Below are 115,343 nucleotides of genomic sequence, written 5' to 3'. Positions count from 1 at the left end.
CTCTGCGCAGTTTAGGTAAGGTGTTGGTGTTAATCGTTATTTTTTTCGTAATCGGTATTTATCTTAATATCGGCGATGAAGATAAAGGAAACCTTCTTATTGATGGTAACAATGGTGTTAACCCCAATGAACATATAAATGAAAAGAGTACTTCTTCCCAAAAAGAAGTGGCGACTAAAGCGACAGAAGGTCTGGCAGTAACAATCGGGAAAAATGCAAAAGAGATAGAAAAGGAATACGGTGAGCCTGATCGAATTGATATGTCCGCCTATGGATATGAATGGTGGATTTATAAAAAGGACTATAGCAATTATTTTCAATTAGCCATAGAAAATGAAAAAGTAGTATCCGCTTATGGAATCGGTGATAAGGTAAATGTGGCTCCTTTTAAAATTGGACAATCCATTGATGCCATCTATTCCAGCTTATATGTGGAACCTACTGTTGATATTGAGGTTGACGACAGTTCCTATCGTTTTGAATTGTCGGAGGAAGATATGAACATGAGGCCATTGATTCAGCTAGGCGACATTCATGTTCAGCTTTATTTGGATAAATTCACAGGAACTATTTCAAGTATCCGGTTTTTGAATGATTCCGCCCTTTTAAAGCAGCAGCCTTATGAGTTGACCTATCATGGAAAACTTTTGACAGTTGAGGACCTTTCTAAAGAAGACTTGGTGAAGGTGGAAGATGGAAATGAGCAGCAGATTTTCGATATTACGAATATCATGCGCCGCAGATTTGATTTGAAGCCATTGGAGTGGGATGGTCCTGCAGCGGAAGTTGCTTACCTTCATAGCCGGGAAATGACGGACACTCCTGAAGGAACCCATGTTTCTGAAGCAAATGGGGACTTGGAAAAACGTCTTGATGCAGGTCATGTTAAATACAGGGCAGCAGGTGAAAATATTGCGGCTAAGTATGTGGACGCAGCGGAAGTGATGGAAGGCTGGCTAAATAGTAAAGGGCATCGGGATGCGATGCTTAACGAGGAATTTACTGGACTGGGTGTTGGGGTGTATAAAAAGTACTACACCCAGAATTTTATAAAAAAATAAAAAAACGGATCCGATTTGGGTCCGTTTTTTTGTTCTGGATCATTTCATTTCCATATGAAAAAGTTCCCTGTCAATACAGCACGAAGTTCCCACTCATCATGGTAGACCTTCCACCTGGAAGAAGATCATTTTATATCCTCTATGTATAAATTGCACGTATACGTTTAATTCATCCCCTGTTTGCCTACATCCTTATGTGATTGAACAAGCTTAAAATATAGGAATATTTCCTTTGCTCTTTTTTGGCTTTAATCCAACATATTTATACCTCCTTTTCACTGGTATGACAAGATAAGGAAATTCGATTACATTTTCAAAAGGAATGGATGCACTTTTTATTTCACTGTAGCATATGGTGGAATAGGCGATGTCTATGTGTGAGGTGAGAGTAATGGCAAAAAAAAAGCGCCCATCCGTCGATGGATTTCGGGAGTTTGTCAAGAAGCATCCTTATTTAGTGAATGAAGTGAGAAACAAGCAAGCAACATGGCAGGAACTTTTTGAAGAATGGTATTTACTCGGGGAAGATCATCCACGCTGGCAGGCTGACGGCAGTGTGAAAGATTCCTTGGTGAATTCAGAAACCGAAACCCCGTCACAGCCGGAAGATAAGGGAGAACAGGGTACAGAGTTGATCGGTTCGTTAATGAGTGCAGTTAAAAATATGGATATGGGCCAGATTCAACAATATATTACCAATGCCAATCAGGCCATTGGGGCAATCCAAGGAGTACTATCTGCTTTCCAAGGGAATAAATCAGGTGAGTCCAGTTCTCCACCAAAAGAAAAAGAGCAGAGAGCTAACCCTTTTATATTCACCAAAGATTAAGGGGGGCATTACATGCGTCAAAATATATATGAATTCATTCAAACAAACGAAGATATGCGAAATTACTTGAGAGTACAACCTGGGTGGTACAAAAGATTAATGCGTAATCCCCATGAAGTGGATGTATTTGAAACCGAAGCGAAATATTATTTTGAGAAGTCGATTCCCCACCGGGTTTCTAAATTTTCGGAAAGCGTTCAGGTTGCCTCCATGATGCTCCATATGTTCCAGGCAATGAATGCTCCAGGTGAATGAAGAAAAAAAGAGTAAAATACCTCTTTTGGCGAACAATAAAGGCAAAAGGGGGACGATGGTATGAGAAAGTTGATTTTGGTTCTAACAGTGTTGATGGCAGCTGCAGGTTGTGGAAAGAAAATACCGGAACCTGAGAATTCAGGAGCAGCTATAAAAGATGTTTCTACCCTAAAAGCTGCCACCACTGTATCAAGCGTCCGAAATTCAGATGAAGACTTTCGGGTAAATACATTTGTGAAAGGCAACTCTGTATACGTAGAGTGCTACTTGAAAAACTATGGTTTTTCTGAAGCGAATTCCGAACAATTGGCAACTGTGTCCGTATTTATTGATAATCAAAAGAAAGTCGATATGAGAACGGCAGCATTTATCTTAAAGGATATCCCGAATGGCATGCATAAAATAAGGCTGGAGATCTTAAATGATTCAGGTGAAAAAACAGGATTGCAAAAAGAGTTTAAGGTACATATCACTTCATCGATTTAATCAAACCATTAGCATCTGAAAGAGAGAAATGGTAAAATGATGATGGAGGTGAGCTTGTTCATGCTTGCTACTATGGAAATCATCGACATTTTACAACAGGCTGACGGATTAGCTGATATGATCCTTCATTCTGATATAGGGGAAGAATATCTCCTTAGTTTATATAAATTACAGAGCGACAAAGAGGCACAGCGGAAGATTTCGAAGTTTACTTCATTAAAGGATCAATTTGAAGATGTTCAGCGGTTCGGTAAGTATCATCCGGATTATAAACGCATCAATTTAGAGACAAGAGAAGCTAAACGAGATATGGATATGCATCCTGCCGTTGCTGAGTTTAAAAGGGCGGAGACCGAATTGCAATCCGTTCTTGATGAGATAAGCGGGAGAATAGGCCGTGCGGTTTCCGAACAGGTCAAAACCCCTGCGGGAAATCCATTTTTTGTATCTTCCGGTGGATGTTCATCGGGAAGTTGCGGAACTGGTGGAAGTTGTGGGTGCTCCGCATAGCAAAATCATAACGAATGCCTACGAATTGGCATTCATGCAAGGACATTAGGCCATCGAAATTCGGTATTGCTTCCGGATATCGGTGGCTGTGTCATGTAAGAAAATCACCGTCTGGGCAGTGGGATATTATCGATCGAGGCATGCTTAACTAAAACCTCATCCCATACGAAGCTTTAGGGCTTCATTTACGCGTTACAATCAACGAACGCTGAACGTTTAACTGCGAAATAGGATACAGTCGGGACAAAGGTTGCCGCAGCAAAACATCTTTTGCTGCGGCACAAAAAAACGATGGCGGAATACATATACATGTTCTTCCTGCCGTACAAAAATGGTTTCACAATGGAGCTGCTTGCCGCGCATTGAAAGGCTTGCGGCTTTTTTTATTAAGAAAAAAAGCTTACTGTTATCATTTTGTGCCAAATGATAATGGATATATATAAATGGTATGCCGGTGAACTTCCTTAACGAAGCTTGTGTAATTTCTTCATTATCTAACAGATGATCAATAAATTGATGCCAAATTTGATCTAAATCCATTGATTTGTTGGCTCCCTTCAAAGTATATATATTCATAATAGTAAGAGAATTTTGTTTATAATCTTTTTTCTTGGTTGAAAGTAAAGATTCTGCTATGCTACACTTAGTTAAAACCTTTATAAAAGGGAGTTATTGATATGCTTGGAGCGAGACAAGGAATCATCGTCTATTTACATACATTAAAACAAGCCAAAATGCTTAGGAAGTTTGGGAATATCCATTATGTTTCAAAAAAGTTGAAATATGTAGTCCTCTATACGAATATGGACGAAGTGGAACCACTTGTGGAGAAATTGAATAATTATTCGTTCGTAAAAAAAGTGGACCTTTCTTATAAGCCTTTTCTGAAGTTGGAATTTGAAAACTCCAAACCGGATAAAGCGAAAGAATATGATTATAAAATGGGAATTTGAAAAAAGCTGACTCATGCGGAGTCAGCTTTTTTCAATTCAGAGCATCAGCCTAATGGAGGCAGGTACCTATTCATTCGCAAAATGCCGATTAAGTGCTGGTAGTATAACTCGATTTCAGCAAAGAGAAACGAAGACTTCACATCGATTTCAATAATGGGTTTATCTAATTCCTCCGACAGGTTCTCAAAAAGCTCGTACCGTTTGTTTTTTGTGACATGAGGGTTTGGTATTCCTTCACGGCAAATATAAAGCGGTTGGAATTTCCCTGGGTCTGTAGGCGACATGACGATCACTAATGAGGTTACCTTTTTATCATTCATTGTAGTATGCAGGGCCAATAGCCTTGCAACTCGATGCTTTTGATTGCGTCCTACTTCAAGCAGTTCATATATATCGGAATATCCTTGTCCAAGTTCAATAAAACGTTGAATCAATTAAACCTCTCCTATCTAACTTATTATTCATTACTTTATCATTTTCCCTCATAAAAGAGAAGGACTACTTCATTGACAAAGAACACTAGATATCAGAGGTTTTTCAAAAAAAAAAGCCCTGCAAAAATTTGCAGGGTCCTTCTATGTCTATTTAAGGACCAGAAGGCAAAGGGAGAGGAGAAACCGGAGGAAGAACTTATGGGGAAACGTAAGCCTTCTCCGCGGTTGGCAACAACACCTAAAAAGGAATGTTGTTATTCACATTATTGCCAAAAACGACTTTATTATTCAAAATGAAAGAGATTTATTAAAAGAATGATTGTCTTCTATCCAATGTAAGAAATTCATAAGTGGATTTATATCTTGGAATGAAGGAATTGGCTTTTATTATTGGCTAGCTTTTTCTAATATGTTAGGATAGGAAAGTAACAGAAATTTGTCATAAAATGTGGTGAGAATGATGAGGGTCGTTTCCGGAACTTGTAAAGGAAGACCACTTAAGGCTGTACCGGGTACAGGAACCCGGCCGACTACGGATAAAGTCAAGGAATCCATTTTTAATATGATTGGACCTTATTTCGAAGGTGGGCTAGTCCTTGATTTGTTTGCTGGTAGCGGTGGACTGGGGATTGAAGCGTTAAGCAGGGGCATGGATAAAGCTATATTTGTCGACCGGGATTTCAAAGCAAATCAAACGGTTAAGACCAATTTGGAACTATGTAAGTTTTCAGACCGTGCAGAAGTTTATAAAAATGATTCAGAGCGTGCATTAAAAGCATTGGTGAAAAGGGAAATGACTTTTGAGTTAATTTTTCTTGATCCGCCTTATAAGAAACAGAAGCTTGTGGATATTCTTGAAGAAATACATAAATACCGATTGCTGAGCGATATGGGATATATTGTTTGTGAGCATGGGCATGATGTTACATTGCCTGAAACAGTTGGCGAGTTTACCGTTAAGAGAAAAGAAGTTTATGGCATCATTGCTGTTACGATTTATCAATGGGGAAACGTAGACGAACAGGGGGAACTATGAATGTCCAAAATAGCGATTTGTCCGGGGAGTTTTGATCCAATAACGTTTGGTCATCTTGATATCATTCAAAGAGGAGCGAATGTTTTTGATGAAGTATATGTGGTCATCGTGAATAATTCAGCGAAAAATTCACTTTTTACAGTGGAAGAGAGGCTGGAATTGATTACTGAAGCGACGGCCCATATGCCAAATGTTAAAGTGGATTTCTATCAAGGATTGACGGTCGACTATGCTGAAAGCGTTTCCGCCAATGCCATTATTAGGGGATTAAGGGCAACTTCCGACTTTGAATATGAAATGCAGGGAACTTCAATGAACCGATTTCTTAATAGTAAAATAGAGTCATTCTTTATCATGACGAAAAATCAATATTCTTTCTTGAGTTCGAGTATCGTGAAAGAGGTTGCCAAATATGGTGGGGATATCTCCGAACTTGTGCCTCCTGTTGTCCAGAAAGCTCTTGCCAAAAAGTACGAGCAACAGAAAGAATAGAAAAAAGAGCATTGCCAACTGCGCAATGCTCTTTTTTCGGTTTAAGAAAGTTCTTTGAACAGCCTTTTAGTAAATATGATGATGTAAAGGGCAAGAAACCCAATTGTAAGAATAGGACCGAAATCAAGCATATTTTGGTAAAGAGAACTCACATGTTCACCGGATCCAATGACTGGTAAGGTGTGTATCGGGCTGCCGCTATACTTATCGCCTTTATAGAGTGGTTCCCAAAGCAAGATGGTAATGATGGATGCCAGAAAGCCATGCGCTATCCTAGCAAGAAAAAATGGAGTGAAACGTATGTCTGTTGCGGCTATAATGCTGGCAACTTGCGCTTGAATACTGAACCCGTTGAAAGCTAAGATGAAGCTTGTCATCACCGTCTGTTGAAAGAGACTTGCATTTTCGATAGTACTGGTTAATTTTGAACCAAGAGTCATTTCAAACATCCCTGAGATGAACGGGAGGCTTAAGGAATCCGGGAAATTGAAAATATGTAATATCCCTCCGACCCACGATCCGAGCAGTACGGTAATATTCATGTGAAATAGAAGCTTGTTGACTACTGAAAAGAGAATGATGAATCCTCCGATCATTAATAGGGTTTGAATGGATGAGAGAACCGCATCTCCAAGCAAACTGCCAAATGGTCTTGTTTCTTTTAAGCGGGTTCGATGCATCTGGCTAAAGGCCTGTCTAATGGAGGGGAGCTTGGTCATTGCTTTTGTATAGGATTTCTCTTCTTTCTGCCGGTAAAAACGCATGATGATGCCTACACAAAAATTTCCTAGGTAATGGGAAAGTGCAAGGATGATCCCCAATTGAGGATTATGGAAAAAACCAACTGCAACGGCTACGAACAAAAACAATGGATTGGATGAATTAGTAAAGCAAACGAGTCTTTCGGCTTCAATCCGGGTCAATTGTTCTTCCTGACGAAGCCTTACCGTGAATTTTGCTCCAGCTGGAAACCCGGATGCAAGTCCCATCGCCCAGACAAACCCGCCCACCCCGGGTACTCGAAATAATGGACGCATAAATGGTTCGAGCATGACGCCGATGAACCTGACAACCCCAAAACTGATCAATAACTCCGAGAAAATCAAGAATGGCAGAAGTGAAGGGAAAACAATTGTCCACCAAATATTCAGTCCGCCTTTGGAAGCTTCAAAGGATTCTTGGGGGAAGATGATCAAGCCAATTGCCATCATCGTGACGGAGGTGGCTAACAATACTGTTTTAGATTTTGATATAAGCAAAATTCAGCCTCCTCTTGAAGGTTACTAAATAAGGGCAGTTCGTTTCGTATATAATAAAGATATGATATGAACTTCCTTTTCTTAAAAAAAGTAAGGTGCGTAATGGAATATGAATTGTATAAATGAGATTGATCGTACAATGTGATTTTTTTTATTCAAGCACACGGGTACTTAGACTTTTTCCGCAATGCTTGTATCACTGTCAATATAAATAATATGCTTCTATAAATCCGTTTAAGACCATAACTTTGAATGAGTGTTATTTCAATATTTTTATCATGTAACGAGGGGGGATATCTTTGTCGAAACCAAAGGTCGGGCTTGCACTTGGGTCAGGAGGAGCTAGGGGGTTTGCACATATTGGGGTGATAAAGGTATTGAAGCAAGAAGGAATTCCGATAGATATGATTGCTGGGACCAGCATGGGGGCGATGGTTGCTGCCTTTTATGGAGCGGGTTCGGATATTGAAAGGCTATATAAGTTGTCCCGCGCATTTAAACGAAAGTATTATTTAGACTTTACGATTCCTAAAATGGGCTTCATTTCAGGTAAACGTACGAAGGAATTAATCAGGGTATTTACATATGGTAAAACATTTGAAGAACTAGATATTCCTGTAGCAGTTGTCGCCACTGATATAAAAACGGGGGAAAAGGTCATTTTTCAGGAAGGACCCATCGCCCCAGCTGTAAGGGCAAGCATTTCCATTCCCGGAATTTTCATTCCCGAAAAAATTGGAAATCGAATGCTGGTTGATGGCGGAGTCGTTGACAGGGTTCCTGTATCTGTCGCGAAGGATATGGGAGCAGACATCATTATTGGTGTGGATGTCGCCCATGTGAAACAAGATATGGAGATAAACTCCATCTATGATGTTATCATGCAAAGCCTCGATATCCTGCAAATGGAGCTGGTTAAAAGCCGGGAGTTTGCTTCAGACGTCATGATACGTCCCAGGGTTGAGAAATACAGCTCGAAATCATTTACAAATGTGCAGGAAATAATTAGTATTGGAGAAGAAGCTGCAAGGGGAAAGATAGATCAAATTAAGCAAAGCATTGTTACTTGGAAGGAGTCCTTTGAAGATGAGCCGTAAAATGTATGTACGCACTTTCCTGGTGGTCGCTATACTTCTCATAGCATCAGCCCTTTATTCCCTACCTTTTTATGTATCAAAACCAGGAATGGCTAAGGAATTAGAGCCAATCATAGAGGTGTCCGGAGGTGATGAAGCTAAAGGTAGCTTTATGTTAACCACTGTAAGGATGGGCCGGGCGAATATTTATTCCTATATGCTGGCAAAGTGGAGTAAATATCAAGAGTTATATCCGGAAACCTCCATTCGAAGCGAAGATGAAACAGATGAAGAATATAACATCAGGCAGCTGCACTTAATGGATGGTTCTAAAAATAATGCCATTCAGATAGCCTATGAAAAAGCAGGGAAAGAAGTCGAATATGAATACTTGGGTGTTTATGTTTTGGACGTGCTTAAAGGAATGCCGGCAGCCGAGGAGCTGAAAGCGGGCGACCAAATCATTCAGGTCGATGATGTTAAATTCAAGTCTGCACAAGAATTCATGGACTACATTAACGGAAAAAAAGCTGGAGATGAAGTCAAAATAGTCTATAAGCGCGAGGAGACGGAGAAAACGGCCGTTCTTTCATTACAGCCTTTTAAAGATGACCCAAATAGGGTTGGGATCGGCATTTCACTAGATGATAATCGAAAAGTGACCACAAAACCGGCGATTGCCATTGATTCAGAACAAATAGGCGGTCCTTCTGCGGGTTTAATGTTTTCTTTGGAAATTTATAATCAATTGACAAAAGGGGATCTTACCAAAGGATACGATATAGCGGGTACAGGAACGATGTCGGATGATGGGACAGTAGGGCCAATTGGCGGGATTCAACAGAAAATAGTGGCAGCGGATAAATCTGGAGCCGAAATCTTCTTTGCCCCAAATGAAAACGGAGCAGCAGGTTCCAATTATGAAGACGCACTCATAGCTGCAAAAGACATTGAAACGGACATGAAGATCGTTCCAGTTGATAACTTTGAGGATGCGTTAGCCTATCTATCGAAACTAAAAGGAAAAGAAAAATGAAAAAAAGCGCGGACAGTTATCTGTTTGCGCTTTTTTTGATGAAATTTCTTATTTATAAGCAATATGCCAGGTTAAAAGCGATTCACTCAATAATGATGGGGGCTGCATATTCCCGTTTCATCAAGTCTGCTTGATATGGTTCGGATAAGCCCAATGCATACACCTGTGCCGCGCGTAAGTCTTTTTCAATGTCCTGCTCCTGATAGGAAGAAAGCTTAGAGATGAGTGGGAGCGGTAAGCCTTTTTTGACGGTACGAAGATATTCCTGCCCCCTGCCAGTCATGCCAAGAAGCCTGATATAAGCTGGATGCTCATTATGTTTCATTTGTTCCTTTAATGTATGGGTCAATATATGGACACACATCCTCTGGAGTCGTGTCCATGTGTAGCGCTTTGTTTTAAGTGCGTTCATGAATCCAGTGAAGTTCGAAGATTGTTTGGCCATCTCCTTTATTCGATGCTCAATGCCCTCCTCGATTTCGTATATCCCTGCCAATTCGTTTAAAGAAGAAGAGAGAATTCGGTATTTCAACATGGGCCAATACATTTCCCAGTCATGTAAGGAATGGTAGTGCGACAAGTATTGCTTTAGACCATTCATTGTCGGTTGAGGAATATAGCTGGAAACAGGATCTAATTCCTGGTTTTGTTCATGGATGGCTTTTCGTATTCCCGTTGCACTGGCAATACGATCATTGGATAACTTTGTTTCATGGTATCCGGCAGCAACCCTTTGAATCGTGTAAGGGCGAATGGAATAGCCATTTGAAAGAGCTGCACTTACATATTCCTTTCCAAGAATATTATTAGGCTTCGTCAAATCCAGGGCCAGATCACTTTTGATGATCGATTGATAGGCCTGGGCTGCACTTGCCGGGTAACTATTCCCGGCGTCCATGGCTGATTTAATGGCTGCATCGAATGCGGCCGAATTATCCGAAAGAATTTTATGGGCGGTGATGAATGGTTCAATTCTGCCATCCTCACTTCCAAAGCAAAATGAGTCACACCCAAGGGATTCCAAAAGAGAAATGGACCCATTTGCAAAGATCTCCGCCTTCTGCGTTGCAAAAGCATAAGGAAGCTCGATGACAAGGTCGATGCCGCCATTTAATGCCATTTCAGTACGTGCCCACTTGCTGACGATAGCAGGTTCGCCGCGCTGTAAAAAGGGCCCGCTCATAACCGCCACCACGACATCGGCCCCCGTTTTTTCTCTACTTTCTCTTGCATGTAAAACATGTCCATTATGAAAAGGGTTATATTCGACTACTAAACCGCAAGCCTTCATTCGATCACCTCAGAGAAAAACTTTGTATTTTTCCAACTTAGTGCTAAAATAGTATTTCAAGTAAAATTACTATAATGATTCGTCGTGATTTTTTGTTTGAAATGAATCATAATCTTGAATAATCTGTTAGGATGACTACATTATAGTGTAAAGAAAAAATATTGACAAACTTATAATTGAAAGCTATAATTATTTTTGTTGCCTTGAGGTGATTTCATTTGAAATGGACGATTAGTCAACTTCAAAAAATTCGGGACAAAGATTTACGGTTTGATGAGCTGGTGGATGTCTTGGACATTAGAGAAAGAGACCCGCAAATACGCGACGTTTCTCCGATTAGAGTAGCAGGAAGAGCTGATATCAACTCGACCGAGATTACTTTTCACTTGCATCTTACAGGTGAATTAACATTACCTTGCTCCCGTACACTGGTAGACGTTAAATATCCGATTGATATTGATACAAAGGAAACCTTTCTTCTAAAGGCAGATGACGCTGATTTCTACGGAGATGATGTCACTGTTGTGGAAGGTGACGTTGTAGACCTTATACCGGTAATTAAAGAAAATTTATTGCTAGAAATTCCGATGCAGGTTTTTTGTGAGGATGTCGATTCGAACGAAGCTGCTCCTCAATCTGGGAAAGACTGGGCTGTTATTTCTGAAGAAGAAAATGAACATAAGGTTGATCCGAGATTTGCAAAGCTTGCCGACTTTTTTGACAACAATAAAGAATCTTGATTGGAACGAAAAATCGTTAATCCGATTTTTCCAGCTTTTTTATATTTTTTAAGGAGGTGGGAATAATGGCTGTACCTTTTAGAAGAACGTCGAAAACTGTAAAAAGAAAACGTCGTACACACTTCAAGCTTCAAGTACCTGGTATGGTAGAATGCCCGAGCTGTGGTGGAATGACTCTTTCACATCACGTTTGTAAAGAATGTGGAACATATAAAGGAAAAGAAGTTGTCGCAAAATAATTTCTTGACCTACTTGAAAGCTTTGCTTTCTTGATGCAACACGCTAATCAAAGCGCAGAGATTTTTTCTCTGTGCTTTTTTTACAAGTAAATTTGACGAAATATTTGGAATTGTTCAAGTTTGATGAAAATTTTGAAGGAGGTGTTTACGTGAATCAGATGATTAAGGTTGAAACGGATATACGCGGTTTCATGAAGGTCCAATTTAATAGACCGGAGAAAAGGAATGCTGTGAATTATCAATTGATGGACGAACTTAAGGCGGTTTTGTCGGAAGCGGCAACCGATGACGAAGTGAAGCTGCTAGTCCTTACAGGAGTGGGGTCCGAGGCATTCTGCTCAGGTGGGGATTTGAGTGAATTTCATGATTTGTATACAGAAGAAGAGGCCTTTAGTATGTTATCGAAAATGGGAGAAATTCTTTATACACTAGCAGTTTTTCCAAAACCAACACTAGCGCTTATCAATGGAAGCGCAATCGGCGGGGGATGCGAAATAGCTACAGCTTGTGATTTCAGGTTAGCGAAAAGCGGGGTTAAGCTAGGTTTTGTACAAGGAACTCTAGGAATCACGACAGGTTGGGGTGGTGCTTCACTTTTACTTGAAAAAATACCAGAGCAAAAAGCGCTAAAGCTATTAATGGATGCAAAAATACATAAAGCAGAGGAAGCCTTGGAAATTGGTTTCGTAGATGAGATAGTCGGAGAGGGCAGTGATGGATGGGAAAGGTTCGCAGAAGATTTCCTTCGCCATGAGACAGGGGTATTGATCGCTTATAAAAAATTGTTGGTCAATAAATGGCAGGCTAGCGGGCTTAAAGGAAGAATGGATGCGGAAATCAGGGAATGTGCTAAACTGTGGGCGAGTGATGCCCATCATGCCGCAGTCGATCGTTTTTTAACTAAGAAAAAATAAATATTACACGCTCTATATTCTTCTATCTTTCCTAGCATGTGCATATTATGAATTAAAACTTGCTGGGAGGTAGAGAGATGTCGATTGCGAGACAAGATGCATGGACTCAGGATGAGGATTTGTTGTTGGCTGAAGTGGTGCTAAGGCATATACGAGAGGGCAGTACACAATTAAAGGCTTTTGAAGAAGTAGGGAAGCAGTTAACGAGAACATCGGCTGCTTGTGGATTTCGTTGGAATTCTTTTGTAAGAAAGCAATATAAATCAGGGATCGAGTTGGCAAAAAAACAAAGGAAAGAACAGGTAGTCAATGATACTGAAATGGAAAGGGAATCCGTTGCAGTGGTCGAAAATAACACTATTGAACCAAAAGCGCCGCAGGAAGAAGAAAAAGAATCTATTACCCTTCAGGAAGTCATATTATATTTAACTAAAATGGATGAGTTCTTCCAGGTTGATAATAAGGAAAAAGAACGGATTTCTGAGCAGTACCTATTTATAGAACAGCAAAATGTCCGATTGCAGGAAGAAAATGCCTTGTTAAAAGAAAACCTGAAAGCGGTAGAGGAAGATTATCGTGCGTTAATGCAAATTATGGAGCGGGCGAGAAAGCTTAGTGTACAAGAAGACGAAAAGACGAATCCGAAAGTGAGTTTTCAAATGGATAAGAATGGTAATTTGGAGAGGGTCAATAAATAAAAAATACGGGTGGAAAAATCCGCCCGCATTTTCTTTAATTTCTTAGTCTTGTGTATCTATTTCAATATCTTCTTGTTTGTCAAATGGGCTCCAAATCAGCGGGTTTTCTCCAAGGTCCCTTTCCATATCATAGGATACAGCAGAGAACCCCATCTTTTTCCAAAAGTCTTGTGAATGAACTCTTGGGTTGGTTTTGATAGGCATGTTTTGGCTTTTGGCGAATTCGACTAATGCTTTTCCATAGCCTTTTTTCTGATAGTTAGGCAGGACTTCAAGTTTCCAAAGAACAAGGAAGTCCCTTGAATTGTCAAAATACTGGTCAAATTTAGCGCTTCTTTTATACAGGCTCATCCGGGCTACAAGTTTGTCGCCATAAAAGATTCCGTAAAAAGGTGATTGGCTGTCATTTTCAATGATGTTACCCTCTAGATCATCTAGCATTGAAAGTTCCTGGATCCCGTATTCTTTGAATTTTTTGAATTCCTCAAGCGTTTTAAAATTCACAAGTAATCTTTCCACCTTGTATTCCATAAAAAAGCTCCCCCTTAATTCTGATAAACCTCTTGTGATAGTCCCCATCTAAAGTCCATCCCACTGATCGCTACCATGTGGAACCCAGCTTAAGGCAAAATCTAGCATGACATCGATCGATTCACCCTTGCTGACTAAATGCTTACAGCCTTTTATCCCCCGTCCTATTCCTTCGATTGCTCGTCGGTTGAGATTGGAGGTATCTTTTGATCCTATAAAGTCTAAAAATGGCTAAGCTTTTCGTATCTAATATACCATTAAATTATACCTTAAAGAAGGAAATATATCTTCAATGGCGTATTTATCATTCCTCCCATTGAATTTTATTGTTGGGCCGTTTCATTTATGCTAATTTAGCCGGTTTTATGAAAGTGGATGCTGTGAAAAATGATGCAGGGTAAAAAAGATAATGTGTTAGAATAGTAAATATATTTCAAAAAGTAAGGAAGGGTATTATGAGAATTGGAATCATTGGAGGAGGGGCCATCGGGTTGCTGTTTGCGTCCCGTTTGAGTGGAAAACATAGAGTGACGCTTTATACTCGCACTGCGGAACAGGCCTCAATCATCAATCTTGCTGGTATCCGTCTTATTGAGAATGGTGAAAGCCGAGTGATTTCCGGCATCATTTCGAAGGGCTTGGATGAGGGTATTACGGATCAGGATCTACTTATAACGACTGTTAAACAATATCATCTGCCCCAATTATTGCCTGCAATCAAGAATATTCAGGTTCCATTGCTATTCTTGCAGAACGGGTACGGGCATATTTCTTATTTGAAGCAGCTGCAATCTCCAGACATCTATGTTGGGGTAGTTGAGCATGGGGCATCGAGGCATGACAGGAATACCGTGGAGCATACGGGAATCGGCATTACAAGGATCGCTTCCTTTAAAGGGGATCTTGATCAACTCTCGTTAGTGAATGAAGATATTGCTCAATTTCCTTTTACTAAGAGTGAGGACTATCACTCGATGCTGATCGGTAAGCTTGTCGTTAATGCAGTAATAAATCCATTAACGGCGATACTTAATGTGGAAAATGGCGGTTTAATCACTAACGCCTTTTATTATCGGTTGTTTCAAGCTCTTTTTGAAGAAATCTCCGGCATTTTGGAATTGCGGAATAAAACAGAGTCATTTGAACATGTAAAATCCGTTTGTATGGCGACAGCGGGAAACCGATCGTCCATGCTTAAAGATCTAGAAAACGGCCGTGAAACGGAAATTGATGCTATTTTGGGTCATATCCTCTCGGAGGCAAAGCGTAAAGGGAAAAGTGATTGCCTAACGTCTTCCCTATATATGATGGTTAAAGGAAAAGAGTCTCAGGGGGGATGAGAGTGTGCCGAACGTTGTTTCAAGTCTTGCCGCGATATTTATTACCTTGCCTTTTGTAGGGTATATACTTTTTTTTGTAAGTGCCAAAAAATTTACCGGAAACCATAGGCGCTCCGTTCAATTTGCGATGGACATGAGTACGCTGTTTTTCGTATTATCCGTCCATTATTTAATTATTACAATTTGGGATAAGCATATTCTTTGGGTGATCATGCTTATCATGATCATCAACGCCTTCGTTGTGGTCCTTGTCCATTACAAGGTGAAAGGAGAAATCATTTTCCTTAAGGTATTAAAGGGTTTTTGGAGAGTGAACTTCGCCTTCTTTTTTGTCGCGTACCTTCTGCTATTTTCCATCGGATTAATAACAAGTATTACGAAGATATTGACTACATAACATAGAACATCACAACAATTTTCTGCTGCTGGGCAACTTCTTTTGTTTTCTTAAACCGGAATGTTATACTCTAAAAAGAATTGTAGTTGCAGAGAAAGGGAGAACAGAAATGGAGATGAAAGATCTCGCGTTACCATCTTTAAACCGTTTTGCATCGGACTATTTACAAAACCGTCTTGAAGCGGAGGATTATTTTCACTATGACTTGTCTAAGCCGGACATTTATCGTAATAGATATAATGAATTGATGAATCGCTCTTTTTTACGTGGTGAATTATCGGATTACATACAACAATACATGTCCCATCTTCCAAGCAGTGACGCTGTTAATGGAAATATTGAAAGATTGCGCAGGGATGATTCCGTTGTTGTGATTGGAGGACAGCAGGCTGGGTTATTATCAGGTCCGCTGTATACCATTCATAAAGTGATATCGATCATTAAGCTTGCGGAAGAACAGGAGAAAGAACTGGGGCGGCCAGTCATTCCAGTTTTTTGGATAGCTGGAGAAGATCATGATTTGGCTGAAGTCAATCATGTTTATGTTATGAAAAACGGTAAACCGGACAAAAAAACCTATCCTTCCTATCAGCCGTATAAAACAATGGTTTCAGATGTGGAGCTTGAAACGGAAAAGGCAGGGAAGTGGTTTGAAGAAATCATTGAAACCTATGGAGAAACGGCCTTTACGAATAAACTCCTGATTGATATGAAAGAAACGATAAGTCAATCGAATACCTTTGTTGATTTTTTTGCCCGGCTGATTCATGAGTGGTTCCATGAATACGGTCTTTTACTTGTCGATGCCGGAGATTCGGAATTAAGGCAAATCGAGAAGGGCTACTTTGAGTTGATGATTAATAAGAGTGAACGGATTGCTGAAGTGGTCGAGGAACAACAAACATACATGCATGCCAAAGGGTATGCAAAAATGATAGAAATGGATAAACAAGCCGCGAATTTATTTTATTATGATCCAGAAAAAAAGGATCGATGTTTACTCGAACGTGTAGAAGGCGGTTTCAGTGGGAAAAATGGTGACGTATTATTTTCCAAGGAAGATCTCCTGAAGATAGCCAAAAATAATCCAGAACGACTAAGCAACAATGTCATTACACGTCCACTTATGCAGGAAATGCTTTTCCCTGTATTGGCTTTCATTTCTGGGCCAGGGGAAATTGCTTATTGGGCAGAACTAAAACAGGCATTTGAGTTGTTCGCAATGAAGATGCCGCCAATCATTCCTCGATTAAACATTACGCTTGTAGAACGAAGTGTCCAAACGGATCTTGAAGAAATGGAACTCGGTTTGGAAACTGTTCTGACTGAAGGAACCGCTAATGCTGTACAAAGTTTCCTTGATTCCGTGAAAGATGAGACGATCGATCATCTTTTCGGTACGCTGAAATCGCAGCTTGAAGAGAACCATGAAAAGCTTTTCGAACACGCCGTTTCTTTAGATAGAGGACTTGAGCCGATGTTACATAAAAACATTGAATTCATCCAAAAGCAATTGGATTTCATGTATGGGAAGATCGGTGACCGGACAAAGGAACGTCATTCGATTATATTGAAAAAATATGAACGGATAGCAAATTCGTTGTATCCTCTGGAATCACCCCAGGAGAGGATCTGGAATGTTTTTTATTACCTGAATCAATATGGACCGGAATTCGTTCGCGATATCATGAAACTGGAATACCAGTTCAATAATCAGCATAAATTGATTTTCATTTAGGAAGACGAACCATGAGTTTTTGGGGGAAAGTGGGGAACTGATCATTTGATTAACAGGTTCCACATTCTTATCCTGACGAGGGAAAAATGGAAAAGAGACAGGCGACCAGCCTGTCTTTTTTCTGTTCCAAGAATAGGGGGCAGGTAGCGCTTCGACAGTAAAAGTGGGTCTGCGCCTTAGTATGAGTTCGTTCGAGCGAATTTCAGGTTTCCTTAAATAAATTGACTAAATAAACTTATTTAGAAAAGAAGGGAATTTTTACTTGAAAAGAGAAAGTAAAAACAAGTGGAGAAAGGTGGGGGAATGTGGTACATTGAGATTAGAATGTGGGGGTAGTGGGTATGTTCATGGGAGAGTACCATCATAACATCGATATAAAGGGCCGTTTGATTGTCCCAGTGAAATTCAGGGAAAATCTCGGGGAGCAATTTGTCCTGACCCGCGGACTCGATCAATGTTTATTTGGTTACCCTATGGAAGAGTGGAAGCTGCTTGAAGAAAAGCTGAAAGCCCTGCCTTTAACAAAAAAAGATGCCCGAGCCTTTACCCGTTTTTTCTTTTCTGCAGCTACAGAGTGCGAAATTGATAAACAAGGGCGAATTAATATCCCCACGCCGCTTACTTCATATGGCCAATTGGAAAAAGAATGTGTAATTCTTGGTGTTACCAATCGTATTGAGATTTGGAGCAAATCCCTTTGGGAAAACTATTTTTCAGCTTCGGAGGATTCTTTCGCTGAGATAGCAGAAAATATGATTGGCTTTGATATTTAAGGCTGCCCTCAGAAATAGAGTCACTCAATAACCGATTGGAAGGATGTCTAGCATGTTTCAACATACAACAGTGTTATTAAAAGAAACGGTTGATGGATTGAACATCAAACCTGATGGAATTTACGTGGATTGTACTTTAGGAGGAGCCGGTCACAGCGAATACTTGCTTTCACAGCTTTCTGACAAGGGCAGGCTTTATGCTTTTGATCAGGACGAAACGGCGATCCGGAATGCTAAGGAAAAATTGGAAAGCTATGGCGAACGTATTGTTCTTGTTCCTAATAATTTTAAATACTTAAAAGAAGAGTTGAATGCCCGGGGAATCGAGAAGGTGGATGGGATTCTTTATGATTTAGGTGTGTCATCGCCACAATTGGATACACCGGAGCGGGGATTCAGTTATAACCATGATGCCCCTTTGGATATGAGGATGAACCAAAGTGCTGCCATTTCTGCCTATGATGTCGTGAATACTTGGTCATTCCATGAATTGATGCGAATTTTCTTTCAATATGGAGAAGAAAAGTTTTCCAAGCAAATTGCCAGGAAAATTGAAGCGGCACGTGAAATAAAACCGATTGAAACGACATTTGAGCTAGTTGAGCTTATTAAAGATGGGATACCGGCCCCGGCAAGACGTAAAGGCGGACACCCTGCGAAACGAGTATTCCAAGCAATAAGAATTGCTGTAAATGATGAACTTGGCGTCTTTGAAGATTCCTTGGAGCAGGCGATTTCACTCCTGGATATGGAAGGAAGAATATCTGTCATTACATTCCATTCGCTTGAAGATAGGATATGTAAAACGGTATTCAAAAAAGCTAGTAGCTTGCCAGACCTTCCGCCTGGACTACCGGTTATCCCGGAAGAATTCAAACCACCCATGAAAATAATAACGAGAAAACCAATCTTACCTTCAGAGGATGAATTGGAAGGGAATAATCGTTCTCGATCCGCTAAGCTAAGAATCGCCGAAAAGCAAAAATTATAGAAAAAAATCAGTAAGGGGGAACATGAATGAGTTCCATAGCCAAAAAAATACAAGAACAGCAATATGAAGACCAACAGCAGCAACAGACACATCAAACAGTGGTCATCCGTAAAGCGAAGATATCCATTGGTGAAGTTTTCTTACTATGTGCCCTTGCTATTATGGTTGCCTTTATGGGTGTGAAAATAGTTTCCAATCAAGCGGCCATTTATGAAACGAATAAAGAGATCCAGCAAGTTGAAAAGTCCATTGATGAACAGAGTAAGGTGAATGATGATTTGAAGGTGCAGGTTGCTGAACTTAGTACATACGAGAGAATTTGGAAAAAAGCTGCAGCGCTAGGGTTCAAGTTAAATAAGAATAATGTGAAGGGTGTGCAGTGATAATGCAGAAACAAAAAAATATGAAGCATGGGGCAGCCGGATTATTCTTCTTATTCGGCCTGCTCTTTTTTGTTTTAATCTGCCGCTTTTTGTATATTCAGGTGACAGGTACGGCCGGTGGGGAAGTACTGGCATCGAAAATGGAGAAGAAATATGAGCAAAAACAGAAAATAGAGGCAAAAAGGGGCAGCATACTCGATACAAAGGGTGAAGTCATCGCCGAGGATACCTCTTCCTATATTTTAAGGGCTGTGCTCAGTGAAAAGGAACCGGAGCACGTCAAAGATCCGGAAATGACCGCGGCCAAGCTCGCTAAATATATCGACATGGATGAACAGGAAATCTATGAGCGCCTTACGAAAGAAGGGGCATACCAGGTGGAGTTTGGAAGTGCCGGCAAGGATTTGACCCAGGTCGTCAAACAGAAAATAGAAAAATTGGAACTGCCGGGAATTACATTTGGAAGAACCAATAAACGCTTTTATCCAAATGGAATCTTCGCATCGCATTTGATTGGCTATGTAGAAAAAGATGAGAAAACGGGAGAAATGGCTGGTAAGTTCGGAATTGAAAGGTACCTTAATAAAGAATTGAAGGAAACGGATGGGGAGCTGACATATGACAGTGACTCATGGGGTCTTCTTTTACCGGATACGAAAGAAAAGGTGGTTGCACCGGATAATGGCAGTGATGTCATGTTGACCATCGACAAGAAGATACAAACTTTCTTGGAAGATTCGATGAGCAAAGTGCAAGAAAAATATGATCCCGAGCAAATCATAGCGATTGTGTCCAATCCCAAAACGGGGGAGATCGTGGCGATGGGGCAAAGGCCTACCTTCCATCCAACAACGAAAGAGGGGCTAACGGATACATGGCGTAACCTTGCTATTGAAGAAACCTTCGAACCAGGTTCAACCATGAAAACATTCACCCTTGCCGCGGCTGTCGAGGAAGGGGTCTTTAATCCAAATGATAGTTTTGTATCAGGAACTTACAAAGCGGGTTCAGGGGAAATTCATGATCACAGTGGCATTAAAAGAGGAAAGAACATGACCTTTCTTGAAGGGGTTCAACGTTCTTCCAACGTAGCTTTTGCTACTCTTGCTATGGATAAAATCGGAGCCGATACCTTCCGTGAGTATTTGACCAAGTTCGGTTTCGATAAAAAAACTGGGATAGATTTGCCAAACGAGATAACCGGTAAAATTCAATATAAGTATAAGCTTGAAAAAGTGACAACTTCCTTTGGACAAGGTTCGACCGTTACCCCAATACAACAGATCCAAGCAGCTTCCGCGATAGCCAATGACGGAAAAATGATGCAGCCGTACGTGATTAAAAGCATTTCGGATCAGGACACTGGAAAGGTTTTGAAAACGACAAAGCCAAAAGTGACTGGGGAACCGATTTCGGCAGAAAGTGCAAAACAAGTCCGTGACTATTTGGAAACGGTAATTTCTTCAAAAAATGGAACAGGGAAGAAATATGCCATTGATGGATATGATGTAGCAGGGAAAACCGGTACAGCACAAATTGCTGGTCCGACAGGTAAATATTTAGTAGGGAAAAATAACTATGTATTCTCCTTTTTAGGTATGGCCCCAAAAGATGATCCGCAATTGGTCATGTATGTGGCGGTCAAGCAGCCAAAGTTAGGCGTATCTTATGTGGGGGCGGACCCATTGTCAGAGATATTCAATCCTGTCATGCAAAATAGCTTGCAATATTTAAACATTAAACCTTCTGATGTGAAAAAACAAAAAGCAAATAAAATCATTGACTATACGAATCAAACGGAGAGTTCAGCAGTCAGGGAGCTGAAAGAACTTGGCTATGATGTAAGTACGATCGGAAGTGGGCGGAAAGTACTCGATCAATCGCCGAAATCCGGGAGTACACTCTTGCAGGGTGAAAAAATAATCTTGAGAACGGAAGGTGAAATGAAAGTTCCTGATATGAAAGGTTGGTCCTTACGCGATGTTATGAAATTAGCTAAGGTTGCAAAGCTAGATCTGCAAACTACAGGAACCGGGTATGTGAGTAAACAAAATCTTGAGGCAGGGAAAAAGATGAAGGAAGGTGACTCCTTCAAAATTGAATTATCCCAGCCTGAAGGGACTTCTGAAGATATACCGACTAAAGAGAAAACCGAGTGAAAATAAGGAGGGGGTGATCCAAACGGATCACTCCCCTCCTTATTTTTTTTGAATGTTTCTTAGTCTAGCTTGGAGTAGACAAGCATATATTGAAGCATGTATGAAATGGAGGTGCCTGTTTTTGCGTGTTTCGAATGTTACTGTCCGAAAACGGCTGGCGATCGCATTGGCAGTGGGTATCGTTGTTTTTTTTATCATTGATATCCGTTTGGGAATTGTACAATTCTACCTTGGGGATAAGTTGACGGGGTTAGCTAAAGACTCCTGGAGCAGGAATATTCCTTTTGAAGCGAAGCGAGGAGAGATTTTGGATCGGAATGGTGTGGAGCTGGCAACGAATATCTCTGCACCAACCGTCTATGTCATCCCGAGACAGATTGAAAATCCTGGGGAGACGGCTGAACAGCTTGCTTCAATACTGGATATGACTAAGGAAAAGGCTTATCAATGGTTAACGAAACAGGCGATGAGCGTCAGAATCCCGGAAGGCAGAAAGATATCTCATGAAAAGGCGAAGGAAATTAAGGCATTGGGTATAAAAGGTGTATATATCGCTGAAGACTCAAAGCGTCACTATCCATTTGGAGAATATCTTTCACATGTTCTTGGTTTTACGGGCTCTGATAACCAAGGATTGATGGGAATAGAATTGTCTTATGATAAGGAGCTAAGTGGAGAAAAAGGATTTGTTAAATTTTATTCGGATGCCAAAGGGAAAAGACTTGAGAATATGGCCGATGACTATAAGCCTCCTGTTGATGGGGATAACTTGAAGCTGACAATCGATAGCAAAATCCAGACAATCGTGGAGAGGGAGCTCGATAATGCGGAGGCAACGTATAATCCGGATGGCTTAATTGCCATAGCCATGAACCCGAATACCGGCGAAATATTAGCGATGTCCAGCAGGCCGACCTTTGACCCGGCCAATTTTCAAAATGTCCCCTCCGAAGTGTATAATCGCAATTTACCAGTTTGGAGTATATATGAACCGGGTTCGACTTTTAAGATCATCACCCTTGCTGCAGCGCTTGAGGAAGGGAAGGTAGATTTACAAAGGGAACATTTTTATGACTCCGGGCATGTGGAAGTGGCGGGATCAACGCTTCATTGCTGGAAAAGCGGAGGACATGGGGACCAAACGTTTCTTGAAGTTGTCGAGAACTCATGTAACCCTGGATTTGTAGAATTAGGGAACCGGCTTGGTAAAGACAAGCTGTTTAAATATATCAATGATTTCGGGTTTGGACAAAAAACGGGAATTGATTTAACGGGAGAAGGAAAAGGAATCATGTTCAATATGGATCGAGTTGGCCCGGTTGAGCAGGCAACCACTGCGTTTGGACAAGGTGTTGCAGTAACTCCCATTCAACAGGTGACAGCGGTATCGGCAGCTGTGAATGGTGGAACTTTGTATACGCCTTATATCGCAAAGGAACTGGTTGATCCAAAAACTGGTGAAGTATTAATGAGAAAGACCCCACAGGCCAAGAAAAAGGTGATTTCGGAAGCGACCTCAAAGAAAGTCCGTGAAGCACTTGAATCCGTTGTAGCGCAAGGCAGCGGTAAAGGAGCGTTCGTGGAGTCGTACCGAGTCGGCGGGAAGACAGGTACAGCGCAAAAAGCTGAAAATGGCCGATATCTTGAAAATAATTATATTCTGTCATTTATTGGTGTCGCTCCAGCTGATGATCCACAAATCGTCGTCTATATCGCGGTGGATAATCCGAAGGGTACGGTACAATTCGGTGGTGTCGTTGCCGCACCGATCGTTGGGAATATCATGGAGGATTCACTTAGGGCTATGGGTGTCAAGCCTAGAAAAAACCAGATTGAGAAAGAAGCGGTCTGGACAGATCCCGTTATGGTCGAGGTACCTGATGTTGTGGGCCTGAGCAAGAAAGAGTTGCAAACACAGCTCATCGATCTTAAGCTGGATATTGCCGGTAATGGGGATAAAGTCATAAATCAAGCACCAGATCCAGGTGTTAAAGTAAAAGAAGGCTCTACAATAAGAATTTATCTTGGCGAAAATACAGAATAAGTATAATATAATAGATGAATAGTTAAAGCGGCTGAAGAAACATCAGCCGCTTTGTTTACGGAGTCGAGATAACCCCGTATAATTAAAAATGGTTTCTCGACAAGCCAAGGCTAATCACATATAATGAATCCTCAAATTAAGTTGAGAGGGATGGAAAAATGAAGCTTCACAAATTACTATCTTATTTACACTCTTTATTCACCTATGAAGGAGAGAATCCTGAAATCACCTCCATTGAAAATGACAACCGTAAAGTCAAAGACGGAAGTCTATTTGTTTGTATAAAAGGTTATACAGTCGATGGTCATGATTTTGCCCAATCTGCTGTTGAACATGGAGCTGCGGCAATCATTGCCGAAAGGCCGCTTGATTTGGAAGTACCCGTGATCGTTGTCAGGGATTCAAGCAGGGCGATGGCGGTACTTGCCGATGCATATTATAGTCATCCGACCCAAAAGATGCGTCTTATTGGAATTACAGGTACGAACGGAAAGACGACCACCAGTCACTTACTTGAAAAGATTTTTGAGGATCGACATGAAAAAACAGGATTGATAGGCACGATGTATACAAAAATTGCCGATACGGTATATGAAACCAAGAATACGACGCCGGATAGCATTACGCTGCAAAAGGCTTTTCATGAAATGACCGAAGCGTCTGTCTCTACGGCCATAATGGAAGTTTCTTCGCACGCACTTGAACTTGGGCGCGTTCATGGCTGTGATTTTGATATTGCTGTTTTTACGAACCTCACACAGGACCATTTGGATTTTCATAAAACCATGGACAGATACAGACAGGCAAAATCCTTGTTTTTCTCACAGCTCGGAAATGCTTACATAGAAAATCGTCCTAAATATGCTGTACTTAATGCTGATGATGAGGCAACGGGTGATTTCATTAAAGCGACCGCTGCTACTGTCGTCACATACGGCATAGACAAAGAAGCCGATATCAGGGCCAGGGATATAAAAATCAACGCAAATGGCACATCTTTCACCTTGATAGCAGGTAAAGAAGAGCGTTACATTCAGCTGAAGCTCATTGGGAAATTCAGTGTTTATAATGTACTATCAGCCATTACATGCGCTTTATGCGCTGGGAACGATCTGGATGAGACAATTAGGTCCATCGAGGAAATAAAAGGTGTTGCGGGCCGATTTGAGCTCATTACAGCAAATCAGGGCTTCCCAGTCATAGTTGACTATGCCCATACTCCGGACAGTTTAGAAAACGTACTGAAAACGGTGGGGGAGTTTGCTGAAAAGAAAATTTTTGTAATAGTAGGCTGCGGCGGGGACCGAGACAAGACAAAGCGCCCTATCATGGCTGAAATTGCATACAGCTTGGCTACTGACCCTATTTTCACCTCGGATAATCCACGTAGTGAGGATGCAGCACAAATCCTTAGGGATATGGAAGCTGGTGTAGTGGGTAAACAATATACGGTTATTGAAGACCGCAGGCAGGCAATCGCTTATGCTGTTTCCAAGGCGGAAGAGGGCGACGTTATTTTAATAGCCGGAAAAGGGCATGAAACATATCAATTGGTCGGTGACGAAGTGCTTCACTTCGATGACCGTGAAGAAGCGGAAAAGGCAATTCAAAGACGTTTAGGTTCAGTTTGAAATCAACGTTGAATTAGCCCCGGCTACAAACAAGAAAAGACAACAAGTAGAATTTTATATTTGAATTGTGTTAGGAATGAGGGAGTAAGGAATGTTGGAACAAGTAATTTTTTATACGATTTTGGTGGCGTTTTTAGTAACCGTACTTCTTTCGCCGGTTTTCATCCCATTTTTAAGAAGGTTGAAATTCGGGCAAAGTATCAGAGAAGAAGGCCCACAATCACATCTTAAGAAAACGGGAACACCCACCATGGGCGGTCTGGTCATTTTATTATCGGTTACCATCGCTACATTGGTTATGACTTTTAAATTTTCGGTACCTTCAACAGAAACGTATTTATTATTATTCGTAACTTTAGGTTTTGGTTTACTAGGTTTCTTGGACGATTTCATCAAAGTGGTCATGAAGCGTAACCTAGGACTGACATCTAAGCAAAAACTGATTGGTCAAATAGTGATTTCGGTCATCTTTTACTTCGTCTTTAAGCAGACAGACCGTTTTAATCCGGAATTGACGATTCCAGGTACTGACTTTGCAGTTGATTTTGGCTGGTTTTATCTCTTTATCGTTATTTTTTGGCTGGTAGGTTTTTCGAATGCCGTCAATTTAACGGATGGACTTGATGGACTGGTCTCAGGCACGTCAGCCATTGCATTCGGTGCCTTTGCCATTTTGGCCTGGAGTCAGTCACAATATGATGTCGCTATATTTTCGGTGGCTGTTGTCGGTGCGGTACTTGGCTTTTTGGTATTCAATGCACATCCCGCAAAGGTATTCATGGGAGATACAGGGTCCTTGGCACTTGGAGGGGCGATCGCTACCATCGCTTTATTAACGAAGCTTGAAATTCTCCTGGTAATCATTGGCGGAGTATTCGTCATTGAGACGCTCTCGGTGATCTTACAGGTAGGATCTTTTAAAACGACTGGTAAACGTATTTTTAAAATGAGTCCGCTGCACCACCATTATGAGCTTTCTGGTTGGTCTGAATGGCGCGTCGTCGTGACCTTCTGGACAGTAGGCCTGTTGTGTGCGGTACTCGGAATCTATTTAGAGGTGTGGATATAATTGAAAGAGACAGTCAGGTATTCAGAGAAAAAAATATTGGTATTGGGATTGGCAAAAAGCGGAGTGATGGCAGCTTCGCTTCTACATAAATTAGGTGCATTCGTGACGGTCAATGACATGAAGCCGTTATCGGAAAATCCAGAGGCTCAAGGACTTCTAGAACAGGGAATCAAAGTCATCTGCGGTAGTCATCCGATTGAACTTCTTGATGAGGGCTTCGAATTGATCGTGAAAAACCCAGGAATCCCCTATCGGAACCCTATAGTAAAAGGTGCATTGGAAAAAGGAATCCCGGTAATTACGGAAGTTGAATTAGCTTATCAGATCAGTGAGGCCCCTTTCATAGGCATCACTGGTACAAATGGGAAAACGACTACGACTACATTGGTTTTCGAAATGTTGAAGACCGGTGAAAAATCACCGCTTATTGCTGGGAATATCGGGACGGTAGCTTCTGGTGTCGCCGAGAAAGCAAAATCCGATGATTCAATCGTCATTGAATTATCATCGTTTCAGCTAATGGGAATAGAAGAATTTCGTCCAGAAATCTCTATCGTGACAAATTTATATGATGCGCACTTGGATTATCATAGCTCCAAACAGGAATATGCAGAAGCTAAAGCTGCGATTGCAAAAAATCAAATAGCTTCAGATTTCATGATTTATAATGCAGATCAAGATGCTGTTATATCCATGGCGAAAAAGACCAAGGCTGAACTTGTTCCATTTTCAACTGAAGTGAAACATGAAAATGGAGCCTATGTTGAAGGAGGAGCCGTTTACTTCCGCGGAGAAAAAATCATTGAAGTTTCCGAGATCGCCCTTCCTGGAAAACATAATTTGGAAAATGTGCTCGCAGCTATTTCAGCGGCTAAACTGAAGGGTGTCGTAAACGAAGCCATTCAGACTGTACTGAAATCATTTTATGGTGTGGAGCACCGTCTGCAGTTCGTAGCAACGATCGAAAATCGTAAATTTTATAATGATTCAAAAGCGACGAACATTCTTGCAGCTTCCAAAGCGCTAACTTCCTTTACGGAACCAGTCATCTTATTGGCTGGCGGTTTGGATCGCGGAAATGAATTTGATGAGTTAAAACCGGCTATGAAAAATGTCAAAGCGGTGATAACTTTTGGCGAGACAGCTGAAAAAATTGAGCGGGTAGCCAAAGAAATAGGAATAACGAATATAAAACGTGTCGATAATGTAGAAAAGGCCGTACCGGCTGCATTTGAATTATCAAATGAAGGCGACTGTATTCTCCTCTCCCCAGCTTGTGCAAGCTGGGATCAATATAAAACTTTCGAGCAAAGAGGAGACATGTTTATGGAGGCCGTGCATAAACTTAAGTAACAGCTTTCGCAGAAAGAAGTGAACCTGCTTCTACGTTGACACCATGGAAAAAAGCGATAATGAGCCGTTATCGCTTTTTTTTTGACTAAAGTGCTGACAAGCAATCAGCCATTGAGTTTTATATTCGTACAGGCTCGAAAAACTTCCTAGAGGTGGATGTCCGTGCCATTAAAAAAATCGAATCCCGATCTCATTCTCATTATCGTCACCTTAAGTCTTTTGACCGTTGGGTTAATCATGGTTTACAGCGCGAGTGCCATTTGGGCAACATATAAATTTGATGATTCATTTTATTTTGCAAAAAGACAGTTGCTGTTTGCCTGCGTTGGGGTCATAGCCATGTTTTTCATCATGAATGTGGATTATTGGACGTGGCGGACTTGGGCCAAGATTTTGATCATCATTTGTTTCATTATGCTCTTGGCAGTGCTTGTACCTGGTATAGGGATGGCGAGAAATGGATCGAGGAGCTGGATTGGTGTAGGTGCCTTTTCTGTCCAACCTTCTGAGTTCATGAAGCTGGCAATGATCGCTTTTTTAGCTAAGTTTTTATCCGAACGGCAAAAGCTGATCACCTCCTTTAAAAAAGGAATGCTTCCGTCCTTGGGGTTAGTATTTTTGGCTTTTGGATTAATCATGTTACAGCCCGACCTTGGAACGGGAACGGTAATGGTAGGAACATGCATCGTCATGATTTTTATTTCCGGGGCAAAAGTCAGCCATTTTGTAGGCTTGGGGTTAATTGGGGTAGTTGGTTTTATCGGTCTGATTTTGTCAGCGCCTTACCGGATAAAGAGGATCACATCCTTTCTGGATCCATGGGAAGACCCTTTGGGTAGTGGCTTTCAAATGATTCAATCGTTTTATGCAATCGGCCCCGGGGGATTGTTCGGGCTGGGGCTTGGGCAAAGCCGTCAGAAGTTTTTCTATTTACCGGAACCGCAGACCGATTTCATTTTTGCCATACTTTCCGAGGAACTGGGGTTCATCGGAGGCTCACTGGTCATCTTGTTATTCGCGCTAATGCTTTGGCGTGGCATTCGAATCGCTCTTGGAGCCCCTGATTTGTATGGGAGCCTAGTAGCGGTCGGAATCATTGCAATGGTGGCCATTCAAGTGATGATCAATATAGGGGTTGTAACGGGATTGATGCCAGTTACGGGTATCACCTTGCCCCTCTTAAGTTATGGCGGTTCATCGCTGACACTCATGTTGATGGCAATCGGGGTGCTATTGAATATTAGCCGCTATTCAAGGTTCTGACATCAGGAAAATAAAACGTATGGCAAATGGGAAGTCCTGTAAAACATGGGCTTCCTTTTTTCATTCTTAAATTGAAAACCTTTGCAGGAAAACGATATTGAAGGGCATCTTGCGGAAATTTAGAAAAAAATGAAATGACACTTAAATATTACCATGTATGAAAGTTGGGGAATCCACAATAAATATTGGCAATACGTCTTTGTTTAGACTATAGTATAAGAGGGTTAGGCCATACTGGCGCTTGCTTCTGTTCATTTTTCTGCTTAAAAGGTGTTATCATTCTTGTAAAATAAGTGACCTCATGGAAGAGGAAATGAAAATCATTATTTGGAGTTTTTGGAACAACGAGGAGGTTTATCATGGATAAAGTGATAAAACAATTAACTGAAATGAAAATCGGCAAAGTTCTTGAACAGGAACCACTTGCGAATCATACAACTATGAAAATTGGAGGGCCGGCTGATTTATTCATCGTGCCATCTACCATTGAAAATATAGAGAAGACGATGCAGGTCATCAAAGACACAGCCATACCATGGACGGCGATTGGCAGGGGCTCAAACCTACTTGTCAGTGATGGCGGAATTGAAGGTGCCGTGCTTAAACTGGGGAAAGGACTTGACCACCTTGAGATAAATGGCGCGGAGATTAAAGCTGGAGCAGGTGTGTCACTTGTCAGCTTGTCCGTTCAAATCAGTAAAAAAGGGTATGCGGGATTGGAATTTGCCAGTGGGATTCCCGGTTCGGTCGGTGGAGCTGTCTATATGAACGCTGGTGCACACGGTTCCGATATGAGTGAAATCCTTAAGGAGGCACATGTTCTTTTTGATGATGGAACTTTAGCTTGGCTTTCGAAGGAAGAAATGGAGTTTTCTTATCGTACTTCTTTACTTCAAAAGAAAAGACCTGGAATCGTATTGGAAGCCATTTTTCAATTGACTGAGGGTGATAAAGCCGAAATCGTTGAAAGAATGCAGAATAACAAAAACTATCGTAAAGATACCCAACCGTATAATCTTCCATGTGCCGGGAGCATATTTAGGAATCCTCTTCCCCATCATGCAGGTAAATTGGTGGAGAATGCTGGCCTGAAGGGTCACTCGATTGGCGGAGCGCAGATTTCCCCGATGCACGGTAACTTTATCGTTAACACGGGTAATGGAAGTGCAGCGGATGTTCAAGCCTTGATCCAGCATGTGAAGGATACAGTGTATGATAAGTTTGGCATTGAAATGGAAACAGAAGTGGAAATTATCGGCCGGAAATAATAGAGGATTTATTTTTTATATCCAAATATTGTGGTATAATGTGTTACCTTTTAAGTTTAGAAATAACCAAATTTTGAGTTTGTCTAGTTTTCGTATTGTGTCATAAAACCATCCATTTTTTCAGGAAGAGGTGAAAGGGATGGAAAAGGGGAAAATCGTTTCCATTGAGGACCGCATCCCGAAATTAAAACAATTAAGAAAAAGCAAAGCAAACAGACGACTTGTTCTTTTGCTTTCCCTTTTCTTCATTCTGGTTGCTTGTGTGCTTTATTTCTTATCCCCGTTAAGCTATGTGAAATCCGTGCAGGTAGAAGGGAATCGCTATTTCACTTCCAAGCAAATCATTAAATTGAGTAAAGTGAAGAAGGATCGGAGCATTTGGAAGGTTGATACTGGTGCAGCAGCCGCTAATATTAAAAAAAATCAGGAAATAAAAAGCGTTAAGGTAACTCCTGTATTTCCTAATTCCATTAAAATTACGGTTTCGGAGCATAACAGAATGGCATATCTGTCCAATAATGGGAAGTTTGCTCCCATTTTGGAAAACGGGACCGTTTTGGATGAGCTAGCAACTGGTGAAATTCCAGTATTTGCCCCAGTTTTAATTGGTTTCAAAGAGGGTAAAGAATTAAAGTTGCTTTTAGAAGAGCTGGACAAGCTTCCTGTTGAGATTCAGAATGCCATTTCGGAAATTCATTATGATCCAACCAAAACCGATGTCTACCATATTGTCATGTTTATGAACGATGGGTTTGAAGTAAGTGCGACAAGCCGGACTTTATACGAGAAAATGATTCACTATCCATCGATTGTCAGTCAGTTGGATCCAAAGGTAAAGGGAGTCATCGATCTTGAAGTGGGTTCTTATTTCAAAGCATATAAAGACGCTGAACAAAAGGAAGACACGAATGATGAAAATTAAGGGCAAACGGGTGGTTTTACCCCTGGTTTGCGTGGTTCTCGGATTTATGATTGCCTTCTCTTACAATCTGACTAAAGATGGTAAAGGAGCAAGGAAGGACAAAGCCTGGGATCAAGAATATGAACTCAGGCAGCAACTGATTGAGCAAGAGGAACGGAACCGGGAACTTCAGAGGGAACTCCTTCAAAAGCAAGGAAATGTATCCAAAATAGAAAAAGAATTAGCGCAGGAAAAGCAGCTATTTTTCAATTTGGCAAAGGATACGGAGAAATACCGGATGTATCTCGGAAAAGTGAAAGTAAAAGGAACGGGCCTTCAGGTGACTCTTGAAGATGGTACAGACATGGGCTCAGAAGACAATGTAAATAACTACCTGGTTCATGAGCAGCATGTCTTCAAGGTTGTCAATGAACTATACATATCAGGTGCAGAGGCTATTGCAATTAATGGTCAACGGTTAAATCATGATTCCTATATAATCTGTAATGGACCTGTGATAACAATCGATGGCCATCAGCATCCTGCTCCATTTATCATTTCTGCAATTGGGGACCCGGATGTCCTTGGTGCTTCCCTGGACTTGCCCGGTGGTATTAAGGAACAGCTGGTTAATGAAAATATTATCTTTACAGTGGAAAAGCAAAAAAATATCATTTTTGATCCAATTATTGGAGGGTGATTAGATCACCGGATTCGGTGAAAGTTTGGTGAGAAACTGGAAATGAAAAAAAAGCTTTCTTTTAGTTTGGTTACTTTGATTGCTGGCTTCATGCTCGCTATTCAATTCAATTTGGTGAATAAACCTGTCGTTTCCGATACAAGGGATATGTGGGAGCTGAAAAACGATTTATTGAAAGAACAGCAGACCCAGGTGGATTTAATAGAGGGTATTAGTAAGCTTGAGGGAAAAATTGCATCCTATGAAACAAAGAAAAATGAGAGTAAAGAAGAAGTATTGCGTGACACCCTGACAGAATTAAAGACTGACGCAGGTTTGACCGAAATAAAAGGCAGTGGGGTAATCGTGTCCATACAACCGATTAAAGAAGAGATCCTTCTTGGTGAGCGGATTGAGTACATTTCACCTGTATTGCTAAGAAGGCTCATTAATGAGATGTATAGGTTTGGTGCTGACGAAATTTCCATTTCAGGACAAAGGTACATATCATCCTCGGTGATTCGTGATATTAATGGTCAGCCGAAAATAGATGGATATCCTTTAGTTGATTACCCGGTCGAAATGCAGGCACTTACGGTTAATCCAAAGAAGCTGAAGCAGCGTATAGAAGGTTCTGAGCTAATGGATGATTTCTTTATAGATAATTTTGAAGTGCAAATTAAGACGCCTTCTGGTGAGTTGACATTGCCGGCATACCAAAATGCGATTAATGTGGAACATATGAAACCCATTATGGATGGGGGGGAATCGTAATGTGGCTGCCAGTTTTTGGACTCCTGATTGGAATCACCCTCGGTTTTTTGGTGGATTTCGATATACCACATGAATATTCAAATTATCTCTCCATTGCTGTGCTTGCAGCTTTTGATACCTTATTTGGAGGCATACGGGCTCATCTGCAAAATCTTTATGATGAAGTTGTATTTGTTACAGGATTCTTCTTTAATATTGTTTTGGCCGCAGGTTTGGCTTTTCTAGGTGTACATCTTGGTGTAGACTTGTATTTAGCCGCAATCTTTGTGTTCGGCGTAAGACTCTTTCAAAATATTGCCCTGATTAGAAGGATCCTAATTGAAAAATGGTCCATTTCCCGGAAAAAGTAGAAAAAAAATCTATAATTTTAAAGGGAATTACGTGATAAATGACGAATAGTTTATGGCAGTATCTAGTTTAGAAATGATAGCAGTTTCATTGAGAAGCGAACAATAAGGCACGATAACGTGAGAAATCTGCGAGTATTGTTTGGGAAATATGAAATGAACCGCTTATTATGAAATTTGCGAGTTGTTGTAATCAGTTTTGTCATTCTATAATGAATAGGTCTTCGATATAAAAATGTTATTCTACTAAAACATGTATAAAACTGAAGGAGGTGCCATGGAATGAACAGCAACGAAATTTACGTAAGTCTTGACATCGGTACATCCAGTGTAAAAGTTATCATTGGGGAAATGGTCAATGACACATTAAATATAATTGGCGTAGGAAATATTAAATCAGAGGGGCTCAAAAAGGGTTCGATCGTCGGTATCGATGAAACCGTCCAATCCATTCAAAAGGCTGTAGAGCAAGCAGAACGGATGATAGGGATGGAGATAAAAAAGGTAATCGTCGGTATAAGCGGAAACCACGTGACGCTTCAGCCTTGTCATGGGGTAGTAGCGGTATCCAGTGACAATAAAGAAATTACTGAACATGATGTTGTTCGTGTTAGAGAAGCAGCGGAGTTAATAACCATACCATCCGACAGGGAAATTATCGACGTGGTGCCAATCCATTACAAGGTTGATGAGCTTGATGAAATCAGTGATCCAAGGGGCATGATAGGTGTTCGGTTGGAAATGAGAGGGATTTTAATCACAGGTCTTCGGACAATTTTACATAATACGCTGCGGTGTGTGGAAAGGGCAGGGTTAGAAATAACCGATATCGCTCTTCAACCTTTAGCCGCAGGTTCCCTTGTTTTATCCAAGGATGAAAAAGAACTTGGTGTGGCTCTGGTCGATATTGGCGGAGGTTCAACGACTCTGGCGATTTTCGAACAAGGCTATTTACAATACACGTCGGTGATACCTATAGGCGGGGAAACACTAACGAAGGATCTTTCCATCGTTCTAAGAACAACGATGGATGAGGCTGAGAAAATAAAAGTAAAGCATGGACATGCCTTTTATGATGACGCTTCTGAAGATGAAGTATTCCAAATACCAATCATCGGCAGCGATCAGCAGCAGCCCTGCAACCAGTTAATGCTTTCGGATATCATTGAAGCGCGAGTCACCGAAATATTCGAGTTGATTCAAGATGATTTGAGGAGACTTGGCTTCCAGGATATACCGGGTGGTTTCGTGTTGACCGGGGGTGTCGTCAAGATGCCGGGAGTCCTGGAGCTTGCTCAGTATGTGTTCCAAAACCGTGTAAGGACGGCCGAGCCGAATTACATCGGTGTTAGGGAACCCCAATATACGACAGCGGTTGGTCTAATTAAACACGCATGCAAGAAAGAGAGAATGCTAAAAAACACCGCCAATAAAACTCCTGTAGCAGCTGGACAAGCACAAGAAGATAACGACCAGCGCAGCCAAAAGGTATCTCAAAAAAGCAAAGAGAACCCGGCTAAAAAACAAGGTGAAAAAGGTGAATCTAAATTCAAAAAAATCCTGGGTTACTTTTTTGAATAACAATCATAAAGAATCGGGAATTTCGTCAAAATAGGAGGATTGTCATGTTGGAGTTTGATTCTAATTTAGAACAATTAGCAACGATAAAAGTAATAGGTGTTGGCGGCGGCGGAAACAATGCGGTAAACAGAATGATCGAGCATGGCGTACAAGGTGTTGAGTTTATTTCTGTCAATACTGACGCACAGGCTCTTAATCTATCAAAAGCTGAAATTAAAATGCAAATCGGTGGGAAGCTTACACGCGGATTGGGTGCGGGCGCCAACCCGGAAGTAGGAAAAAAAGCAGCAGAAGAAAGCAAAGAGCAGATTGAAGAAGCGCTTAAAGGTGCCGATATGGTTTTCGTAACTGCTGGAATGGGCGGCGGAACGGGAACGGGGGCTGCTCCTGTCATCGCTGGCATCGCTAAAGATTTAGGAGCGCTTACAGTGGGTGTAGTTACACGTCCATTTACTTTCGAAGGCCGAAAACGTGCAACACAAGCACAAGGCGGCATTTCATCCATGAAGGAATCGGTTGACACACTAATCGTCATTCCAAACGACCGTCTCCTTGAAATCGTCGATAAAAGCACGCCAATGCTTGAAGCATTCCGTGAAGCAGATAATGTACTTCGTCAAGGTGTACAAGGGATATCAGATCTAATAGCTGTTCCAGGTCTTATTAACTTGGACTTTGCCGATGTTAAGACCATCATGTCCAACAAAGGTTCCGCTCTTATGGGGATCGGGATTTCCTCCGGTGAAAACCGCGCAGCGGAAGCGGCAAAGAAAGCCATCTCCAGTCCCCTGCTCGAAACATCGATTGATGGTGCACAAGGCGTACTGATGAATATTACTGGCGGAACGAACCTAAGTCTTTTTGAAGTCCAGGAAGCAGCCGATATCGTGGCTACTGCCTCCGATCAGGACGTAAACATGATTTTTGGTTCGGTTATCAATGAAAACCTAAAAGATGAAATCGTCGTTACAGTAATTGCAACTGGCTTTAACGAGGTTGAAGCTACAATAAGGCCTGCTGGTCGTCCAACCCTTGGACAGCAGCAGCAATCAAGACCTCAGACACAACAAACGCCACAGTCAAACGTGAAGCGTGAAGTGAAGAGAGAAGAAGTAAATGAACAGCCGGCGCGTAATGCCAATCAAGGTGATGAGGCATTGGATATTCCAACCTTCCTCCGTAACCGCAATAGACGCCGTTAATATTGACGTCATATACCGTTCCCATTCGGGGACGGTTTTTTTTGTGTGTAAAAAGTAATTCCTGTTGAAGAAGTTGCTATATATGAAATAATATTTTGCATCCAATGGCCTTTATCTTATTGGTTCTTTTCCGATCGTTCGCTGATCACCGAATGGCCCGATAATCGGTATCTGGAACACCTTTTTAGTGTTGATTGAATATCTCGGTTCAGTGAAGGTCCATATTATTCCATGTGTTAGTATGCCTACTTTTTGACCTTTTTTCATAAATAGATGGTTTGGAGGGTGTAAGAGGGTCGAGGTCTTCATCACTTGTTTGCTGTCATTCCGATGAGGAAAAAAGAAAGAAGCGTCAAGAAATTCTGAAACTTATATAACATAAATCGACAGGAACAAAAGGGAGCAGGATAGTCTCTAAGAAAGTATTGAAAATATCAATAGCTGTTTTTCTACAAAAAGGGTAAAAATGACTGAAAAACTCTTAAGTTTTCAGTACAAAAAGTGACACACTTTCTTAGGGCAGGTACGCTATACTTTTTGCTAGTGGAAGGTTAGTTCCTATAAGGAGGGGAGGGTGTTTGACCTTATATTTAGATGTGATCTGGTTGTTGAATTGGTTATTTGACTGCCTCCTTTTATATTGGACCGCAATCATTCTCAAACGAAGGGTAGCGCTTTGGCGAGTATGTATCGGCGGGTTGATTGGTTCCTTCATTATCGTATTGGCATTCACTCCTTTTTATGCTATTGCCGACCGAGTGTACATGAAGATTTTAGTATCCCTGGTTATGGTGTTGGCAACATTCGGGTTTACTAGGCTAAAACTCTTCATGAAATCGGTGGCCACTTTATACTTTGTAACGTTTTTATCGGGAGGAATCCTTCTGGGCCTTCACTATCTATTTGAATTTCAAATCGTTTCAAAGGACCCTGTTAAATATGCAGGAATCAATCGATTTGGCGATCCTGTCAGCTGGATATTTGTCATGATAGGGTTCCCGCTCGCCTGGCAATTCTCCAAGCGTACACTAGAGGGTATGGAGATGACAAAGCTTACACATGAACAAATGGTTTCGGTCTCGGTTAAAATTTCTGACTTTGAAGGAACGTTTCAGGGACTTGTGGATAGCGGCAATCAATTATATGATCCCATATCACGTTCCCCAGTTATGATCATCTCGCTTTCAGGTGGGGAAGCAGGGATTCCCCACGATATGCTAGAGCTCTTTAAAAACCCTGATAACCTGATTAAGCAGGAAGAACAACCCGAGTATTCATGGACAGGACGAATGCGGGTCATTCCTTATAAAGTCGTGGGTCATGATCATCAATTGTTAACCGCAATCAAACCGGATTACATCAAAATCAATCAAGGGGAAAATGAATATCATGTCAAGCAGGGTCTTGTTTCGTTTACCTTCTTGCAACTCTCTCCCGACAATAGCTATCAATCTATCGTTCACCCGAAAATGTTAACCGGCATACCGGTGCAAAATGCCTCCTGAACCATTGATTCACTCTAAAACTTGACCCATAATCCGTTTATTAGAAGGGAGAATTATTTTGAAGAAATTCATTCTTCGGCTCACTTATTTTTGGTACAAACTATTGTTCAAGCTCGGATTGAAAACGGACGAAATATTTTATATTGGAGGGAGTGAGGCACTTCCGCCGCCCCTTTCAAAGGAAGAAGAGGCAATACTGATCAACAAATTGCCAAATGGCGATGAAGCTGCACGATCGATCTTAATTGAACGGAATTTGAGGCTGGTTGTCTATATTGCCAGGAAATTTGAAAATACGGGCATCAATATTGAAGATTTAATAAGTATCGGTACCATAGGTTTGATCAAGGCCGTGAATACATTTAATCCCGAGAAGAAAATTAAATTGGCTACATATGCCTCAAGATGTATCGAGAATGAAATTTTAATGTATTTACGCAGAAATAACAAAATCCGTTCTGAAGTTTCTTTTGATGAACCTCTGAATATTGATTGGGATGGAAATGAGCTTCTATTATCGGATGTCCTAGGTACTGACGATGATATTATCACGAAAGACCTCGAGGCAAACGTGGACCGAAAGCTGCTGACGAAAGCACTTACACAGCTATCCGAACGCGAAAAACAGATTATGGAACTTCGATTTGGACTTGCAGGAGGAGAAGAAAAAACGCAAAAAGACGTTGCCGATATGCTGGGGATTTCCCAATCTTACATTTCACGTTTGGAAAAAAGGATTATTAAGAGGCTTCGAAAAGAATTTAATAAAATGGTGTAAAAAAATAAAGTGCTTAAATGCCAATTAAATCAATACTTTGATAACGATATTGAAAAATAATGGTGATTTTCTGTTCTAACCATGTGCATATTTTTCCCTCCCGCGGAAATACTGTTTTTTGTACAGCGCTCCTGTGAGGAGGGAATAAATTTGTCTCGTAATAAGGTTGAAATCTGCGGTGTGGATACATCAAAATTACCGGTTTTAAAGAATGAAGAAATGAGAAAACTCTTTAAAGAACTGCAAGATGGCGATATTTCAGCAAGAGAGAAACTGGTAAACGGGAATCTTCGACTCGTTCTAAGCGTCATTCAACGCTTCAACAATCGGGGAGAGTATGTAGATGATCTATTTCAGGTAGGCTGTATAGGGTTAATGAAGTCGATAGATAACTTTGACTTAGGTCAAAATGTTAAGTTTTCAACGTATGCTGTACCGATGATTATTGGTGAAATCAGGAGATATCTTCGTGACAATAATCCGATTCGGGTTTCCCGTTCATTAAGAGACATCGCATACAAAGCTTTGCAGGTTAAAGAAAAGCTCATTAGTCAGACTCTTCGTGAGCCGACAGCTGAAGAAATCGCCAAGGTGTTGGAAGTGCCTCATGAAGAAATAGTTTTTGCTCTAGATGCTATACAAGATCCAGTTTCACTTTTTGAACCGATTTATAATGATGGCGGGGATCCGATTTATGTACTCGACCAACTGAGTGATGAAAAGAATAAAGATAGTACTTGGATTGATGAAATAGCGATAAATGAAGGCATGAGACGGTTGAATGACCGTGAAAAAATGATCCTTCGTAAACGGTTTTTCCAAGGGAAAACGCAAATGGAGGTAGCCGAGGAAATTGGCATTTCACAAGCGCAGGTGTCCCGATTGGAAAAAGCGGCTATAAAGCAAATGAATAAAAATATCCAACAGTAGAAGCTGAGCATGAGAATAAGTTAGCTGAAGCGGGTAGTGCAAAAATGTAGATTACCCGCTCTTCAGCAACTTATCCATAGCGGCTTTTTTATTATGTTCACCCCTTTTTAAAGGTAATTCCTGATTTGAAGTGACGTTTATTTATCGTATTCTTCATCCTTGAGTGAATCATGTCATATACATAAGAATAGGACCTTCATCTATGATGAAATTTTGAGGAGCTGAGTGATGTGACAAGGATTTCCGAATTTCAAATTAAGGATATTGTCAATATAGCAGACGGCAAGAAATTGGGTAATATGTCAGATCTTGAAATTAATACGGCAACGGGGAAAATTGAAGCCATAGTGGTTTCAAATGGCACCAGGCTAATGGGTTTCTTCGGCAGGGACCAGGATATTGTAATTCCATGGCGCAAAATAAAAAAAATCGGTGCAGATGTCATTCTTGTTGAACATCAAACGGTATTTCAAGCAGAACTGAAAGATGAACGGTTTTAAAGGGTATATCGCGCAAATATATGATACACTAGACTAAAAATAAAGAGGTTTAAATCATGAAAGAGCCATTTGTTATAATTGAAGACCAATATATGCTCATTGACAGCTGGAGAAAACAAAATCTCCAGCTCGTAGCGGGCTTCACCACAAAAAATGGGGGAGTCAGCTCAGGTGACTATCAAACATTGAATACCGGTTTTCATGTAGGGGATAAGCTTGAAGATGTCCAGAAAAACCGCAGGACTTTAGCGGAAAAGCTGTTTTTTCCACTAAATGAATGGATAGGAGCCGAGCAGACGCATGAAACGCAAATCCAGCAAGTGACCAGTCTCGATGGTGGGAAAGGTGCAGTGGATTATATTTCGGCCTTTAAAGCTACTGACGGATTTTATACGAAGGATCAAAATACTTTTTTGACCCTTTGTTATGCGGATTGCGTGCCCTTATACTTTCTTGCACCGGCACATGGTATGATTGGGGTGGCACATGCTGGTTGGAAGGGTAGCGTTAATGGAATTGCACGAAAAATGGTTGAAGCATGGCGGAGTGAGGGTATTAAGGCAACGGAGATATTTGCTGTAATAGGACCGTCGATTTGTTCGAAGTGCTATGTGGTTGATGATAAAGTCATAGATTTAGTGCAGAATATGCTGGAAGATAATGACGAAAAGCCCTATAATTTAATCAGTGAAGGACAATTTCAGTTAGATCTTAAGCAACTAAATGCATTGATTCTTCAAAAATCAGGAATTCCAAAAAGTCAGATCGATGTTACATCATACTGTACAAGCTGCAATCACGATTTGTTTTTTTCACATCGTCGCGATAACGGAAAGACAGGTAGATTGATGAGTTTTATCGGTTGGAAGGAGGATTTAGGGTAACAGTGAAAGTAGCGGACAATTTAAAAAACATCGAAGAACAAATAAATATAGCATGTGAAAATAGTGGCAGGGACCGTAAAGATATTAAATTAATTGCCGTGACGAAATATGTTTCGGTCGAGAGAGCAATGGAAGCATTGGAAGCCGGAATCAGCGATTTAGGTGAAAATCGTGACGAGGGGCTTTTAAATAAATATGAAGTGCTGAAGGACAAGCCCAACTGGCATTATATTGGTTCCATGCAAACACGAAAAGTAAAAAATGTCATCGATAAAATCGCGTATATCCATTCATTGGATCGCATTTCTTTGGCAGAAGAAATTCAAAAACGGGCAAATGAGCCGATAAACTGTTTAGTGCAGGTAAATGTCTCAGGTGAGGAATCAAAACATGGCTTGAATCCTGAAGCCACACTGGATTTCATAAAAGGGTTAACTGATTTTGATAAGGTGAATGTTGCCGGATTGATGACGATGGCGCCATTGACGGATGATGAACAAGTTTTGCGGGAATGCTTCCGGAAACTGAAGGGCATACAGGTGGAAATACAAAATGCTGGGTTGAAGCATGCTCCCTGTACTGAATTGTCCATGGGGATGTCCAACGATTTCATGATTGCCATTGAGGAAGGCGCTACAATGGTTAGGATTGGTACTGCACTTGTAGGCGAATAATTTTAAGGAGGTACGCTTTAGATGTCGTTCGTATCAAAATTTAAATCTTATTTCGCGCTGGATGATGAGTATGAGTACAAGGATGAAGTGATGGAAGAAGAGGAGGCTGAACGAAAAGTCGTGAAGTCAGCTAAACAGCAGCAGCCCGCTTCTGCAGGGAATAATACCAATCAGAATATCGTAAGTTTGCAAAGCGTACAAAAATCTTCTAAAGTAGTATTATTGGAGCCTCGTGCTTATGCAGAAGCCCAAGAGGTAGCGGACCATTTAAAAAACAGACGTGCAGTTGTCGTGAACCTTCAACGGATCCAGCACGATCAAGGAAAGCGAATCATCGATTTTCTAAGTGGGACTGTCTATGCAATCAGTGGGGATATCCAAAAAATTGGAACAGATATATTCTTATGTACCCCGGACAATGTCGATGTTTCCGGTAATATCACCGGCTTCGCCGCGGAAGAGGAGTACGAAGAAGCGAGGTGGTAATGATTAATGGGTGTAGTGCTTCAAGGCTTATATTATTTAATTGAAATTTATTCAATGGCATTAATCGTTTACATATTGATGTCATGGTTTCCCAATGCAAGGGAAACAGCGATTGGGCAATTCCTGGAAAAGATTTGCGAACCATATTTAGAACCGTTCAGAAAGTTCATACCACCACTTGGCATGATCGATCTTTCACCGCTTGTAGCTCTGCTGGTGCTTAACTTTGCCAGCGGTTATGGAATCCTTTACTTACAGAACTTAATAGGATAATCAACAATCAACCTGAACATGCATCTCACTACACAGTCGGATGAGACTCCGCTGTGTAGTAGCAACGAAGAATCATTTTATCAATTCCTTATGGTCGACCATTAATTTGATAACTAAGGAGCTTTTATTCAATCATGAGTATTTATCAGCATTTCAGGCCGGAGGAAAAAGATTTTATTGACCAGGCAATGAATTGGATTGATCAGGTGAAAAATTCTTACGCTCCGAAACTATCTGATTTTCTTGATCCGCGCCAGCAGGAAATCCTTACTTCCTTAATAGGGAATGATCCGGATGCGAAACTGCAATTTAACGGCGGGAGCGATTTCGTTGAGCGAAAACGTGTGCTCATTTACCCTGATTATTACTCTCCTGAACAATCGGATTTCAATATCTCCTTATATGATATCTCCTATCCAAAGAAATTTGTTACGCTTGAACATAGGCAAATACTTGGAACCTTGATGTCACTTGGGGTAAAACGTGAAAAATTTGGTGATATCATAGTGACTGAGGATTATATTCAATTTATTGCGGCCGGGGAGATGGATTTATATCTCACAGGAAATTTAGAAAGAATAGGTAACGCTTCCGTTGCCATCAAACGGCTTCCGATCGAGAATATCATCCAAGTGAATGAAAAATGGGAAGAGCAAGTCACCACCGTTAGTTCTCTTAGGCTAGACAGTGTGCTATCGTCCGTATTGAATATGTCCCGTCAAAAAACCCAAGCCTTGATAACTTCAGGGAAAGTAAAGGTGAATTTCAAGCAAACGGAAAATGTTTCGGAAGAATGCCGTGAGGGTGATACACTTTCCATCAGAGGTTTTGGCAGATGTAAAATAGCGTCAATTGATGGAAAAACCAAGAAGGATAAGTGGAGAATCTCATTAGGCAGGCAAAAATAATTCAATATTAAGCAGGATTCATACATTTTTTGTCGAATATAGAGTTTTAATATACTAGAGTAGAAACCGTTCTGGAGGTGCCGTAATGCCCTTAACCCCGATAGATATACATAATAAGGAATTTAACAAAGTATTTCGAGGGTATGATGAAGATGAAGTAAATGAGTTTCTCGACCAGGTCATTAAAGATTATGAACTGATTTTGAGGGAGAAAAAGGAAATTGAAGATAAACTGAACGAGACTTATGATCGTTTAGGACATTTTACGACAATTGAAGGTACACTTAATAAGTCGATTATTGTCGCACAAGAAGCAGCTGAAGAATTAAGGCGCAATGCCCAAAAAGAAGCGAAACTGATCATTAAGGAAGCAGAGAAAAATGCTGACCGAATCGTCAATGAGTCACTTGTGAAAGCAAGGAAAATAGCGATGGATATTGAAGACTTGAAAAAACAGTCCAAAGTATTCCGGACCCGTTTTAAAATGCTTGTCGGTGCACAACTGGATTTGCTGGACAATGATGATTGGGACCATCTACTTGATTATGAAGTAGATGCGACTGAAATAGAATTAAATGAGAGAGTGGAAGAGGAAATTTAACCGATTCCTTGACTTGGAACACTTTTTTCGCATATAATTTTTTAACAATACTATTCATGATGACATTAGACGATGACAGGGAAAGTAAATACTTCACACACTTATTTCTAGCGAACCGGGGATGGTGAAAGCCCGGAATAAGCGAAGTTATTGAAGATCACCCTTGAGTTCTGAGTTGAACCTGCTTTTGCAGTAAGTAAACGAAGCGTTTCATTCACGTTACGAATGCTCGAGAGGTTGGATTCACTTTGTGAATCCTTCTAGCCAGGGTGGTACCGCGGGAAGCAAAGCTTTCTCGTCCCTTTTTTAGGGATGAGAGGGCTTTTTATTTTGGCCGGATATCTATGTCTAGGTTCGAATGAAATTTTGTAAAGACGGATGGAGGATTTTAAGATGGAATACAAAGATACCTTATTGATGCCTAAAACTGAATTTCCAATGCGTGGAAACTTGCCGAAGCGTGAGCCGGAAATCCAAGAGAAATGGAAAGAAATGAACATCTATAAAAAAGTGCAAGAACAAACGGAAGGGCGCCCTTTATTCATTTTGCATGATGGACCTCCATATGCTAACGGTGATATCCATATGGGCCATGCAATGAACAAAGTATTAAAGGATTTCATTGTCCGTTTCAAATCAATGAGCGGTTTTCAAGCACCATATGTTCCTGGTTGGGATACACATGGGCTTCCAATCGAAACGGCATTGACAAAAAAAGGCGTGAAACGGAAAGAAATGAGCGTAGCTGAATTCAGAAAGCTTTGTGAAGAGTATGCTTACGTTCAGATTGACAATCAACGTGAGCAGTTTAAAAGAATAGGGGTCCGTGGAGATTGGGATAATCCTTATATCACGTTAAAACCTGAATATGAAGCACAGCAAATCAAGGTCTTCGGTGATATGGCGAAAAAAGGCTATATTTATAAAGGCAAAAAACCTGTTTACTGGTCTCCATCAAGTGAATCAGCCCTTGCCGAAGCTGAAATTGAATATCAAGACAAACGTTCTGCATCGATCTACGTTGCTTTTGAGGTCACAGATGGCAAAGGTGTAATCGAAGAGGGCGTAAAAATCATCATCTGGACGACAACTCCTTGGACGATTCCTGCAAACCTTGGTATCTCATTGCATCCGCAATTAAATTACGTGGTAGTTGCTGTTGAAAATGAAAAATTCTTAATTGCTGAGGCGCTTCTTGAATCAGTTACAGAAACCCTAGGTTGGGATAACCCGTCAATCTTGAAAACGGTAAAAGGGAGCGAGTTGGATCGCGCCGTTGCGAAACACCCTCTATATGGCCGCGATTCATTAGTGATGTTGGGTGAGCATGTAACAACTGAAGCTGGTACGGGTTGTGTTCATACGGCGCCTGGACATGGTGAAGATGACTTTATCATTGGACAAAAATACGGCTTGGATGTACTTTGTCCTGTAGATGAAAAAGGAGTCATGACGGAAGAGGCAGGGGAATTTGCTGGATTATTTTATGATCAAGCGAATAAACCAATTACTGAAAAATTAACAGAAGCAGGCGCGTTATTGAACTTGACGTTCATTACACATTCATATCCACATGATTGGCGGACGAAGAAACCGACAATCTTCCGTGCAACGGCACAATGGTTTGCTTCAATCAAAGACTTCCGCAGTGAACTTCTGGAAGCAATTGAAGAAACTAAATGGGTACCTGCATGGGGCGAAACCCGCCTATTCAATATGGTCCGTGATCGCGGAGATTGGTGTATTTCCCGTCAACGTGCATGGGGTGTACCAATTCCAGTCCTTTATGCAGAAAACGGCGAGCCAATCATTACCGATGAAACGATCAACCATATTTCAAACCTATTCCGTGAACATGGTTCGAACATCTGGTTTGAACGGGAAGCGAAGGATCTACTGCCGGAGGGCTATACACATGAAGGCAGTCCGAATGGTATCTTTACAAAAGAAACGGATATCATGGACGTATGGTTTGACTCAGGTTCTTCACATCAAGCGGTACTTGAGGAAAGAGAAGACTTGCAGCGGCCTGCTGACCTTTATTTGGAAGGTTCCGATCAATACCGCGGCTGGTTTAACTCATCACTTTCTACAAGTGTTGCCGTAACAGGAAAAGCACCGTACAAGGGAGTTCTGAGCCACGGATTCGCTTTAGATGGCGAAGGCCGTAAAATGAGTAAATCGATTGGGAACGTTGTCCTTCCATCTAAGGTCATGAACCAACTGGGTGCAGATATTTTACGTCTTTGGGTTGCTTCTGTGGATTACCAATCGGATGTCAGGGTTTCCGATCCTATTTTAAAACAAGTTTCGGAAGTGTACCGTAAAATCCGGAATACATTCCGCTTCCTGTTAGGAAACTTGGATGGATTCAATCCAGATACTGATAAAGTGGCAGTCCAAGAATTACCTGAAGTCGATCGCTACATGTTAGTTAAATTGAATAAATTGATCACTCAGTCGAAACTGGGTTTTGAAAATTATGAGTTTGCTACAATTTATAATATGGTCAATAATTTCTGCACACAGGATTTAAGTTCGTTCTACCTTGATTATGCAAAAGACATTTTATATTGTGAAGCACCAAACGGTAAAGAGCGTATGGCCATTCAAACGGTCCTTTACGAAGCATTGGTAAGCTTAACGAAATTGGTTTCACCAATTCTCTCGCATACCGCTGATGAAGTATGGGCGTTCATTCCTGGTGTAACGGAAGAAAGTGTACAGTTGACATTGATGCCTGAAGAAATTTCCATCGATAATGCTGAAGTCATTGAAGAAAAATGGACGGCGTTCATGAATCTCCGTGACAATGTACTAAAAGCATTAGAAGAAGCTCGTAACCAGAAGGTCATCGGAAAATCACTGAACGCTAAAGTGATGGTATATGTTAATGAAGAAACGAAGAATCTGCTTGATGGTATCAAGGAGAGCTTTGAACAATTATTCATCGTATCCGAATTTGAAATCGCTGGCGATGTGGCAAGTGCCCCATCAGAAGCAGTTAAACTTGAGGATATCGCGATTCTTGTTACAAAAGCAGAAGGTGAAACGTGTGAACGTTGCTGGAATGTTTCGAAAGAGGTAGGTCAAGTGGAAGAGCATCCAACACTCTGCCCGCGTTGTGCAACAGTCGTGAAAGAGCATTATGTAAATCAGTAATTTCAAAACGAATGTCGGTCCCTAAATGATGGGATCGGTCAGACTGTAGACAAACTCAATAATAATTGAGTTTGTCTACAGTTTTTTTGTTTTTACATTTTCACATTGAATTGCACTTCTGGCACTCGCTTTCCGCGGGCGCCTGTAGGGTCTCCCTTGGACGCGTATTCCGGCAGGAGTCTCGAACACCCATTCCATTCTACTTTGTTTTAACATGTAGATGGAACACCTTTTACCTACAGTCTTTTTTGTTTTAAAATAAAAGTATTATTGAAAACAGTGAAAAGAAGCCATTTCCTCCAGAAGTTTGCCTATTCATTTTCCATGCAGCAACAGACTGCAGGATTTGTGTTGGGGAACTATAGTTCACCCGAAAATACGCATAATAGTCATATCTTGGAGGCTCTGTTTGTACAAGTGATTGAGAAAGTTGGAAAACTGTAAGCTGTTGCCGCAGATACAGCTTACAAAACACCAGCATCCATTACTAACTACCTTTTTGTCTATAAACTGACCGGTTCCTATGTAAAGGGTCCGGTTTTTTTTGTGGGAATGCAAACAGAAAAGGCTAAAATTCTTATTGAAAATAGATCGTCATCCAAAAGGTATTGTTTTCTTTTCAAATCTGCCCTGTATTCTCCAAATCCAGCTAACAGCCTTTTGTTTTTCGTATTAGTCATTATTTCTAGTTTATGCTACAATTCAAAAGTGAAGATTTGATTAGTTTGGGGGAAAAAATGTGTTTTATTATTTGATTGCCCTTTTGGTCATAGCTCTCGATCAGCTGACAAAATGGATGATTGTGAAAAAAATGGAGTACGGAGAAAGCATTGAAATTATTGAAAACCTTCTATATATCACCTCGCATCGTAATCGTGGGGCAGCATGGGGAATTCTACAAGGTCAAATGTGGTTTTTCTACATCATCACCATCGCTGTCATTATTGGACTTGTCTATTATATTCAGAAAATGGCGAAGGAAAGCCGTTTGCTTGGAGTGGCCCTTGCTCTCATGCTAGGAGGTGCGATTGGTAATTTCATCGATCGTATTGTTCGCCAAGAAGTAGTGGATTTCGTTCACACCTATATTTTCAGCTACAGTTTCCCGGTATTTAATGTTGCTGATGCTGCGCTTTCAATTGGTGTCGGACTGCTCGTGATTCATATGTTTTTAGAAGAAAAAAACGGTAAGGAGAAAGATAATGGATAAAAGGTTATACAGCATCGATGAAACACTAAAAGGAGTCAGGATTGATAAGGCTCTTTCCACTTTGAATGAGGAATGGTCACGTACTCAAATCCAGCAATGGATTAAAGACGACCATGTTTTAGTAAATGGCTTGGCTATTAAGACGAATTACAAATCCGTTCCTGGCGATACGATCGAAGTTACGATTCCGGATCTTGAGGAATTGGATGCGGTGGCAGAGGAAATGAATTTGGATATCTATTATGAGGATGCAGATGTTCTCGTGGTTAATAAACCGAGCGGCATGGTCGTCCACCCAGCACCAGGACATGTATCTGGCACGCTTGTAAATGGATTGATGGCTCACTGCAAAGATCTTTCTGGGATCAACGGAGTAATGCGCCCTGGTATCGTTCATCGAATCGATAAAGATACATCAGGTCTATTGATGGTTGCCAAAAATGATATGGCACATGAAAAACTCGTACAGCAGCTTGTTGACAAAACGGTTACCCGTAAGTATCAAGCAGTAGTACATGGTGTTATCCCGCATGATTTCGGAACGATTGATGCTCCGATCGGCCGGGATAAAAAGGATCGTCAAAGCATGACTGTAACAGATACCAATTCTAAAAATGCTGTCACACATTTCCGGGTCATCGAACGTTTCAATGCGTTTACTTTAGTGGAATGCCAGCTTGAAACAGGAAGGACACATCAAATTCGTGTTCACATGAAGTATATTGGTTTCCCGCTTGCAGGAGATCCGAAATATGGTCCGAAGAAGACTCTTAATTTAGATGGACAAGCATTGCATGCCGGTCTACTTGGTTTCGTTCATCCGCGTACAAATGAGTATATGGAATTCGAAGCTCCAATTCCGGAAGAGTTTGAAAATCTAATTAATCAATTACGTAGAAGTAAGGATTGACAAACCCGTTTATATGATATATTATAATAATAACTTAACAAGAACCTTTAACACAGTACAGAGAGACTGAGAAGGAAACGGATACGCTAGTGGGATAATTCTACCCATGGCGATAAAATCCTCATGCCTTCTTGGCATGAGGATTTTTTGTTGAAAAAGACCTATCAGTAAAAAGGGATCGAGGTGGCCGATATGTTGAATGAGAAAGCGATAGTACTTGATGAAAAGGCCATTAGCAGAGCCTTGACGAGAATTGCCCATGAAATCATTGAAAAAAATAAGGGCATTGAAAACTGCGTCTTAATCGGGATCCGTACACGCGGGATATTCCTCGCTGATCGACTTGCTAAACGAATCAATCAAATAGAAGGTAAGGAAATCGAGCTAGGTGAACTGGATATTACACTTTACCGCGATGACCTCTCGAAAAAGAGCAATGATGGTGAACCCGTCGTGAAAGGGTCAGACATCCCGGTCAATATCAGCGACAAGAAAGTGATTTTGGTTGATGATGTTCTTTTCACAGGCAGGACTGTTAGAGCTGCAATGGATGCTCTGGTGGATTTGGGAAGACCGTCGCAAATTCAGCTCGCAGTGTTAGTTGACAGAGGACATAGGGAATTGCCGATACGTGCCGATTTTGTCGGGAAAAACGTTCCGACATCACAATCTGAAAAAATTACCGTTACTTTAACAGAAGTAGATGAAATAGATCAAGTCACTATATTAGAAAAATGATAAACATGAAAATTTCATAAAACCCTTTTAAAGACAGTCCAGAGAGGCTGGCAAAGGGGAGTCAATCGGCGATGAGTGCCTATGTATAGGCATGCGCTTTCCGAGAAACCCTCTTTGTATATACTGCAAAGAGGGTTTTTGCGGTTTTGAAGCAATTTTCATGAGGGGGATACCGAAATGAAAGAAACAAAAAGGGATATCGTACTTGATGTCGAGGACGTGCCAAAGGTTGGTCAGTGGATTACGCTAAGCATCCAACACTTGTTCGCCATGTTCGGTGCAACAGTACTGGTGCCATTCTTGGTAGGGTTAAGCCCAGCAGTCGCACTTGTATCAAGCGGCTTAGGTACACTATCTTACTTGTTGATCACAAAAGGTCAGATACCGGCTTATCTCGGTTCATCATTCGCCTTCATTACGCCAATCATTGCGGCAAAGGCTTTAGGAGGACCCGAGGCGGCCATGATTGGCTGTTTCGCAGCAGGGTTCATATATGGGATTGTAGCTTTGATTATCCAAAAAGTCGGATTGCGCTGGTTAATGAATATACTCCCTCCGGTTGTGGTGGGTCCGGTCATTATCGTAATCGGATTAAGCCTTGCCGGAACGGCAGTGGACATGGCGATGTATGATCCACAAGATAAATATAGCGTCACATATATAATTATAGCGCTAATCACTTTAGCGGTAACCATCATCTGCAACGTGTTCTTTAAGGGATTCATTAACTTGATTCCCATTTTAATGGGGATTATAGTGGGGTACAGCTGTTCGGCCGTTGCTGGAATAATAGATTATGAACCGATCAAGTCAGCACAATGGTGGGAACTGCCTGAATTCATGTTTCCTTATGTAACCTATACACCGACCTTCTCATGGGAAGTCATTGCCATCATGGTACCGGTCGCCATCGTCACTTTATCAGAACATATCGGGCACCAGATGGTACTGAGTAAAGTCGTCGGCAGAAACTTTTTGGAAAAGCCCGGTTTGCATCGCTCGATTTTCGGAGATGGAGCGGGAATCATGATTGGTTCCTTGATCGGTGGGCCACCGCTGACATCATATGGTGAAAATATTGGGGTCTTGACGATGACAAAGGCATATAGTGTGTATATCATCGGAGGGGCAGCGTTAACGGCAATCATCTTTGGCTTTAACGGTAAAATCTCAGCGGTCATAAGCTCGATACCTACTGCGGTGATGGGCGGCATTTCAATCTTACTCTTCGGTATTATCGCATCAAGTGGATTAAGGATGCTGATTGATAATAAGGTTGATTTTGATAAAAAAAGGAACCTGATGATAGCTTCAGTGATCCTGGTGTTAGGGATCGGGGGGGCTTTCGTCCAACTATCAGATACGGTATCCCTATCCGGAATGGCACTTTCAGCCATAGTCGGAATCCTGCTTAACTTGATTTTACCGGACCGTGAAAAAATATCCGGAGACATTTTTGAAAAATAAGTAAAACTGCATCAAACAATAGATCACCTTTTAAAAGAAGTCCAGAGAGGCTTAAAAGGGTGTTGCTGTAAAGATGGAGGAGAACGGGAAAAAGGTGAAAACCGGTCCCGGTCCTCACAAGTCTTTATGACCTACACCCTGTCCTTAATGGCGGGGTGTTTTTTATGCCCCGCATCACAATTGTGAAAGGAGCAGGATCGATGAAAAAATTATTGACCATGAATGAATTGACCATAACTGAAATTGAAAGAATTCTACTTGAGGCAGAGGGATTTGCTAACGGATCGAGCTGGAATCCTAAACAGCTTACCACTGTTGCCAATCTGTTCTTTGAACCAAGTACACGAACAAAATCAAGCTTTGAAATGGCTGAAAGAAAACTAGGACTGGAGGTCATTCCTTTTGATGCCGGTACATCATCCGTGTTAAAAGGCGAAACCTTATATGACACAGTTAAAACGCTTGAAGCAATAGGAGTCAATGCCTTGATCATCCGTCATGAGCAGGATAATTATTTTGACGAGTTGAAAGAGAAGGTCACGATTCCCATAATCAATGCAGGGGATGGCTGCGGGAATCATCCAACTCAGTCATTACTAGACTTATTGACGATAAAACAAGAGTTTAAAAGTTTCAAGGATCTGAAGATTTCGATAATCGGGGATGTGAGGCATAGCCGGGTTGCAAAATCGAATGCAGAAGCATTAACTCGTTTAGGAGCGAATGTGGTATTTTCAGGTCCGCCTGAATGGTTTGATAGTACGAACAGCTTCGGAAGATATGAAAACATCGATCAAGCGATAGCCACATCTGATGTGGTCATGCTGCTCAGAATTCAGCATGAAAGACATAATGAAAAATATGATCAGGCAAACCGAGATTATCTGGAAAGTTTTGGACTAACCAAACAGCGCGAAAAAACTATGAAACCGGACGCAATCATCATGCATCCTGCTCCAATAAACCGCGGTGTTGAAATTGACAGTGATTTAGTCGAATGCAACCGCTCAAGAATTTTTAAACAAATGGAAAATGGCGTGTTCATTAGAATGGCCGTATTAAAAAATGTGCTTGAACAATCCGAAGGGGGAATTATCCATGAAAACTGTCATCAAAAATGGAGTATTGCTAGATAATCAAAATTCATTCAAAAAAGCGGACATTGAAATAGAAGGAAAAATCATCACGAAGATCGGCGAAAACTTGCCAACGGAAAATTGTAAGGTTGTCGATGCAAAAGGGTTACTTGTTACATCAGGGTTCGTTGACCTGCATGTCCATTTGCGCGAGCCGGGCGGAGAGCATAAGGAAACAATCGCAAGTGGAACGCTTGCAGCAGCAAGAGGCGGTTTCACTACAGTAGCCGCGATGCCTAATACAAGGCCTGTTCCTGATACAGTGGAAAATCTTGAAGCACTTAACCGGAAAATTGAAGAAACGGCGCATGTCCGGGTACTACCTTATGCATCCATCACGATCAGGGAAGCAGGCAAAGAGTTGACCGACTTTGCATCATTAAAACAAACGGGTGCTTTCGCCTTTACGGACGATGGCGTAGGGATTCAAGAAGCTGGGATGATGCTGGAAGCAATGAAAAGGGCAGCCGCGCAAGATATGGCGATAGTTGCTCATTGTGAAGATAATAGCTTAATCAATAAAGGCTCCGTCCATGAAGGAAGATTCTCCAAAGAGCAGGGAATCAATGGTATTCCGTCAGTATGCGAAGCTGTACATATTGCACGGGATATCCTCCTAGCGGAAGCGGCGGACTGCCATTATCATGTTTGTCACATATCCACGAAGGAATCGGTAAGAACGGTAAGGGATGCCAAACGTGCCGGTATCCGGGTCACAGCCGAAGTTACACCACATCACTTATTATTGTGTGAAGATGATATACCGGGTCTTGATTCGAATTATAAAATGAACCCTCCATTAAGAGGCAGGGAAGATCGGGACGCGTTGATAGAAGGCCTGCTTGATGGGACCATCGATTTTATAGCCACGGACCATGCACCACATACGGACGAGGAAAAAGCGCAGGGAATGCAGCTAGCTCCTTTTGGAATAGTAGGATTGGAGACGGCCTTCCCGTTGCTTTACACCGAATTGGTCAAAAAGGGCATCATAACATTAAAGCAATTGGTCGATTTCATGACGATCAAACCATCTGAAAGTTTCTCCCTTCCATATGGAGAGCTAAAGGAAGGCGCTACTGCAGATATCGTGCTGATCGATTTGGAAACGGAAAAAGAAATTGATAATGAAGAGTTTGCTTCAAAAGGGAAAAATACACCTTTCAATGAAAAGAAATGCTATGGCTGGCCAGTCATGACGATTTCTGAAGGAAAAACAGCTTGGGAAAAAGGACGTGTTCAAGGATGAAAAGACAACTTATTTTAGAAGACGGAACGGTTTTCCTTGGGGAAGCATTCGGAGGAGATGTAGAGAAAATCGGCGAAGTCGTTTTTAACACAGGAATGACCGGATATCAGGAGATTCTATCCGATCCATCTTATTGCGGACAAATCGTTACACTAACGTATCCGTTGATCGGAAACTACGGGATAAACCGGGATGACTTCGAATCCATCAATCCAGCGATATCAGGGTTTGTCGTAAAGGAAACAGCAGACCTTCCTTCCAACTGGCGCAACCAGTCATCACTTGATGAATATTTGAAAATGAAGGACATACCTGGAATAAGCGGAATCGATACAAGAAAACTTACAAGAATCATCAGGAAATCAGGTGCACTTAAAGGAGCGCTCTGCAATATCAATAAAAATGCCGAAGAAGTTGTTTCCCAGTTGAAAGCAACGGTGATTCCTACTAATCAAGTGAAACAGGTTTCAACAAAAGCACCTTATTCAAGTCCGGGCAGAGGCCCTCGGGTAGTTCTTGTTGACTATGGCATGAAGCATGGGATTTTGCGTGAGTTGACGAAGCGCGGTTGTGATGTCGTGGTCGTGCCTTATAACGTCACGGCTGAGGAAGTAATGCAATATCATCCAGATGGTGTGATGCTTTCCAACGGACCTGGAGATCCGAAAAGTGTTCCTGAGACGCTTGAAATGATCCGTACAGTCCAAACAAAAGTGCCATTATTCGGCATCTGTTTAGGCCATCAATTATTCGCGCTTGCAAACGGTGGAGATACGGAAAAATTAAAATTCGGCCATCGAGGTTCAAATCATCCGGTTAAAGACCTTCGTACTGGGAAGGTATCCATCACTTCTCAAAATCATGGATATACGGTCGAAGAGCTTTCCATTGAAAAGACTGACCTTATTGTGACACATACAGCATTGAATGACGGTACGATTGAGGGATTGCGCCATAAAGAATACCCAGCTTTCACCGTACAATATCACCCGGAAGCATCACCAGGACCGGAAGACGCCAACTACTTATTCAACGAATTTTTACAAATGATTGAAACTGCAACTACCAAGGGGGAAACAACATGCCAAAACGCACTGATATAAAAAGCATCCTAGTAATTGGGTCCGGTCCGATCGTCATCGGACAGGCTGCCGAGTTCGATTACGCAGGAACTCAAGCATGTATCGCCTTAAAAGAAGAAGGCTATCGAGTAATCCTGATTAACTCTAACCCTGCAACAATCATGACAGACAGTGAAATGGCTGATGCGGTATATATCGAACCGATCACTTTGGAATTTGTGAGCAAAATCATTCGTAAAGAGCGTCCAGATGCCCTGTTACCTACTTTGGGCGGACAGACAGGCTTGAACATGGCCGTTGAATTGGCAGAGGCAGGAATTCTCGAAGAATGCAACGTGCAGATTCTTGGGACGAAACTTTCCGCCATCCAACAAGCGGAAGACCGTGACCTTTTCCGTACCCTTATGAATGATCTTGGTGAACCAGTTCCTGACAGTGACATTATTCATAACTTGGAAGAGGCTTATACATTCGTGGAACGAGTCGGCTATCCGGTCATCGTACGTCCTGCCTTCACACTTGGCGGAACAGGCGGAGGGATTTGTGAAAACGAAGAGCAACTGATCGAAATAGTAGAAGGCGGCCTGAAAAGCAGTCCAGTTCACCAATGTTTGCTTGAGAAGAGTATCGCCGGTTTCAAAGAAGTGGAATATGAAGTGATGCGTGATTCCAATGATAATGCAATTGTTGTTTGTAATATGGAAAACTTCGACCCTGTCGGCGTCCATACAGGAGATTCAATCGTTGCGGCACCAAGCCAAACATTAAGTGACAGAGAATATCAAATGCTTAGAAATACGTCTTTGAAGATTATCCGTGCCTTGAAAATTGAAGGTGGATGTAATGTTCAGCTTGCACTAGATCCAAACAGCTATCAGTATTACGTCATTGAAGTGAACCCAAGGGTCAGCCGTTCGTCGGCACTTGCTTCAAAGGCAACTGGCTATCCGATTGCAAAGCTTGCAGCCAAGATAGCTGTTGGTTTGACGCTTGATGAAATGATGAACCCGGTCACAGGCAAAACTTATGCAAGCTTTGAACCGGCACTGGACTATGTCGTTACAAAAATCCCGCGCTGGCCTTTCGATAAATTCGAAAGTGCGAACCGTAGGCTCGGTACACAAATGAAAGCGACCGGAGAAGTCATGGCAATCGGCCGTACATTCGAAGAATCCATTTTAAAAGCTGTGCGTTCCCTTGAGGCGGGTATATTCCATCTTGAATTGAATGACGAGTTTGAGGATGAAAAAATAGAGAAACGGATCCGAAAAGCGGGAGATGAACGGTTATTCTATATCGGTGAAGCATTAAGAAGGGGGAAAACGATCGAAACCATTCACGAATGGAGCCAGATCGATTTATTCTTCTTGCATAAGTTGAAAAAAATAATCGACTTTGAAAAGGAGCTTAAACAACATTCCTTTAATTGTGAAGTTCTGCAAAAGGCTAAAGAACTAGGCTTTTCTGACAAAACAATTGCAGAAATATGGGAAGTTCCCGAAATCGACGTTTATGAGTATCGGAAAAAGCAAGGAATCATCCCTGTTTATAAAATGGTGGATACATGTGCGGCGGAATTCGAATCGGAAACACCATATTTTTATGGAACATACGAAGATGAAAATGAATCCATCGTCACTGACAAGAAAAGTGTCATCGTACTGGGGTCTGGCCCAATTCGGATAGGGCAAGGGGTAGAGTTTGATTATGCCACCGTACATTCGGTCTGGGCAATCAAAGAAGCCGGATATGAAGCAATCATCATCAACAACAATCCCGAAACCGTTTCGACGGATTTCAGTATCTCCGACAAACTTTATTTCGAACCATTGACACTTGAAGATGTCATGCATGTCATCGATTTGGAAAAACCGGAAGGTGTCATCGTCCAGTTTGGCGGACAGACAGCGATAAACCTTGCAGATGGACTGGTTGAAAGAGGTGTCAAAATCCTTGGTACTTCACTGGAAGATCTGGATAGGGCAGAAAATCGCAATAAATTCGAAAAGGCCCTTAAGGATTTAGGCATTCCTCAGCCGAAGGGCAAAACCGCTACATCGGTTGATGAAGCAATCGTCATTGCAGATGATATTGGTTACCCGGTATTAGTAAGGCCATCGTATGTTCTTGGAGGAAGAGCGATGGAAATCGTCTATAAACAAGAAGAACTGCTGCATTACATGAAAAATGCCGTTAAAATAAATCCAGATCATCCGGTTCTGATTGACCGATACTTGACGGGGAAAGAAGTTGAGGTCGACGGGATTTCCGATGGCGAAACGGTCGTCATCCCAGGAATCATGGAGCATATTGAACGGGCTGGCGTCCATTCCGGTGATTCAATTGCAGTTTATCCGCCCCAAAATTTAACGGAAAAACAAAAAGAAGTGATCATTGACTACACGACCAGATTGGCAAAAGGCTTGAATATAGTTGGTCTCCTGAATATTCAATATGTCATAAGCAATGAAGAAGTGTATGTGATTGAAGTAAATCCACGTTCAAGCCGAACGGTTCCATTCTTAAGTAAAATTACGAATGTGCCGATGGCTAACTTAGCGACGAAGGCCATTCTGGGTCATTCGCTTGAAAGCCAAGGGTATCAATCCGGATTAGTGGCAGAACAAACTGGGGTTTATGTGAAAGTGCCAGTCTTCTCTTTTGCGAAATTAAGAGGTGTGGACATTTCACTCGGACCTGAAATGAAATCGACTGGTGAAGTAATGGGAAAAGATAGCACGCTTGAAAAGGCTTTATATAAAGGACTCGTCGCTTCCGGCTTCAAAATTAAGGGTCATGGCTCGGTCTTATTGACGATATCGGATAAAGATAAGCAAGAAGCACTCGGTTTAGCAAGACGCTTCCATAATGCCGGTTTCAAGCTGATAGCTACCAGCGGAACTGCTGCCCTAATGGAGCAATCCGGCATCCCGACTGCAATTGTCGGCAAAATTGGCGAAGAAGGCAGAAACCTATTGGATGTCATCAGAAACGGGGAAGCTCAATTTGTCATAAATACTTTGACCAAAGGAAAGCAGCCGGCGCGTGATGGTTTTAGAATCCGACGTGAATCGGTTGAAAATGGTGTGACATGCCTAACATCCCTCGATACAGCAGAAGCCATTTTAAGAGTGATAGAATCCATGACCTTCTCGGCAGAAGCCATGGGGAAAACGGAAAAAAGTCGTGAGGTGAGCTATATATGATCAAGAAGGAAAGAATGAAGGTGTTAACTCATAAAGAACTGGCCCCATCCATCTTTGAACTTACGCTGCAAGGTGAATTGGTTTCAGAGATGAAACAACCAGGCCAGTTTGTCCAGGTCAAGACAACAGAAGGCGCAGAGCCATTGTTAAGACGCCCGATTTCAATTTCTTCTTATAACAGCAGTGAAAAACAGTTCACGATGATATACCGGGCTGAAGGGAAAGGAACGACGTTATTATCACAGCGTAAGCAGGCTGAAGCGGTCGATATCCTTGGCCCTCTTGGTAACGGATTTCCCGTTCATGAAGCAAAAAAGGGAGAAACGGCGTTATTGGTTGGTGGTGGGATTGGTGTCCCGCCCCTGTATCAATTATCACAGATGTTAGTTGCCAATGGTGTAAGAGTTATCCATGTATTGGGCTTCCAGACAAAATCAGCCATCTTTTATGAAAAAGAGTTTAGTGAATTAGGTGACACCTATATTGCCACAGTGGATGGGTCATATGGGACAAAAGGATTTGTTACGACTGTGATTGACAAGCTGGAGCAGGAGTTTGCAACGATCTATTCATGTGGGCCGACCCCGATGTTAAAAGCGTTGGAAGCAGGCTATGGTGAGAAAAGGCTTTACCTGTCCCTTGAAGAAAGAATGGGTTGCGGCATCGGTGCATGCTTTGCCTGTGTGTGTCATACAGGAGATGATCCAACTGGTTTCAGTTACAAAAAGGTATGCAGCGATGGACCCGTATTCCGGGCAGGAGAGGTGGTATTATGAGCAGGCTTTCAGTTGAGTTACCAGGTTTACACTTAAAAAATCCGGTCATGCCAGCATCTGGCTGCTTTGGATTCGGCCGCGAATACAGTCAATTTTTTAACTTGGATATTCTTGGGGCGATCATGATAAAAGCGACAACTCCTGAGCCAAGGTTCGGTAATCCGACTCCGCGTGTTGCTGAAACCTCTTCGGGTATGCTGAATGCCATCGGCCTGCAGAATCCAGGGTTAGAAAAGGTGATCAGTGAAGAACTGGCTTGGCTAGGTGGGTATGATGTCCCTATTATCGCTAACGTTGCCGGTTCTCAAATAACGGACTATGTAAAGGTTGCCAGTGACATAAGTAAGGTGCCGAACGTAAAAGCACTTGAATTGAATATCTCTTGTCCTAATGTAAAAGAAGGCGGCATTGCTTTCGGTACTGTGCCGGAAGTTGCCAAAGAGGTAACCAAAGCCGTTAAGGAAGTATCTTCGGTACCTGTATATGTGAAGCTTTCACCGAATGTCAGTAATATTGTCGAAATGGCCAAGGCAGTTGAAGAAGGCGGGGCCGATGGATTGACAATGATAAACACATTAGTCGGTATGCGGTTGGATTTAAAAACCGGCAAGCCGATCCTTTCAAACAGAACGGGTGGGCTATCGGGTCCTGCAATAAAACCAGTCGCACTCCGGATGATTTATGAGGTAAGCCAACAAGTATCCATTCCCATAATCGGAATGGGGGGAATCGCGACAGCAGAAGACGTCATTGAATTTTTCTATGCAGGTGCAAGTGCTGTTGCGGTGGGAACTGCCAACTTCGTCGATCCATTTGTATGCCCGACAATCATCGAGGAATTACCGAAATTGTTGGATGAGCTTGGATTTGACCATATTTCAGAATGTACCGGAAGGAGCTGGAAACAGAATGAAGCAGTCATTAATTATCGCCCTTGATTTTCCCGACCTCCTTCAAACAGAACATTTCCTGAGTCAGTTTCCTTCGGAAAAACTAGCTGTAAAAGTAGGGATGGAATTATTTTATCAAAATGGACCATCCATTATTTCCTTCGTAAAAGAACGGGGCCATGATGTGTTTCTGGACTTGAAGCTTCATGATATTCCGAACACGGTCAAAATGGCCATGGCAGGTTTAGCAACTTTAGGTGCGGACATGGTCAATGTACATGCAGCTGGTGGTCAAAGGATGATGGAGGCGGCCATAGAGGGCCTGGATAAGGGAACGCCTGCAGGGAAAAAACGTCCGTTATGCATAGGGGTTACCCAACTGACAAGCACGTCACAGGAACAAATGAACAGTGAGCAAAACATTGCAGGATCTCTGGAGGATTCGGTCCTCCATTATGCAAGTCTTACCCAACAGGCAGGATTGGATGGCGTTGTTTGTTCCACTCATGAGGTAAAGAACATACATGAACGCATCGGCCAAGAATTTTTAACAGTCACACCTGGAATCCGAAGTGCAGGTGGACTTACGCATGATCAAAAAAGAATTGCCACGCCACAACAGGCAAGGGATTTTGGAGCGGATGCCATCGTCGTCGGGAGAGCGATAACGGGGGCTAAAGATCCATTAAAGTCCTATTTGGATATGAAAGCAGCTTGGGAGGGAATATCATGTTAAATCAAAAGATAGCCGAACATCTATTAGAAATAAAAGCAGTGTACCTTCAGCCGAATGACCCCTTCACTTGGGCATCGGGTATTCAATCGCCGATTTATTGCGACAACCGCTTAACCCTTTCTTACCCGGAGGTTCGCAATGAAATTGCGGAAGGATTAAAAGGATTGATTGAACAGCATTTCCCTGAGGCAGAACTCATTGCAGGCACAGCAACTGCCGGCATTCCGCATGCAGCCTGGGTGAGCGAAAAGTTAAATGCACCGATGTGCTATGTTCGCTCCAAAGCGAAGGAGCACGGAAAGGGAAATCAAATCGAAGGCCGCGCTGTTCCAGGACAAAAAGTGGTGGTTGTCGAAGATTTGATTTCAACCGGCGGCAGTGTAATTACAGCTGTTAACGCGCTTAAAGAAGCTGGCTGTGATGTTCTGGGAGTCGTTTCGATCTTTACGTACGAATTAGAAAAGGGAAAAGAAAAGTTCGTAGCTGAAGGCATCACAAACCATTCCTTGAGTGACTACTCGACTTTGATCAAAGTCGCTAATGAAAAAGGGTACATCACAGTAGATGAATTGGAAAAGCTTAAAAAGTGGCGGGAGAATCCGGCAGATACCGCTTGGATTTCAGCATAAAAATAGAGGTGACGCAATCTTGTGGGATTGTGTCACCTCTATTTTTTTATATACGAATCAATCCTTTACCGCTTCCTTTAAACGAATGACGATATCGGGGTCTGGGGTAATATATATGGTTTGCTGCTGTTCATAGATGACGAAACCAGGCTTTGAACCATTCGGTTTCTTCACATGGCGAACTTGTGTGAAGTCAACGGGCACTGAACTTGAAAGTTTAGCTTTACTGAAGAAAGCTGCTAATATGGCTGCCTCTTTTATCGTTTCTTCACTAGGTGTTTCATTTCGAATCACTACATGCGATCCAGGGATATCTTTGGTATGAAGCCAAATTTCATCCCGACGTGCGAACTTATTCGTGAGGTAATCATTTTGTTTATTATTTTTCCCGACAAAAATGAGATCACCATCTGTAGCATAATAGGTTTCAAGCTGCGGTTTTGCATTGGCAGGTTTTTTCATGCCCTTTTTCTTTTTTTGCCGAATGTATCCTTCTTCTTGAAGTTCTTCGCGAATCTCCTCTATATCTCTAGGTGATGCCGATTGGAGCTGTTGATGCAAAGCTTCGAAGTATTTCAATTCCAACTTTGTTTTTTCGATTTGTTCTTGGACGACTCCGACAGCGTTTTTGGACTTTTGGTATCTTGAGAAGTACTTTTGTGCATTATCGGATGGATTTTTTAATGGATCAAGCGGGATGGTGACCGTGCTTTGTTCTTCGTCATAATAATTGACGACTTCAATTTCCTTCATGCCTTTTTTCATTTGATATAGATTAGCTGTAAGCAGCTCACCGAACAACTGATACTGTTCACCACGTTCCGTATCTTTTAACGTCCGTTCGAGCTTCCCGATTTTTTTTGAGTTCTTTTCGATTTCATTAGAAATGAAACGTTCGACATCCTGGCTTTTCTGCTTAACTCGATCTCGTTCTGCCTTTCCGAAGTAATATCTGTCGAGCATCTCGCTTAATGAAGAAAACGTACGCTGTTTTCCTGTCAGGTGCTCAAGTGAAAGCATATAAAAAACTTCTTTATTGCCATCTTGTTTGATGGTTGCAGCATATTTTTGTTCCGAGATTTCCTTGATCAGACTTGAAAAAGCTGAAGGAAGGGTTGTGCTATTTGCCAATCCAGCCCGGTAAACGGCTTCCTTTGCAACTAAAGGTGAAATTCCCGAGAAGTGGGCAACAAGCTGTCGATCAAGTTTTCCTGCATTGAAGTCAATATTCTTCCTGATATCGTCATCAGTAGCCTGGAATGGATTATCCTTTTCTTGCGCAGGAGGAACCTTATATTCCTGTCCTGGCAATATGGCACGATAACTGTTCACGGCATATGAGACATGCTTAATGCTGTCCAAAATCATATTCCGTTCCTTATCAACTAATACAATGTTGCTGTGACGGCCCATGATTTCAATGATTAACTGCTTTTGAGAAACATCACCAAGTTCGTTGCGGCCCTTCACCTCAAAAATGATCATCCGATCAAGTTCATGCTGATAAATATCTTCTATTGTGTAACCTTCGAGATGCTTCCTAAGAAGCATACAGAACATGGGTGCCTCTTTTGGGTTTTCATAACTTTCTTCCGTCAATTGTACCCTTGAATAACTTGGATGGGCTGATAATAAGAGTTTATGGTTCTTACCCCCAGCACGAACAACCAATATTACTTCATTTTTGTAAGGCTGATGTACCTTATTGATTCGTCCACCTTTTAATAAAGCAGCGATTTCTTCCGTCATCGCTTTCGTAAATAATCCATCAAATGACATTCTATTTTTACTTCCTTTACATAAGATTTTCTATGATACTCATTACTTTTTTTATCAATATATAAGAGGCTAGCCAAATATTCTGCAATCACAAATTTAGTGGAACTAGGTGAAAAGCTGGAGTGGGCAGGTTCAGATATATTGAATGGATGTTTTTTTTAAAAGCTCCTGTTTTAACGAACAAAATTTACCTATTTCATCATGCATTCATGACTTTTATCCACAATTTCATTTTTGGTTCTTTCTTCTTTCCGCAATTCTGTTTAATTATAGCATTATTTTGGACGAGTCTGAATAATCATGGAAGAAGAGCAGGTTGTTTTATGTATCGGTAAGCGGGCAGGTGTTGGATGAGTTAAGCCAAGTAGCGCCTGTTTTGAGATGTATACAGGGGCCTATTTCATTCTATTCAAAGGGATGTGTGATACTTGATGGAGTTCAAGGAAATGAATAATCAAGAAATGGAGAAAGCGCTTCAAACAAACGTTACACACGGTTTGGACGATGATGAAGTAAAGGACAGGCTGCGAAAGCATGGTTATAACGAGTTGAAGGAAGGGGAAAAACAATCAGCCATTCTTTTATTTTTCGCACAATTCAAAGATTTCATGGTTATAGTTTTACTTGCAGCGACCTTGGTCTCTGGGATTTTGGGTGAATATATCGATGCGATTGCCATCATGGCGATTGTTTTTTTGAATGGATTACTAGGTTTTTTTCAAGAACGGAAGGCTGAAAAGTCACTGGATGCCCTAAAGGAAATGGCGGCACCGCAAGTCAACGTACTTCGGGATGATCATTGGCTGAAAATCCCTTCGAGAGAAGTCGTTGTGGGGGATATCCTGAAGTTTTCCAGCGGTGACCGAATTGGCGCCGATTTGCGGATTGTCGACCATTCAAGCCTTGAAATCGAAGAGTCGGCACTTACCGGCGAGTCACTCCCGGCTGTTAAATGTTCCGATCCAGTGATGAATGAGGTCGATGGTATCGGTGATCAAGAAAATATGGCTTTTATGGGAACAATGGTTACAAGAGGGAATGGAGTCGGAATAGTCATCGCTACAGGAATGAACACGGCAATGGGCAAGATTGCTGACCTGCTTCAGACGGCAGAAACAAAAGAAACGCCGCTTCAACGGCGGTTGGAACAGCTAGGTAAAATTTTGATCGTCACGGCTTTGATATTAACGGTTATCGTCGTGCTGACTGGCGTCATTCAAGGGCATGATCTGTATACGATGTTTTTAGCAGGGGTATCTTTGGCAGTTGCGGCGATTCCTGAAGGTTTGCCGGCCATTGTGACTGTAGCCTTGTCTTTGGGCGTTCAGCGTATGATTAAACAAAAAGCGATTGTCCGTAAGCTTCCTGCAGTCGAAACGCTTGGTTGTGCAACGGTTATTTGCTCAGATAAAACAGGTACACTGACGCAAAACAAAATGACAGTAACGAAAGTTTGGAGCGGGGGGAAAACTTGGGATGTCAGCGGGACTGGGTATAATCCTGTAGGGGAGTTTTCTTTACGGGGAGTTTCAGTCGCTCCAAAAAACCATAATGCCTTGCTTCAGATCATTACCTTCGGAATGCTCTGTAATAAAGCTGAGTTAAATGAGAATAGAAAACAATATGTATTAGACGGTGATCCGACAGAAGGGGCGATGTTGGTCGCGGCAATGAAAGCAGGCTTGACGAGGGAACACCTATCAAAGAGGTTTACAATAGTCAAGGAGTTTCCATTCGACTCGAGCCGCAAAATGATGAGTGTCATAGTGAAGGATGATAAAGATAACCATTTCGTCATTGTCAAAGGGGCCCCTGACGTATTGATCGCTCAGTCAGATACGATTCTTTGGGAAGGAAAGTCGGAAATATTGAATCGCGAAAGTAAGGAAAGGGTGCAACAGGACATGAATGAGCTTGCCTCACAGGCACTTCGAATGATTGCCGTTGGTTATAAACCACTTTCAAAAGGACAGATTTTGCTTCATGAAACAGAAGCAGAACGCAATTTGACCTTTATGGGACTGCAGGGCATGATTGATCCTCCACGACCGGAAGTGAAGCAGGCAGTTAAGGAATGCCGTGATGCAGGAATCAAAACAGTCATGATTACTGGCGATCATGTAATAACCGCAAAGGCAATAGCCAAAGAGCTTGGTATTTTAAAAGGAAAAGACCGTGTACTTGAAGGGCGGCAATTGACCGACATGGAAGTCGGTGAGCTTGAGGAATTAGTGGAAAGTGTTTCGGTATTTGCCCGCGTTTCCCCGGAACATAAGTTGAAAATCGTAAAAGCCTTGCAAAATAAAGGACATGTCGTTGCCATGACAGGGGACGGTGTCAATGATGCACCTGCAATAAAATCAGCGGATATCGGTATCTCCATGGGTATCACCGGGACTGATGTCGCTAAAGAGGCATCTTCCTTGATATTGGTTGATGATAATTTTGCAACCATTAAATCGGCCATTAAAGAAGGCAGGAACATTTATGAAAACATCAGGAAGTTCATCCGATACTTGCTTGCTTCCAATGTTGGGGAGATTTTGGTCATGTTTTTTGCGATGCTATGTGCTTTGCCCCTACCTTTGATTCCAATCCAAATCTTATTCGTGAACCTTGTTACGGACGGACTTCCTGCGATGGCGTTGGGATTGGATTCGGCAGAAGAAGATGTGATGAAAAGAAATCCCAGAAATGCTAAGGAAGGTGTTTTCGGCAGAGGCCTTGGCTGGAAGATCATCTCACGCGGTTTTCTCATTGGAATTTCAACACTGATAGCATTTTATGTGGTATACCGTGCAAATCCGGATAACCTTCCGTATGCACAAACAATCGCGTTCGCTACCCTTGTTCTTGCTCAACTAATACACGTTTTCGATTGCCGAAGTGAACGTTCGATCTTCTCGAGAAATCCATTCGGTAACCTCTATCTAGTGGGTGCGGTACTGTCTTCCCTCTTATTGATGCTTGCAGTCATGTATGTGCAGCCTTTGCAAACGATCTTCCATACCGTACCGATTTCAGGGAGGGATTGGCTATTAGTAGTAGGAATGTCGTCCATCCCAACTTTTTTACTAGCTGGAACCTTTTTAGCAAGAAAAGCGCAATGAAATATGTTATAATCTTTAAGGTGGTAGAGTTTTGCTCTATTGCCTTTTTATTTTTGTAGTCTTTTATTTGAAAGCTAAAGCGTTTCAGCTATTAGCTGATATATAATGAATGTAAATGCCAAATTACTACATTATGTTTGATAGGAAGTGAAACCATGGTTACCAGTATGACGGGCTATGGAAGAGAAGAAGCTGAAAACGACCAGGTCAAGGTTTTAGCCGAAATTAAGACGGTGAACCATCGTTTTTGTGAATATACGATTCGAATGCCGCGCCAGCTTCTGGTTTTGGAAGAAAAGCTGAAGAAAAAGGCGAATCAATACATAAGAAGGGGACGGGTGGAAATCTTCATTACAGTGGAAGGTGAGAGCCTGGTTTCCAAAAAGGTGAAGATTGATTGGGATCTAGCTAATCAGTATGTGAATTTGATGGATGAAGTCAAGGGGAAATATAATCTGGAAAGTTCCATTACATTACAGGATATGCTGCAGCTTGAATCAATTTTCATCACGGAAGAAGTACCGGTGGTACCTGCCGATTTGGGAGCCCTGTTATTGAAGGCTGCCACTGGGGCCTTGGAAAATTTGAAAAAAATGCGGACTCAGGAAGGTCAGGAACTGGTCCTGGACATGAACCATCAGCTTAAAAAGTTTGGTGAGATTGTAGCAGGGCTCAAAAATTATGCACCTTCTGTCGTCGAGAAATATAAAGCCCGGTTGGAAATCAAACTAGCTGAGTTGGCAGACGGATTGATTGAAGATAGCCGTATTGTGACAGAAGCGGCCATTTTTGCTGATAAATGTGATATAAATGAAGAACTGACGAGACTTGAAAGCCATGTACAGCAATTTTCAAGGACGCTTACCCATAGTGAACCAATTGGTAGAAAACTTGACTTCCTAGTCCAGGAAATGAATCGGGAAGTTAATACGATAGGATCAAAGGCTAATGATTCGGCCATTACCAAAGAAGTGGTGGAAATGAAAAGTCTACTTGAAAAATTAAAAGAACAGGTTCAAAATATCGAGTAGTCGGTTTATGATGTACGTAACAAGGTGACAATAGATATGAATGGGGGACAAAAATGTCAATTAAGCTCATTAATATTGGTTTTGGGAATATCGTTTCCGCAAACCGGATCGTATCCATCGTGAGCCCTGAATCGGCTCCGATTAAAAGGATTATCCAAGACGCCCGAGATCGCGGATCCTTAATAGATGCTACATATGGTAGAAGAACCAGGGCCGTTATAATTACAGACAGCGACCATGTCATCTTATCCGCCGTTCAACCGGAAACGGTTGCCGCACGGCTTCAAGATAGAGATGACAGCGTAGAAGAGGGGTAACTGAAACAATATGAGAGAAAAAGGTTTATTAATCGTTTTGTCCGGTCCATCCGGTGTAGGTAAAGGAACAGTAAGGAAGGCAATTTTTTCTCAGCCTGGAACGGCATTTGAATATTCAATTTCGATGACGACACGGCTGCCTCGCCATGGTGAAGTGGATGGAGTGGACTATTTCTTCAAAAAACGTGAGGAATTCGAAGCACTGATCGAAGAAGGCAAACTGCTTGAATATGCTGAGTTCGTCGGTAATTATTATGGAACACCTGTGGATTATGTCCGTGAGACGATTGATTCCGGAAAAGATGTTTTTCTGGAGATTGAAGTTCAAGGAGCTAAACAGGTTCGGGAGAAATTCCCTGAAGGACTTTTCATTTTCCTTGCTCCCCCAAGCTTGACAGAACTCGAGAGCCGGATCGTTACACGCGGCACCGAGACGGAGGAAGCGATAAAAGGCCGGATGAAAGTGGCCAAGGAAGAGATAGAACTTATGGATCTATATGATTATGTTGTTGAAAATGATCATGTGGATGCCGCATGTGCTAGAATTAATGCAATTGTAATTGCCGAGCATTGCCGTCGGGAAAGAGTTGCTGTTTTATATAAAAAAATGTTGGAGGCGGAATAAACTATGTTATATCCATCAATTGATTCTCTATTATTAAAAATCGATTCTAAATACTCACTTGTATCAGTGGCAGCTAAACGTGCCAGGGAAATGCAAATTAAAGATAACTGCCTGATCACTAAACCGGTTTCTCATAAATCAGTAGGTCGTGCACTTGAAGAAATCCATTCTGGTAAATTGACTTACGATAATTCTTACGAAGAAAACTAAGAGAACACATAAGCTTGACCTATCGGGTCTGACACCCTAAAGCAAACAGGATGCGTTACATTTGGAAAGTTGCTTCCTTCCTGCGGCCAAGGTGTCAGGCCTGTTTGTTTTGATTTTCCACAGTAAAGCTGACGGAAGGCAATTCATGAAGCAAAGATATGGAATGTTTAAAGGAAACCATATGTAATTGCGCATATCAAATGAAATTTCTTCTGTTATCCTTCATAATTAAGAAAAATAGAATGTATAGTTAGGGGAAATCTGCATGCTTATCAATAAAAATGTACTTCTTTGTGTCACCGGCGGAATTGCTGTATATAAGGCTGCTGCCCTGACCAGTAAATTAACGCAGGAAGGTGCGCATGTTAAAGTGATCATGAGTGAATCGGCACGTCAGTTCGTGACTCCGCTAACCTTTCAAGCACTTTCGAGAAATGATGTGTACACAGATACATTTGATGAAAAGGACTCTTCGGTCATTGCCCACATCGACTTGGCAGACTGGGCGGATATCAACCTTGTGGCCCCAGCTACTGCGAATGTCATTGGTAAGATGGCCAATGGAATCGCGGATGATATGATCACAACCACACTTCTGGCGACGGAGGCACCTGTTTGGGTAGCACCGGCAATGAACGTGCACATGTACGCCCACCCAGCCGTTCAGAAAAACATGGAGACGCTTCGCACTTTCGGATATCAATTCATTGAACCTGGTGAAGGGTATTTGGCATGCGGTTATGTAGGGAAAGGGCGATTGGAGGAACCGGAAACGATCGTAGAGCATCTCAAACATTATTTCGGTGCATTGAATTCACAGCCCTTGCCCCTTAAAGGGAAGAAATATTTGATAACGGCAGGACCGACTCGTGAAGCAATCGATCCGGTGCGCTACGTGACGAATCATTCCAGCGGGAAAATGGGCTATGCCCTAGCTGAGCAGGCAGTAGAACAGGGTGCTGATGTGACATTGATTACTGGTCCTGTGGGTTTGACGCCGCCTTCCAAGGCTAAAGTCATACCTGTGGAATCGGCAGCAGATATGTATGATGCGGTTTTCAATCATTTCGAGACTAGTGATGTCGTAATCATGACGGCTGCAGTGGCTGACTATAAACCGAAGTTTTATCATGTTCAAAAGATGAAAAAACAGCCAGGGGAAAATGTGATTGAATTTGAACGGACGAAGGATATCCTTATGGAACTGGGTGAGAATAAAACCCATCAGTTTTTAGTAGGATTTGCGGCTGAAACAAACAACGTTGAAGAATACGCAAGAGGGAAATTAGTGAAAAAAAATGCAGATATGATCGTTGCCAATAATGTCACCGTCGCGGGAGCAGGATTTGGAACGGATACGAACATCGTGACCATTTACGATAAGAATGGAAGTGCAGTCGAACTTCCCAAAATGAGTAAAGCGGATATAGCTAAAAGCATTTTGGCAGAAGTATCTCGCATGCAAAAGGAATGATGTCTTATGGATATTGCATCCGTCATTGTGGATGTACCTGCTAAACAAACGGATCGAGAATTTGACTATCGCATACCTGAAAAGTGGAAACAAGTCATCAAGCCCGGAATGCGAGTCATCGTGCCATTTGGTCCAAGAATGGTGCAGGGATTCGTCACCGGTTTAAAAGCTACAAGCGATTTTACAAAATTACGTTCTATAAAAGAACCGATGGATTTGGAGCCCATCCTCAATGATGAATTGCTTCAGCTGGGAGACTGGTTGACCAAAGAGGCCATGTGTTTTAAAATATCAGCGCTACAAGCCATGCTTCCGGCAGCGATGAAAGCGAAGTATGAAAAAGTGATCAATGTCATTGAAGATAAAAGGAACCAGCTCCCGCCATTCGTGCAAAGTCTTTTCGGAAAGAATGAATCACTATCCTGGAAGGAAGTTATTGAAGGTGAGAATGCCTCCCTTTTTCAAAAAGAAATACAAAATGGCAATCTAGAGCTCGTCTATAATGTGAAAAACCGTCTTAATAAGAAGACGGTACGGGTTATTAAATCTTTGCTTTCCACTACGGAACTGAAAGAAATGGCGTCAGCACTTTCCGGTCATGCAAAAAAACAACAAGAACTACTTCAATATTTTATTGAACATCAAGAACCCGTTCCTTTAAAAGAATTACTTGAATCGACCAACACATCAAGCAGTACCGTCAAATCCTTAGTGTCAAAAGGGGCATTGGCGGAAATGGATCAGGAAATATACCGTGACCCTTATGAGAATCGTGTATTCGAAAAATCCAATCCCTTTACATTAACAGATGAGCAAGCAGCAGCCCTGAAACCAATCCAAGAGAAAATACATCATGATGAACATGATGTCTTCCTTTTATATGGTGTAACCGGGAGCGGGAAAACGGAAGTGTATTTGCAAGCCATTGCCTCTGTCATTGAAAAAGGGAAGGAAGCCATCATGCTGGTGCCTGAAATCTCCTTGACGCCACAAACGGTGAAGAGGTTCAAGGAACGCTTTGGGGAGCAGGTCGCAGTCATGCATAGTGGTTTGTCGGTAGGTGAAAAATATGATGAATGGCGAAAAATTCACCGAAAAGAGGTAAAAGTGGTGGTGGGCGCGCGTTCAGCCGTGTTTGCTCCTTTTGAAAACCTGGGACTGGTCATCATTGATGAAGAGCACGAATCCAGTTATAAGCAAGAAGAAACGCCTCGATACCATGCCAGGGATGTTGCCATTGAAAGAGCAAAATCATATCAATGTCCGGTTATTCTTGGTAGCGCCACTCCTACACTAGAGTCCTTTGCACGAGCTAAGAAAAACGTCTATGAATTACTGACCCTTAGTCAGAGGATGAATAAAAATGCATTGCCTGCTGTGGACATTGTAGATATGAGGGAAGAACTAAGAACGGGAAACCGTTCCATGTTTTCGGAGCTGCTCTTTACCAAACTGAAAGACCGGCTTGAAAAGGGTCAGCAAACTGTCCTGATGCTAAATAAACGGGGGCATTCATCCTTTGTAATGTGCCGAAGCTGCGGATTGGTCATCAACTGCCCTAATTGTGACATTTCACTCACCTATCATCGCTTTAATGATATAATGAAATGCCATTATTGTGGATTTGAAGAGGGGATGCCTTCCGTTTGCCCAGAATGTGAAAGCGAACATATACGGTTCTTTGGTACAGGCACTCAAAAGGTTGAGGAAGAGCTTGCGAAAATCCTCCCTGATGCACGAGTAATAAGGATGGATGTCGACACAACAAGTAAAAAGGGTTCGCATGAGCGGTTGCTGAATGCCTTTGGTGAAGGGAAGGCAGATATATTACTAGGCACCCAAATGATTGCAAAGGGCCTTGATTTTCCTAATATCACTCTTGTTGGAGTCCTTTCAGCTGATACGATGCTTCATTTACCTGATTTTCGTTCCTCGGAAAAGACCTTCCAGCTCCTGACACAGGTCAGCGGAAGGGCAGGACGCCATCAACTACCGGGAGAAGTGGTCATCCAGACCTATACGCCTGAGCACTACAGCATCGAGCTTTCTGCCCTGCAGGATTATGATGCTTTCTATGAACGGGAGATGCATCTCCGCAGGCAAAGTCATTACCCACCCTATTATTATGTTGTCCTTATAACTGTTTCACATGAAGATTTAATGAAAACAGTGAGTGTTACTGAAAAAATTACCAATTATTTAGGTTCCCGATTGAATCGGGATTCAATCGTTCTCGGTCCGGTTGCTTCGCCTATTAGTCGAATCAACAATAGATATCGTTATCAATGTCTGATAAAATACAAACGAGAGCCGGAGCTTACTCAGCATTTACGGACACTTTTAGAGCATTATCAAAAAGAAACGGCTCAAAATCATCTGCAGATTTCAATAGATTTAAATCCACAGATCATGATGTAATTGTTTAAGAGTTGGATGATTGCCGCGAGCTTTTCTAAAGCTTGCGTTTTTATATAATGAAGTGTTGTTTTTCATATCTAGGAGGGTATCTTTAATTTTGGCTATTTTACCGATTGTCTTGTTTCCTGATAAAATTTTACAACAAAAATGCGATAAAATAACAAGTTTTGATAAAAAATTGGCAAAGCTGTTAAATAACATGTACGAAACGATGGTAGAAGCGGATGGTGTTGGTATTGCTGCACCTCAGGTTGGCGTGAAAAAGCAAGTTGCTGTCGTCGAAATAGAGGAAGGATCAGGTGCAATCGAACTGATTAATCCAGAAGTGCTGGAAATGAAGGGCGAACAGACTGGTGTTGAAGGCTGCTTGAGCTTCCCGAGTTTATACGGTGAGGTATCGCGCCCATACAGCGTCAAGGTTCGGGCACAAGACCGAAAAGGAACTTTTTTCGAGATAGAAGCGGAGGATTTCCTCGCAAAGGCCCTTCTGCACGAAATCGATCATCTGCAAGGTGTTTTATTCACTAGTAAGGTTTCCCGCTATATTTCGGAAGAAGAGTTAGAAAGGTTTGAAGAAGAATGACAAAAATTATATTTATGGGAACACCGGACTTTTCAGTTCCGGTGTTGAAAAGAATCATTGATGAAGGATATGACGTGATTGCTGTCGTCACACAGCCCGATCGTCCAGTTGGCCGAAAAAAGGTGCTAACGCCCCCGCCAGTTAAGGTCGAAGCCGAAAAGCAGGGGATTCCCGTTTATCAGCCCGAAAAAATCCGTGAAAAAGAAGAACTTGAAAAAATCATTGCATTGAATCCTGACTTAGTGGTGACAGCAGCTTTCGGACAAATCCTTCCGAATGAATTGCTAGAAGCTCCTAAATACGGATGTATTAATGTACATGCATCCCTGCTCCCTGAACTGCGTGGAGGGGCGCCCATCCATTATTCGATCTTACAGGGGAAAGAAAAGACAGGAATTACCATCATGTATATGGCGGAGAAATTGGATGCCGGGGATATATTGACTCAGGCGGAAGTTACCATAGAGGAAGAAGATAACGTCGGCACATTACATGATAAATTAAGCATAGTAGGGTCAGATTTACTTGCTGTGACACTGCCGAAACTTTTAAATAAAGAGTTGCCCGCGATTAAGCAAGATGAAGATAAAGCGACTTTCGCACCTAACATTAAACGGTCGGAGGAAAAAATCGACTGGTCGAAAACAGGGGAAAACATCTATAACCATGTACGTGGCCTGAATCCTTGGCCTGTTGCCTATACTACCTTAAATGGGGCCATTTTAAAAATTTGGCAGGCGAAAAGACTGGAACATGGCAATCGGGCAGTGCCGGGCACGATTATTGATGTACGAAATGATGGTTTCATCGTTTCGACTGGCAATGAGACGGCGATACTAGTTACTGAACTGCAGCCTTCAGGGAAGAAAAAAATGCCGGCGAAAGATTACTTGCGCGGAGCCGGATCGTTCATTAAAGCAGGCATGAAGTTAGGAGAACAGAATGAAGCAAACTAAAAAGGGAGTACGTGAAATCGCTCTCGATATTTTGGAATCTGTAGAGAAAAACCAATCCTACAGTAACCTACTACTAAACAACCTGATTAAAAAGCACCAGTTATCCGCTGTGGACAGTGGTTTGCTTACAGAAATAAGCTACGGGACCATACAGCGGAAGATGACTTTGGATTACTATTTGAATCCGTATATTAAACAACCCCAAAAAACGCAAAGCTGGGTCATCAATTTACTTAGGCTTTCCGTTTATCAAATGGTTTATTTAGATAAAGTGCCAGATCATGCGATTATTTTCGAGGCTGTCGAAATCTCTAAAAAGCGTGGGCATAAGGGTACATCATCAATGGTCAATGGAGTGCTCCGTAATATTCAGAGAAATGGTGTTCCTTCTCTTGATGATATCAAAGGCGATATTGAACGGCTATCCATCGAAGTAAGCCATCCAGCTTGGCTGGTCAACCGCTGGGTAGAGCAATTTGGGTTTGAAAAAACAAGGGAAATGTGTGAAATCAATCTTACTGCACCATTGCAGACGGGACGGGTGAATTTAAAGAAGATTTCACGCAGTGAATTGATCAGCATATTAACGGAAGAAGGATATGACGTTGAAGCGAGTGAAGTCGTTCCCGAGGCGATCGTCAGCTATAAAGGTAATCTAGCACATTCTGAAAGCTATAAATTGGGGTATTTATCAATTCAGGACGAAAGTTCAATGCTTGTTGCCCATGCGTTGGGTGCAAATGAAAATGATGCTGTACTCGATTGCTGTGCTGCACCTGGGGGGAAAACGACTCATATCGCAGAAGGCTTAACCACTGGACAGGTATATGCGCTAGACCTTCATGAGCATAAGGTAAAGCTCATCAAAGAGCAGGCAGAGCGTCTGAAGCTGAGAAACAATATTAAGACAATGGCACTTGATAGCAGAAAAGTGCAAGAACATTTTAATAAAGAAGGGTTTGACCGGGTCTTGATAGATGCACCATGCTCAGGATTGGGAGTGATGCGCCGGAAGCCGGATGTAAAGTACACAAAAACAAAAGATGATATAATGAAACTCTCAAGTATACAAAAACAATTATTGGAAGCTGCTGCCCCGCTTGTAAAGCAAGGCGGACGGTTAGTATATAGTACATGTACGGTGGATAGAGAAGAAAATGACAAAGTTGCTGCAGCATTTTTGGAAAACCATCCGGAATTTGAAAGCGATGCATCCTTGTCCTCAAGAATGCCAAAAAGCGTTCAGCCATTTATCGAGGGCCATACGTTGCAAGTTTTTCCGCAATATTTTAGCAGTGACGGATTCTTTATTGCGAGTTTTAGAAAGAAGGTGCTGTAATGGCAGAAATCACTAAATCATCCAGAGTAAGAAAAGACACAACACCAGAAAAACCATCGATTTATTCATTAGAGCTACATCAGATTAAAGAATGGCTTATTCAAAATGGCGAGAAGGCATTCCGGGCCGATCAAGTTTATGACTGGCTTTATAAAAAGCGTGTCTCTAGTTTTGAGGATATGTCCAACCTTTCGAAATCTTTACGGGATAAGCTGGAATCCCAATTCACATTCACAACATTGAAAACTTTGATTCAGCAAACGTCCAATGATGGAACGATGAAGTTTTTATTTGAACTCCATGATGGATATTCGATTGAAACGGTGTTGATGCGCCATGAATACGGAAACTCCATTTGTGTGACAACACAGGTTGGTTGTAGAATTGGCTGTACCTTCTGTGCATCGACACTTGGCGGTTTAAAGCGAAACCTAGAATCAGGGGAAATTGTTGCCCAGGTCGTTAAAGTTCAGCAGGCACTTGACGAAGTGGAAGAACGTGTTAGCTCTGTGGTTATCATGGGTATCGGTGAACCATTCGATAACTATGATAATATGATGTCATTCTTGAAGAATATAAACCATGAAAAAGGCTTGAACATCGGAGCACGACATATTACCGTTTCTACAAGTGGAATCATTCCTAAGATCTATAAATTTGCAGAAGAAAGCATGCAAATCAACTTTGCTGTTTCCTTGCATGCACCGAACACGGACTTGAGAAGTAAATTGATGCCGATCAACAAAGCCTACAAACTACCAGACTTGATTGAGGCCATCAAATACTATACAGAAAAAACAGGGCGCCGTGTAAGTTTTGAATATGGTCTATTCGGTGGCGAAAATGATACAGTGGAACACGCCGAAGAATTAGCCGCTCTAATAAGTGGGATAAAATGCCATGTCAACTTAATTCCGGTTAACTATGTACCGGAACGCAACTATGTACGTACACCTCGGGACCAAATTTTTGAGTTTGAAAAAACATTGAAAAAGCGCGGCATTAATGTAACAATCCGAAGGGAACAAGGCAGTGATATTGACGCAGCCTGCGGCCAGCTTCGGGCCAAGGAGCGCAAAGAAGAGACGAGGTGACCCTATGAGGGCAATATTTAAAACAGACCGTGGAAAAGTCCGCCAGCATAATGAAGATAATGGCGGAATCTTTAAGAACTCGGAAGGCGTTCGCCTTGCCATCGTTGCAGATGGCATGGGCGGCCACCGTGCCGGGGATGTAGCAAGTGCAATGACGATCGACCTTTTGAAAAAGGGCTGGGAGGTATCCAGCGGGATCGAAACGGCAAATGATGCGGAGGACTGGCTGAAACAGCAAATCTTCTTGGTCAATCAGTTGCTTTTTGAACATGCCGAAGCGAATACAGAATGTAAGGGCATGGGAACCACCATTGTTGCAGCCATCTGTACTGACAAGTTTGCGACCATTGCCAACATCGGGGACAGCCGTTGTTATTTGTATAATGAGAGTGGTTTTAAGCAGGTCACGGAAGATCATTCACTTGTTAACGAATTGGTTCGTTCTGGGCAGATAACGAAGGAAGATGCAGAAAATCATCCACGAAAAAATGTTTTATTACGAGCCTTAGGGACTGAAACGCAAGTGGAAATGGACATCACGACGGTCATCTTCGAAGAAAGTGATTTACTTTTGCTTTGTTCGGACGGTTTAACGAATAAAGTGAGTGAACAGGAACTGGAAGAAACGGTTACCAATGGACAGCCACTTGAAGAAAAGGCGAATTCATTAATAGATAAGGCCAATCACTACGGTGGGGAAGATAATATCACCCTTGTGCTTGTTCAATTTACTGATGAAAGCGAAAGCAGGTGAATTGAATGTTGATTGGTAGAAGAATCAACGGCCGCTATAAACTGATCAAAATGGTCGGCGGCGGCGGTATGGCGAATGTTTACCTTGCAAGGGATATGATTTTAGATAGGGATGTTGCATTGAAAATTCTTCGCATGGATTTCAATAATGACGAAGAGTTCATCAAGCGCTTCAATCGGGAAGCGCAATCGGCAACCAGTTTGGCCCATCCCAATATTGTAAGTATTTATGATGTTGGTGAAGAAGATTCCATCTACTATATTGTAATGGAATACGTGGATGGTTTTACACTTAAGCAATACATACAAAAGTATTATCCCATTCCAGTTGAAAAAGCGTTGGATATCATGAAGCAAATCACGGCAGCGATTTCGCATGCCCATCACAATGGGATCATACATCGTGACATAAAGCCACAGAACATTTTGATTGATAAAGAAGGAACCGTCAAGATTACGGACTTTGGAATTGCTTTGGCCTTAAGTGCAACAAACATAACCCAGACGAATGCAGTCTTAGGCTCCGTTCATTACTTGTCACCAGAACAGGCTAGGGGCGGGATGGCCAATAAGAAATCGGACATTTATTCACTTGGCATCGTCATGTTTGAATTACTGACGGGGAGATTGCCTTTTTCGGGTGAATCTGCCGTTTCGATAGCACTTAAACATTTACAATCGGAAACTCCATCGCCAAAACGCTGGAACTCTGAAATACCTCAGAGTGTGGAAAATATTATCTTAAAGGCGACAGCCAAAGATTCATATTACCGCTATGAAAGCGTAGACTCAATGGAAGATGATATACGTACGTCGCTGAATCCTGAGCGTTCAAACGAGCTGCCGTTTGCGATACCTGAAGATCATGATGCAACTAAAGCCATTCCCGTCATTACGGATGATCAGCTTTCAAGCGTTGATGAGACAATCATAAGAGGCCCGGAAAAAAACACCCTAGTCTATGCGGAAGATGGCGAAAGTGAATCAGAAGAAGACGTTAAAACGAACAAGAAACTGAAGAAACAAAAGAAACAGAAAAAACAAAAAACGAAGTCTAAACAAAAAGATAAAAAACGAAAGAAAATGCCAGCCATTTTAGTGACCATCTTTTTAGTCCTCGCGCTGCTTGCCGTTTTATCTGTCACTATAGGGCCTTCCCTATTCGGTTCGAGGGAAGTGACGATCCCTGATCTTAAAGGGAAAGAATTGGAAGATGCCATTACTGAATTGCTTAAATTGGATTTGGTCATCGGAGATACGATCCAGATTGAAGATGAAGAGGTTGAATCGGGCTTGGTGATCAAAACCAACCCTAAGGAAGGCAGGACGGTCAAGGTAGGTGCAGAAATCGATATTTATCAAAGTATTGGTAAAGAAACGATATCATTGTCCAGCTATGAAGGAAGACATTACTCGGATGTTAAATCCCTGCTTGATAAAATGGGCTTCAAAAATATTAGCGTGACCGAAAAATATGATGACAGTGCTGCCGGTACAATCATAAATCAAACGCCTTCGGGTGCCACTGAAATCGTCCCATCCGAGACGGAGCTTGAGTTAACGGTGAGTAAAGGGGAAGATTTATTGAGTTTAAAGAACCTGACAGGGTTCAATGAAGCTGGGCTTAATGATTATTCCAACGAAAGTGGAATAAAGATCGATGTGGAAGAAGAAGTCTATGATGATTCCGTCGCTGAAGGGCTTGTCATTTCGCAGTCACCTGAACCTGCTACAAAAGTGGAAAAAGGCAGTACAGTGAAAGTCGTCCTTTCAAAAGGGAAAGAAGAGATTCCTCCTAAGAATGTAACGGAGGAAATCAAGATCGAGTATGATCCGATTGAGCCAGGCAAAGCGCAAAAAGTACAAATTTTCATAGAGGATATCAACAATAGCATGACCGAGCCTAAAGAATCATTCTTTATTGTGGAAGATGCCAAGCGAACGATTGAATTAACGGTATCCCCAGATAAGAAAGCTGGATATAAAGTCATGCGGGACAATCAGGTCATCATTGACCAAGCCGTCTCTTATCCCGACTAAATTTAATAATTAGGAGTGTGGTTATGCCCGAAGGAAAAATTATCAAAGCATTAAGTGGATTTTATTATGTCCTTGATGGAGAAGAGGTCTTTCAATGCCGCGGACGGGGAGTATTCAGGAAAAACAAGATTACGCCACTTGTTGGTGATTATGTGGTTTTCCAAGCAGAAAATAAAACGGATGGGACCGTAACCGAAATAAAACCGCGAAAGAATGAATTGATTCGTCCGCAGATATCAAATGTAGACCAAGCCATCCTTGTCTTTTCGGCAGTTGAACCTGATTTCAGTCCAGCATTGCTTGATCGATTTCTCGTGCTTATCGAAGATAACGAAATCGAACCCATTATTGTCGTGACGAAACTGGACTTGGTTACTTCTGAAAACCGAAAAAAATTGTCTCAGTATATCAAAGACTATCAGAAACTTGGATATACGGTACTGGAGACATCGTCCGTCACCGCTGGAGGGATTGAAGAACTAGTTCCGTTTTTAGAAGGAAAAACGAGTGTTTTTGCCGGTCAGTCCGGAGTTGGGAAATCATCTTTACTGAATGCGATCAATCCTGAATTGGCTTTAAAGACAGATGATATTTCATCACATCTAGGACGCGGAAAGCATACAACGCGTCACGTTGAGTTGATTCATATTGGATCTGGACTTGTCGCGGATACACCGGGATTCAGTTCACTTGAATTCATGGAAATGGAAGCTGAACGGTTATCCTATTGCTTCCCGGAAATGCATAAGCATGGGGAAGACTGTAAATTCCGGGCTTGCTTGCATGATAAAGAACCGAAGTGTGCCGTAAAGGATGCAGTTGATGCCGGTGAGATTCCGCGTTATCGATATGAGCATTATATGCAATTCCTAGAAGAAATTAGAGATAGAAAGCCGAGGTATTGATATGGTTAAAATTGCGCCATCCATTTTATCAGCTAACTTTGCAAAATTGGGAGAAGAGATTCTGGATGTGGAAAGGGGCGGAGCGGATTTAATCCATGTAGATGTCATGGATGGACATTTCGTGCCGAACATTACGATAGGCCCGCTCATTGTCGATGCTATCCGACCGGTGACAAAGCTTCCGATTGATGTTCACTTAATGATTGAAAAACCCGATCTTTATATCGAGGCGTTTGCTAAAGCGGGAGCCGATTATATAACTGTACATGTAGAGGCATGCACTCATTTGCATCGGACGATACAATTAATTAAATCTTTTGGTGTAAAGGCAGGCGTTGTGCTTAACCCAGCAACTCCAGCTTCCTTGCTCCAACCTATAATCGAAGATATTGACATGGTGCTGTTGATGACAGTTAACCCAGGTTTTGGCGGGCAAAAGTTCATCACATCCGTACTGCCAAAAATTGCTGAAGTGAAGGCGATGGCAGACATGTTTAATCAGAATCTTGAAATAGAGATTGATGGTGGAGTAAATGAAGAAACGGCTAAACTTTGTATTGAACAAGGTGCAACAGTTCTAGTGGCCGGATCAGCAATATATAATCAAGAAGATCGCCACGCAGCGATTCAAAAGATTCGGGGAAAGTGAGATAAAGCCGACATTATCGTATCCATATGATAGTGATCGGCTTTTTTTAACAATGTTAAAAAAGCATCTCTGATATGAATATACGTAGAAAAGGAAGATGTTCATGATTATAAGTATAATGGCTGGAGGTCCAGAATGTTTGTTGCCTGATTTGACGAGATATAAAGAGATGACTGATTTTTGGGTTGGGGTTGATAGAGGAGTATGGTCCCTGCTTGAAAAAGGTATCGAACCTAAGTGTGGTTTTGGGGATTTTGATTCAGTCTCGGAAGATGAATACAGGAAAATTGAGCAAAGGCTCGAACAAATCAATCTATATTCTTCCGAAAAGGATGAAACGGATTTAGAAATCGCATTTAAATGGGCAATAAATCAAAAACCAAGAGAAATTCATATTCTGGGCGCTACAGGGGGGAGAATGGATCATTTTCTCGGTAATATCCAACTGCTCCAAAAAGAAAGTGTCCTCCCGAATCATACCGATATTGATATATACATAGTCGATCAGCAAAATATATTCACAGTAAAGACAGCAGGCTCATATCAGGTCACTGCTTTGAAAGATAAGAAGTACTTGTCATTGCTCCCTGTTACGGCAAAAGTCACTGGGATTACACTATCGGGCTTCAAATACCCATTGAGTGATGCAAGCCTTGAAATAGGTTCGACACTCTGTATCAGCAATGAACTAATTTCCGAATCTGGGAATGTTTCATTTGAGGAAGGCATATTAATGGTGATAAGAAGCAGTGATTAAAATTCATGCTTAGAGCAGATTCGGATATAATTACGATCATCCTATATCCGCTTAAAAGCTTATGTTGTAATAGAAAAATTCCACTTCATCTTAATTTGTGGGATGCAAAGAGGAGGGGCATGATGAAATTTTATACGATTAAATTGCCAAAAGTTCTGGGCAGTTTGGTAAGGGCTATGCTCGGAGCGTTTAAAAAAGGCTGATACTTATCTCCATGACACCTCTCAAATTCAGGGAGGTGTTATTTTTCGGGATTTCTGGGGGATAATGAAAGGGGGTGGCCATCCATTAATGGGTGATGACTTCTTTTCTTGATGCAACTAGAGACCTTATCAACGAAATAATTAACCATCCCCATTAAAAATGCCAGCCATTTCAAGTAAAAAGGCATCCTTAGAGGATGCCGTAACATTATACGCGTTCTACTTTGCCCGATTTAAGAGCTCTTGCAGAAACGTATACACGTTTAGGTTTACCGTCAACTAAAATACGTACTTTTTGAAGGTTAGCGCCCCATGTACGCTTGCTAGCGTTCATTGCGTGAGAGCGGCTGTTACCAGAACGAGTTCTTCTTCCAGTGATTACACATTTACGTGCCATGTTCAATTCCCTCCTAACTACAACAAGCTTAAGTTTTCGCAGTCGTCTTAAGTCTTTGTAAAATACTTTAATAATTTATCATACCTACCGGGAGAATGCAATACTTCAGTTAATTACTTTCAAGAAAAAAACCTTGACATACATACTTTAAAATTGAATTATATTAAGTACCGTACGACATTTACTTTTAAAACCATAGACATTATAGTAAAATGTCTTTAGTTGATTGATTTTTTGGGAGGGAAAAGAAAATGTCTATCGAATTACAAACGAAATATGGACAAATTGATATATCTAATGATGTTATCGCTACTGTAGCAGGCGGCGCAGCTGTGGATTGCTACGGAATTATAGGAATGGCTTCCAAAAAACAATTTAAAGACGGCATTGCCGAAATTTTAAGAAAAGAAAACTTTACTAAGGGTGTAATAGTCCGTCAAGAAGAGGAAGAAGTTCATATCGATATGTATATTATCGTAAGTTATGGAACGAAAATCTCGGAAGTTGCACATAATGTGCAATCAAAGGTGAAATACACTCTGGACAAAACTGTAGGATTAGCTGTTGATTCCGTTAACATTTTTGTGCAGGGAGTTCGTGTGACGAACCCTTAAGTATAGGAGGAAAGTTTTGTGTCAATTACAAGTTTAAACGGAAAGCGCTTTGCAGAAATGATCATTCAAGGTGCCAATCATTTAGCGGCTAATGCCCAAATGGTTGATGCATTGAATGTTTTCCCTGTTCCAGATGGAGATACTGGAACGAATATGAACTTATCGATGACTTCCGGAGCGAAGGAAGTGCAAAATAACGTCCAGGAACACATCGGAAAAGTGGGTACCTCCCTTTCAAGAGGACTGCTAATGGGCGCTCGCGGTAATTCGGGTGTAATCCTTTCACAACTTTTCCGCGGTTTTGCTAAAGCGATTGAACATAAATCGGAAATCAATAGTGAAGAATTTGCCGAAGCATTTGAAGCAGGAGTTCAGACAGCTTATAAAGCTGTAATGAAACCAGTTGAAGGAACGATTTTAACGGTTGCAAAAGATGCTGCCAAGCAAGCGGTTTCATCAGCGGCCAAGCACCAAGACCTCATTCAGGTAATGGAAGAAATCGTCACGGAGGCTAATGCTTCATTAAAACGCACACCGGATCTTCTTCCCGTTTTAAAAGAAGTTGGAGTAGTTGATAGCGGTGGACAAGGGTTGGTTTTCGTATATGAGGGCTTCCTTGCTGAGCTGAAAGGTGAAGCCCTTCCAGTACGATCTGCAAATGGCCCAAGTATGGATGACTTGGTCAGTGCCGAGCATCACATGAATGTACAAGGACATATGAACACGGAAGATATCGTGTTTGGCTACTGCACTGAATTCATGGTCCGATTGGAAAGTGAAAAACTTGCCAATAAACCGTTTGACGAAGAAAAATTCCGTAATGATTTAAGTGAATACGGAGATTCGTTGCTGGTCATTTCAGATGATGAAGTTGTCAAAGTACATATTCACTCAGAACAGCCTGGCACGTGTCTGAATTATGGACAGCAATACGGTAGCTTGATCAAACTGAAAATCGATAATATGCGCGAACAGCATACTGCGATTGTAGGTGAAACGAATACGCCGCTCCAAACGAAACCGGCAGCGAAAGATAAATTCGGTGTAGTGTCGGTAGCAATGGGTGCCGGCATCAGTGAGCTATTCAAAAGCATCGGCGCTAAGTCTGTCATCGAAGGCGGACAAACGATGAACCCCAGCACGGAAGATATTGTAAAAGCAGTTGAAGAGGCACATGCAGAACATGTCATCATCTTGCCTAACAATAAAAATATCATTATGGCAGCCAATCAAGCTGCAGATGTCCTTGGTGATCACGTGATTGTCATTCCATCGAAAACAGTACCACAGGGGATGGCTGCATTATTGGCTTTCAACCCATCTCTGGATGCGGCCGAGAATAAAAAGGTGATGATTGAAGCCCTTTCACATGTGAAAACGGGCCAGATTACTTATGCTGTCCGGGATACCAACATTGACGGCCTTTCAATTGAGACCGGAGATTTCATGGGAATTGCTGAAGGAACCATCAAAGTGAAGGATAAAGACATGACGCAGGCGGCAAAAGACCTTCTTTCTGAGATGATTGACGAAGATTCCGAAATCCTGACCATCTTATATGGAGAAGATGCACCAACAGAAGATGTCGAAGGACTAGTTGCGTTTTGTAATGAGAATTTCGAAGATGTTGAAGTTGAAGTCCATAATGGAAAACAACCATTATATTCTTACATTTTTTCAATTGAATAAGAAAAGCATCATGAAGATAAGGGAGACTGATTCGTCTCTTTGATTTGAAGGATTCTGAAAAAATAAAAGGCAATAAACTGCATATGTCATTAGGCTATGCAGTTTATTTTTTGTGTAATAAAGGATTAGAAACAGCATGTTTGGAATTACGTTATATTTGGCGTTATTATTAAACCATCTCCCAGTGTTTCCCTTGGGTTCAGTTCTAAAGAAGGAGGAGCAACTCATGAAATTTAGAAGTGTATTCGATATAATTGGCCCTGTTATGATCGGCCCCTCTAGTTCCCATACTGCAGGCGCTGCAAGAATAGGGAGGGTTGCCAGGAATTTATTCGACCGGGAACCCAAATGGGCCCACATTTCCTTTTACGGTTCGTTTGCCAAAACCTATAAAGGCCATGGAACGGATGTGGCCATTGTAGGAGGCTTGCTTGATTTTGATACGTTTGACGAGAGAATTAAAGAATCACTGGAAATAGCCCGCAAAAAGAAAATCAAAATTACATTCCGCGAAGAGGAAGCTGTCCCGGAACATCCCAATACAGCAAAAATAACGGTGGGTGATGATGATGGTGAACTTGAACTTGTCGGAATTTCGATTGGCGGGGGCAAGATTGAAATTGTCGAACTGAATGGATTTAAATTGAGGCTATCCGGCCACAACCCAGCCATACTCGTCGTTCATGATGACCGATTTGGTGCCATTGCCAATGTTTCTAACATTTTAGCCAAGCATCAAATCAATATTGGCCAGATGGAAGTTTCCCGTAAAGAGAAAGGGAAGATGGCTTTGATGACCATTGAAGTGGATCAAAACTTGGAGGATCGAGTCATTGATGAAATTACAGCTCTCCCTAACATTACTCAAGTAGCGAGGATTGTTGATTGATAGAGGGCAATCGTTTCCACTTAGGAAGGAGAAGATATCATGTTTCGTAATGTAGCGGAATTAGTAGAGTTAGCTGATTCAAAGCAGAAAAAAATATCAACACTGATGATTGAACAGGAAATGGAAGTAACCGGAAAAAGCCGCGAACAAATCATCCGCCAGATGGGAGTCAACCTGGATGTGATGGAGCAGGCTGTTGAAAAGGGACTCCAAGGTGTAAGGTCCGTTTCCGGCCTGACGGGCGGGGACGCAGTCCTTCTTCAGAATTACATTAAATCCGGAAATTCCTTATCCGGTGAAATGCTGTTGGATGCGGTCAGCAAAGCGGTGGCAACAAACGAAGTGAACGCAGCGATGGGAACCATTTGTGCGACACCCACTGCCGGATCAGCGGGTGTGGTGCCTGGAACCCTTTTTGCATTGCAAAATAAATTAAAACCGAGCCGGGAAGAGAAAATTGAGTTCCTCTTTACAGCAGGAGCATTTGGTTTTGTCGTAGCGAATAATGCCTCGATCTCAGGTGCTGCAGGAGGCTGTCAGGCGGAAGTTGGTTCGGCTTCAGGCATGGCAGCGGCAGCCATCGTGGAAATGGCAGGAGGATCACCTGCGCAAAGTGCAGAAGCTATGGCAATCACTTTAAAGAACATGCTTGGTCTTGTATGTGACCCTGTTGCTGGGCTTGTGGAAGTACCTTGTGTGAAGCGGAATGCCATGGGGGCAGCCAATGCTATGGTTGCCGCTGATATGGCGTTAGCGGGGATCACAAGCCGTATACCATGTGATGAAGTAATTGATGCGATGTACAAAATAGGTCAAACGATGCCATCTGCTCTTAGGGAAACTGCACAAGGAGGATTAGCGGCTACACCAACTGGACGGGAGTTGGAAGCGAAAATCTTTGGCATACCGCTGAATAAAAAGTGAAATCCAGTCTACATGACCCCATAACGGCAGTAAAAGGCATTGGCAGTGAAACGTCTGCAGCTTTGGAGGAAATGGAGATCCATACCGTCAAGGATCTCCTGGAATACCTTCCTTATCGCTATGAAGATTACAGATTGAGAGATTTAGAAACGGTCGAGCATGAAGAGAGGGTTACCGTAGAAGGAAAGATTCATACGGTGCCCACGTTAGGGTACTTTGGGAAGAAAAAATCCAGGCTTACGATTAAATTATTGACTGGAAGATATTTAATAAATGTCATTTTTTTTAACCAGCCATATCTAAAGTCCAAGCTTGCGATAGGTGAAAACGTAACAGTAACTGGAAAATGGGATCGTCATCGTCAAACCATCACAGGCTCGGAGTGCCACGTTGGGAATCATAGCCAGGAGAATGAGTTCGAACCTGTGTATTCAGTGAAGGGCAGCATTACGGTTAAAGGGCTGCGCCGCTTTATCTCCAATGCTTTTTCTCAGTATGGGGCCAAGATAGAAGAAAACATGCCCCCGCAGTTATTGGCGACATACAAACTGATGCCTCGTAATGATGCTCTTCGTACCATGCATTTCCCTCTATCGGCTAATGATATTAAGAAGGCTCGACGCCGTTTTGTATATGAAGAATTTTTATTGTTTCAACTCAAAATGCAGGCGCTTCGTAAAGTACAGCGAGAGCAGTCAAAAGGAATAGGTCAAAAATTTGATGAGGGTCTTGTGGAAGCATTCGTTGAAACTCTACCTTTCCCTTTGACGAACGCTCAAAATAGGGTCGTCGAGGAAATATTGACTGATATGAAATCTCCTTACCGGATGAATCGACTCCTTCAAGGGGATGTTGGATCAGGAAAAACGGTTGTTGCCGCCATATGCCTGAAAGCGACGATTACAGCTGGTTTCCAAGGCGCACTTATGGTGCCAACGGAAATCTTGGCCGAGCAGCATACGCAATCATTGAAGGCCATGTTAGAACCGAGTGGGGTAAAGGTCGCATTGTTGACCAGTTCGGTAAAAGGCAAAAAGCGCAAGGAACTGTTGCAAATGCTTGAATCCGGGGAGCTCGACCTTTTGATAGGAACGCATGCATTAATACAGGATGAAGTGAATTTTCGGAACCTCGGTCTTGTCATAACGGATGAACAACATCGTTTCGGAGTGGAGCAGCGTCGGATCCTTCGTGAAAAAGGTGCAAACCCGGATGTTTTATTCATGACGGCCACACCGATTCCACGCACGCTCGCAATAACGGTATTTGGCGAAATGGACGTCTCCACGATAGACGAAATGCCTGCCGGGCGTAAAGCAATAGAAACCTATTGGGCGAAACACCAAATGCTTGACAGGATTTTAACTTTTGTCGAAAAGGAATTAAAAAAAGGGAGACAGGCCTACGTCATCTGTCCCCTGATTGAGGAGTCTGAGAAACTGGATTCTTTACAAAATGTTCTAGATGTACATGCAATGCTTACGCAGTACTTTGCGAACAGGTACAAAGTAGGGCTCATGCATGGGCGCCTGCCAGCGGATGAAAAAGACGAAGTCATGCAGCAGTTTAGTGCCAATGAAGCGCAAATCCTAGTCTCTACTACGGTTGTGGAAGTTGGAGTGAATGTTCCTAATGCAACGGTAATGGTCATATATGATGCGGAGCGATTTGGACTTTCCCAGTTGCATCAGTTACGGGGTAGAGTTGGCCGGGGAAGTGACCAGTCATTTTGCATTCTCCTGGCAGATCCAAAAACGGAAGTTGGCAAGGAACGGATGAAAATCATGACCGAGACGAATGATGGTTTTGCCCTTTCGGAGAAAGATCTGGAACTCCGAGGCCCTGGTGACTTCTTCGGCAAAAAACAAAGCGGTCTTCCTGAGTTTAAAGTAGCCGACATGGTCCATGATTATAGGACGTTGGAGGTGGCAAGGATGGATGCTGCAAAATTGATTGCTTCACAAAGCTTTTGGCATTCCCCGGAGTATGCACCGATACGGAACTATTTAGAGGAAACGGGCGTATTTACGGGAGAAAAGCTGGACTGAACAAAAAAATGGATTTGCAGGTTGCGAGAAATTGCACAATTTCTTGCAATCTGTTTTTAAAATATATATACTACTATTAGTACCTAGTCATAATACTACGGATGGTGACCTTCAAATGCGAATAAATAAGAAGGAACGCCAGCAATTATTAATCGAAACGATTAAACAGAATCCTTTTGTAACGGATGAGGAGCTGGCTGAAAAATATTCGGTGAGCGTCCAGACTATTAGGCTTGACCGTCTTGAGTTATCGATACCGGAACTGCGTGAACGTATTAAAAGCGTGGCCGAAAAAAAATTCAGTGACGAAATCAGGGCTTTGCCTTTGGATGAAATCATCGGGGAAGTAATTGACCTTAATTTAGATGACAATGCAATTTCGATTTTGGATATAAAAAAAGAGCATGTCTTTAAGCGGAATGGAATTGCACGTGGACATCATCTTTTTGCCCAAGCAAATTCATTGGCTGTAGCGGTCATGAATGATGAACTGGCATTAACTGCAAAAGCGTCCATTTTATTTACTCGTTCTGTGAAGGAAAATGAAAGAGTGGTAGCTAAAGCGAAAGTTAAAAGCGTGGACCACACCAACGATCGTTCCGTGGTGGAAGTCAGAAGCTACGTGGGCAATGAACTGGTTTTTAAAGGCGAGTTCGATATGTATCGCTCTTAACTTTCTAGTAAAGGATGAAAGAACATGAAGATAACAATAGATGCAATGGGTGGCGATAATGCTCCCAAGGCACAGGTTTTAGGAGCGATGAAAGCTGTCGAGACTTTTTCCGATGTGGTAATCACCTTGGTAGGCAATGAAGCCGAGATTAACCAATACTTAACAAAACATGACCGAATAAAGGTTGTACATACAGATGAAAAAATATTAAGTACCGATGAGCCTGTTCGTGCGGTTCGCCGCAAGAAAAGTGCCTCAATGGTATTGGCTGCACAACAAGTGGCTGACGGGGAAGCAGATGCATGCATTTCTTCCGGCAATACGGGTGCGTTAATGGCTGCAGGCTTGTTCGTTGTTGGAAGAATAGACGGCATTGAACGTCCGGCATTGGCTCCAACCCTTCCGACAATCGATGGCAAAGGTTTTGTCCTACTTGATGTAGGTGCGAACTCCGATGCGAAACCGGAGCATCTGCTTCAATTCGCCATAATGGGTTCTGTTTATGCCCAAAAAGTGCGTGGGATTGAAAAGCCCCGTGTAGGACTTCTGAATATCGGTACAGAAGAGAAAAAGGGGAATGAACTGACGAAGCATACTTTTACATTGCTACAGCAATCATCGGAGATATCCTTTATAGGTAACGTAGAGGCCAGGGACCTCCTAAATGGGCCGGCAGACGTTGTCGTAACGGATGGTTTCACGGGAAATATGGTGTTGAAGACACTTGAAGGTACAGCAATGGGTGTTTTTAAAATGGTGAAAACGGCCTTGATGAGCAACTTAAAGAGTAAGTTGGCTGCAGCAATGGTGAAACCGGAATTAATGGGCCTTAAAAATCGAATGGATTATTCGGAGTATGGTGGTGCAGGCCTTTTCGGTTTGAAAGCACCTGTCATTAAGGCGCATGGTTCTTCAGATGATAACGCAATCTATAATGCAATACGGCAGACTCGCGATATGGTTGGCCATGATGTCATACCGTTGATTGCAAAGACGATAGAAAACAATAATAAATCATAGAGGCAGGGGAGTAACAAATGGGTAAAATTGCTTTTGTCTTTCCAGGACAAGGATCACAGTCAATAGGAATGGGCCATAGCTTGTTTCAGCAAAGCGAGCGTGCTCAGCAAATTTTTCGCACTGCGGATGAAAAACTTGATTTTCCACTTTCCGAACTTATCTTTAATGGAACACAACAAGAATTAACGGTAACCTATAATGCACAACCAGCATTATTGACCACCAGTTATGCATTTGTCAGCGCGTTGGAAGAAGCGGGAATCAAACCCGATTATACTGCAGGGCATAGTTTAGGTGAATATACGGCTTTAGTGGCATCAGGTGCAATCTCTTTTGAAGATGCCGTGTACACTGTGCGCAAGCGTGGTGAGTTCATGGAGGCTGCCGTGCCGAATGGTCAAGGCTCAATGGCTGCAATACTAGGAATGGATCGTGACGCTCTTTCTGAAGTGACAGCTGAGATAACGGCAACAGGTGAATCCGTTCAATTAGCCAATATAAATTGTCCAGGACAAATCGTCATTTCAGGCACATCAGAAGGGGTTAAACTTGCAAGTGCAAAAGCCAAGGAAAATGGGGCAAAACGGGCACTTCCTCTTGAAGTGAGTGGACCGTTCCATTCGGAATTGATGAAACCAGCGGCAGAAAAGTTACAGGGTGTCCTTGATGAAGTGAGCTTCAAACAGGCAGAAATTCCTGTCATTTCAAATGTAACGGCCAAGCCCATAACTGCTCCAGCTGAAATTAAAGAAAAATTAATCGAACAGTTGTATTCCCCAGTACTTTGGGAGGATAGTGTGAAAAACCTGCTCGAATTGGGCGTGGATACGTTCATCGAGGTAGGTCCCGGGAAAGTATTGGGTGGGCTGATCAAGAAAATTGATCGTTCTGTTCAAATTCACTCGGTATCGGATATAGATACTCTAACTAAAACAATTGAAACATTGAAGGGGGCACAAGCATGATCCTCGAAGGCAAAAAAGCACTTGTAACGGGAGCGTCACGAGGTATTGGCAGGGAAGTTGCTCTAGAATTTGCACGTCAGGGAGCAGACGTTGCCATTAACTATTCCGGCAGTGAAGCGAAAGCGAATGAAGTGGTGGATGAAATCAGGGCATTGGGCCGTAAAGCATTTGCCGTACAATGCGATGTTGCAAATAGTGAATCGGTGACAAGCATGATCAAAGAGGTCGTCGAACAGTTTGGCAGAGTGGATGTCCTGGTTAATAATGCCGGCATCACACGTGATAACCTATTGATGCGGATGAAAGAAGACGAATGGGATTCGGTAATCAATACGAATCTTAAAGGCGTGTTTCTTTGCACAAAAGCGGTCACAAGACAAATGATGAAGCAACGCAGCGGCAGGATCATCAATATGGCATCGATTGTCGGCGTCAGCGGTAATGCAGGGCAGGCTAATTATGTGGCTGCCAAAGCTGGTGTGATCGGCCTGACTAAAACCACCGCGAAGGAACTTGCTTCAAGAGGAATCACAGTCAATGCGATTGCTCCTGGGTTTATCTCGACAGATATGACTGGGGAATTACCTGAAGATGTCCAAAAAGCGATGCTGGACCAAATTCCACTGGCACGATTCGGAGACCCAGAAGATATCGCTGCAGTGGCTTCTTTCCTAGCTTCAGAGGCTAGCAAATATATAACTGGACAAACTCTTCATGTAGATGGCGGCATGGTTATGTAAGTTTTCTTTGATTTTTTTCGAAATTAATTTATAATGTTTTGAGGGGAGGTGAACAAATTGGCAGATGTATTAGAAAGAGTTACAAAAATCGTTGTAGATCGTTTGAATGTAGAAGAGTCAGAAGTGAAACTTGAAGCTTCTTTCAAAGAAGATCTTGGTGCCGATTCCCTAGATGTAGTCGAACTAGTCATGGAATTCGAAGACGAGTTTGATATGGAAATTTCGGACGATGACGCTGAAAAAATCGCCACAGTAGGTGATGCTGTGAATTACATACAAAGCACTATGTAATGAATTTGTCATTTGACTAAAAGCTCCGTTTTTAAAACGGGGCTTTCTCTTATACTTGAAGAAGTTTGAAGCAGCAGCAGAAATATGGGTATGAGTACGCGCCCAAGTAAGCTCCGTTGGCTGGCAGTCTTTTGCCGGTTAGTTTTCTTTAAACGGATAATAATGTATGATGGTACATAGGAAAGCTTGACAGGAATTCCTGCCAGGTTTCTTTTTATATTTTGGAAAATATGCTTTTTGAACCGTTGTGGAGGGTTTTTTGTGATGCGTAGGAACGGAAATAATCGTAAACCATCAATCAAGGATAATAAATTTAAACAATTGCAAGAAAGTCTGGGTTTTCATTTTCAGGATGAAAATTTATTGAAACAAGCTTTTACACATTCATCTTATGTGAATGAGCATCGCCGTAAGCCTTATGAAGATAACGAAAGGCTTGAATTCTTGGGAGACGCTGTACTTGAACTGACCATCTCTAAATACTTGTATCAAAAATATCCGATGATGAGCGAGGGTGAACTTACTAAACTAAGGGCAGCCATTGTGTGCGAGCCTTCACTTGTTGCTTTTGCCAATAGCCTTTCTTACGGAGAATACGTATTACTTGGAAAAGGGGAAGAAATGACAGGTGGAAGAGAACGGCCTGCCATGCTTGCCGATGTATTCGAAGCCTATATTGGGGCTTTGTACCTTGACCAAGGATTAGAGCCAGTTGTGCAGTTTTTGAAGAATATTGTGTTTCCTAAGATAGACGAGGGTGCTTTTTCTCATGTGATGGATTATAAGAGCCAGCTTCAAGAGCTGATTCAGCGTGATGCTATCGGTGTACTCCAATATAAAATCTTGCAGGAAAAAGGGCCAGCCCATAATCGCGAGTTTGTTTCGACTGTCTCATTGAATGGGGAAGAACTGGGCTCTGGTATAGGAAAATCGAAAAAAGAAGCGGAGCAGCATGCTGCCGAGCATGCATTAATCGTTTTAAAAGACCAAAAATCAACAAGATAGTTGAACAGTAGAGGAGGAAAGGTCATGTTCCTCAAACGCTTGGACGTTGTAGGATTTAAATCTTTCGCAGAGAAAATTTCGATTGATTTTGTACCTGGTGTCACGGCAGTGGTTGGACCAAACGGAAGCGGTAAAAGTAATGTGACCGATGCAGTCCGATGGGTACTTGGAGAGCAGTCTGCGAAATCGCTGCGTGGATCAAAAATGGAAGATATCATCTTTTCGGGAAGTGACACGAGGAAAGCGCTGAATTTTGCAGAAGTATCATTGACCCTTGACAACGAAACGAATTCCCTGCCGATAGATTTTCATGAAGTTAGTGTGACCAGACGGGTATATCGATCGGGAGAAAGTGAATTTTTCATTAATAATCAAGGTTGCCGTCTGAAAGACATCATAGACCTGTTCATGGATTCTGGTCTTGGACGTGAAGCGTTTTCCATCATCAGCCAAGGGAAAGTGGAAGAAATCCTAAGCAGTAAGGCAGAAGAAAGACGTGTGATCTTTGAAGAAGCAGCCGGGGTCTTAAAATATAAAACAAGAAAACGAAAAGCGGAATCAAAGCTGACGGAAACACAGGATAACTTAAACCGTGTCCATGATATCCTCCATGAATTGGAGGGACAGGTGGAACCGTTAAAAATTCAGTCTTCCCTCGCCAAGGAATTTTTGGAAAAGAAAGAAGAGCTTGAACAAATAGAAGTATCATTGACCGTTTGTGAAATCGAAGAACTTTATGAAAAATGGGAAAATCTGTCCCGGGACCTGGAAAAACATAATGAAATGGAACAGCAAATGGCAGGAAAGCTTCATGAGAAGGAAGCGCATCTCAAAAAGCTTCGGGATAATCTTGTCACACTTGAAACATCAATCAATGGACTGCAGGAAATTCTCCTGAATGCCAGTGAAGAACTTGAAAAGCTTGAAGGTCGTAAAGAAGTATTGAAAGAACGAAAAAAAAATGCTGCCCAAAACAAGTCACAGCTTGAAAAAGCGATTGTGGAAGGTGAGGCAGCGGTCGAGAGTTTGTCTCTACAAAAGGAAAAAGAAACCGAAATCCTGAATGAACTGCACTCGGAAGTAAAAGGGCTGCAGGAAGTATTACATGAAAAACAAAAAAGCCTAGGCCTATTCAATAGCGATATCGAAGCCATGATAGAAGTGAAAAAGAGTGATTATATCGAGTGGTTGAACAAGCAGGCAACGGCAAAAAACGAAAAACAATATCTGCTTCAGCAGCTTACACAGCAGGAGCATAAAAATGCTAAACTTGATATGGAAAATGAAAAGTTCCTAACGGAAAGAATGGATATCACCGCAAAAAAAATGGAATTCTCGGCTCAGATGGACAATGTGACCAAGCAGCTGGAAGAGCATGTCTCTTTTTTCAGAAATCAGCAGAACAAACTGAATGCGGCAAAAGATACGTATCAAAAACAAGAAACCACCCTATATAAGGCCTATCAATTCCTTCAACAGGCAAAATCACGTAAAGAACTTCTTGAAGAAATGGAAGAGGATTATGCAGGCTTTTTTCAAGGTGTTAAAGAAGTTTTAAAAGCGAAAGAAACCCTTCGAGGCATTGAGGGGGCAGTTGCAGAATTGATAAAAGTTCCAAAGGAATATGAAACGGCAATCGAAACGGCTCTGGGCGGAGCGATGCAGCATGTGGTCGTGGAACGCGAAGAGCATGCTCGAGAAGCCATTTCCTTCTTGAAGAAAAATAGGTATGGACGTGCGACGTTCTTGCCTTTATCAGTCATAAAGGCAAGAGAGATTTCAGCGAGTCAATTATCGATGCTCAAAAGCCATTCCGCTTTTGTCGGGACCGGCTCAGCCTTGATCCAATATGATGATAGACATGCAGCGATTGCGGAAAACCTGCTCGGAACCGTCATAATTACCACAGATTTAAAGGGTGCAAATGATCTGGCGAAAATGATGCAGCACCGCTTTCGTTTCGTAACACTTGAAGGGGATATCGTCAATCCGGGTGGTTCAATGACTGGTGGAGCGTTAAAGCAAAAAACGACTTCCCTACTTTCGAGGAAAACGGAATTGGAAGAGCTGAATCAAAAACTTGCTGACATGGAAGCGAAAACAAACCAGCTGGAAAAACAGGTCAAACAGCTTAAAGTGGATGTCGGTGTTCAAGAGCAAACGCTTGAACAAACGAGAAAAACAGGGGAACGCCTTCGATTGCAAGAACAAACCCTGAAGGGCGAACTTCGCGAAGTGGAACTCCAGGAAAGAAATGTGAATGATAGGCTGCATCTTTATGATTTGGATAAAAATTCATATTTAGAAGAACAACAGCAAAAAACGGCAAGACTTAAAGAGTTGGAAGAACTTTTGGAATCATGTAAAACGGAAATTGAGGGGCTTGACCAGTTGATTTCCGACATGACGGAACAAAAGCAATCCCAACAATCCTCAAAAGAGAGCCTTGCTGAAGAAGCGAATGAACTGAGGGTAACACTGGCCTCTAAACGTGGGCAGCTACAAAACCAAAAAGAAAAGATGGAACGCATAGAAACGGATCTTTCAAAGGAAAAAAGCAGGCTCTGTGAGAATAAAGATGATTTGGGGCTACTGACTAATGAAATGACAGACAGTTCAAGCGGGGAAGAGACGCTTGAAGATATGGCTCAGCAGAAATTGCTCGATAAGAATGAAGCAATTGAAGGAATTGCCATAAAAAAACAGGAAAAAAACGAGCTTCAAACACAAGTCGAAACACTAGAACTGGCTTTGAAAGAAGAAAATCGGCTTTATAAAGGCATTGTTGAAGTGATTAAGGATGAAGAAGTGAAAGTAACTCGACTGGACGTCGAACTGGAAAACCGCCTTGACCACTTGCGAGAAGAATACACGCTATCATTTGAAGGAGCTAAGGAGCAGTATCCAATGATGATGCCTGTAGAAGAAGCACAAAAAAAGGTGAAGCTCATCAAGCTTGCCATCGAGGAATTAGGGACGGTAAATATAGGTGCAATTGATGAATACGCACGTGTATCTGAACGATATGACTTCCTTCTAAGTCAAAAGGAAGACCTTCAACAGGCGAAGGATACTTTATTCCAAGTGATCGATGAAATGGATGATGAAATGAAGCGGCGCTTTGCGGATACCTTCTATTCGATCCGTGAAGAATTCGAACAGGTCTTCAAAGCTTTATTTGGCGGGGGCAGAGCGGAGCTGAAACTGACGAATCCTGATGATTTACTTAATACAGGGGTGGATATCATTGCACAGCCTCCTGGGAAAAAACTGCAGAATTTAAGTCTATTATCCGGGGGAGAACGGGCATTGACCGCGATTGCGCTTTTATTCTCCATTTTAAAAGTGCGACCTGTGCCTTTTTGCATCCTTGATGAAGTAGAGGCTGCACTTGATGAGGCGAATGTCGTCCGGTTCAGCCAATTTTTAAAGAAGTTCAGCAAGGAAACGCAGTTTATCGTGATTACTCACCGTAAAGGTACGATGGAAGAGGCTGATGTCCTATATGGCATAACGATGCAGGAGTCAGGCGTCTCCAAACTTGTTTCCGTCCGAATGGAAGAATCAGAAGACTTTATGGAAGTTTAAATTCATGAATTAGAGGAAGTGGGACAATGAGTTTTTTCAAAAAGCTAAAAGAGAAATTTACGACCCAGGAAGAAAAGGTAAAAGATGTAGAAGTGGAAGTATCCATAGGGGAAAAATTTAAGCAAGGTTTGACTAAGACGAGGAATTCCTTTACTGGAAGGGTCAATGAACTTGTTGCCCGTTACCGGAAAGTGGATGAGGACTTCTTTGAAGAACTTGAAGAGATACTGATTCAGGCTGACGTTGGCTTTGATACCGTGATGGAATTGATCGACCAATTAAAAATGGAAGTCAAACTTCGCAATATCTCTGATACGAGAGAAGTGCAATCCGTCATTTCCGAAAAACTTGTCGAAATCTATCAAGGTGACGAGAAAGAGACATCAAGCCTTAACATACAAGAAGATGGATTAACTGTCATTCTGTTCGTCGGAGTGAATGGGGTAGGTAAAACAACGACAATTGGTAAACTTGCTCATAAATTTAAGGCTGAGGGTAAGTCGGTTGTATTAGCAGCTGGTGATACATTCCGTGCAGGAGCAATTGAACAGCTCGAGGTATGGGGAGAACGTGTTGGTGTCAGTGTAATCAAGCAAGGAGAAGGTTCTGATCCTGCCGCGGTCATGTTTGATGCCATTCAGGCAGCTAAGGCACGTAAAGCGGATATCTTGATTTGTGATACAGCGGGCCGTTTACAAAATAAAGTGAATTTAATGAAGGAATTGGAAAAGGTGAAACGTGTAATTGAACGTGAAATACCTGGTGCACCACATGAAGTGTTGCTTGCTCTTGATGCAACCACCGGACAAAATGCCCTTATTCAAGCCAAGACATTCAAGGAAGCGACCAATGTGTCTGGTATTGTTTTAACAAAGCTTGATGGCACGGCAAAAGGTGGGATTGTTTTGGCAATTCGCAATGAGCTGGCCATTCCCGTTAAATTTGTAGGGCTTGGTGAAAAAATGGACGATCTTCAGGAATTCGATGCTGAGAAATATGTATACGGCCTCTTTGCTGATATCATTGATAAAGAACAGCTCTAATTGATCATTTTGTAAGCCGGAAGAGGTTTCTCTCTTCTGGTTTTTTTGTTTTAGATTCACTTCGCATATTCCGAAGAATAATGGCGCAAAAGGCCTAATTAATCATCAAATCAAAGGAATGTGTCATGGAGCGGGAAGAAGAAGCTCAGGCATTCAATGATTTACATACCATGGCAGACAAAAAAACAAAAAAAAGCAGGAAGGCTATTTACCTGCCTTCCTGCTTTTATTTAGGATTCCACAACCCGGGCAATTTGACCTGCATGGGATTAAGATACAATTGGCTGGCACCCTAAAAAAAGGAGTGGTACACCAAAACCAACTAAAACCATCAATAAACGATAAATCTGTGTAAATAGCGGGCACACAGGACATGCAGGGTACCGAATTGGGACAGAAGAATGATGTTAAATCGCCATCCGTCAAGATACCGCAACATAGGAGGAAGAGCGGTTGAAACGCCTCCTTGAAGCGAGAAATAGAAAAAAATATGTTTTATAAAGATGTGGTAAGGAGTTTAACTTGACATCAAATAAACTAGGCTATACAATATAAACTTGTAAAGGGTTTTCACTTAACAGCAGGGAGGCTTGCTAATATGCTTGAAAAGACAACGCGGATTAACTATTTGTATGACTTTTACCAATCGTTGTTAACAGAGAAGCAGCAGAGCTACATGTCCCTCTACTATCTGGATGATTACTCTCTTGGGGAGATTGCCGATGAATACGAAGTGAGTAGGCAGGCAGTCTATGATAATATAAAAAGAACAGAAGCGATGCTTGAGGAATACGAAGCAAAGCTATTGTTATTTCAAAAATTTCAAGAGCGTAACCAATGGATTGCGAATATGAAGGGACTCATAGAAAAGGATTCCTTTTCGAAAGAGAAGCTGCTTGACGCAATCACGACGCTTGAGAAGTTGGATTAGGAGGCGGCAATATGGCATTTGAAGGATTGGCCGACCGACTGCAGAGCACGATGCAAAAGATCCGTGGAAAAGGGAAGGTCAACGAAGCAGACGTTAAAGAAATGATGCGTGAAGTTCGATTGGCCCTGCTTGAAGCGGACGTTAACTTTAAAGTCGTGAAGGAATTTGTAAAGCGTGTTAGTGAACGTTCGGTAGGTCAGGAAGTGCTGAAAAGCTTAACCCCCGGTCAACAGGTAATTAAAGTAGTTAAGGAAGAATTGACGGAGCTGATGGGCGGCGAACAGAGCAAGATTGCCGTTGCCTCGAAACCACCGACAGTCATTATGATGGTAGGACTTCAAGGGGCAGGTAAAACGACGACCACCGGAAAGCTTGCCAATCTTCTTAGAAAAAAATACAACCGCAAGCCATTGCTCGTTGCGGCTGATATTTACCGTCCGGCGGCGATTAAGCAGCTTGAAACACTTGGCAAACAATTAAGCATGCCTGTTTTTTCCCTGGGTGACCAGGTCAGTCCTGTTGAAATTGCCAAACAGGCGATTGAAAAGGCAAAGGAAGAGCATCATGATTATGTTTTGATTGATACCGCAGGACGCCTTCATGTTGATGAAAACTTGATGGGCGAACTTAAGGATATCAAAGAATTGACAAAACCGGATGAAATCTTCCTGGTTGTCGATGCGATGACAGGTCAGGATGCGGTCAATGTAGCCCAAAGCTTTAATGAGCAGCTTGGCTTGACTGGGGTCGTATTAACGAAACTTGATGGGGATACACGTGGTGGTGCGGCACTTTCGATACGCTCAGTCACCAACACGCCGATTAAATTCGTCGGTATGGGAGAAAAATTGGATGCACTTGAAGCCTTCCATCCAGAACGGATGGCATCAAGGATTCTTGGTATGGGTGATGTATTGACCCTTATCGAAAAAGCACAGGCTAATGTCGATGAAGAAAAAGCGAAAGAATTAGAGAAAAAGATGCGGACAGCTACTTTTACCTTTGATGATTTCCTTGAGCAACTTGGACAGGTGCGAAACATGGGGCCGCTTGATGATATTCTGAAAATGATTCCCGGTGCGAACAAAATGAAAGGGATGGATAACCTTCAAATCGATGAGAAACAGATCGGTCATGTTGAAGCTATCATCCGTTCGATGACAACGCAGGAAAAGGAACATCCAGAAACCATGAATGCATCCCGCAAAAAACGGATTGCCAAAGGAAGCGGCAGATCGATTCAAGAAGTGAACCGTCTACTTAAGCAATTCGAAGAAATGAAAAAGATGATGAAACAGGTTACAAACATGCAAAAAGGGAAGAAAAAGGGATTCAAATTCCCGTTCATGTAAGGTTTATTTCAGGTCGAAATGAGGCGGAAATGCAGGGTGAGACCATGTATTTCAACACTTTTTCCCCCTGTTAAGAAAAAAACCTTTACAAACATACAAGACATTTGATATTATACTATCTTGTGTGAAACTATTCGGAGGTGCTTATTTAAAATGGCAGTAAAAATTCGCTTAAAACGTATGGGAGCTAAAAAATCTCCTTTCTATCGTATTGTAGTTGCAGATTCTCGTTCACCACGTGACGGACGTTACATTGAAGTGGTAGGAACTTATAACCCGGTGACTCAACCAGCTAAAGTTGAAATCAACGAAGAGCTTGCTCTTAAATGGTTACAAGATGGAGCTAAACCATCTGATACAGTTCGTAACTTATTCTCAACACAAGGCATCATGGAAAAATTCCATGTTGCAAAAAACAGCAAGTAATCGACGGTAGTTGATGAAAGCACTAATTGAAACGATTGTTTCAGCACTTGTGGATTATCCGGAAGAGGTCATCGTGACCTCTAAGGAAGAGTCCGACCGAGTTGTTTATATCCTCTCCGTTCATAAAGAGGACATGGGCAAGGTCATCGGTAAGCAAGGGCGTGTTGCTAAGGCGATTCGGACTGTGGTATATGCAGCAGGATCTTCACAGCAGAAGAAAATCTATTTGGAGATTTCCGAATAAGGAGGGCTAATACCCCTCCTTTTTTTTGCACTTCAAGAAGGTGAAATTCTTACTCTTATCCTAAACGAATATGACCTGGAGTTTAAACTTTACGCCTTTTTAGGACGCATCTTTTACCGATTTACGTTATACTTAAGAGAATGACCCTCATTTTTCAAAAAGATTACCCTATCATACATATTTTTTGAAGGAAATAAGAAATCATAGATAATAGGAGGTGCTGGAATGAAAATTCTCCAAAATGTAATCGTTAACCAAGTATTAACGGAATCCAGCAAGAATCAGCTCCTCGAGAAGTACAAGTCAAAACGCCTTCAGCTTCAAAAAGAGAGTGAACAGCTCCGCTTTGAACTGAAAAAACTTGAAAAAACAAGAAATCTCCAGCCTGCCAGTCTCCGTGCTCATTTCGAAAAAGAAATAAACCAGAGGCAAGAAAAGATTAAACTGCTTGAATTTCAAATGGAGCAGTTGGAGATCCTTCCCACCGGAAGTGAATTGAAGGAACGGGAAGTTCAAAGTATCATTGATGTGGAAATCGGGGCAGATTGGGACGAAATTATGGCAACGAAAACAATTGTCATTAAAGATGGAATCGTCTCGGAAATTCGTTAGAGGTGAAAGAATGGAAAAATGGTTTAATGTAGGTAAAATTGTCAACACCCATGGTCTTTTAGGAGAAGTCCGTGTTATTTCTTCAACAGACTTTCCGGAAAAACGGTACAAAGTGGGAAATACCCTTTATTTGTTTAGGGATACGGAGAAAAAGCCTTTGCCGCTCATCATCAGGTCGCATCGTACCCATAAAAACTTTAATCTATTGACGTTCGAGAACTATTATAATGTCGGACAGGTCGAGGCTTTTAGAAACGGGGTCCTGAAAATCAAAGAAGCACAGCTTGGTAAATTGGACGAAGGTGAGTTCTACTTCCATGAAATCATCGGCTGTTCGGTATTTACGGATGAAGGTATGGAAGTTGGGGAAATCGTTGAGGTTCTGACACCGGGTGCAAATGATGTTTGGGTCATTAAGAAAGCTGGCAGTAAGGATATTTTGATTCCGTATATTGATCAAATTGTAGAAGAAGTCGATATTTCCGCTAAAAAGGTCATCATAACACCAATGGAGGGACTTTTAGATTGATGAAAATCGATGTACTTTCGCTTTTTCCAGAAATGTTCGAAGGGGTATTTGGCTCGTCAATCTTAAAAAAGGCTGCAGAAAAGCAGGCTGTCAGTTATAAGGTGACCAATTTTAGAGATTATGCAGATAATAAGCATTCGACGGTGGACGATTATCCATATGGCGGCGGTGCCGGAATGGTGTTGAAAGCTCAACCGATATTTGATGCTGTGGAAGCTCTTAAAGGGCAAGCCGAGCAAACCCCAAGGGTAGTCCTCCTTTGTCCTCAGGGAGAGCGTTACACGCAGAAAAAAGCAGAAGAGTTTGCAAAGGAAGAGCATCTTGTTTTCATTTGCGGACATTATGAAGGGTATGATGAGCGCATCCGGCAGCATGTCGTAACGGATGAAATTTCGATTGGTGACTTTGTGCTTACAGGCGGGGAATTGGGCGCAATGGTCATTATTGACAGTGTTGTCCGCTTGCTTCCTGGCGTTCTAGGAAATGTTGACTCCCCGATTCTTGATTCCTATTCTTCTGGTTTGTTAGAACATCCCCATTATACTAGACCTGCAGATTTCCGGGGAATGAAAGTTCCCGATCCACTGATATCCGGGAATCATAAAAAAATCGATGAATGGCGGATGAAGGAATCCCTGCGCAGAACGTTGATGCGACGTCCTGATTTGCTTGAGAGTTATGAACTATCGGATATTGAAAAGAAATTATTGTCCGAGATTAAAAAAGAAGACTGATATCTATTGCATCTGCGTTTATAGTATGATAGGATATACCTTGTGACTTGGGCAAAATGCTCAGTCTTATAACGATGTTCCGCTGCAAACAATTAGTATTTGCAAGAGCGTCCAGGAGGAGTTGAAATTGATGCAAAATCTTATTAACGAAATCACAAAAGAACAACTTCGCACAGATCTTCCATCATTCAGACCTGGTGACACAGTACGTGTACACGTAAAGGTTATTGAAGGAACTCGCGAACGTATCCAGTTGTTTGAAGGCGTTGTAATCAAACGTCGTGGCGGCGGAGTTAGTGAAACTTTCACAGTACGTAAGATCTCTTACGGCGTTGGAGTAGAACGTGCTTTCCCTCTTCACACACCAAAAATTGCGAAACTAGAAGTTATCCGTCACGGTAAAGTACGTCGTGCGAAACTTTATTACCTACGCGAACTTCGTGGTAAAAAAGCTCGTATTAAAGAAATTCGTCGTTAATTCTTCGAATATCTTCATGCGGATTTACCATGATCCACATAAGGTGAATAACCAAACAGTATCATGCAAAAAGGGAGCTTGTTTATCAGGCTCCCTTTTTGCACTTGAAGAAACCATAAATGCACCCATAGGGTGAAAACCATATAGAATCCTGCTCGCTATAGCGTCCGCAACATGTTAAAATAATTGTTGATATGCTTCTAAAAGGGTGGGTAAGGATGGCGAAAAAGAAAAATGAATTGTGGGAATGGACAAAGGCGGTCATAATCGCGGTGATAGCTGCGACATTGATTCGTTATTTCCTACTGGCTCCTATTGTTGTGGACGGTAATTCCATGATGCCGACATTAAAGGATACGGACCGCATGATCGTTAATAAAATCTCCTATTCCATTGGTGAACCGAAAAGATTCGACATTATCGTTTTTGAAGCTCCTGAAGGCAAGGATTACATAAAGCGGGTCATCGGGTTGCCAGGTGAGAAAGTGGAATATAAAGATGATACTCTATACGTGAATGGGAAAGCGTATGCTGAGCCATACTTGGATAAATATAAAAAGCAATTGATTGATGGCGGTGCATTGACGGAGCCATTTACATTAAGTGATGTCATTGAACAAGAAACGGTGCCCGAAGGCCACCTATTTGTCTTAGGGGATAATCGCCGTTTTAGTAAGGACAGCCGCCATATTGGCGTTGGTGTCGTTCCTTACGATAAAGTGTTAGGAAAAACTAAATTAGTTTATTGGCCAATTGAAGACTTTCGATTGGCGGAATAGTAGGAAGGTGGATTCCATTGACAATACAGTGGTTCCCTGGCCATATGGCCAAAGCGAGACGGGAAGTAACAGAGAAATTAAAACTGATCGACATCATCTTTGAACTTGTGGATGCCAGGCTTCCGGCATCTTCACGAAATCCGATGATCGATGAAATCATACAGCATAAACCGAGGGTCATCCTTTTGAATAAAGCAGATATGGCTGATCCGGTAAAAACGAATATGTGGCTTGAGTATTATAAATCACAGGGGAAAACGGCAATTGCGATAAACTCACAGGCAGGGAACGGTTTAAATCAGATCACAGCGGCTGCTAAAAAACTTTTAAAAGAGAAGTATGACCGGATGGAGTCAAGAGGAATAAAGCCGCGAGCGATCCGTGCCATGATAGTCGGTATTCCCAACGTAGGGAAATCAACATTGATCAATCGGCTTGCTAAAAAGAACATTGCCAAAACAGGCAATACCCCTGGTGTCACGAAAGCGCAGCAATGGATAAAAGTTGGTAAGGAATTGGAGCTGCTTGACACGCCGGGAATTCTCTGGCCTAAATTCGAAGATCAGGAAGTAGGCTTGAAGCTTGCATTGACGGGAGCAATCAAGGATACGATTTTAAATTTGCACGAAGTTTCCTTATATGGACTTCGCTTTTTGGAAAAAGAATATCCGGATAGATTGAAATCACGTTATAACCTGGATACAATTCCTCAAGAAACGCTCGAACTTTTCGATAGGGTCGGTAAGTTCAGGGGCTGTTTAGCATCTGGAGGGTTCATTGATTACGACAAAACCGCAGAGTTGGTCGTACGTGAAATTCGTTCAGAAAAGATGGGTCCGCTAACGTTTGAGGTACCTAAGGACTATGAAGAGGATCATTTACCCGAATAACTTTATGTGAATATTTGAAGGCACTGACCTGATTATTTGAAGACAATCAGTGAGTGGATTGATACGGAGCTGGAGTTGGATATCAAAAATGTTTTTCCTTTTTGATGTCTCTTTTCCGCTCCGTATTTTTGTTTAAACTGTAGAAAAGAAGCATGACTGCCGATAATTAATATGATGGGTGATAAATGATGAAAACTGCAATGAGCATAAAAGAAATCTCTTCAAAGTTAATGACAATAAAAGAGCCTGATGATTTATTTTTACTAGCATGCCGGGAGGACGGGCGGAAGGGTGTAGCCGATTTAGTAAGCAAATGGCAAAGAGCCTATGATAAAGAGCAACAAGTAAAGAATACTTTCATGGAGATGACAGAGTTTGAACGGCAACTGCGAAAACAGGGATACTCCATTCTTGCTGGTATCGATGAAGTGGGGAGAGGGCCGCTGGCAGGACCAGTTGTGACGAGTGCAGTCATCTTGCCGGAAACTTTCTATTTGCCAGGACTGAATGATTCTAAAAAGATTCCAGAGTCAAAAAGGGAACAGTTTTATGAGAGGATCTGCAAGGAAGCCATATCCATCGGGGTAGGTATTGTGCATAGCGAAGTAATCGATGACATTAATATATATCAAGCTACGAAAAAGGCAATGATAGCGGCTGTGAACGATCTGTCAGAACTTCCGGATCATTTGCTGATTGATGCGATGGAACTTGATGTGCCCATGCCGCAGCTTTCGCTTATAAAGGGGGATGCAAGAAGCATTTCCATTTCTGCGGCCTCCATTATAGCGAAAGTGACTCGTGACAGGATGATGAAGGATTATGGGGTGAAATATCCGGAATACGGGTTCGAAAAGCACATGGGTTACGGGACAAGCCAACATATAGAAGCACTTGACAAGCATGGTCTTACACCTTGGCATAGAAGAAGTTTTGCTCCAGTTAAGGAAATCGCTGCACGAACGAAAGAATAAGGGAGGGTGAGTGATGCTAACCATAACGAGCGGTCAACCCGTACTTTCACCCATTGAAATGCAAGGAACTGCGAGTTTGAAAAGCGGACAAATCCTTTTTGGGAAGGTGAATAAGGTTTTTCCTAACCAGACGGCAGAAGTTCAGATTGGCCATCAAAAAATGATTGCCGCTCTCGATATCCCGCTTCGGGCAGGTGAAAGGTATTGGTTTCAAGTGCAGCAGCCAAATGAGGGGAAGGTCGTGTTAAAAACGTTCGAGTCTCCGAATGTGAACTATACCAGTTTAAAGGGAATGGCTGCACAATTGATCGCTCATGTGGGCATGACGCCCGAACCGGCAGCGGCTAAGCTTGCTGAATACCTCCTTAAGAATCGTCTCCCCATTACAAAGAACACTTTTCAGTCGGCTTTGCAATGGCTAAAAGCTGTTGATACGGCAGAATCAGGGCTGCCTATCATAAAAACAATGCTCGTTCAGCAATTGCCTTTTGTAAAAAATGTATTTGAAGCAATATTTGAACAGACCAAAGGTGAACCATTCCATAAATTGCTCAGTGACCTCCATCAACAGTTGCAGGATGGGAGTACGAAAACGAAGACGACTGACAAGCTAATAGGCGTATTGGACTCATTGCATGTTGCTAAACAGAACCAACTTCAACAAAACGGTTTGCAAAAACTTGTGACCGCTTGGCTGGACTCCGATTCAACACCCAAAATGAAATCAGGGGCATTTTCACTGCTTCAACAGACGGGTTTCATACCGAAGGGAACGACTGAAGCTGTCTTTTTGGAGAATTTAATTGATGGAGCGGCGGCAAGGTCCGGATTTCCTAAAAATTCAGTGATCGATAAATTACACCAAGGTTTGCATTTACTTTCAGAAGGAAAAAATGGAGCATGGGGAAAAGTTGAAAAGGTCGAAATGAATGTAAATCGCTTATTGAATGGTCTTGATCATGAAGGGGCAAAAATGCCAACCGGTATCAAACCGAATCAGATAAAAAGCATATCTGCTGAAAAAATATCACCTCTTGCCATTCATTTACTAGAGAGTACGTTTACCGAAGCAAGTGCCGGAAACAAAGCACTGGGAAGCAATAAGGAAGTGAATGAGATTCTAGACTATTTGAATACGGATACAGAGCAGGTAACTGAGGCGAAGGGTAAGGTGGCTGAATTACTTATTCAGTCGCTTAAACGGTCTCCAGAGGCCTTGTCCGTTAAGAATAATGAGAAACTGGTCCTTGCACATGTATTGGAAACTGAGTTTCAAACTATCGATTTCACAAATGGGGCATCTGTTGCACATCAACTTAAAGAGTGGACCAAGATACTTGGCCTGCAGCTGGAACATGCAATCCTTAATCAGTCTGGAGTTGATTCGACGGATATCTCGAAGGATTTGGAAACACTTAAACCGCTGCTGCTTAAACTGCTGAATGAGCAAACTCCCACATCGGTAAAGGAGATAGCAGAACACATTCTAAATCGGATTACAGCTCAACAGATCCTTTCACAGGAAAATGGGCCGGTTCAGAATTTGCTCTTAACACTTCCTATCAATCTGGGGACTTCCCAAACGGATCTAACTTTACAATGGAGCGGAAGGAAAACAAAAGAAGGTAAAATAGACCCGGATTACTGTCGGGTCCTGTTCTATTTAGAATTGGAACGAATAAAAGGGACGGTCATCGATATGCAGGTACAAAATCGAATCATAAAAGTGACGGTCATTAATGAGCTTGGTGCAGCGATTGAAGAGATGGCTAATCATTATCTTGACCTGTTGGGAGAGAATCTGGAAAAAATGGATTACAGATTGTCCGGGGTTTCATTTGTTAATCCGAAGAATGAAAAAGATGGGAACAAAGTGTTGAAATCCATTCCATTTTCAGAATCGGGTACATATAGTGGAGTGGATATTCGAATATGAAAAATGACAAACCAAAAGAAGTGATTGCCTTAAAGTATGATCAAAAGATATCCAATGCCCCCGTAATCTTGGCCAAGGGGAAAGGTAAAACGGCTGAAAATATTCTGGATAAGGCAATGAAACTGGATATACCGGTCCAAAAGGACGAATCGCTTGCTGCACTTTTAGGTCAATTGGATATTAATCAAACGATTCCGGAAGAATTATATGGAGCTGTTGCGGAGGTTTTTGCATTCATTTATAAGGTTGACAAGGATATGAAGCGGTAGGATCCCAATTTATCCAATTGACTTCACTAAATGAGTTCATGTTGGTTTATGTAGAATAATAGGGAAATCACAAATGGTTTTTCATTATATTAAAAAAATACTAAATTATTTACCAAAGGACAAGGCCATGGCTTTGTCCTTTTGCTTTTCCTTTGAATCAAGACAAGGATACCTGTAATTTTTCATAAAGAATCTCAGAGTTAATGTGATGAAAAGGCTTTCATGGAAGTATTTTGCTAGACTGAATGACTTTTTTTGTCATAGAATTTCAGGACCAAAATAAATGATTTTAATAAGAAAAAAACCCAACGGTAAAGAAGGTTTTTCCAGTTTTCATAAGGGTATGGAAGTATATTATAATAATATTTTAAAAATTATGAGAAAGAAAATTATGCACGAAGGAGAATTTTGTTGTAATATGGTAGAGAAAACACGCATTAAATCTCAAAGTTGTTTTTTAGTAGATAAGGAGGATGGGAAATGAATATCCATGAGTATCAGGGGAAAGAGATTTTGCGACAATACGGGGTATCCGTTCCAAATGGCCGGGTTGCCTTTACTGTTGATGAAGCAGTGGAAGCAGCGAAGGAGTTAGGTACGGAAGTTGTTGTCGTCAAAGCTCAAATTCATGCGGGCGGCCGCGGGAAAGCCGGCGGAGTTAAGGTAGCGAAAAATCTTGATGAAGCGCGTACATATGCAGAAGAGATTCTCGGTAAAACGCTGGTTACCCATCAAACAGGACCTACAGGCAAGGAAGTTAAGCGTTTACTTATTGAAGAGGGCTGCGACATTACGAAAGAATATTATATCGGGCTGGTCCTGGACCGTGCTACAAACAGTGTCGTATTGATGGCCTCTGAAGAAGGCGGAACGGAAATTGAAGAAGTGGCTGAAAAGACACCAGAGAAAATTTTCAAAGAAGTAATCGATCCGGTTGTCGGCCTGACCGGCTTCCAAGCAAGAAGGATTGCTTTCAATATCAATATTCCTGCTTCACTTATCAATAAAGCTTCCAAGCTTATGGTTAACTTATATACGGCTTTCGTTGAGAAAGATTGCTCAATTGCTGAAATCAACCCATTAGTGGTAACGGGCGATGGCAATGTAATGGCACTTGATGCTAAATTGAATTTCGATGATAATGCGATTTACCGCCATAAAGACATCGCGGAGTACCGTGATTTAGATGAAGAGGATGCCAAAGAGATTGAAGCATCGAAACATGGCCTTAGTTACATATCGCTAGACGGAAATATCGGATGCATGGTTAATGGTGCAGGACTTGCTATGGCAACGATGGACATCATTAAGCATTATATGGGAGACCCGGCTAACTTCCTTGACGTTGGGGGCGGCGCAACGGAGGAAAAAGTAAAAGAAGCTTTCAAAATCATTTTATCCGATCAAAATGTTAAAGGCATTTTCGTTAACATCTTCGGAGGAATCATGAAATGTGACATCATCGCGACAGGCGTCGTAGCTGCTGCTAAAGAGCTTGGCCTGGATGTCCCTCTTGTTGTTCGTCTTGAAGGAACGAATGTGGACCTTGGTAAAAAGATTCTAAAAGAGTCAGGTTTAAATATTACGGCTGCTGAATCAATGGCAGATGGCGCACAAAAAATAGTATCACTTGTAGGATAATAGGCAGGGGGGAACATAATGAGCGTTTATATTAATAAAGATACGAAAGTGATCGTTCAGGGAATCACTGGTTCAACAGCATTATTTCATACAAAACAAATGTTGGAATATGGCACGAAGATCGTTGGCGGAGTTACTCCGGGTAAAGGTGGAACAGAAGTGGAAGGGGTACCTGTATACAATACAGTTTCCGAAGCTGTCACTGAAACCGGGGCGAATGCATCGGTTATCTACGTACCGGCTCCATTTGCTGCAGATGCGATTTTGGAAGCGGTTGACGCAGAACTTGATCTTGTAATTTGTATCACGGAACATATTCCTGTCCTTGATATGGTCAAGGTGAAGCGTTACATGGAAGGTAAGAAAACTCGCTTGATCGGACCGAACTGCCCTGGTGTCATTAGCCCGGAAGAATGTAAAATTGGTATCATGCCAGGATATATCCATAAAAAAGGCCATGTAGGTGTAGTTTCTCGTTCTGGAACCTTAACGTACGAAGCCGTTCATCAATTATCGCAAGCGGGCATCGGGCAATCTTCCGCAGTCGGAATCGGTGGGGATCCGGTTAACGGAACGGACTTCATTGATGTACTGAAAGCATTCAATGAAGATCCGGAAACACATGCTGTAATCATGATCGGGGAAATAGGCGGCACCGCAGAAGAAGAAGCAGCAATCTGGGTGAAAGAAAATATGACGAAGCCAGTTGTTGGTTTCATTGGCGGCCGTACAGCTCCAGCTGGTAAACGTATGGGACACGCTGGTGCGATCATCTCAGGAGGAAAAGGTACGGCTGACGAGAAAATCCGCGTTATGAACGAGTGTGGAATTAAAGTTGCCGAGACCCCATCCGTAATGGGCGAAACTTTGATCTCCGTCCTGAAAGAAAAAGAAATTTACCAACCTTGTAAAACTCATTGATTCATAGTTCGGCCGACCTGTTTATTAGGTCGGCCTTTATTTCACTCCAATCTCCTCGGTATCACATTTCTATCTCACAAACCAGCATTATCCACCTTCTTTAAAAAAATCCGACTAGGGGCGCTTCCATTGAATAAAAAAGAAAAATTAATCCACCTTCATCATTGCCGCGGAGCTGGGTGGAAAACTATCCAAACAATCATATCCAATGACCCATCCCTTTCTTCCCTTTTCACAACAAAACGCCATGAATGGGTAAAAATGCTCTCCATCCCTTCAACTAAGCTCAACCTCTTTCTCAAAGATTTACATTCACTCAATACGATCGATAAGCTTAAACGATATGAAGATAGCCAGATTCATTGTTTGACCATCCTTGATGAGGATTACCCTTTTTTACTGAGACAGATATTCGATCCTCCGTGGGTTCTTTATTTAAAAGGCGATAAGAAGCTCCTAACGAAGAGGAATACGCTAGGTGTTGTCGGAACCCGGAAGCCAACCTCGTATGGGCTGGAGGCCTTAAAAACGATTTTATCACCTCTCGTACAGAAAAAATTCATCATCATCAGTGGAGTGGCGGCTGGAGTCGATGCAGAGGCTCATAAAATCACTTTGGGTGAAGGCGGAGATACGATTGGGGTTTTAGGAGGCGGGCTTATGCAAATATATCCAAAGGCCAATATCCCCCTAGCTGAAGAAATCATCAAAAAAGGGTTACTTATATCTGAGACCCTTCCGGAAATGAGAGCGGAACCTTGGATGTTTCCGCTTAGGAATCGAATCATCAGTGGATTATCACGGGGAGTATTCGTGGTCGAGGCAAAAGAGAAAAGCGGTTCCCTTATTACGGCACAAGCTGCTTTGGATCATGGTAGGGAGGTATTTGCGCTTCCTGGGAATGTAACAAGCCCAGAATCACAAGGGACCAATCAATTGATTTCTGAAGGAGCCAAACTTGTTTTGAGTTATAAGCAGATTGAGGAAGAATTTTGAACGATATAATATAGAAGATAGACGGAAAATCAAACGGGAAAATAGTAAAAAAAGGTATATTTTTCAGATGAATGGTTGAAATATGAGACAAAAAGGTTGAAAAAATTGTAAAACTGTTATAAATTTTGCAAATGGCACCTCTTGTCAAAATACTTATAAATAAATTTTCAGCATGTCTTGAAAAGTAAAGAGGTGTTGACAAATGATTTTTGAATGATTAATAATAGTGAAGATTTATATTACCTCTTTGAGGAGGATTTATTGGATGTCAGAATACTTAGTGATTGTGGAATCGCCCGCAAAGGCGAAAACGATAGAACGTTACTTGGGAAAAAAATATAAAGTAAAGGCTTCCATGGGACATGTACGCGATTTGCCTAAAAGTCAAATGGGTGTTGATACTGAACATGAATATGAACCTAAATATATAACGATCCGCGGCAAAGGCCCGGTTTTAAAAGAATTGAAAACCGCTGCAAAAAAAGCGAAAAAAATCTATCTCGCAGCTGACCCCGACAGAGAAGGTGAAGCCATTGCCTGGCATTTGGCCCACAGTCTCGACGTCGACATTAATTCAGATTGCCGTGTGGTATTCAATGAGATCACGAAAGAGGCGATCAAAGAATCTTTTAAATCACCGAGACCAATAAATATGAAATTGGTTGATGCACAACAGGCAAGAAGGATCTTGGATCGTTTGGTCGGCTACAATATCAGCCCTCTTTTGTGGAAAAAAGTGAAAAAAGGCTTAAGCGCCGGACGGGTCCAATCGGTTGCTGTCAAGATGATCATTGACCGCGAGAAAGAAATCAAAGATTTTAACCCGGAAGAGTATTGGACTATCAAGGCGGATTTTGTAAAAGGAAAAGAGCAGTTTGAAGGTTCCTTTTTCAGCCTGGGTGGCGAGCGGAAAGAATTAAATACGGAAGATGACGTCAAAAAAGTACTCGCTTCTTTAAATGGCGGGGAATTCACTATAGGAGCTGTGGCTAAAAAAGAAAGAAAGCGTAATCCAGCTGCACCTTTTACCACTTCTTCCTTGCAGCAAGAAGCTGCTCGAAAATTGAATTTCCGTGCAAAGAAAACCATGATGCTTGCTCAGCAGCTATATGAAGGAATCGAGCTTGGAAAAGAGGGGACAGTTGGGTTAATCACTTATATGAGAACGGATTCGACCCGGATTTCCGACATTGCGAAACAGGAAGCCCATACCTTCATTCAAAATAGCTTTGGTAAAGAGTATGTTCAGGTTGAACAGCGCAAAGAGAAAAAACAGACTAATGCTCAGGACGCCCATGAAGCGGTTAGACCAACTAGCACATTACGTGAACCTGGTGTAGTCAAGGAGTTCTTGTCGAGAGATCAATTCCGTTTATATAAATTGATCTGGGAACGGTTCGTTTCCAGTCAAATGTCTTCGGCGGTCATGGATACAATGAGTATCGACCTTCATAACGGGGATGTCATCTTCAGAGCCAATGGTTCTAAAGTTAAATTTCCAGGTTTCATGAAGGTGTATGTTGAAGGATCCGATGACTCAGTGGAAGAAAAGGAAAATGCTCTTCCAGATGTAAAAAAAGGTGATCAATTATTTTCAAAAGATGTCGAGCCGAAACAGCATTTTACACAGCCTCCGCCCCGCTATACGGAAGCACGTCTAGTCAAAACCCTGGAGGAACTGGGCATAGGTCGGCCTTCTACATATGCTCCTACTTTGGATACGATTCAAAAACGAGGCTATGTAACCTTGGATAATAAACGATTCATCCCTACAGAGCTTGGTGAGATTGTTCTTGAATTGATCCGTGAATTTTTCCCGGATATTATTGATGCAGAGTTCACTGCTAAGATGGAACAGGAATTCGATAGCGTCGAAGAAGGCAGCATCGAATGGATTAAGGTCATCGATGAATTTTATAAAGAATTTGCGGTTCATTTGGCTAAAGCCGAAGTCGAGATGGAGAAAATTGAAATCAAAGATGAGCCTGCAGGGGAAGATTGCACAGAATGCGGACATGAGATGGTCTTTAAGATGGGGCGATATGGAAAATTTATGGCATGCAGTAATTTCCCGGATTGCCGTAACACAAAACCAATCGTTAAAGAAATCGGTGTGAAATGCCCGAAATGTAAAGAAGGAAATATCATAGAAAGGAAAAGTAAAAAACGCCGCATATTTTACGGGTGTGATACTTACCCTGGATGTGACTTCATTTCTTGGGACAAACCCCTGCCACGGAGCTGTCCAAAATGTGAAGGTACACTTGTTGAGAAAAAACTCAAAAAAGGTGTTCAAGTCCAGTGTATGGAATGTGATTTCAAAGAAACGCCTCAATCATAGAAAAGATCGGCAAATCGTTACTTTCCTAATATGCAATTGTAAAACTCTAAAGATAAAGAAACTCGGCAGATGCCGAGTTTCTTTATGTTCAGGGAAGTATGATATCATGATAACATGTGGATTTACTTCTAAGAAAAAAAAGGATAATGCTTGAAACTTTTTTATTTAAGTCAAGTGATGTAAAATTCAGTGGACAAGTGTATTCTATTAAAGATATAATTCCTCTTTGTGTCCGTTATCCTTTATAGGGAATACGTGGTGCAGGAATATGCCGGATTTGAGGCATATGGTTTATAATTATCGTTAGCAGGAATGGGTATTTTGGGTATAAATACATAGATATCGTTAAAAATGAAACTTTTGTGAATGCAATTTTAATGATAAATGATCCTGTCTTATCATATCTATACATGGAGGTTCAAAAAATGAAAGAAACAAAAGTAAGTGTAATCGGTGCTGGGCTAGCTGGAAGTGAAGCGGCATGGCAGTTAGCTAAAAGAGGAATCAAAGTCGATCTATATGAAATGCGTCCGGTAAAACAAACGCCAGCCCATCATACCGATAAATTCGCTGAACTTGTTTGTTCCAATTCACTTCGGGCTAATACATTAACAAATGCGGTTGGTGTATTAAAAGAAGAAATGCGAATTCTGGATTCCGTCATCATGTCCGCAGCAGATGCTTGTGCTGTGCCGGCCGGAGGTGCGTTAGCTGTCGATCGACATGAATTCGCCGGTCTCGTAACGGAAAGGGTTAAAAATCATCCCAATGTAACAGTGATTAATGAAGAAGTGACCGAAATTCCGGATGGTCCTACGATCATTGCAACAGGTCCGCTTACGAGTCAGTCACTATCTGACAGCTTAAAGCAAATCATGGATGAAGAATACTTATATTTCTATGATGCTGCCGCTCCAATTCTTGAAAAAGACAGCATCAACATGGATAAGGTATATTTAAAATCCCGTTATGATAAAGGGGAAGCGGCTTATTTGAACTGTCCGATGACGGAGGAGGAGTTTGACCGCTTTTATGAAGCATTGATTGCTGCTGAAACAGTCCCACTTAAGGAATTTGAAAAAGAAATCTTTTTTGAAGGATGTATGCCAATTGAAGTGATGGCATCCCGTGGAAAGAAAACGATGTTATTTGGTCCTTTGAAGCCTGTTGGCTTAGAAGATCCGAAAACGGGAAAACGTCCTTTTGCCGTTGTTCAATTGCGTCAAGATGATGCAGCGGGAACCCTCTACAACATTGTTGGTTTTCAGACACATTTAAAATGGGGACCGCAAAAAGAAGTATTGCAGCTCATACCGGGATTGGAAAATGCGGAAATCGTTCGTTATGGAGTTATGCATCGCAATACGTTCATAAACTCTCCTAACGTTCTGAAGCCAACGTACCAATTCAAAAATCGTGATGATTTATTCTTTGCAGGTCAGATGACTGGTGTTGAAGGGTATGTTGAATCAGCGGCATCTGGACTTGTGGCGGGTATCAATGCTGCAAGGATCGTCCAAGGACTGGAGCCTACCGTTTTCCCTGCGGAGACGACAATGGGCAGCATGGCAAGGTACATAACGTCGACAAATGGAAAGAGCTTTCAGCCGATGAATGCCAACTTTGGACTGCTTCCAGACCTAGAAGTGAGGATCAAATCCAAAAAAGAGCGAAACGAAACGCATGCTAAACGCGCTTTGGACACAATTCAGAACTTTGTGAAAAATTTGTAAAATATTTGCCTGCAGTTTTAAAGTATGATACTATTTATAAGCCTTTGCGAGGTGTTTCCATGATTAATCAAAAAAAGGCATTATCATCCTTCATTGAATATTTACAAATTGAAAAAAACAGTTCACATTACACCATTGAAAATTACAGACGTGATATTCTTGAATTTTTCCTGTTCCTTAATGAGCAGGGAATGACCGACATCACGTCAGTTGAATATTTTGATGTCCGGTTGTTTTTAACGAATTTATATGAGAAAAAACTTTCTAAGCGCACGGTAGCAAGAAAGACTTCTTGCTTGCGTAGCTTTTATAAATTTTTACTACGTGAAGGTGATGTGAAGGATAATCCTTTTTCTCTTGTTTCTTTACCTAAAAAGGATCAAAGACTGCCACGTTTTCTTTATGAGAAGGAAATGAAACAGCTATTTTCTTCGTTAAAGAAAGATTCACCGATAGGAATAAGGGACAATGCATTACTGGAATTACTGTATGCTACAGGCATTCGCGTAAGTGAATGTTGTGAGATTAAACTGCAGGATATCGATCTTTCCTTAGGTACAGTACTGGTCCATGGAAAAGGGAAAAAAGATCGCTACGTTCCGGTTGGTGGATATGCTCAGGAAGCGATAGATTTATACATACGTACAGCCAGGATGGAAATGACTTCGTCTGACGCCAAGGCGCATGTTTATTTATTTGTTAATTTTCGTGGAGACCCTCTGACACCTAGGGGAGTTCGCTATATATTGAATGAATTGATTAAAAAGTCAGCCGCAGATGGAAGTCTCCATCCCCATATGCTACGGCATTCCTTTGCCACACACCTATTGAATAATGGGGCGGACATTCGTACGGTTCAGGAATTGCTTGGTCATTCTAAAATTTCATCAACGCAAGTGTATACGCATGTTACAAAAGACCAATTAAAAAAAGTCTACAATGCAACACATCCGCGGGCTTAAATG

General features: G+C 41.9%; 113 protein-coding genes. 106 read left to right on the top strand and 7 right to left on the bottom strand.

Annotated features, from left to right (window positions below; all coding sequences use genetic code 11):
* Window positions 1-26 precede the first annotated feature (26 nt).
* From ACQKMH_RS12390 to ACQKMH_RS12370, 5 genes are all read left to right on the top strand, one after another.
* Window positions 27-1,061 carry a CAP domain-containing protein gene (locus ACQKMH_RS12390; protein WP_427587767.1) on the top strand — a complete coding sequence of 345 codons (1,035 nt, stop codon included), beginning with the start codon at window positions 27-29 and terminating at the stop codon, window positions 1,059-1,061.
* 391 nt (window positions 1,062-1,452) lie between these two features.
* Window positions 1,453-1,890 (top strand): YlbD family protein, encoded by a 438-nt coding sequence (locus ACQKMH_RS12385; protein WP_427587766.1) that lies wholly within the window; start codon window positions 1,453-1,455, stop codon window positions 1,888-1,890.
* A gap of 12 nt (window positions 1,891-1,902) precedes the next feature.
* Window positions 1,903-2,145, top strand: coding sequence for a YlbE-like family protein (locus tag ACQKMH_RS12380; protein WP_230157461.1), 243 nt, complete (start codon window positions 1,903-1,905; stop codon window positions 2,143-2,145).
* Window positions 2,146-2,205: 60 nt separating this feature from the next.
* Window positions 2,206-2,631 (top strand): hypothetical protein, encoded by a 426-nt coding sequence (locus tag ACQKMH_RS12375; protein ID WP_427587765.1) that lies wholly within the window; start codon window positions 2,206-2,208, stop codon window positions 2,629-2,631.
* 60 nt (window positions 2,632-2,691) lie between these two features.
* Window positions 2,692-3,141, top strand: a complete 450-nt coding sequence (locus ACQKMH_RS12370) for a YlbF family regulator (protein ID WP_427588493.1) — start codon at window positions 2,692-2,694, stop codon at window positions 3,139-3,141.
* Window positions 3,142-3,357: 216 nt separating this feature from the next.
* On the opposite strand, the gene ACQKMH_RS12365 is transcribed toward ACQKMH_RS12370, so the two are convergent.
* Entirely contained in the window at window positions 3,358-3,681 is a 324-nt protein-coding gene (locus ACQKMH_RS12365; protein ID WP_427587764.1) for a hypothetical protein, read from the bottom strand.
* A 137-nt stretch (window positions 3,682-3,818) separates the two neighbouring features.
* On the opposite strand from ACQKMH_RS12365, the gene ACQKMH_RS12360 reads away from it, so the two are divergent.
* On the top strand, window positions 3,819-4,094 hold the full coding sequence (locus tag ACQKMH_RS12360; protein WP_230157456.1) for a YlbG family protein: 276 nt from the start codon (window positions 3,819-3,821) through the stop codon (window positions 4,092-4,094).
* 44 nt (window positions 4,095-4,138) lie between these two features.
* Here the strand turns inward: ACQKMH_RS12360 and ACQKMH_RS12355 are convergent, their stop codons facing one another.
* Window positions 4,139-4,528: a DUF7147 family protein gene (locus tag ACQKMH_RS12355; protein WP_427587763.1), complete on the bottom strand. Its 390-nt coding sequence runs from the start codon at window positions 4,526-4,528 to the stop codon at window positions 4,139-4,141.
* 460 nt (window positions 4,529-4,988) lie between these two features.
* On the opposite strand from ACQKMH_RS12355, the gene rsmD reads away from it, so the two are divergent.
* Window positions 4,989-5,564, top strand: coding sequence for a 16S rRNA (guanine(966)-N(2))-methyltransferase RsmD (gene rsmD, locus ACQKMH_RS12350; protein WP_427588492.1), 576 nt, complete (start codon window positions 4,989-4,991; stop codon window positions 5,562-5,564).
* Window positions 5,565-6,056 carry a pantetheine-phosphate adenylyltransferase gene (gene coaD, locus ACQKMH_RS12345; protein WP_230157451.1) on the top strand — a complete coding sequence of 164 codons (492 nt, stop codon included), beginning with the start codon at window positions 5,565-5,567 and terminating at the stop codon, window positions 6,054-6,056. It begins immediately after the preceding gene.
* Window positions 6,057-6,097: 41 nt separating this feature from the next.
* Here coaD and ylbJ read toward each other — a convergent pair whose 3' ends face one another.
* Window positions 6,098-7,315, bottom strand: a complete 1,218-nt coding sequence (ylbJ, locus tag ACQKMH_RS12340) for a sporulation integral membrane protein YlbJ (protein WP_427587762.1) — start codon at window positions 7,313-7,315, stop codon at window positions 6,098-6,100.
* 299 nt (window positions 7,316-7,614) lie between these two features.
* Here ylbJ and ACQKMH_RS12335 point away from each other — a divergent pair, with 299 nt between their 5' ends.
* Together ACQKMH_RS12335 and ACQKMH_RS12330 are read left to right on the top strand one after the other, a co-directional pair.
* On the top strand, window positions 7,615-8,412 hold the full coding sequence (locus tag ACQKMH_RS12335) for a patatin-like phospholipase family protein (RefSeq protein ID WP_427587761.1): 798 nt from the start codon (window positions 7,615-7,617) through the stop codon (window positions 8,410-8,412).
* The gene (locus ACQKMH_RS12330) at window positions 8,402-9,427 is read left to right on the top strand and encodes a SepM family pheromone-processing serine protease (RefSeq protein WP_427587759.1); all 1,026 of its coding nucleotides are present in this window, start codon (window positions 8,402-8,404) and stop codon (window positions 9,425-9,427) included. Before ACQKMH_RS12335 ends, ACQKMH_RS12330 begins: the two co-directional genes overlap by 11 nt.
* Window positions 9,428-9,509: 82 nt before the next feature.
* Here ACQKMH_RS12330 and ACQKMH_RS12325 read toward each other — a convergent pair whose 3' ends face one another.
* A complete protein-coding gene (locus tag ACQKMH_RS12325; protein ID WP_427587757.1) occupies window positions 9,510-10,718 on the bottom strand; it encodes a nucleotidyltransferase in 1,209 nt (402 codons plus the stop codon).
* A 218-nt stretch (window positions 10,719-10,936) separates the two neighbouring features.
* On the opposite strand from ACQKMH_RS12325, the gene ACQKMH_RS12320 reads away from it, so the two are divergent.
* The 4 genes from ACQKMH_RS12320 to ACQKMH_RS12305 all read left to right on the top strand — a co-directional run bounded on the left by ACQKMH_RS12320 (window position 10,937) and on the right by ACQKMH_RS12305 (window position 13,309).
* Complete coding sequence (locus tag ACQKMH_RS12320; RefSeq protein WP_427587756.1) at window positions 10,937-11,458, top strand: YceD family protein; 522 nt, start codon at window positions 10,937-10,939, stop codon at window positions 11,456-11,458.
* Window positions 11,459-11,523: 65 nt separating this feature from the next.
* Window positions 11,524-11,697, top strand: a complete 174-nt coding sequence (gene rpmF, locus ACQKMH_RS12315) for a 50S ribosomal protein L32 (protein WP_034313929.1) — start codon at window positions 11,524-11,526, stop codon at window positions 11,695-11,697.
* Window positions 11,698-11,855: 158 nt separating this feature from the next.
* On the top strand, window positions 11,856-12,611 hold the full coding sequence (locus tag ACQKMH_RS12310) for an enoyl-CoA hydratase/isomerase family protein (protein ID WP_427588491.1): 756 nt from the start codon (window positions 11,856-11,858) through the stop codon (window positions 12,609-12,611).
* 77 nt (window positions 12,612-12,688) lie between these two features.
* Window positions 12,689-13,309, top strand: a complete 621-nt coding sequence (locus ACQKMH_RS12305; RefSeq protein ID WP_427587755.1) for an RsfA family transcriptional regulator — start codon at window positions 12,689-12,691, stop codon at window positions 13,307-13,309.
* A 42-nt stretch (window positions 13,310-13,351) separates the two neighbouring features.
* Here ACQKMH_RS12305 and ACQKMH_RS12300 read toward each other — a convergent pair whose 3' ends face one another.
* Window positions 13,352-13,840 carry an N-acetyltransferase gene (locus ACQKMH_RS12300; protein WP_427587754.1) on the bottom strand — a complete coding sequence of 163 codons (489 nt, stop codon included), beginning with the start codon at window positions 13,838-13,840 and terminating at the stop codon, window positions 13,352-13,354.
* 455 nt (window positions 13,841-14,295) lie between these two features.
* Here ACQKMH_RS12300 and ACQKMH_RS12295 point away from each other — a divergent pair, with 455 nt between their 5' ends.
* The 42 genes from ACQKMH_RS12295 to pyrE all read left to right on the top strand — a co-directional run bounded on the left by ACQKMH_RS12295 (window position 14,296) and on the right by pyrE (window position 60,463).
* Complete coding sequence (locus ACQKMH_RS12295; RefSeq protein WP_427587753.1) at window positions 14,296-15,180, top strand: 2-dehydropantoate 2-reductase; 885 nt, start codon at window positions 14,296-14,298, stop codon at window positions 15,178-15,180.
* 4 nt (window positions 15,181-15,184) lie between these two features.
* On the top strand, window positions 15,185-15,577 hold the full coding sequence (locus ACQKMH_RS12290) for a DUF3397 domain-containing protein (RefSeq protein ID WP_427587752.1): 393 nt from the start codon (window positions 15,185-15,187) through the stop codon (window positions 15,575-15,577).
* Window positions 15,578-15,686: 109 nt separating this feature from the next.
* On the top strand, window positions 15,687-17,315 hold the full coding sequence (bshC, locus tag ACQKMH_RS12285; protein ID WP_427587751.1) for a bacillithiol biosynthesis cysteine-adding enzyme BshC: 1,629 nt from the start codon (window positions 15,687-15,689) through the stop codon (window positions 17,313-17,315).
* Window positions 17,316-17,656: 341 nt separating this feature from the next.
* Window positions 17,657-18,088 carry a division/cell wall cluster transcriptional repressor MraZ gene (mraZ, locus tag ACQKMH_RS12280; RefSeq protein WP_034313914.1) on the top strand — a complete coding sequence of 144 codons (432 nt, stop codon included), beginning with the start codon at window positions 17,657-17,659 and terminating at the stop codon, window positions 18,086-18,088.
* A gap of 52 nt (window positions 18,089-18,140) precedes the next feature.
* Window positions 18,141-19,079 carry a 16S rRNA (cytosine(1402)-N(4))-methyltransferase RsmH gene (gene rsmH, locus ACQKMH_RS12275; protein WP_427587750.1) on the top strand — a complete coding sequence of 313 codons (939 nt, stop codon included), beginning with the start codon at window positions 18,141-18,143 and terminating at the stop codon, window positions 19,077-19,079.
* A 26-nt stretch (window positions 19,080-19,105) separates the two neighbouring features.
* The gene (gene ftsL / locus ACQKMH_RS12270; protein ID WP_427587749.1) at window positions 19,106-19,462 is read left to right on the top strand and encodes a cell division protein FtsL; all 357 of its coding nucleotides are present in this window, start codon (window positions 19,106-19,108) and stop codon (window positions 19,460-19,462) included.
* Between the two features lie 2 nt (window positions 19,463-19,464).
* Complete coding sequence (locus tag ACQKMH_RS12265) at window positions 19,465-21,621, top strand: penicillin-binding protein (RefSeq protein WP_427587748.1); 2,157 nt, start codon at window positions 19,465-19,467, stop codon at window positions 21,619-21,621.
* Between the two features lie 121 nt (window positions 21,622-21,742).
* Window positions 21,743-23,665: a stage V sporulation protein D gene (locus ACQKMH_RS12260; protein WP_427587747.1), complete on the top strand. Its 1,923-nt coding sequence runs from the start codon at window positions 21,743-21,745 to the stop codon at window positions 23,663-23,665.
* A gap of 158 nt (window positions 23,666-23,823) precedes the next feature.
* Window positions 23,824-25,296: a UDP-N-acetylmuramoyl-L-alanyl-D-glutamate--2,6-diaminopimelate ligase gene (locus ACQKMH_RS12255; protein WP_427587746.1), complete on the top strand. Its 1,473-nt coding sequence runs from the start codon at window positions 23,824-23,826 to the stop codon at window positions 25,294-25,296.
* 91 nt (window positions 25,297-25,387) lie between these two features.
* Window positions 25,388-26,365 carry a phospho-N-acetylmuramoyl-pentapeptide-transferase gene (gene mraY, locus ACQKMH_RS12250; RefSeq protein ID WP_427587745.1) on the top strand — a complete coding sequence of 326 codons (978 nt, stop codon included), beginning with the start codon at window positions 25,388-25,390 and terminating at the stop codon, window positions 26,363-26,365.
* On the top strand, window positions 26,366-27,718 hold the full coding sequence (gene murD, locus ACQKMH_RS12245; protein WP_427587744.1) for a UDP-N-acetylmuramoyl-L-alanine--D-glutamate ligase: 1,353 nt from the start codon (window positions 26,366-26,368) through the stop codon (window positions 27,716-27,718). It begins immediately after the preceding gene.
* A gap of 162 nt (window positions 27,719-27,880) precedes the next feature.
* Entirely contained in the window at window positions 27,881-28,981 is a 1,101-nt protein-coding gene (gene spoVE / locus ACQKMH_RS12240; RefSeq protein ID WP_427587743.1) for a stage V sporulation protein E, read from the top strand.
* Window positions 28,982-29,340: 359 nt separating this feature from the next.
* Entirely contained in the window at window positions 29,341-30,249 is a 909-nt protein-coding gene (gene murB / locus ACQKMH_RS12235; protein WP_427587742.1) for a UDP-N-acetylmuramate dehydrogenase, read from the top strand.
* Between the two features lie 139 nt (window positions 30,250-30,388).
* A complete protein-coding gene (locus ACQKMH_RS12230) occupies window positions 30,389-31,171 on the top strand; it encodes a cell division protein FtsQ/DivIB (RefSeq protein WP_427587741.1) in 783 nt (260 codons plus the stop codon).
* Complete coding sequence (locus ACQKMH_RS12225; protein WP_427587740.1) at window positions 31,158-31,850, top strand: DUF881 domain-containing protein; 693 nt, start codon at window positions 31,158-31,160, stop codon at window positions 31,848-31,850. The genes ACQKMH_RS12230 and ACQKMH_RS12225 overlap by 14 nt, the downstream gene beginning before the upstream one ends.
* Before the next feature lie 42 nt (window positions 31,851-31,892).
* Window positions 31,893-32,603, top strand: coding sequence for a DUF881 domain-containing protein (locus ACQKMH_RS12220; protein ID WP_427587739.1), 711 nt, complete (start codon window positions 31,893-31,895; stop codon window positions 32,601-32,603).
* The gene (locus ACQKMH_RS12215) at window positions 32,603-32,953 is read left to right on the top strand and encodes a small basic family protein (RefSeq protein WP_427587738.1); all 351 of its coding nucleotides are present in this window, start codon (window positions 32,603-32,605) and stop codon (window positions 32,951-32,953) included. Before ACQKMH_RS12220 ends, ACQKMH_RS12215 begins: the two co-directional genes overlap by 1 nt.
* Before the next feature lie 279 nt (window positions 32,954-33,232).
* Entirely contained in the window at window positions 33,233-34,531 is a 1,299-nt protein-coding gene (ftsA, locus tag ACQKMH_RS12210; RefSeq protein ID WP_427587736.1) for a cell division protein FtsA, read from the top strand.
* A 44-nt stretch (window positions 34,532-34,575) separates the two neighbouring features.
* Window positions 34,576-35,733: a cell division protein FtsZ gene (ftsZ, locus tag ACQKMH_RS12205; RefSeq protein WP_427587735.1), complete on the top strand. Its 1,158-nt coding sequence runs from the start codon at window positions 34,576-34,578 to the stop codon at window positions 35,731-35,733.
* A gap of 578 nt (window positions 35,734-36,311) precedes the next feature.
* Window positions 36,312-37,238, top strand: a complete 927-nt coding sequence (gene spoIIGA, locus ACQKMH_RS12200) for a sigma-E processing peptidase SpoIIGA (protein ID WP_427587734.1) — start codon at window positions 36,312-36,314, stop codon at window positions 37,236-37,238.
* A gap of 58 nt (window positions 37,239-37,296) precedes the next feature.
* Window positions 37,297-38,016, top strand: a complete 720-nt coding sequence (gene sigE / locus ACQKMH_RS12195) for an RNA polymerase sporulation sigma factor SigE (protein ID WP_034313874.1) — start codon at window positions 37,297-37,299, stop codon at window positions 38,014-38,016.
* Between the two features lie 150 nt (window positions 38,017-38,166).
* Entirely contained in the window at window positions 38,167-38,946 is a 780-nt protein-coding gene (gene sigG / locus ACQKMH_RS12190; protein ID WP_034313871.1) for an RNA polymerase sporulation sigma factor SigG, read from the top strand.
* Between the two features lie 230 nt (window positions 38,947-39,176).
* Window positions 39,177-39,446, top strand: a complete 270-nt coding sequence (locus ACQKMH_RS12185; RefSeq protein WP_101224588.1) for a YlmC/YmxH family sporulation protein — start codon at window positions 39,177-39,179, stop codon at window positions 39,444-39,446.
* Window positions 39,447-39,502: 56 nt separating this feature from the next.
* Entirely contained in the window at window positions 39,503-40,330 is an 828-nt protein-coding gene (gene pgeF / locus ACQKMH_RS12180) for a peptidoglycan editing factor PgeF (RefSeq protein ID WP_427587733.1), read from the top strand.
* Window positions 40,331-40,332: 2 nt separating this feature from the next.
* Entirely contained in the window at window positions 40,333-41,004 is a 672-nt protein-coding gene (locus ACQKMH_RS12175) for a YggS family pyridoxal phosphate-dependent enzyme (RefSeq protein WP_427587732.1), read from the top strand.
* A gap of 21 nt (window positions 41,005-41,025) precedes the next feature.
* Complete coding sequence (locus tag ACQKMH_RS12170) at window positions 41,026-41,490, top strand: cell division protein SepF (protein ID WP_427587731.1); 465 nt, start codon at window positions 41,026-41,028, stop codon at window positions 41,488-41,490.
* Between the two features lie 6 nt (window positions 41,491-41,496).
* Window positions 41,497-41,763 carry a YggT family protein gene (locus tag ACQKMH_RS12165; RefSeq protein WP_427587730.1) on the top strand — a complete coding sequence of 89 codons (267 nt, stop codon included), beginning with the start codon at window positions 41,497-41,499 and terminating at the stop codon, window positions 41,761-41,763.
* Window positions 41,764-41,897: 134 nt separating this feature from the next.
* Window positions 41,898-42,671, top strand: coding sequence for an RNA-binding protein (locus tag ACQKMH_RS12160; RefSeq protein WP_427587729.1), 774 nt, complete (start codon window positions 41,898-41,900; stop codon window positions 42,669-42,671).
* An 85-nt stretch (window positions 42,672-42,756) separates the two neighbouring features.
* Window positions 42,757-43,272 carry a DivIVA domain-containing protein gene (locus tag ACQKMH_RS12155; RefSeq protein WP_057913479.1) on the top strand — a complete coding sequence of 172 codons (516 nt, stop codon included), beginning with the start codon at window positions 42,757-42,759 and terminating at the stop codon, window positions 43,270-43,272.
* 393 nt (window positions 43,273-43,665) lie between these two features.
* Entirely contained in the window at window positions 43,666-46,434 is a 2,769-nt protein-coding gene (ileS, locus tag ACQKMH_RS12150) for an isoleucine--tRNA ligase (protein WP_427587728.1), read from the top strand.
* Window positions 46,435-47,173: 739 nt separating this feature from the next.
* Entirely contained in the window at window positions 47,174-47,644 is a 471-nt protein-coding gene (gene lspA / locus ACQKMH_RS12145) for a signal peptidase II (RefSeq protein WP_427587727.1), read from the top strand.
* Complete coding sequence (locus ACQKMH_RS12140; protein WP_427587726.1) at window positions 47,637-48,554, top strand: RluA family pseudouridine synthase; 918 nt, start codon at window positions 47,637-47,639, stop codon at window positions 48,552-48,554. Before lspA ends, ACQKMH_RS12140 begins: the two co-directional genes overlap by 8 nt.
* A 192-nt stretch (window positions 48,555-48,746) precedes the next feature.
* Window positions 48,747-49,292 (top strand): bifunctional pyr operon transcriptional regulator/uracil phosphoribosyltransferase PyrR, encoded by a 546-nt coding sequence (gene pyrR, locus ACQKMH_RS12135; RefSeq protein ID WP_427587725.1) that lies wholly within the window; start codon window positions 48,747-48,749, stop codon window positions 49,290-49,292.
* Between the two features lie 177 nt (window positions 49,293-49,469).
* Window positions 49,470-50,759 carry a solute carrier family 23 protein gene (locus ACQKMH_RS12130; protein ID WP_427587724.1) on the top strand — a complete coding sequence of 430 codons (1,290 nt, stop codon included), beginning with the start codon at window positions 49,470-49,472 and terminating at the stop codon, window positions 50,757-50,759.
* A gap of 200 nt (window positions 50,760-50,959) precedes the next feature.
* Window positions 50,960-51,895 (top strand): aspartate carbamoyltransferase catalytic subunit, encoded by a 936-nt coding sequence (locus ACQKMH_RS12125; RefSeq protein ID WP_427587723.1) that lies wholly within the window; start codon window positions 50,960-50,962, stop codon window positions 51,893-51,895.
* A complete protein-coding gene (locus tag ACQKMH_RS12120) occupies window positions 51,858-53,144 on the top strand; it encodes a dihydroorotase (protein ID WP_427587722.1) in 1,287 nt (428 codons plus the stop codon). Before ACQKMH_RS12125 ends, ACQKMH_RS12120 begins: the two co-directional genes overlap by 38 nt.
* Window positions 53,141-54,247, top strand: coding sequence for a carbamoyl phosphate synthase small subunit (locus tag ACQKMH_RS12115; RefSeq protein WP_427587721.1), 1,107 nt, complete (start codon window positions 53,141-53,143; stop codon window positions 54,245-54,247). The genes ACQKMH_RS12120 and ACQKMH_RS12115 overlap by 4 nt, the downstream gene beginning before the upstream one ends.
* A complete protein-coding gene (carB, locus tag ACQKMH_RS12110) occupies window positions 54,226-57,432 on the top strand; it encodes a carbamoyl-phosphate synthase large subunit (RefSeq protein ID WP_427587720.1) in 3,207 nt (1,068 codons plus the stop codon). Before ACQKMH_RS12115 ends, carB begins: the two co-directional genes overlap by 22 nt.
* Complete coding sequence (locus ACQKMH_RS12105; protein ID WP_427587719.1) at window positions 57,429-58,208, top strand: dihydroorotate dehydrogenase electron transfer subunit; 780 nt, start codon at window positions 57,429-57,431, stop codon at window positions 58,206-58,208. Before carB ends, ACQKMH_RS12105 begins: the two co-directional genes overlap by 4 nt.
* Window positions 58,205-59,146 (top strand): dihydroorotate dehydrogenase, encoded by a 942-nt coding sequence (locus ACQKMH_RS12100; RefSeq protein ID WP_427587718.1) that lies wholly within the window; start codon window positions 58,205-58,207, stop codon window positions 59,144-59,146. The genes ACQKMH_RS12105 and ACQKMH_RS12100 overlap by 4 nt, the downstream gene beginning before the upstream one ends.
* Entirely contained in the window at window positions 59,118-59,834 is a 717-nt protein-coding gene (gene pyrF, locus ACQKMH_RS12095; RefSeq protein WP_427587716.1) for an orotidine-5'-phosphate decarboxylase, read from the top strand. Before ACQKMH_RS12100 ends, pyrF begins: the two co-directional genes overlap by 29 nt.
* Window positions 59,828-60,463 (top strand): orotate phosphoribosyltransferase, encoded by a 636-nt coding sequence (gene pyrE / locus ACQKMH_RS12090; RefSeq protein ID WP_427587715.1) that lies wholly within the window; start codon window positions 59,828-59,830, stop codon window positions 60,461-60,463. The genes pyrF and pyrE overlap by 7 nt, the downstream gene beginning before the upstream one ends.
* A 57-nt stretch (window positions 60,464-60,520) precedes the next feature.
* Here pyrE and ACQKMH_RS12085 read toward each other — a convergent pair whose 3' ends face one another.
* Window positions 60,521-62,242 carry an Rqc2 family fibronectin-binding protein gene (locus ACQKMH_RS12085; protein WP_427587714.1) on the bottom strand — a complete coding sequence of 574 codons (1,722 nt, stop codon included), beginning with the start codon at window positions 62,240-62,242 and terminating at the stop codon, window positions 60,521-60,523.
* A 431-nt stretch (window positions 62,243-62,673) separates the two neighbouring features.
* Here ACQKMH_RS12085 and ACQKMH_RS12080 point away from each other — a divergent pair, with 431 nt between their 5' ends.
* The 17 genes from ACQKMH_RS12080 (at window position 62,674) to spoVM (ending at window position 80,706) form a co-directional block, all read left to right on the top strand.
* Window positions 62,674-65,352, top strand: coding sequence for a calcium-translocating P-type ATPase, SERCA-type (locus ACQKMH_RS12080; RefSeq protein WP_427588490.1), 2,679 nt, complete (start codon window positions 62,674-62,676; stop codon window positions 65,350-65,352).
* 155 nt (window positions 65,353-65,507) lie between these two features.
* Entirely contained in the window at window positions 65,508-66,383 is an 876-nt protein-coding gene (locus ACQKMH_RS12075; protein ID WP_427587713.1) for a YicC/YloC family endoribonuclease, read from the top strand.
* 53 nt (window positions 66,384-66,436) lie between these two features.
* A complete protein-coding gene (remA, locus tag ACQKMH_RS12070) occupies window positions 66,437-66,700 on the top strand; it encodes an extracellular matrix/biofilm regulator RemA (RefSeq protein WP_034313813.1) in 264 nt (87 codons plus the stop codon).
* 10 nt (window positions 66,701-66,710) lie between these two features.
* Window positions 66,711-67,325, top strand: coding sequence for a guanylate kinase (gene gmk, locus ACQKMH_RS12065; protein ID WP_034313809.1), 615 nt, complete (start codon window positions 66,711-66,713; stop codon window positions 67,323-67,325).
* Between the two features lie 3 nt (window positions 67,326-67,328).
* The gene (gene rpoZ, locus ACQKMH_RS12060; RefSeq protein WP_101224607.1) at window positions 67,329-67,535 is read left to right on the top strand and encodes a DNA-directed RNA polymerase subunit omega; all 207 of its coding nucleotides are present in this window, start codon (window positions 67,329-67,331) and stop codon (window positions 67,533-67,535) included.
* 265 nt (window positions 67,536-67,800) lie between these two features.
* Window positions 67,801-69,009 carry a bifunctional phosphopantothenoylcysteine decarboxylase/phosphopantothenate--cysteine ligase CoaBC gene (gene coaBC, locus ACQKMH_RS12055; protein ID WP_427587712.1) on the top strand — a complete coding sequence of 403 codons (1,209 nt, stop codon included), beginning with the start codon at window positions 67,801-67,803 and terminating at the stop codon, window positions 69,007-69,009.
* Window positions 69,010-69,015: 6 nt separating this feature from the next.
* A complete protein-coding gene (gene priA / locus ACQKMH_RS12050; RefSeq protein WP_427587711.1) occupies window positions 69,016-71,427 on the top strand; it encodes a primosomal protein N' in 2,412 nt (803 codons plus the stop codon).
* 97 nt (window positions 71,428-71,524) lie between these two features.
* Window positions 71,525-72,010 (top strand): peptide deformylase, encoded by a 486-nt coding sequence (gene def, locus ACQKMH_RS12045; RefSeq protein WP_427587710.1) that lies wholly within the window; start codon window positions 71,525-71,527, stop codon window positions 72,008-72,010.
* Entirely contained in the window at window positions 72,007-72,966 is a 960-nt protein-coding gene (gene fmt / locus ACQKMH_RS12040; protein WP_427587709.1) for a methionyl-tRNA formyltransferase, read from the top strand. The genes def and fmt overlap by 4 nt, the downstream gene beginning before the upstream one ends.
* Window positions 72,953-74,305, top strand: a complete 1,353-nt coding sequence (rsmB, locus tag ACQKMH_RS12035) for a 16S rRNA (cytosine(967)-C(5))-methyltransferase RsmB (protein WP_427587708.1) — start codon at window positions 72,953-72,955, stop codon at window positions 74,303-74,305. Before fmt ends, rsmB begins: the two co-directional genes overlap by 14 nt.
* Complete coding sequence (rlmN, locus tag ACQKMH_RS12030) at window positions 74,305-75,399, top strand: 23S rRNA (adenine(2503)-C(2))-methyltransferase RlmN (protein ID WP_427587707.1); 1,095 nt, start codon at window positions 74,305-74,307, stop codon at window positions 75,397-75,399. Before rsmB ends, rlmN begins: the two co-directional genes overlap by 1 nt.
* A 4-nt stretch (window positions 75,400-75,403) precedes the next feature.
* A complete protein-coding gene (locus ACQKMH_RS12025) occupies window positions 75,404-76,153 on the top strand; it encodes a Stp1/IreP family PP2C-type Ser/Thr phosphatase (protein ID WP_427587706.1) in 750 nt (249 codons plus the stop codon).
* A gap of 5 nt (window positions 76,154-76,158) precedes the next feature.
* Complete coding sequence (pknB, locus tag ACQKMH_RS12020; RefSeq protein ID WP_427587705.1) at window positions 76,159-78,192, top strand: Stk1 family PASTA domain-containing Ser/Thr kinase; 2,034 nt, start codon at window positions 76,159-76,161, stop codon at window positions 78,190-78,192.
* Between the two features lie 23 nt (window positions 78,193-78,215).
* On the top strand, window positions 78,216-79,097 hold the full coding sequence (gene rsgA / locus ACQKMH_RS12015; RefSeq protein ID WP_427587704.1) for a ribosome small subunit-dependent GTPase A: 882 nt from the start codon (window positions 78,216-78,218) through the stop codon (window positions 79,095-79,097).
* A 1-nt stretch (window position 79,098) separates the two neighbouring features.
* Window positions 79,099-79,746 (top strand): ribulose-phosphate 3-epimerase, encoded by a 648-nt coding sequence (gene rpe, locus ACQKMH_RS12010; protein ID WP_427587703.1) that lies wholly within the window; start codon window positions 79,099-79,101, stop codon window positions 79,744-79,746.
* 103 nt (window positions 79,747-79,849) lie between these two features.
* A complete protein-coding gene (locus tag ACQKMH_RS12005; RefSeq protein WP_427587702.1) occupies window positions 79,850-80,503 on the top strand; it encodes a thiamine diphosphokinase in 654 nt (217 codons plus the stop codon).
* Window positions 80,504-80,625: 122 nt separating this feature from the next.
* Window positions 80,626-80,706 (top strand): stage V sporulation protein SpoVM, encoded by an 81-nt coding sequence (spoVM, locus tag ACQKMH_RS12000; RefSeq protein WP_034313769.1) that lies wholly within the window; start codon window positions 80,626-80,628, stop codon window positions 80,704-80,706.
* Window positions 80,707-80,914: 208 nt separating this feature from the next.
* Here the strand turns inward: spoVM and rpmB are convergent, their stop codons facing one another.
* Window positions 80,915-81,103 (bottom strand): 50S ribosomal protein L28, encoded by a 189-nt coding sequence (gene rpmB, locus ACQKMH_RS11995; RefSeq protein WP_034313767.1) that lies wholly within the window; start codon window positions 81,101-81,103, stop codon window positions 80,915-80,917.
* A gap of 251 nt (window positions 81,104-81,354) precedes the next feature.
* Here rpmB and ACQKMH_RS11990 point away from each other — a divergent pair, with 251 nt between their 5' ends.
* The 33 genes from ACQKMH_RS11990 to xerC all read left to right on the top strand — a co-directional run bounded on the left by ACQKMH_RS11990 (window position 81,355) and on the right by xerC (window position 115,340).
* Complete coding sequence (locus ACQKMH_RS11990) at window positions 81,355-81,717, top strand: Asp23/Gls24 family envelope stress response protein (protein WP_048684651.1); 363 nt, start codon at window positions 81,355-81,357, stop codon at window positions 81,715-81,717.
* Between the two features lie 18 nt (window positions 81,718-81,735).
* Window positions 81,736-83,406 (top strand): DAK2 domain-containing protein, encoded by a 1,671-nt coding sequence (locus tag ACQKMH_RS11985; RefSeq protein WP_427587701.1) that lies wholly within the window; start codon window positions 81,736-81,738, stop codon window positions 83,404-83,406.
* A 226-nt stretch (window positions 83,407-83,632) separates the two neighbouring features.
* The gene (gene sdaAB, locus ACQKMH_RS11980) at window positions 83,633-84,295 is read left to right on the top strand and encodes an L-serine ammonia-lyase, iron-sulfur-dependent subunit beta (RefSeq protein ID WP_427587700.1); all 663 of its coding nucleotides are present in this window, start codon (window positions 83,633-83,635) and stop codon (window positions 84,293-84,295) included.
* 39 nt (window positions 84,296-84,334) lie between these two features.
* Entirely contained in the window at window positions 84,335-85,219 is an 885-nt protein-coding gene (sdaAA, locus tag ACQKMH_RS11975; RefSeq protein ID WP_427587699.1) for an L-serine ammonia-lyase, iron-sulfur-dependent, subunit alpha, read from the top strand.
* A complete protein-coding gene (gene recG / locus ACQKMH_RS11970; protein WP_427587698.1) occupies window positions 85,216-87,267 on the top strand; it encodes an ATP-dependent DNA helicase RecG in 2,052 nt (683 codons plus the stop codon). The genes sdaAA and recG overlap by 4 nt, the downstream gene beginning before the upstream one ends.
* Window positions 87,268-87,382: 115 nt before the next feature.
* Window positions 87,383-87,940: a transcription factor FapR gene (gene fapR / locus ACQKMH_RS11965; RefSeq protein WP_427587697.1), complete on the top strand. Its 558-nt coding sequence runs from the start codon at window positions 87,383-87,385 to the stop codon at window positions 87,938-87,940.
* Window positions 87,941-87,964: 24 nt separating this feature from the next.
* Window positions 87,965-88,960, top strand: coding sequence for a phosphate acyltransferase PlsX (gene plsX, locus ACQKMH_RS11960; protein ID WP_427587696.1), 996 nt, complete (start codon window positions 87,965-87,967; stop codon window positions 88,958-88,960).
* Window positions 88,961-88,977: 17 nt separating this feature from the next.
* Window positions 88,978-89,925 (top strand): ACP S-malonyltransferase, encoded by a 948-nt coding sequence (gene fabD / locus ACQKMH_RS11955; RefSeq protein ID WP_427587695.1) that lies wholly within the window; start codon window positions 88,978-88,980, stop codon window positions 89,923-89,925.
* Entirely contained in the window at window positions 89,922-90,665 is a 744-nt protein-coding gene (gene fabG, locus ACQKMH_RS11950; protein ID WP_427587693.1) for a 3-oxoacyl-[acyl-carrier-protein] reductase, read from the top strand. Before fabD ends, fabG begins: the two co-directional genes overlap by 4 nt.
* Window positions 90,666-90,722: 57 nt before the next feature.
* A complete protein-coding gene (locus ACQKMH_RS11945) occupies window positions 90,723-90,956 on the top strand; it encodes an acyl carrier protein (RefSeq protein WP_034313729.1) in 234 nt (77 codons plus the stop codon).
* 264 nt (window positions 90,957-91,220) lie between these two features.
* On the top strand, window positions 91,221-91,961 hold the full coding sequence (gene rnc / locus ACQKMH_RS11940) for a ribonuclease III (RefSeq protein ID WP_427588489.1): 741 nt from the start codon (window positions 91,221-91,223) through the stop codon (window positions 91,959-91,961).
* A 24-nt stretch (window positions 91,962-91,985) separates the two neighbouring features.
* Window positions 91,986-95,549, top strand: coding sequence for a chromosome segregation protein SMC (gene smc / locus ACQKMH_RS11935; RefSeq protein WP_427587692.1), 3,564 nt, complete (start codon window positions 91,986-91,988; stop codon window positions 95,547-95,549).
* Between the two features lie 26 nt (window positions 95,550-95,575).
* Window positions 95,576-96,592, top strand: coding sequence for a signal recognition particle-docking protein FtsY (gene ftsY, locus ACQKMH_RS11930; RefSeq protein ID WP_427587691.1), 1,017 nt, complete (start codon window positions 95,576-95,578; stop codon window positions 96,590-96,592).
* Window positions 96,593-97,190: 598 nt separating this feature from the next.
* The gene (locus tag ACQKMH_RS11925; protein WP_061462382.1) at window positions 97,191-97,523 is read left to right on the top strand and encodes a putative DNA-binding protein; all 333 of its coding nucleotides are present in this window, start codon (window positions 97,191-97,193) and stop codon (window positions 97,521-97,523) included.
* A gap of 11 nt (window positions 97,524-97,534) precedes the next feature.
* On the top strand, window positions 97,535-98,875 hold the full coding sequence (gene ffh / locus ACQKMH_RS11920; protein WP_230158133.1) for a signal recognition particle protein: 1,341 nt from the start codon (window positions 97,535-97,537) through the stop codon (window positions 98,873-98,875).
* A 153-nt stretch (window positions 98,876-99,028) separates the two neighbouring features.
* Window positions 99,029-99,301: a 30S ribosomal protein S16 gene (gene rpsP / locus ACQKMH_RS11915; protein WP_034313715.1), complete on the top strand. Its 273-nt coding sequence runs from the start codon at window positions 99,029-99,031 to the stop codon at window positions 99,299-99,301.
* Window positions 99,302-99,314: 13 nt separating this feature from the next.
* Window positions 99,315-99,545 (top strand): KH domain-containing protein, encoded by a 231-nt coding sequence (locus ACQKMH_RS11910; RefSeq protein WP_230158131.1) that lies wholly within the window; start codon window positions 99,315-99,317, stop codon window positions 99,543-99,545.
* A 225-nt stretch (window positions 99,546-99,770) separates the two neighbouring features.
* Window positions 99,771-100,157 (top strand): YlqD family protein, encoded by a 387-nt coding sequence (locus tag ACQKMH_RS11905; protein WP_230158129.1) that lies wholly within the window; start codon window positions 99,771-99,773, stop codon window positions 100,155-100,157.
* Window positions 100,158-100,167: 10 nt separating this feature from the next.
* Window positions 100,168-100,686 (top strand): ribosome maturation factor RimM, encoded by a 519-nt coding sequence (gene rimM / locus ACQKMH_RS11900; protein WP_427587690.1) that lies wholly within the window; start codon window positions 100,168-100,170, stop codon window positions 100,684-100,686.
* The gene (gene trmD / locus ACQKMH_RS11895) at window positions 100,686-101,420 is read left to right on the top strand and encodes a tRNA (guanosine(37)-N1)-methyltransferase TrmD (protein ID WP_377355355.1); all 735 of its coding nucleotides are present in this window, start codon (window positions 100,686-100,688) and stop codon (window positions 101,418-101,420) included. The genes rimM and trmD overlap by 1 nt, the downstream gene beginning before the upstream one ends.
* Window positions 101,421-101,550: 130 nt before the next feature.
* Window positions 101,551-101,898, top strand: coding sequence for a 50S ribosomal protein L19 (gene rplS, locus ACQKMH_RS11890; RefSeq protein ID WP_427588488.1), 348 nt, complete (start codon window positions 101,551-101,553; stop codon window positions 101,896-101,898).
* Window positions 101,899-102,116: 218 nt separating this feature from the next.
* A complete protein-coding gene (gene lepB / locus ACQKMH_RS11885; RefSeq protein ID WP_230158125.1) occupies window positions 102,117-102,677 on the top strand; it encodes a signal peptidase I in 561 nt (186 codons plus the stop codon).
* 17 nt (window positions 102,678-102,694) lie between these two features.
* Window positions 102,695-103,567 (top strand): ribosome biogenesis GTPase YlqF, encoded by an 873-nt coding sequence (gene ylqF / locus ACQKMH_RS11880; RefSeq protein ID WP_427587689.1) that lies wholly within the window; start codon window positions 102,695-102,697, stop codon window positions 103,565-103,567.
* Window positions 103,568-103,755: 188 nt separating this feature from the next.
* Window positions 103,756-104,541: a ribonuclease HII gene (locus ACQKMH_RS11875; protein ID WP_427588487.1), complete on the top strand. Its 786-nt coding sequence runs from the start codon at window positions 103,756-103,758 to the stop codon at window positions 104,539-104,541.
* Window positions 104,542-104,554: 13 nt separating this feature from the next.
* A complete protein-coding gene (locus tag ACQKMH_RS11870) occupies window positions 104,555-106,477 on the top strand; it encodes a hypothetical protein (protein ID WP_427587688.1) in 1,923 nt (640 codons plus the stop codon).
* Entirely contained in the window at window positions 106,474-106,746 is a 273-nt protein-coding gene (locus ACQKMH_RS11865; RefSeq protein ID WP_427587687.1) for an EscU/YscU/HrcU family type III secretion system export apparatus switch protein, read from the top strand. The genes ACQKMH_RS11870 and ACQKMH_RS11865 overlap by 4 nt, the downstream gene beginning before the upstream one ends.
* Before the next feature lie 283 nt (window positions 106,747-107,029).
* Complete coding sequence (locus ACQKMH_RS11860; protein ID WP_427587686.1) at window positions 107,030-107,230, top strand: hypothetical protein; 201 nt, start codon at window positions 107,030-107,032, stop codon at window positions 107,228-107,230.
* Window positions 107,227-108,387 carry an ADP-forming succinate--CoA ligase subunit beta gene (sucC, locus tag ACQKMH_RS11855; RefSeq protein WP_427587685.1) on the top strand — a complete coding sequence of 387 codons (1,161 nt, stop codon included), beginning with the start codon at window positions 107,227-107,229 and terminating at the stop codon, window positions 108,385-108,387. The genes ACQKMH_RS11860 and sucC overlap by 4 nt, the downstream gene beginning before the upstream one ends.
* Before the next feature lie 18 nt (window positions 108,388-108,405).
* Entirely contained in the window at window positions 108,406-109,308 is a 903-nt protein-coding gene (sucD, locus tag ACQKMH_RS11850; RefSeq protein WP_427587684.1) for a succinate--CoA ligase subunit alpha, read from the top strand.
* A gap of 129 nt (window positions 109,309-109,437) precedes the next feature.
* Entirely contained in the window at window positions 109,438-110,304 is an 867-nt protein-coding gene (gene dprA, locus ACQKMH_RS11845) for a DNA-processing protein DprA (protein WP_427587683.1), read from the top strand.
* Between the two features lie 265 nt (window positions 110,305-110,569).
* The gene (gene topA / locus ACQKMH_RS11840) at window positions 110,570-112,645 is read left to right on the top strand and encodes a type I DNA topoisomerase (RefSeq protein ID WP_427587681.1); all 2,076 of its coding nucleotides are present in this window, start codon (window positions 110,570-110,572) and stop codon (window positions 112,643-112,645) included.
* Between the two features lie 425 nt (window positions 112,646-113,070).
* Window positions 113,071-114,378: an FADH(2)-oxidizing methylenetetrahydrofolate--tRNA-(uracil(54)-C(5))-methyltransferase TrmFO gene (gene trmFO / locus ACQKMH_RS11835; protein ID WP_427587680.1), complete on the top strand. Its 1,308-nt coding sequence runs from the start codon at window positions 113,071-113,073 to the stop codon at window positions 114,376-114,378.
* Window positions 114,379-114,437: 59 nt separating this feature from the next.
* The gene (gene xerC / locus ACQKMH_RS11830; RefSeq protein WP_427587679.1) at window positions 114,438-115,340 is read left to right on the top strand and encodes a tyrosine recombinase XerC; all 903 of its coding nucleotides are present in this window, start codon (window positions 114,438-114,440) and stop codon (window positions 115,338-115,340) included.
* Window positions 115,341-115,343 lie beyond the last annotated feature (3 nt).

Origin of the sequence: Peribacillus sp. NPDC097895, from assembly GCF_050277555.1 — a bacterium.
In the GTDB taxonomy this organism is placed as follows: Bacteria; Bacillota; Bacilli; order Bacillales; family DSM-1321; genus Peribacillus.
This window is presented reverse-complemented; position numbering and strand designations above follow the sequence as displayed.

What these genes read in the sequence shown, in the direction of transcription:
- ACQKMH_RS11860 (WP_427587686.1), top strand. Translation starts at nt 107,030, where the DNA reads ATGATTTTAATAAGAAAAAAACCCAACGGTAAAGAAGGTTTTTCCAGT.
- mraZ (WP_034313914.1), top strand. Translation starts at nt 17,657, where the DNA reads ATGTTCATGGGAGAGTACCATCATAACATCGATATAAAGGGCCGTTTG.
- ACQKMH_RS12105 (WP_427587719.1), top strand. Translation starts at nt 57,429, where the DNA reads ATGATCAAGAAGGAAAGAATGAAGGTGTTAACTCATAAAGAACTGGCC.
- ACQKMH_RS12085 (WP_427587714.1), bottom strand. Translation starts at nt 62,242, where the DNA reads ATGTCATTTGATGGATTATTTACGAAAGCGATGACGGAAGAAATCGCT.
- ACQKMH_RS12330 (WP_427587759.1), top strand. Translation starts at nt 8,402, where the DNA reads ATGAGCCGTAAAATGTATGTACGCACTTTCCTGGTGGTCGCTATACTT.
- ACQKMH_RS12170 (WP_427587731.1), top strand. Translation starts at nt 41,026, where the DNA reads ATGTCGTTCGTATCAAAATTTAAATCTTATTTCGCGCTGGATGATGAG.
- ACQKMH_RS11870 (WP_427587688.1), top strand. Translation starts at nt 104,555, where the DNA reads ATGCTAACCATAACGAGCGGTCAACCCGTACTTTCACCCATTGAAATG.
- mraY (WP_427587745.1), top strand. Translation starts at nt 25,388, where the DNA reads ATGTTGGAACAAGTAATTTTTTATACGATTTTGGTGGCGTTTTTAGTA.
- carB (WP_427587720.1), top strand. Translation starts at nt 54,226, where the DNA reads ATGCCAAAACGCACTGATATAAAAAGCATCCTAGTAATTGGGTCCGGT.
- rpsP (WP_034313715.1), top strand. Translation starts at nt 99,029, where the DNA reads ATGGCAGTAAAAATTCGCTTAAAACGTATGGGAGCTAAAAAATCTCCT.
- rsmD (WP_427588492.1), top strand. Translation starts at nt 4,989, where the DNA reads ATGAGGGTCGTTTCCGGAACTTGTAAAGGAAGACCACTTAAGGCTGTA.
- pyrR (WP_427587725.1), top strand. Translation starts at nt 48,747, where the DNA reads ATGTTGAATGAGAAAGCGATAGTACTTGATGAAAAGGCCATTAGCAGA.
- rsgA (WP_427587704.1), top strand. Translation starts at nt 78,216, where the DNA reads ATGCCCGAAGGAAAAATTATCAAAGCATTAAGTGGATTTTATTATGTC.
- pyrF (WP_427587716.1), top strand. Translation starts at nt 59,118, where the DNA reads ATGAAGCAGTCATTAATTATCGCCCTTGATTTTCCCGACCTCCTTCAA.
- sucC (WP_427587685.1), top strand. Translation starts at nt 107,227, where the DNA reads ATGAATATCCATGAGTATCAGGGGAAAGAGATTTTGCGACAATACGGG.
- pknB (WP_427587705.1), top strand. Translation starts at nt 76,159, where the DNA reads ATGTTGATTGGTAGAAGAATCAACGGCCGCTATAAACTGATCAAAATG.
- ACQKMH_RS12305 (WP_427587755.1), top strand. Translation starts at nt 12,689, where the DNA reads ATGTCGATTGCGAGACAAGATGCATGGACTCAGGATGAGGATTTGTTG.
- ftsA (WP_427587736.1), top strand. Translation starts at nt 33,233, where the DNA reads ATGAACAGCAACGAAATTTACGTAAGTCTTGACATCGGTACATCCAGT.
- ACQKMH_RS12230 (WP_427587741.1), top strand. Translation starts at nt 30,389, where the DNA reads ATGGAAAAGGGGAAAATCGTTTCCATTGAGGACCGCATCCCGAAATTA.
- spoVM (WP_034313769.1), top strand. Translation starts at nt 80,626, where the DNA reads ATGAAATTTTATACGATTAAATTGCCAAAAGTTCTGGGCAGTTTGGTA.
- rpe (WP_427587703.1), top strand. Translation starts at nt 79,099, where the DNA reads ATGGTTAAAATTGCGCCATCCATTTTATCAGCTAACTTTGCAAAATTG.
- sdaAB (WP_427587700.1), top strand. Translation starts at nt 83,633, where the DNA reads ATGAAATTTAGAAGTGTATTCGATATAATTGGCCCTGTTATGATCGGC.
- ACQKMH_RS11990 (WP_048684651.1), top strand. Translation starts at nt 81,355, where the DNA reads ATGTCTATCGAATTACAAACGAAATATGGACAAATTGATATATCTAAT.
- priA (WP_427587711.1), top strand. Translation starts at nt 69,016, where the DNA reads ATGGATATTGCATCCGTCATTGTGGATGTACCTGCTAAACAAACGGAT.
- rsmB (WP_427587708.1), top strand. Translation starts at nt 72,953, where the DNA reads ATGAAGCAAACTAAAAAGGGAGTACGTGAAATCGCTCTCGATATTTTG.
- ACQKMH_RS12115 (WP_427587721.1), top strand. Translation starts at nt 53,141, where the DNA reads ATGAAAAGACAACTTATTTTAGAAGACGGAACGGTTTTCCTTGGGGAA.
- ACQKMH_RS12265 (WP_427587748.1), top strand. Translation starts at nt 19,465, where the DNA reads ATGCAGAAACAAAAAAATATGAAGCATGGGGCAGCCGGATTATTCTTC.
- sdaAA (WP_427587699.1), top strand. Translation starts at nt 84,335, where the DNA reads ATGTTTCGTAATGTAGCGGAATTAGTAGAGTTAGCTGATTCAAAGCAG.
- ACQKMH_RS12100 (WP_427587718.1), top strand. Translation starts at nt 58,205, where the DNA reads ATGAGCAGGCTTTCAGTTGAGTTACCAGGTTTACACTTAAAAAATCCG.
- rplS (WP_427588488.1), top strand. Translation starts at nt 101,551, where the DNA reads ATGCAAAATCTTATTAACGAAATCACAAAAGAACAACTTCGCACAGAT.
- ACQKMH_RS12140 (WP_427587726.1), top strand. Translation starts at nt 47,637, where the DNA reads ATGGATAAAAGGTTATACAGCATCGATGAAACACTAAAAGGAGTCAGG.
- ACQKMH_RS12080 (WP_427588490.1), top strand. Translation starts at nt 62,674, where the DNA reads ATGGAGTTCAAGGAAATGAATAATCAAGAAATGGAGAAAGCGCTTCAA.
- ACQKMH_RS12370 (WP_427588493.1), top strand. Translation starts at nt 2,692, where the DNA reads ATGCTTGCTACTATGGAAATCATCGACATTTTACAACAGGCTGACGGA.
- ACQKMH_RS11910 (WP_230158131.1), top strand. Translation starts at nt 99,315, where the DNA reads ATGAAAGCACTAATTGAAACGATTGTTTCAGCACTTGTGGATTATCCG.
- ACQKMH_RS12125 (WP_427587723.1), top strand. Translation starts at nt 50,960, where the DNA reads ATGAAAAAATTATTGACCATGAATGAATTGACCATAACTGAAATTGAA.
- ACQKMH_RS12155 (WP_057913479.1), top strand. Translation starts at nt 42,757, where the DNA reads ATGCCCTTAACCCCGATAGATATACATAATAAGGAATTTAACAAAGTA.
- ACQKMH_RS12380 (WP_230157461.1), top strand. Translation starts at nt 1,903, where the DNA reads ATGCGTCAAAATATATATGAATTCATTCAAACAAACGAAGATATGCGA.
- ACQKMH_RS12310 (WP_427588491.1), top strand. Translation starts at nt 11,856, where the DNA reads ATGATTAAGGTTGAAACGGATATACGCGGTTTCATGAAGGTCCAATTT.
- rimM (WP_427587690.1), top strand. Translation starts at nt 100,168, where the DNA reads ATGGAAAAATGGTTTAATGTAGGTAAAATTGTCAACACCCATGGTCTT.
- ACQKMH_RS12300 (WP_427587754.1), bottom strand. Translation starts at nt 13,840, where the DNA reads ATGGAATACAAGGTGGAAAGATTACTTGTGAATTTTAAAACGCTTGAG.
- ACQKMH_RS12130 (WP_427587724.1), top strand. Translation starts at nt 49,470, where the DNA reads ATGAAAGAAACAAAAAGGGATATCGTACTTGATGTCGAGGACGTGCCA.
- fabG (WP_427587693.1), top strand. Translation starts at nt 89,922, where the DNA reads ATGATCCTCGAAGGCAAAAAAGCACTTGTAACGGGAGCGTCACGAGGT.
- trmD (WP_377355355.1), top strand. Translation starts at nt 100,686, where the DNA reads ATGAAAATCGATGTACTTTCGCTTTTTCCAGAAATGTTCGAAGGGGTA.
- remA (WP_034313813.1), top strand. Translation starts at nt 66,437, where the DNA reads ATGTCAATTAAGCTCATTAATATTGGTTTTGGGAATATCGTTTCCGCA.
- ACQKMH_RS11865 (WP_427587687.1), top strand. Translation starts at nt 106,474, where the DNA reads ATGAAAAATGACAAACCAAAAGAAGTGATTGCCTTAAAGTATGATCAA.
- pyrE (WP_427587715.1), top strand. Translation starts at nt 59,828, where the DNA reads ATGTTAAATCAAAAGATAGCCGAACATCTATTAGAAATAAAAGCAGTG.
- ACQKMH_RS12160 (WP_427587729.1), top strand. Translation starts at nt 41,898, where the DNA reads ATGAGTATTTATCAGCATTTCAGGCCGGAGGAAAAAGATTTTATTGAC.
- gmk (WP_034313809.1), top strand. Translation starts at nt 66,711, where the DNA reads ATGAGAGAAAAAGGTTTATTAATCGTTTTGTCCGGTCCATCCGGTGTA.
- ACQKMH_RS12025 (WP_427587706.1), top strand. Translation starts at nt 75,404, where the DNA reads ATGAGGGCAATATTTAAAACAGACCGTGGAAAAGTCCGCCAGCATAAT.
- fabD (WP_427587695.1), top strand. Translation starts at nt 88,978, where the DNA reads ATGGGTAAAATTGCTTTTGTCTTTCCAGGACAAGGATCACAGTCAATA.
- rnc (WP_427588489.1), top strand. Translation starts at nt 91,221, where the DNA reads ATGCGTAGGAACGGAAATAATCGTAAACCATCAATCAAGGATAATAAA.
- fapR (WP_427587697.1), top strand. Translation starts at nt 87,383, where the DNA reads ATGCGAATAAATAAGAAGGAACGCCAGCAATTATTAATCGAAACGATT.
- ACQKMH_RS12375 (WP_427587765.1), top strand. Translation starts at nt 2,206, where the DNA reads ATGAGAAAGTTGATTTTGGTTCTAACAGTGTTGATGGCAGCTGCAGGT.
- ACQKMH_RS12120 (WP_427587722.1), top strand. Translation starts at nt 51,858, where the DNA reads ATGAAAACTGTCATCAAAAATGGAGTATTGCTAGATAATCAAAATTCA.
- ftsL (WP_427587749.1), top strand. Translation starts at nt 19,106, where the DNA reads ATGAGTTCCATAGCCAAAAAAATACAAGAACAGCAATATGAAGACCAA.
- smc (WP_427587692.1), top strand. Translation starts at nt 91,986, where the DNA reads ATGTTCCTCAAACGCTTGGACGTTGTAGGATTTAAATCTTTCGCAGAG.
- coaD (WP_230157451.1), top strand. Translation starts at nt 5,565, where the DNA reads ATGTCCAAAATAGCGATTTGTCCGGGGAGTTTTGATCCAATAACGTTT.
- ileS (WP_427587728.1), top strand. Translation starts at nt 43,666, where the DNA reads ATGGAATACAAAGATACCTTATTGATGCCTAAAACTGAATTTCCAATG.
- ACQKMH_RS12365 (WP_427587764.1), bottom strand. Translation starts at nt 3,681, where the DNA reads ATGGATTTAGATCAAATTTGGCATCAATTTATTGATCATCTGTTAGAT.
- ftsY (WP_427587691.1), top strand. Translation starts at nt 95,576, where the DNA reads ATGAGTTTTTTCAAAAAGCTAAAAGAGAAATTTACGACCCAGGAAGAA.
- coaBC (WP_427587712.1), top strand. Translation starts at nt 67,801, where the DNA reads ATGCTTATCAATAAAAATGTACTTCTTTGTGTCACCGGCGGAATTGCT.
- sucD (WP_427587684.1), top strand. Translation starts at nt 108,406, where the DNA reads ATGAGCGTTTATATTAATAAAGATACGAAAGTGATCGTTCAGGGAATC.
- ACQKMH_RS12225 (WP_427587740.1), top strand. Translation starts at nt 31,158, where the DNA reads ATGATGAAAATTAAGGGCAAACGGGTGGTTTTACCCCTGGTTTGCGTG.
- ACQKMH_RS12325 (WP_427587757.1), bottom strand. Translation starts at nt 10,718, where the DNA reads ATGAAGGCTTGCGGTTTAGTAGTCGAATATAACCCTTTTCATAATGGA.
- rsmH (WP_427587750.1), top strand. Translation starts at nt 18,141, where the DNA reads ATGTTTCAACATACAACAGTGTTATTAAAAGAAACGGTTGATGGATTG.
- ACQKMH_RS11905 (WP_230158129.1), top strand. Translation starts at nt 99,771, where the DNA reads ATGAAAATTCTCCAAAATGTAATCGTTAACCAAGTATTAACGGAATCC.
- bshC (WP_427587751.1), top strand. Translation starts at nt 15,687, where the DNA reads ATGGAGATGAAAGATCTCGCGTTACCATCTTTAAACCGTTTTGCATCG.
- murB (WP_427587742.1), top strand. Translation starts at nt 29,341, where the DNA reads ATGGATAAAGTGATAAAACAATTAACTGAAATGAAAATCGGCAAAGTT.
- trmFO (WP_427587680.1), top strand. Translation starts at nt 113,071, where the DNA reads ATGAAAGAAACAAAAGTAAGTGTAATCGGTGCTGGGCTAGCTGGAAGT.
- ACQKMH_RS12075 (WP_427587713.1), top strand. Translation starts at nt 65,508, where the DNA reads ATGGTTACCAGTATGACGGGCTATGGAAGAGAAGAAGCTGAAAACGAC.
- ACQKMH_RS12360 (WP_230157456.1), top strand. Translation starts at nt 3,819, where the DNA reads ATGCTTGGAGCGAGACAAGGAATCATCGTCTATTTACATACATTAAAA.
- ACQKMH_RS12215 (WP_427587738.1), top strand. Translation starts at nt 32,603, where the DNA reads ATGTGGCTGCCAGTTTTTGGACTCCTGATTGGAATCACCCTCGGTTTT.
- ACQKMH_RS12255 (WP_427587746.1), top strand. Translation starts at nt 23,824, where the DNA reads ATGAAGCTTCACAAATTACTATCTTATTTACACTCTTTATTCACCTAT.
- ACQKMH_RS12385 (WP_427587766.1), top strand. Translation starts at nt 1,453, where the DNA reads ATGGCAAAAAAAAAGCGCCCATCCGTCGATGGATTTCGGGAGTTTGTC.
- plsX (WP_427587696.1), top strand. Translation starts at nt 87,965, where the DNA reads ATGAAGATAACAATAGATGCAATGGGTGGCGATAATGCTCCCAAGGCA.
- ffh (WP_230158133.1), top strand. Translation starts at nt 97,535, where the DNA reads ATGGCATTTGAAGGATTGGCCGACCGACTGCAGAGCACGATGCAAAAG.
- ACQKMH_RS11925 (WP_061462382.1), top strand. Translation starts at nt 97,191, where the DNA reads ATGCTTGAAAAGACAACGCGGATTAACTATTTGTATGACTTTTACCAA.
- ftsZ (WP_427587735.1), top strand. Translation starts at nt 34,576, where the DNA reads ATGTTGGAGTTTGATTCTAATTTAGAACAATTAGCAACGATAAAAGTA.
- fmt (WP_427587709.1), top strand. Translation starts at nt 72,007, where the DNA reads ATGACAAAAATTATATTTATGGGAACACCGGACTTTTCAGTTCCGGTG.
- ACQKMH_RS12005 (WP_427587702.1), top strand. Translation starts at nt 79,850, where the DNA reads ATGATTATAAGTATAATGGCTGGAGGTCCAGAATGTTTGTTGCCTGAT.
- ACQKMH_RS12165 (WP_427587730.1), top strand. Translation starts at nt 41,497, where the DNA reads ATGGGTGTAGTGCTTCAAGGCTTATATTATTTAATTGAAATTTATTCA.
- topA (WP_427587681.1), top strand. Translation starts at nt 110,570, where the DNA reads ATGTCAGAATACTTAGTGATTGTGGAATCGCCCGCAAAGGCGAAAACG.
- rpmF (WP_034313929.1), top strand. Translation starts at nt 11,524, where the DNA reads ATGGCTGTACCTTTTAGAAGAACGTCGAAAACTGTAAAAAGAAAACGT.
- ACQKMH_RS12295 (WP_427587753.1), top strand. Translation starts at nt 14,296, where the DNA reads ATGAGAATTGGAATCATTGGAGGAGGGGCCATCGGGTTGCTGTTTGCG.
- xerC (WP_427587679.1), top strand. Translation starts at nt 114,438, where the DNA reads ATGATTAATCAAAAAAAGGCATTATCATCCTTCATTGAATATTTACAA.
- pgeF (WP_427587733.1), top strand. Translation starts at nt 39,503, where the DNA reads ATGAAAGAGCCATTTGTTATAATTGAAGACCAATATATGCTCATTGAC.
- ACQKMH_RS12220 (WP_427587739.1), top strand. Translation starts at nt 31,893, where the DNA reads ATGAAAAAAAAGCTTTCTTTTAGTTTGGTTACTTTGATTGCTGGCTTC.
- rpmB (WP_034313767.1), bottom strand. Translation starts at nt 81,103, where the DNA reads ATGGCACGTAAATGTGTAATCACTGGAAGAAGAACTCGTTCTGGTAAC.
- rpoZ (WP_101224607.1), top strand. Translation starts at nt 67,329, where the DNA reads ATGTTATATCCATCAATTGATTCTCTATTATTAAAAATCGATTCTAAA.
- ACQKMH_RS11875 (WP_427588487.1), top strand. Translation starts at nt 103,756, where the DNA reads ATGAAAACTGCAATGAGCATAAAAGAAATCTCTTCAAAGTTAATGACA.
- lepB (WP_230158125.1), top strand. Translation starts at nt 102,117, where the DNA reads ATGGCGAAAAAGAAAAATGAATTGTGGGAATGGACAAAGGCGGTCATA.
- rlmN (WP_427587707.1), top strand. Translation starts at nt 74,305, where the DNA reads ATGGCAGAAATCACTAAATCATCCAGAGTAAGAAAAGACACAACACCA.